Genomic DNA, 115,343 nt, shown 5'->3' on the forward strand with positions numbered 1-115,343 from the left:
AATTTCTTTCGGATCGTTGAGCAGCTCTGCTTTCAGCTTGTCGCTCTCCGCTTCGCTGCCCCCTTTGGAACGCGTGCCCGCCAGCGGATAAGTGCTGACCCAGCCTTCGCTGTCCACCTCGACAACCGTTTCCGGACTGAAGCCCGCCGCATTCATCCCTTCCAGACGAACCAGGAACGAACGTGCCGGAGTGTTGACTCTGCGCCCGGCGACGTAGCTCGCAACCATGTCCAGCTCTTCGGACACCGGAATTTTTCTGGACAAAATGACCTTGTGGTATTTGCGCTCGGAAATTTCCCGAACCGCTTCCGCAACTCCCTGCATGTACGTCTCTGCCCCGTGCGTATCTGCCTGCGGAACAGCCAGCTTTTCTTTTCCTGCGCGCTCTGCCAGACTGCTCTGCGGTGCTTTGCCAGCCAACTCCGCGAACACTTCACGCAAAAGCTGCCCCAGTTGCTCGCTGTGCTCTTTTGCAAGCGTCCGCAAAAGCACCTCGCCCTTGTGGAATCGCACCTCTGCTTGCGGAATGAACAGCTTGAGCAGATTCGGGTCTTCGGTAGCAAGCGGCAGTCCGTTGTAGTAACGGGCCATGCCGAAGTTCACGGTGCCGTATGCGCGCCAGTCGGCCAGCGGCACAGCGGCGAAGGCTCGTTCGATCGTCTCGCCGAGCTCTGCGTTTTCGTAGGTTGCCGTCTCGCCGCCGCAAACCATTTTCGTCTGCTGCGCATCTACGGTAGCCAGAGCGTGGATGCCCATTCCGATCGACAGCTCATCCCCGTTTTCGTAGAGTACATAATCTTCAAAAAGTCCACGCTCGACGATTTCTGCCGCCGCCAAATGAACATCTCCTGCAAAAGCAAACGTTTCTTCCCGATAAGTGTTGATCGGCGCAGTTGCCTCCACTTGTTTCGCCATAGCCATCTCCTTGAGCTTGTTTTTATTGACCTTCCCCACACTGGTCAGCGGCCAGCTGTGAGCAAATTCCAACTGGTCAGGCATTTTGTAGCGCGCAACGCCCTTCTCCTGGAAAAAGGCGTGAATATCCGCCAGCGTCAACTCCGGATTGTCCGTGATGACAAATGCGCAGCTTCTCTCCCCCAGCGTGGAATCAGGCAGTGTAATCAGAGCGGCATCCCTGATGTCCGGGTGCAGACGCAAGTACGACTCGACTTCGGCTGGCATGATTTTTTCGCCCGCGCGGTTGATCATTTCCTTGATCCGTCCGCCTACCTGGATATTGCCTTCCGGCGTGAACCGCGCTTTGTCTCCCGAGCGGTAAAATCCGTCTTCCGTGAAGCTTTCGCGGTTTTGTTCCGGTGCCAGGTAGTACCCGCGAATCGTGTACGGCCCGCGGACGATCAGCTCTCCGTATTCGCCTGGTGCCACATCGTCTCCGTTCTCATCGACGATCCGTACCTCGTCTGCTTCGGAAATCGGACGCCCCTGGGTCGTCATGATGACTTCGTCGGAATCGCCCAGCGACGTGCCGCAAATCAAGCCTTCCGCCATTCCGAACACTTGCTGGAGCTTGCACGTCCACTCCCGCATGATGCGGCCAGCCACCTTGTCATCGAGCATCGAACCGCCCACCTGCAACACTTTCAGGCTGGACAAATCGCTCTCCGTATCCCATTCCAGAACTTCCAGCCAGACGTTGACAAGCGCAGGCACCAATGCCGTAATCGTCACTTTTTCTTTTTCAATCAGCGGAAAAGCTTCATCGCAGCTGGTCGTTTGACACAACACAACCTTGCCGCCGACCGAAAACGCGCCGAGAATGCCAGGGCAACACAGCGGAAAATTGTGCGCGATCGGCAGAACAGCAAGATAGACGCTCTCGTCCGTCAGCTCGCAGCGAGCAGCCATTGCTCGCGCATTGTAGGCGTAGTCGGTGTGTGTGCGCGGAATCAGTTTTGGCGTGCCCGTCGTACCGCCCGACAACAGCAGCAATGCCGTATCTGTATAAGCCGGGCCGTCGAACAACATCGGCGGTCCGCTGATCGTCGCCAGATTCGTGCCGATGCCGCTTTCTCCATCGGTCAAAACGAACTGCACGCACGCGTGTTTTTTGACCAAATGTTCCGCCAGCTTTGTATAGTCAAAGCCCAGAAACGTGGTGGGAATAATATAGGCAACGGGCTTAGCGAGCGAAAAAATCCCGTCCAGTTCCGCCTCCCTGTGGGCAGGCAATACGAGAATCGGCACTGCCCCGATGCGAAACAGGGCAAAGCATGTCAGGACAAAAGCAGTCCGGTTCGGAAGCTGGACCGCGACTTTGTCGCCTTTGCGGATGCCCATGCGGTACAGGCCAGAGGCAAGCGCATCTGCCTTCGCATCCAGCTCCTGGTAAGTCAGTCTCGCTTCATCCTCGACCAACGCCACCTTGTCCTGATACTTTTCCGCCCAGCGGCGCAGTTGCTCCCCCAGAGTCAACGGCTCCCAAAACCCGCGTTGTACATACGTTTCTGCTGCTTGCTCAAACCAATCGGTGCTTGCTCTCATTCGTTCCTCCTCCAAGATAGCCGCGGGTGTATGTCCGTACCCCAAGCCGAATGATGCAGGTCATTGCCAAATTCGCTGTCGGTCATGCTGGTTTGTCTACCAACCAAAATATTGATACTGATTCTCATTGTCAATTCCTTATGTAGTCTATTTTTTCTACATTTTGGAAGGAAACGGCGCATTTTCTTCCACTTTCTCCCGTTTCCTTCATTTCTCGGGGATGATTTTACATTTACTTACATAAAAATAAGGACTTTCAAAAACCAAGCAAGTTGATATGTATAATAGAAGTTTCTCGTTTCCACACGTTTTTTCTCAGCGGCTAGACACGCAAAAACACCGGATGTATCTGCTGTTCTCCCTGATCAAAAGCAATCGCCGCGGAATATCCTGCTGCCGCGCTGAAATCCAAAATCGTCCATGTATTCCGAGCTGCTCCCTCTCCATTTACGCGAAAAATCCCCTGCTCGCCATCCTCTGCAATCCAAAAAGAATCGAGAGGGCGTGACAAGCCCTCCCCCGTCGCCTTGACAAACGCTTCCTTGCGCGCCCAGCAGTCGAAAAACATTTGCTGCTGCTTCCCGGCGGCAGCCGCATGCAGCAGCTTCTGCTCGACGGGATGGAATTGCTGCGCCAACTGCGGCCATTCGGGTATGTCCCGAATCCATTCCACGTCAATTCCCACGCTGCGCCCTCTCGCAAAGACAGCCGCAACCAGCTCCCCGGAATGGGACAGGTTAAACGCGAGCTTCCCTGCTCTGCGCTCTGTGCGCAGTTCGGGCTTCCCGCGATGATCCGCCGCAATCTGGACGCGCTCGACAGGCATGTCTTCATAGCGCCCGCACAAGGAACGCACGAGGGCATGGGCGACGGCGAATCGCTCCCGATCCGCCGCAAAATAAAACCGCTCCATCCGCTCGACTTCTTCTTGGGTCAGCGCCTCGCGCAGCGCATGTTCCTTCCCGCGAAAGGCAGGGACGTGCGCCAGCCAAATGTGCAGCTCCGCTTCTGCAAGTTGCAGAGCTGTCCGATCGGCATGACGATCCATTTGCCACTCCGCCACGATCACTTTCGGGCGAGCGTTATCGGCGGTTGACCTCATCTCCGCTCACTTGCTGCTTCGTTCCCTGCCATTTTCAGATGCCCCGCCAAAATCGGGGAGAGCTGCCGCAACAGTTCCTCTCTGTTCGTCGTCAGGAAAAAATGCTCGCCTTCGATGATGCTCATCGTAAAGTCGCCAGCTGTATGTTGCGCCCAGGCCGCCATTTCCTCCTCGCTCGCCTCTCGGTCATGTGTGCCGCAAAAAGCAGAGATCGGACATTCGAGCGGCGGCTCCTCTTTGAACAAATACGTGTCGTCCAGCGTGAAATCTGCGCGCAACAGCGGCATGAACAGCTCCATCAGCTCTTTGCTGCGCAAAATCGCCTCCGGTGTCCCGGCAAACCGCCGCAGCTCCTCGACGAACAGTTCCTGCGGCAAATGGTACAGCGGATTCGGCTCCGGAATATGCGGAGCACGAGCCCCTGACACAATCAAACGGCTTGGCGCAAGCTGCCAGTTTCTGCGGACGGAGCGCGCCAGCTCGAACGCAATTTTTGTGCCCAAGCTATGCCCGAAAAAAAGAAACGGCCGATCCAGGTACGGCTGAATCGCTTGGCTAATCGCCGCAACCAGCGTATCCATCTCGCGGATGGCGGATTCCATCAGCCTGTTTTCTCGGCCAGGAAGCTGAATCGGGTACACCCCTACTCCTGCGGGCAGCTCTTGCGCCCATCCCCTGTAAATCGATGCTCCTCCCCCGGCAAAAGGGAAGCAAAAAAGGCGGATTTGGTCGTGTTGATCAGGCTCGGCAAGCAGCCATCTCTCAGCCGGTTTCACCATGTCCATAGTCATTCCTCCATTCGGTTTTACAGACGGTCAGCTATGTCGTGCGCCATTCGTCCATTGCTTACGTAACAAGCATGATAACGATTATCACCTTTTACAAATTTATACAATGTCCATTTGGCTGCTTTTTCGCCAGATCAGGGCTTGCTTCCTCTCTCGTTCTCGCCTTAGGTCGTTCACAGTCATTTTTTTACAATCGGGAAGGTACACCCATCCCTTTCCATGCCAAACAAACTAGAAATTTTAACTGCGGGCGAGAAAAAAGGCAAAAATAGGAGATTATTGGCGATATTTGAGAAAAAACGTCCCAAAAAATAGAAATTTTAGCTTTCTTTTTACTATGATAACAATTATCATTATCAGTGTCTTGTACTTTTTCATACTTCCGTGACATCGACATACCTTGTGACCATGCTTTGTTGGATGGGGATTTTGGGAAAAGGAGGAGAATAAACTCGCTTGTCTCATCCGTCTGGTCAACTCGCCGACGGACACCATTTTGAAGAAGAGGAAGGATGCTACATGCAAGCTCAAACGCTGGCTGTCCCGAATAGATGGACCATGCGCGACTTTATTACCTTGGCTATTTTCAACGTCATCATGCTCATCATCATGACTTTTTGTCCCGCCGTCTCGGTTATTTCGCCCCTTTTGGTCGGCGGTCTTACCGGCTTGCTCAACGGCCCGTTTTACATGGTCATGTCCAATAAAATCAGAAAACCGGGAGCGCTGTTTCTCACCGCGATCATTACGGGTCTGTACTTCGTCGGTTTCGGCTATGCCAACTACATGCTGACACTCGCTGTCATCGGGCTGATCGGGGAACTGATCCTCTGGAAAAAAGATGTTTCCGTCCATTCCGCTCGCAATGCCATCGCTTACGGAATTTTTTATGTCGGCTATTCCTTGTGCGGAGTCGTTCCGCTTATTTTCTTCCGCGACTCGTACATGGCGATTTTGAAAAAAACGTACTCGGCGGCGGCTATTGAAAACATGCTTTACTATTTCGATACGCCTAAAATGATCTTGCTCATGTGCTCGATCTCTTTGGTCGGCGGACTGCTCGGCGCTTACTTTGGCCATCTGATGCTGAGAAAGCACGTAAAAAAAGCGAAGCTCGTATAACAACGGAGCGAGAAAGCAGCGACAAAAAGAACCTTGGCGGACAACGCCGCTCAAGGTTCTTTTGACATATTATGTGGGCATGCTCGGGCTTGGCAAATTTGCAAAAGCAGCTTTGTTGATGCCCGCCAGATTCATCGTTTTGCGCAGCTCTTGGGCAAACTCCATGTAGAACAGCTTCTGGTTGTTGCCTCCTGCATACTTTCTCAGCTCGTAATCATTGATCAGCAAAGGATACAGATCTGCTAGATCATGCACCAATACTTTTTGCATATCGTGCTTCGTAATCGATGGCTCAAGCCTGCATTCGTCCACTAAAGCCTGCAACGTCTCCGCCAACGCCTGTTCATCGTACGCTGGATGAGCCAGCAAGTAGTTCAAATCGTAGAGGTCTTTAAATCGCGGGCGCACGATCGTCTGATGCAGCTTCCACGCCACCTGGATCGACAGCGGCACCGTGTACGGTACGCAGAAGCTGTCGCCCAGCACAGGCCGGTACTCCAGTGAGACAGGCGCAAGCTGCATGTCGAGGTGAAAGGAAATGTCCAGATACAGCTCGTGATACCGATTGGCTTCGCGCTTTTCTCCCGCAAAATAGTAGGCGATATCGGTATTCACAGTCGGAAAATCGTCCGCCATCGCATAGTCGATCCTTCGCCAAAAGGCGTTCTCGCGGAAACTCCTGAACACGATGCCATCTTGCAAATCCATCTCTGTCGCCCGGATTAATGCGCTTGTAAACGTCTCGTGCGCATGCTCTGCATCGCGAATTTTCCCCGCGTACAAAAAATCGATGTCATCCACGTCCCGCATGTCCGGATTCGCCAAATACTGCCGTGTCAGCAAGCTGCCCTTCAAGACAAACGGCATGTTCACCAAAGCCATTCTTTTTAGCAACGCTTCCAACACGACAAGTTCCCTGGTATCCTCATCCAGGCTGCTCAGGTTTAGATGCAGCTTTTCATTCCCGTTCATAGTGCTATCCCCTTCCTTTCCTGCGCCCTACGAAATCCAGCCGCTGTCCAGTTCCTCTCTGCTGTCGTAAATGCACAACTCGAATTGTTCTTTTACAAGCGCGATTTGCTTTTCCTGCAAAGCAATATGAATCTGCTTGACCCGCTCGTAAAACTGCGCTTCGCTCTCGTACTCCCGAACCGTCACAAACCTGACTTTTCCGTTCGGATTGAGCGAGTTTCGAGAGATATGTCCAGCGGATGGCTTGCACAGTTGTTTCAGTCCGTCGACATCCTCGATCTCCACTTTTCCATGCCATTCAAAATACGGCTTGAATCGCTCTGTAATCGGCGCGTGAAAATAGGCCGTTTCCTTTGGCGAAATCTCTACTTTTTTACGGACAACCGTAAATCCGCCCTCCTGAAACACAGCGGCAATCCTGTCCATCTCGCGCTTGGCTGCCTGAAAGTCCGGGCGCTGGATCACCCCCGTCATCATCGGCTGGTGGATGTAATTCCCTTTGTCGAGGACAATCATCAGCGGTTTTACTTGCTGCTCTTGGCAGATGCCGATAAACGCTGCTTTGTCTTCTATAGCGACGTCGTCAAGTGTGACGTGAAATTCGAACTCCATGGAGTCACTTCCTCTGTTTGCTGATTTTTGCCTTTGTTTTTTCCACTTGGAAAAAGTTGCTTCTCTCTCCTTGTTAACGGCAAATTTGTCTCCAGATTTTAGGAGTTTACGAGAGTCGGGCGCAAAAAACCGCCAGTTCCTTGGTGGGTTGGCGGTTTTTATTGGTTGTTTTTTCGCTTTTGTCATTAACGCTCACGATTTTTGTCAAGTTGGAGCTCTAGCGAATACGGGGCTGCCATGATGAACTCGTCGTTTTTCTCGCCGGATGGGCCATACGTGTAAATTTGGCCTTTTTGGATGGCCGGGAGACGCTTTCACATCTCACTTTCCAAAATGGCCTCGGTTCCTTTGTCTGTTGCTCCATGCTCAATGCTCCATAGATAAAAATATGATCGCCCGCATATTCCGGCAATAACTCCAGCGAGATCGTCAGGAAACCTTCTTTGATCTCCTTCACCTGCTTTGTTGGCGGCAGAGCGAGCATCTCATAAATCGCCGAGCTTCCGCAGTTGCCACCTTCAGCCGCCATGACGTACAGCCCATTGTATCCGCTCTGCACGATTGGCACCGTCTCGCTTTCCTTGACGATTCCCGCTATTTTCGCTTTCGCTTGCTCGACCTTTGCTTCATACTCCTTGATCCACTGCTTGGCCTCCTGCTCCTTGCCGAAAATCGCGCTGACCTTGCGGAATTTCTCCAAAGGCCCTGCCTGTCTTCAGCCCTCCCAGTACGTGGAAAGCACCCTCGTTCCAACCTTTTGGTACTGCTCAATATTTTCATCAATCGAGCCAATGATGAGATCCGGCTCCAAATTAGTCAACTTCTCTAGGTTCATCGGAAATTCGCCCAAATCTTCAATGTTTTGCAAAACGTCTTGAGAGATATTGGATTTGCTGATCCACGCCTCGTTCAGCATATAGCTTCTGACCCCTACCGGCACAATCCCGAGCTTCAACAAGTGACCCATATACTACACCTAGACCAATGCCCTTCGCTGCACGCCAGGGCATTGGGCAATCATGGCTGCCGCATAATGCTCATGAATGTAACACACTTTAACAGCTTGGCGATGCGGTAAGGGTTCGTTCCCTCCACATATTCTCGAAAGATGTACTTTACGGTGCTGGCTTGTTGCTCATCCTGAACCACTTTTCCATTCAGTAATCTGTAGCCGTAAGGGACACCGCCGCCAGCGTATTGATTCTTTCTGGTGGTAGCAATCCGTCCGCTTTTCGTGCGCTCGTTAATAATCTTCCGTTCAAACTCGGCAAAGCCGCCAATCATCTGCAAAAAGATCATACCTTGTGGAGTAGAAGTGTCCATACGTTCAGTGACGCTAATGAAAGCCATTCCGTTTGGCTCCAGTTCTTCCTCGATCAAATCCAGCAGATGGTTCAGACGTCTGCGGATACGGTCTGCCTTGGTGACGGCAATGCCGCTAAATTCATTCTCCGACCCTTGAATGTATCGTAGCATTCTCTGATAGCCTGACCGTTCCTTCGTATTCCCGCTAATACCTTCATCCTTGAAACTTGCTTCTAGCTTGTTGCAATATTTCGACCAACTGCTCTAACGAGCCGTCGCTTTTCTGCTTCTGCATATCCCTGAGCTTGTCGTTCTCCCGAATCAGCGCCGCAACATTCATCTGAACTTTAATGATCGCATCTTCCATCTCTCTAATTTCAGCAGGGTCAGGCTTGTCCTTCTGTTCCTCCTGCTGAATACGCATTAGCATACGCCGTATCCGTAACGCTGAAAGCCGATACTCGCTATCCACCTGTACATTCGGGTCGGTTGGAACCTGATAGTACAACTCTTGCTCTTCCTCCGTTAGCGTATCTAGCCAGATCGTTTCATACAGTCCATGCTTCAAGGCATTTTTGTTGCCTTTTAAACGCTCACTATGCTTCGCCCTGTCCTTCGGACCTGTGGATTTTCCACCATGCAACCTGCAACGTCCATTCTTTAGAGCCGTTTTTTTACAAGCTTCACTGCTTTTCGTCTTTGCTCCGCATTGTTTCTGTTCCATTTTTATATCCCCTAACCTCATTTCATGGGGTATCGTTTCCCCGACCGGGGGGAGGACTTCTTGCCTTCAAGCTGTTTATCCATCTGTTTTCTGCTACGTAAGGATATTCTCTAACCGTGTTTCATTACATGTTCAATATTCTTGTTCATCCGTAAAGCAGGATTCTACTAATACTTTCCTCCTACTATCTTCCCTCTGTTTCTTATGCAACTGAAACTCCTCAAGCTGTTCCGTTTTAGCAATAAACGTAAAGCAGTCAAAGTACATACGTGTTAGTTCTGCCTTCGTTTCGATCTCGTGAAGTAACAGTTCCCATAAGAATTCTTCATGTTTCGTCATTGTGCTATTTCCTCCTGTGACTTTCGTATTTGGTTGCTCTCGTGGTTTCGTGCCTGCTGCGGTAAAATGTCCTTGGTTGTACGTTTGAATAGGTGTGCTGCCTAAGAGAGTCCGGCTGCATGTGTTATTTCTTAGATCGCTTTGCCTTGCGCTCCCAGTATCTGCGCTCGTACTCTTTCACTTTCAGACGATTCTCCGGCTTCTGTCTCCATTTGCGCCAATACTCACGTTCGTATTGTCTTCTGTATTCCCGACGTACTTCCAATGCTTCGGGGCTTAGTTGCGCCATTCGTCTAGTCCTCCATCACCAATTCAATAATATCCTCATCATCTACAATCTCCATAAATCCTTCTTCTTTTGCCGAATCAATAATCTCTTCTAGTGGTTCAAATTCTTTTATCAACTTCCTACTCAACTCTGTTCCCCTCCAATTCTGTCAGCTTTGCTCGTTGTGACTCCAATAGCTGTTCCGTTTCCTGTATTTGTTCCTTTGCTCGTTTTACCATTAGCACAGCTTCTCGTTCTGTCTCTTCCAGTTCCATTTGTTGACGAGCTAATACATTTTCATTGTGCTGGACAGTCTCCCGCAATCCAGATGCTTCTCGTACCAAGCTATCTATACGACGCAGGATTTCCAGTCTTGGGTGTCCGTCCTTCTGATCTGCTAGATGGTTATAGTAATCAGCCTGTTCGAGTAGCTTCCTTACTTCTGTTGCTACATTTGGGTCGGTACTGCCAGAACGTTTTAACTCGTCCACCTGTTGCCGTAACTCCCGTGCTTTCTGGCAGTAACCTCTCACTTCCTCTACGATTGCCTGATACTCTGCTTGGACCTGAGCAATCAAACCCAATGTTTCCACTACTTTTTGTGCTTGTTTCGCCATTTTCCTTTTCCTCCTTTGATTTTGAACATGCAAAAAAAGCTCATTCCTACTCATAAAACAAGTTGGAAAGAGCTTTGAAAGTTTATCAAGTGTTTGAATTATTTAGTGTTTGGTTTGTTGGTTGTATTGTACGATCTTGTTGTTGGAGTTGTAAACGGATTTACACAAAACTTTTGACAGACCCGAATGTTGGTTTAAATCGCCACTAAGCAGCCCACTCAATATTGAAAAAAAGTAACAATAACTTACTCGGCACAACCATTATCTAGCGCATCCAAGGTTTCATCACTAATATCTAGTGGTTCCCTTTCAACTCGATTTGCAAGCGAAAGAAAATCAGTAGCACCAGCTACATTCAAATAACCTGCCCTTATAAAGAAATGGCCACCTCTTTCATATAGCTTTATTGCTGGCTCAAACAAATCTTTATTATCAATAGCAATTTGATTTCCTTCATCAATGAGTGCGTTTAACTCTAAATAACTGGTAGCAATTTCTCTAACATAACTATTGTCAATCTCCTTTAGTATTTGTAATTCATCAACACTCAATTGTGACTTAGTTATCGAATTTGAAATGATAATAAAAGGATACCTACAAGGCCCAGGATAATATTGAAAAAATATTGATGCTCTTCTTAAGTATTCTTTACTCAAATGAACATGTGATCTTGCTTGCTTGTTTCCAATACAACTCCAATCTATTGCGGAAATACGCTTAATTGCCTGATTAAAATTTTCCATCAATTATTTCGCTCCATCTTCTCTATTTTTATTGCCCAAAAACTTTTTTCGAATAATAGTCATATGCACCAGGAAGTTCAAATGAAGGTTGATCAGAAGCTACATCATGTGCACCAGGAGGATCTGAACCAAAATCATCAGTATCTTTTTGATACGAACCAGGATTTTTATATGGGTAGCCTTGTTTCATTTTTTCACTTTCAGTTAATTCATGTTTAGCTAACTCTTGAAACCACTTTTTTTGTTTTGGATCCAGCTCACCTTTTTGTGCTTCTTTCCATATAAACCCAACTTCTAAATCAGGAGTAAAGTGGCCAACTCTATAACTTTGATTATCTAAAGGGATGTTATGTGTATCAAAAAACATGTGTTGTTTCATAGCCCTAATTTCTTCTATTGTCATACCAGTATTTTTTGCAACCTGCTCAATATCAGTCATACCAACACTTCTAATATCATCATAATCCTTTGATGCAGCTTTATATTCTTTTTCTTGAAATTCATCCATAAATGTGGGTGTATAATCATCTACACGCTTGTATTCATTCCAATCAACCTTTTTAAGGGTAGGTATTGATTCAGGAACATTACCCGTCCCCTATGTTGTAAAGCTAAACTATTAAAAAGGAACGGTGGTTGCTAGATGTACTAGCAATACCACCTGTCAGCTTGCTTGTTTTTCTGCTTGTTCAGGGAGACGGAACGCTGTTTTGTGCTTCATCATGCCGTAGATGATGTTGACTAACCGCCGCATGACACATACCAAGGCTTGCGTTGGTGTTTTGCCTTCTTCTTTCTTGCGGTTGAAGTATTCGTAAAAGAGCGGATTGCGTGGCTTTTTGCTCCCTTTTGAAACTTGCACTTGCTGGACAGCTAGGTTGTAAAACAAACCATGCAGTATCCGATTACCTTGTCTGCTTTTTTGATTCGTACCTTTGCCGCCGGAACTGAAATTGACAGGTGCTACCCCTGCAAAACGTGCCAGTTTGTCTGCGCTAGGGAAACGAATTATGTCGCCAATTTCAGCTACTAAAGCAGATGCCGTTACCAAATCAATTCCTGCCATCGTTTCCAGTTGGTAGTCCAGCCGTTTCATCATACCTTGTAGTTCGCCTTCTACAAATTCTATTTCCTTTTTATTGAACTGTATATCCCGCACATGACTCTGAATTAAAAAGTCTCGTTGTTCCTGATAGCTTCTCGTTGTATCACCATCTGCTTGCACGAGTGCCAGTATTTCTTCTGCCTTCCTTGTCAAACACGCATTGTTACTTGATTTCCGTAAAAACTCCGCAAATTCTTCTACCGAAGCACCGTTTAGTAAGTGCGGGGCAGGGTACTTCTCCCAAAATGCCAACGCACATTTGCCGTCGATGTCGCTAAAGAACTTTTTGTAACTGGGGTAATGGTAACTGAGTTGCGTGTGCAATTGGTTTTTAAGGGAGATCAATCCCTTTACCAAGCCATTCCTTCTCGTCACCAGTTGACCAATCGTCCAGTATACGTCTTGCGGGTTTGCCTCGGGCAAGATGTCCAACTTGTTTAACAGGATTCTTGCTACACACTCCGCATCCCAGCTATCGCTTTTTTGTGTGGTCGGGTAACTTTGACGCTCGGCATACGACAGAGCAGAATTGACCTCCTTCACCTGCTGTTTATTCTCTAACAGGTACACCGCTAACGAACGACCATACCCGCCTACATCTTCCAGTCCATACACAGGGGTCATGCCTCGATTCTTGAATTGCTTGACATACGTGATCAGTTCATCAAAAGCGGCGGGCTTGTTCTCAACCGTAATTTCCCCCAGTTTCTCGTCCCAACAGTTGATCACCACCGCCGTATGTGTTTTCTTGTGCAGGTCAACTCCAATGTAAATATGCTTCTGTTTGTAGTGCATGCAAGGCATCACCTCTGTCTATGAAGTACGTTAAAAGGTAAAAAATGTCGGCAACCTCAGCTCAAGCGTTAGTCAACAAGTGACCCGCAACGGGACGCCAGCCAGTCCATTTTCTAATTGTTCAACGTCTCTATACCTACATATATTGAAACTTCAATGGTTTTTAAGTACCTTGCAAAAATATTTTTCGACAATCCTTTACACAACGGGTAAACAGTGATGCGTAGTATATGATAATTTCCAAAATCTGCACAACCCGTATGTTTCCTGTCGTTTCCCTCTGTGGGAAGGTCGTATACTGTATATACGAAATCGTTACACCAATCGCTGTTGAATCTGCGGTTTATGCTGCCCCCAGCAATGCCGTACAAGGTACTTCAACTAGCGATACCCATTGTTCCCTTGCGAGCCTGTTGAAATCAACGTGATACGGGCTTGCAAGGGTTTCTTTTACCCCTTTTCGTATCCGTTGCGTATACATCTCTGCTCCGTCCCTCATGTTACGAATCTGATCCGCCCTTTTTCTAGGGAGTATATCCCAATCCGTTACCACCGCCGCAAAATACTTCTCGTTCTGCTCTGGAGGATACCTGCCCACATCCGACAGCAATAATTTTTGGTCTGGTTTATATACAATCTCAATGCGGCTCAACTCGTGGTCAAGCCTGATCTTCTGATTCTCCCATAGCTCCAGCCTCTTATCGTAAATGCGGCAGTATCCGTTTGTCTTGCGCTGATGGGGCAGTCCGAAATACCTCGTTGTTCCCTCATGAGTCATCTCTCGCCGCATATCGGTAGGGATGACGATGACATTTTCCAATGAAGTCCTCACATCATACGCCACATCACAGCCAACGAAAGTTATCCTGCTTGCCACCTTGCGTATCGGTTCTAGCAACTCATGAAAATGTAAGTAATGTTCGGGGCGAGTCTCTAGCCGCAAGGTATGCAAGTGCCCATCTGTTTCCCTAAAGTTCTTGTAAAATACATGTAAGTAGGCTTCCTTCCCTTTCCGTATATGCAACTCGTAGCAGTAGTCGCCCCAATAGATCGTTGGCTTCGTTTGAAACCCGTTCATAGCCGCGTCTCTCATCAATCTGTAATAAGCCCCAAGCGGCACATCCTTATATTCCATGACAAATTTGTCTATGGATACACTTGCATTCATCACACGCTACACTCCCGTTCTCATACACTTTTTTGCTCCATGCGATTGTAAAATGTAACACTTACTCGACTAATTAAGTAATTATCGGGCGCTGTCCGTTTTAGCCCATTAAACACAAAAAAGCACTTGTCGCCCATTACAGACAATCAAGTGCTCTAAGAGTTGAAGTTTACCAAGTTAGCAGTATCCCCTGAACCACAATCGAATACTGTATGAGGGATTATGACACATGCTTTGTTTGGAGTCAACAAACGTTTAATCCTATGAGATGGTTCGCTCTCGTTTGTATCTCCCCTCATCGGTGTCATTTGTGGTAATCCTACATGAGAACGTCGTCTCGCCCTGTTCTCGTGGGTCTGCTGTGGAGTATGCTCGTATCCTAGTCGAGTACGCCTAACTCACGACGCATTTCAATCTCCAGTTCACGTAACTGCTTTTGCTTGTTAACCAGTTCCTTAAACCATTCCTTGTCCTTCATAGCTAAAGCCATGTCAATCATTTCGTCGTAGTCTTCTGAACACATCATCATTCGCTCTTTGAATTCGCTCATTTGTCCAGCCTCCCAATGTCTACGTAATAATTAGCTGACCTGCCTTGCCTTGTTCCACAACTGGCGGCTAATGATACGAGGGAACACATCTTTCTGCCTAATGCCGTTCTGTTCCTTTTGCCCGTTGTAGGTATTGAAACCTGTGTATGTCTCATTTCTAAGGATGTTCGTCACTTGCACAACCGTCCATGCCTTCCCTGTCTTCGTCAAAATGCCAGCTTTGTTCAGCAGCTTGGCAATGCGGTAGGGGTTCGTTCCCTCTACATATTCTTGAAAGATGTGCTTTACGATACTTGCTTGCTGCTCATCCAGCACCATGTTTCCGTTCAGCAGTCTATACCCATACGGAACACCTCCACCAGCGTATTGATTCTTTCTAGCCGTGGCAATTCGTCCGTTTTTCGTGCGTTCATTGATCGTGGCACGTTCAAACTCAGCAAAACCGCCGAGCATTTGTAAAAATATTTTCCCTTGCGGAGTTGAGGTATCCATTCGCTCCGTCACACTAATGAACGCCATGCCGTTTGGCTCCAGTTCTTCTTCGATCAAGTCCAGCAGATGATTCAATTGACGGTGGATACGGTCTGATTTCGTCACGACAATCCCGCCAACCTCATGTTCGGGCTGCTGAATGTAATACAGCATATCTTGATAACCATCTCGTTCTATTGTGCTGCCGCTAACTCCTTCGTCCTTGAAGATCGCTGCCAGTTGCCAGCCCTGACTCACGCAAAACGCTTCAATCTGCCTTACCTGTTCACTAATGGATGTGTTCTCCATCTGACTGTCCGAGGAGATACGCACATAGCCTACCCATTTCTTGACCTTCGTTTCCTTCATGTAAATGCCTCCTGTTTTTTGTAACACCATACGACCTTACGGAAGGCATTTACAATTCCTTTTATCCTTCCTGCCGTTCTTTTACCGTGATCGTGGTAAAACAAATTTATTTTGAATTTTGCCATCCTACCGCTTCAATCACAAAAAAGGGAACGAACAAGCTTCATCACCTGTTTGTCCCCCCTCTGTTAGCGTTCGTATTCCTTCCTTGCATGATCTTTCCTTGCACGCTCAAGTATTTCATTCAGCCGATCTAATGACCCATCATTTTTACTTTTGTTTATTTCTAACAGCCTGCTACTTTCCCTTACAAGGCTTACCTTGTTCATTCCAATTCTCGTTATTCCTTCTTCAATGGCTCGTATTAGGGCATGATTCGGCTTTTTCTTCTGCTCTTCTTGTTTAATGCGCCGCATCATACGAAGAATGCGTACTTCCGATAACTTTAACTCACTTTCAACTTGTGCCTTCGGGTCAGTTGATACATGGGCTAACAGTTCCCGTTCCTCGTCCGTCAATGTATCCTCCCAGATCGTTTCATACAGTCCATGCTTTAATGCGTTTTTATTACCCTTTAGCTTACTGGGGTCTTTCGGTCCAGTGGATTTTCCCCCATGAAACCTACAACGTCCGTTTACTAAAGCGGCTTTTTTACATAGTCCGCCGGTTCTCGTATTTGCTCCGCACAGCTTTTTTTCCATCCTTTCACCGCCTAACCTCAATTCATGGGGTTCGTTTCCCCGACCGTGGGGAGGTCTACACCCCCCAGCCGCTCAATCCATCAAAGTTTATCAGTTACTTTTCAACTAATCGCATTTCAGTTACTCGCATTTGCTTCTTGCTGTGCCTTTACTTCCCTGAATGCTTCAAACTCTTCACGTAGTCCTGCTGCATTGATGTAGTCTATATAGTCGTCTAGTAGGTAAGCGTTTCGTAACAACATATCGTTTGCCGCACTTAGTTCTTCCCATAGGAACTTTTCATACTCTGTCATTTCGTTCATCTTTGTTATGCCCCTCCTGTAACCGTCAAAATTGGTTTGTCTCGTATTTTCTGTTTCAGGAGCAAGTAAATTACGGTATGAGCCTCCCGCAACGTATACTTGCCCCCGTCTCGTTGGTTTGCACGTATTCTTGCGTTAGCTCCTTTGCCTTACGTTCCCAATATCGTCGCTCGTACTCTTTTTGCTTCTCTTTGTTTTCAGGTTTTTGCCGCCATCTGCGCCGATACTCACGTTCATACTGTCTTCTATATTCCCGATGTGCTTCCAATGCTTCCGAGCTTAATTTCACCATAACGTTCATCCCTCCTTGGGTTACACTTTTCCTGTAGCTCTGTTGAGCGTTTCCTGTACTGCGTCTTGAATGGTAGCTACCAACTCTTCTGTAGAGCCGATTCCTTCGATTTCAATTTCGTCATCCACGATTTCGTCGTCACCAAAGAACTTCTCTGTTGCACTCGTAACAAGTCCTTTAATCTTGGCGAGTTGTAGAGCTTCTGGATTTGCCGGTACCGGAACAGCAGATAGTTCTAGCAGCTCTTGCTTCTTGTACAGGGTGCCGCCGCTTTGTCGTGGTTCAAACTCCTTGCCTAGGAATCCAACCGAAGTCGCTTTCATGAAACCGCCTTTATATAGTTCATAGACGGTATCCGCTAAGGGGTACAGCCCTTTCACCGGAAATTCAATGTCGAATACCAGTTGTTTATTCTCTACTCGCACATCTAGCGCTCGTCCAATCGGGGGAACCGTATAGTCATGCGCCCAGAGGAACACAGGGTTTTTCTTGTAATTTTCAAGTTGCCAGCCAGTAGCACGAATAACGTCCCGATCTCTGTCCTCTGTTTCGGTTGAGCCTATAAACCTAAGAACTCTATTTTCTGTTGGACTCTTTAACTGTTTGACCTGTACACGAATTGAATGTTTCATCTGATTAGCCCTCCAATTCCGCAAGCTTTGCCATCTCGTAAGCTAGAAGCCGTTCTGTTTCCTGTACTCGTTTTTCTGCTCGCTGAACCATTGCCACCGCTTCTTCCTTTGCTTCCTCCAGTACCTTACGCTGACGAGCTAACACGCTTTGGTTGTGCTGTACAGTTCCCCTCAATGCAGATGCTTCACGCTGTAAATCTTCAATGTAACGAATTGCTTCTTGCTTTTCATGACGGTCTTTCTGATCCCCTAACAATTCAAACCGTTTAGCTTGATCTAATAACTGCCGGATCTCGGCTCCTACCTGTGCATCTGTGCGCCCCGACAGTTCCAACTCTGCCGCCTTCTCCCGCAAGTCCCTTGCCCGTTGCCAAGAACCTCGAATCTCATCCATAAGCTGTTCATAGTCCGCTTGTGCCTGAGTGATTGAGCGTACCGTCTCCTCTACGACTTCCTCTACTACCTGTTCACGTTTTGCCATTCGTTTCGTCCTCCTTTGATTTTGGGCATGCAAAAAAAGCTCATTCCTACTCATAAAACAAGTTGGAAAGAGCTTTTGAAAGTTTGTCAAGTGTTTGAGTTGTTTAGTGTTTGGTTTGTTGATTGTATTGTACGATCTTGGTGTTGGGATTGTAAACCCAAGTTTACACAAAACTTTTGCCAGACCCTTTATACTGTCTTTTTTTACTCTTTTTCATCCAGTTTTTGCTTTAAATATTCAGCAATCACCGTTTCTCCTCTCTCAATAGCAAAAGCATAAGCATCCATATCTTTCATGTTGTCACCAGAGTATTTTATAGATATATCTATATTACTCTCAACTAACAATTTAACAATCTCAAATTGACCACCATATATTGCTGCAAACAGAGGATTTCTTTCTGGTTCACTGGTATCAATCTCAATATTGTGGTTGATAAGATATTCTGCAATATCTAAATGTCCTTTTGCACTTGCTCTTTCAAGGGCATTTGTAGAAAACGTTCCACCCTGTGCATTAATATCTATCCCAGCATTAATAAGGTATTCTATTATTTCTAAGTGCCCATGGGCTGATGCTACATGTAACCATGTACCAAAGGGCGTCATCCATTCAAGCATTTCTGGATTTTTTTCAAGCAAAACTCTTAAAATATCCAGTTGATTACTTTTTATAGCACCCCTAATTTCTTTTGCAATTTGATTGTTATCCATTCTAGTTCCCCCATAAAATTCATCTTCTTGAAGCAGCTAATTTTCCAAGATCTTCCAATATTTCAACAAAATCATCATATTCCCCACCTGCAGCATCAACTGCTTTCAATTGTTTTACAACGTTTTCTAAAGCTTCAATGCCATGTTGCCCACTTACTCTATTGGGTGCCCATACTAAATTTTCTCCACCAATTATTGGGTCAATACCATGCTTTCTTAATATATCTTGACCTTCTTGAACAAGTTTTCGTTGAGCTTCACCTAAGCCCTTTTTGAATAAAGTATGGTGCGCATGTGGATCTACCATGTCAACAGGAGGATCACCTTTTAGTCCTCTGAGATACTTACCAAAATCAATTTTTAGTAATACTTCATAATACTCCGAAGCAATACCTAAATCACTCATCTTCTTGCTAATTTGAGAAAGCTCTTCTGGGGTGAATTTATTATTTTGAATAGCATTCTTAAGGTTATTCATCTTAGTATGACTGATATTGCCTGACGCATCAACAATATCATCTAGATACTCGTTTACAAGATTACCCGTCTCCTCAGCCCCTGCCTTCTCCTTCTCATGAGGCTGATTTTTATTAGCATCATTCCCCTTCTTATCAGTAACTGGCTCATCATGATGAGAATGCCCGGAATCTCCGCTTGCCTTTCCTCCTTTTGGCGGCGTTATTTCATGTGGAATGTCCTTATTACGAGGAGCCTCACTGACATGGCCCTTTGACGTCTCAATATGCTGCAGCCCATGTCCATCTTTTTTGTCTTTAAAGAAAGAAATGTTCCAAACCGAAAAGCTTTGCCCAAAAACCGGATCGACCATTACCTCCTCTTTAATTCGGATCTTCTCGAAGATTTGTTTCAGCATGTTATGCTGATACTTTTCCGTTAGCAAATCAAAATCCTTCAACACATCATCAAATAGCTTGGCCTTCGTCTTGAGTTTCCCGTCCTTAAGTGGCGTGCCTTCCAGCAGGTCATCTACACCGGACCTGTGCAAGAGACCGCCTCTCCCTTTTCCGCCGTCCGCATCCATATCTGCATGGGGTTGCTTGCAATGCGGCGCGTCCACATCCAACTTCGCCACCGATTTGCCGCCTTTTAATGCTGCTGTGCCCATTCCACCGCTATACACCGCCAGTACGGCTTCCGCTACGACCATGTCTTTCTTAAATTCGTTTTGCCCTTTTGCGTAGCTTTCTTCGACCGAGCGGGTCCACAGACCGCCGTGCAAATTATCCTGTTTGTACTTCTCGTCTTTTACAAAAGGGTCGATGTAATCGTTGTATAATCCTGTCCCGATCGAGACGGCTGCTTCGCCTGCATCTTGGGCTACGTCCTGCCATGATTTTTTGCCCGAAGCCACGTTCTCTACATATTCGGCTGTGTTCGTGGCGACTTCCACTGCTCCTTTGGCCAGATTGTTCCTCTCGGTCAGCGAACCGACTTCGGAGCCGCTCACAAACTCATACAAGCTTTGGGCGTCATCGCCTCCCAAAACACCTGTCACAACCAGGTCGCCCGCGTCTACCGCCGCCCCCCACAAACCAGCCAACGTATCCCCAAAGGCCGCAAACTTCCCTTCCACCTCTGCGATCTGGTTATCCAAGATGCGTTTCGCCATGACCGCAAGAATCCCGTTGGCCGCTACATCTTGCTCAAACGCACTTAACAGTTGCGGAAAAGAATGCCGGGCACTCGCTTCCAGCTGAATGTTTTCACTGCTCGCATTTGCTTCTTCGATTAACTCTAGGGCATCTCCTGCCGTTTTGACCGTCAATCCTTCTGTGCCGGACAAATGAACAGCCGCACCGCTCAGGCTCACGGCGCCCTTTCCTTGAATCCGCACCTGCGAAGCACTATTGAAACTGACGCCCGCATCCTTATTCATGGAGATATACAACATGCCCTCCTGCGCCGTCATCGTCAGCTCTTTGTCGCCCAGCGTAAACTCTTTGCCTTGGGGATTGCCGAACGATTTGACTCCCGGGTCCTGCATTTTTTTCGCTTGCTTCTGGACGGCTTCGCCTTGCGGGGCGTGGCGCACGGAGTTCATGACCATGCCGTCGTCCTCTTCGGCACCAGGGAAGTACAGCTTGACCTTGGAACCAAGCTCTGGCATGAGGTATAAAATCTGGTTGCCTTCTGCGGCGTACGGGAACCATTGGGCTTTGCTTGCGTCTTGTTTTTGGTCCATATTCAAGTGAATTTTGACCTGGTTGCGGCCAACCTGAATGATTTTGCCGTCGATGGCTGCGCCGATAATCGCGGAGTTGTACAGCTTCGTCTGTTTGACCGATTCAGGCACAGCGCACACGTAAGTCCACTTCAACAGTCCCTGCTCCAGCGTTCCCACAACCTTCGTGATGACAAACGTTCGGCCGTCACGCTGCACTTCATCGCCGATGTGCAGCCACTCGTCGTGAGCGAAGGTGTACGTCGTGTACTGGTATTCGGACAGCGAGGATGCGCCGTTCGCCGCTTTTTTCATATATGGCGCAATCGCCCGGTTGACCTCGTACGGAGCCGCTTCCAGCTTGATCTGTTTGCGTCCCTCGGGCATCCCGATCCAGAAACGCACCTTGTGGTCACTGACATCCGGGACGAGGACGGCTCCCACATGCGAAGCGATGCGCCTGACAAACGTCCAGTCCGTCTCCTCGTACTGCATGATGAACTTGCCCTGCTTTTTTTCGTCAAAAGCTTGGTCGATGAAATCTCCGCCCGGATAGACGGACAAAGCTTCCTCGACGACATCCCGGTACAGGCGGTCTACCTGTTGAAAAGAGCGTGTTTTCGGACTCAAGTCCATCGCGTATGTATGGGAAATCGCTTGAATCGTCACGTAATGAATATCCCGGACGACTTTGATCTCCACATGCTGCAAGCGGCCCATGAAAATCGGCTTTTTCGCCGCGCCCTGTTTCCCGTACAGCCCGATGCCGTCGTGATTGCTGGCCAGATGGATGATTTCCTCTTCTTTGTCTTCCGGGACGATTCCGGTCAGACGCAAAGTCGCATGCGTGCCCGTCTGATGCAAAAATGTCAGGCTGTCCAGCCGGATCGGTCCATACGGCCAGACGACTTGCAAATCGTGATAGGCCATGACGCCATCTGTTGCCTGCATGTCATTTCCCTCCCTTTTTCAGGTCGCAGGTTGACGTCAATCTTGTCCGTCCTTGTCAATGGTGATGATGCCTGAGGCAGTGCAAACCAGCCGCGATTTGCTCAGCAAAGCGGGTTCGTTATCCACCAGCACATCCTCTTTTCCGTCCGTCCACTTTTCCGGCGTCTGCGGCACGCACTGGCTTCCCGTCAGCTTGCAAAATCCGAAGCAGCCAATATTCGCACCCGAAGCGTGATCTGCGACGTTCATGACAGGCTTTCCGCGACTGTACACTCCGTGGCACGTAGGCAAGTTTAGCACCCCGGGGTCTGTTCCTTGCGAGCATTTTGCTGTCGCGCCGCGTACGACATACGAATACTCTTCGCCAAATATTCCTGCACTCAGCGCCCTGAGCAAGTTTTCCAGCATATCCCTCTCTCCTTTCCCACTCATTCACCAAAAGCTTATACGCCCTCGCTTATCTTGAGAGTCCGGATCAATGCGGTCGCAAGCGGCTGCCACACCCACGCTTCACTCGCCGAAAACACCAGGCTGCCAAAAAAAGCTCTCCCGTTTAGCGACGTCGCGAACATGATCTGATAAAAGTTACCGTCTGGCTTCGGAACGACATATTCGTAACTCGCCATTAACCGCCCAGCTTGCTCCCACACATCGTTTTTTACGATCTGCAAACCTGGCGTCTTGCTTTTGATCTGTGCCGTCATCTCACGCAAAAAAATTTCGCTCTCATTCACCGAAAGCGCATGGGTCATATGGTTGAGACCAAGCAAAATCGTGCCTGCTTCGTCCTGAAAAGCCAGCTGCTCATGCTGCTGTGCCGTGCTGCTTTTGCCTACCAGTCCTCTCGGCATAAGCTGGAGCGTGCGCGGCAAAATCATGCTTACCTGTCCGTCGAAGATCACTTTCTCCTCAAACGCGAACGTGCGCCCGTCATGCTCCATGCTTCCAAGCTCCGCAGCCGCCAGACATTCTTCCCAGGTCAACTGTGGTCGCTGCCGACTCATCTCCTCCAGCTGCCGCTTCATTTGCAGCTCATTCCACACATCCAAAATTTTTTCATCCCAATGTTCTGTCATGTCTGTCTCCCCGACTCGATCTCCACTTTTTGCAATACGAAACCAGTCAAGCCTCTACGCAGAAAACTTTCCGCCGCATCCAGACTCACCACGATGTACGGCTCCAAAATGCCTTGCACCGAGAAGAAATGGTGTCGCTTTACCTTTTCGTAGTCCAGCACCATTCTTTTCAACGCTCCATTCTGGTGAAACTCGCTGCCCACGGATAGCGCATCCACCGGGGGAACCTGCATGATCCAATACACATTCCGATCGTTTTGTTGTCGGTCGATCAAATCGACGCGTTTCCAACGAATGCCCAGATTGTACTTGGCGGTAATGGATTTCATCCGGTCGGACAGCATGTACAACGGCCTGTCCAACCAATCCGGATACGTGAGGCTCCCCTCCGACCGGACTTCCAAAACAGTCACGGGCAAAAGCGCCTCGATCCCCTCTTCCAGTGGCAAGCCAGTGGGCTGCACCTTCCGCGAGATACGCCTGTCCTCCGTGAGCAAATAGTAATCCCGCACCGTGATCACCTCCTTCATTCCGTTGCCCAGCAAATCTCTTCCCGTTGTTCGTCCGTCAACGCAAACCGATCCTGATCCCGTTCCAAAAAGATCGCCTGTCGTAAATTTGCTCCGCAGAAGCTTGCCCTGTATAGACGAGAATGGCGAAAATCCGCCCCCTCCAGATTCGCCTGATCAAACCGGATGCCAAGCAAGCCTGGTTGCCTATACCGTTTGTCATTGCTTGTCTGTCCGTCTGTGTAAGTGAAATTGGCCCCACGAAGGTCGCTTTGGCGAAAATCGGCATCGCAAAGCAACGAATGGCGAAAGTCAGCGTTTGTCAGCTTGCTGCCGATCCAGCGCGTACCCATCAGCACGCATTGACGAAACTCGCTGTTAGCCAGATCACTGCTGCTAAAGTCGTTGAATCGCAAATCCAGCCCGTCCGCCTTGATCTCGCGCAACTGCATGTTGGCAAATGTTTCGTGCGTACACTGCGCCCCTTTTGTTTGCTCCAGCAGCTTTCTCGCTTCCTCTTCTTCTCTCGCCTGGATATCTTCCACATAGACCGGCTCGCTCAAATCTTTAAACTCGCCCACCCGGATTTGAAATCGCTGCGCTTTTTCCAATTGCTTGTACTCTGGCAGCTTGACCACTTCTGATAGGGAGAGACGGGCAAGAGCTGTCACGAATTGGGCAAAAAAGTCCAACTCCTTGAGCACCATCCGTTCTACATCCGGTGCATCCAGCACGCCCATGTACCTTTTGCGCCGCTCTTCCAAAAGTCGCAGAAGTCCGGAGATTTCTTGAAAAGCCCAGCCTGCGTCATAGCGGGAAAAGCAAGCCGCCTCATCCCAATACCATTTGTCTGTATAAGCTTCGAGCAAATATTGGTTTGATCCGTCCAACACGGACGTGCGCAACAGCGAAAGGTGAATAAATCCGACAGCTGGCATAACACCTCGTGCCTGCCTTTCTTTAATCTGGATGGCAAACTGCCGCATCGCTTCCACAAAATCCGCTACGAGCCGCTCCCTGTTTTCCAGAAAAAAAGATTCCAAAGCCGCAACACATTCTTCCAGCGCAGGCAAAGCGACCTGCTCGTACAGATGCTGGAGCGCTTCCGCTTTTTTCATGGCTGAACGAGCCTCCTAGTTCATCTTGATTTCCGAGCCCTTCATTTCAATTTTGTCTTCCAACGTAATCGTGTTCCCTTTGCCTGTCAGCTCGATCTTTTGCGCATTAATGTGTATCGTGTTTCCAGACATGTTGATGTCTTGTCCGGCTGTAATGTTCACGTTTTGGTTGCTCACAATCGATATTCCGTGCTTGTCGCTGATCGTAATCGACATCTCCCCCGCGGAAATGACGATTTTATCGGGAGCCAGCACAATTTCTTTTCCGTATTTCGTACGAAACGTCTTGACCGCCGGATCTTTCATCCGATCGTTTCCGCCGCCGCTTCCTCCTGCGGCAGCAGCTCCGCCTCCCGAGCCGCCTGACTTTTTCTTGGCATCCGGTTTGGCGTCTGGAATATCCTTCAGAACCGAGCTGATAGCTATCCCGTCCTCTTCCTTCTTGCTGGGAAAATAAATCCGGATTTGATCGTTGACCTCCGGCATGACGTACCAGCCCGTCTGGTTTTCGGATGTGTAAATCGTCGAGTACGGAAACCAGTAAGCTGTGCTCTGGTCTTGCTGGTCATCCATGTCCAGCTTGGCCCGCACATTGTCATTTTGGATCTGGAGCACGCGTCCCTGGATGGAAGCCCCGATGATCGCATGATTGTACAGCTTCTTGCGGTACATGCCTTTGCGCGGAAACAGCTTGTACGTATGCGTCAAAATGCCGTCCTTGATTTCTGAGACAGCTTCCCCGACCACAAGCGGCCTGTTTTTGAACTGGACTTCGTTGCCTACCTCAAGAACTTGCTCACTCTCTACCTCGTACACCGTATAGTCTTGCTCGTTGATTCCGGGAATCTTATTTTCCGAATCGCTTTGGAACTCGCCCACCCGCTTGTGGACGGTGTAGTGGCCAGCCGTCAATTTGCCCTTGTCCTGGCCGCTTGGCAGTCCAAAGAAAAATTTAGGCAGCGGAAAAGTCGTGGCGGGAACAAGACCGGTATAGAAGCGCGAAGCCATTCTTTTCAGAAACTGCCAGTCTGTCTCCTCGTATTGCATGATAAAGGTGCCAAGCGTTTTGCCTTTGGTAACCGAGTCGATAAAATCGGCTTTACCATACGCTGACAGTACCGTCTTCACCAGATTGGCATACGTCATCGCCGGGTTTTGGAAGGAGCGCTTCTTCGTTTTGACATCGAGCAAATACGTGTACGAAACCGCCTCTACCGACAAGTAATACACGCCCCGACTCGCTTTGACATTGACCCGCAGCACAATCCCCTCAAACCAGGCTGTCGGCTTTCCTTTTCCGTCCGTCAAAACGATTTTGACAGGTGTTTGCGAATTGGTTTGATTCACATAGCTATCCTTCTGCTCCTCGGAAATGATTCCGGTAAACCAAAGCCGCGCGTGCTCGTTCATTTTTTTCACGACTTTCAACGTTTGCAAATGAGTCAGTTCATACGGCATCACTTGGATGTTCTTGTAGGTGAAAAACTGGCTGCTCATCGAATCCCTCCCGTCTGGCTACTGCCTGATTGTTGCCATCCCGCTTCCGCTAATCCACAATCACCCGCTGCCGCCCGGACGCCCGCCACTCTTGTTTGGGCTTGTCGCCGCTCTTCGCCTCTTCCAAAATACGCCCCAAATAGCTGACGATCTGCGGGTTGGAGCTGGCGCGATAGCCGAAGCCCAACCGGGTGCTTATATAATGAAGAATCAGGTCGCGCTCCACTCGCTCGGCGTTGATTCCTTGCGTGGCAAAAGCGAGGTCGAAGGCGTTTGTCGTTTTGGTCTTCAACAGCTCGTGCGAAAAATAACGCAAGATCGCCGGAGCGAGTGTCGGGTATTGCTGGCCTGCATATTCCACATTCGTGAAATTCCACGTGTTGTACTCTGTTGTCAAATCGAGAAAATACGGGTAATCCGAGCGCAGCTTCGCGCCTTCCTTGAGCTTGAAACGGCCCAGCTCGCGCTCATCCGTCCCGATGTCCATGTTCGTATCGAGCACATAGTGCGTCTCGTACGCCAAAAAGTCGGTCAACGTCGTCTGCTCGTCGAAACGTATTTTCAGCATCGTCTCCTTGCCTGTCGCTTCGTACGGGAGCCGTTCCTCGCGATCCAGCAAATAAATCCGGCCTTGATGCTTGATGATGCCGCGGCCGACGACGAGCTGTCCGTCCTCGACCGCAACGTCCATGCCGGAAATAATTCCGTCCGTGTAGGCGAGAAAATGCAGCTCGGCGAGATGTCTCGGATAGTCCCGCAAGTTTTCGAGCATTTCCCGCTTGAGAATCCGCCCCTTGTGAAATTGGGGAGAGAGATGGGAAAACAAGGCTGTTCCCCCCTTCTTGTTCATATGGATTAGGTTGACTCGCTATTTCATCCCGTCGAAAAAGTCCAGCTCGGACAAATCGCTTTCAAAGGCGAAGAACACTTTTTTCCCCAGAAGCAGCTGCTCGTTTTGCCGAGCGACTGGCACCACGTGGAATCCCCATTCGCTGCCGCCTGAAAACACGAAAAACTTGACCTCTCCGTTTTGAATCGAGTCGGTTTCTTCCTGGGGAATGTGGCTTGCGTACTTGGCCTGGATTTCTTCGTAGAGCACAGGCTTGTACGCGCTTCTGTCGTCCGTGTACAAATAGCGCTTGCGCAAAAGTCCGTCGCTTTCCTTGAGGAAAAACTCCACCTCGCTCACTCCGTACGGACGGGAGATGGCCCCATGCACCTGGCTCAGCTTTTCCTGACTGCGAATCAGTATCCGTTCCTGTCTGTTGTGCGTGAACGCCGTCACCGAGTAAGGAACGACAGGCGCGTGATTGGTGATTTGCGCTTCGATGAATCCCGCTTTTTTCGCGCTCTGATAACGAAGTGCGCCGCGCAGGCAGGACAGCTTCAGGTCGGGTACTTTTCCTGCGTCCTCGGACCTCTGGCGAAATTCGATGCTGCGTCCCGGCACGAACTCCTTCAACGCTTCGCGAAACACGTCAATCCGGCACGACTGCCCGGTCAGCTTGATAATGGAAAAGTCCGCGAGCTTTCCTTCCTGATAAAAATCGTCGAGGAACACCCGCAAAATCTCGTAAATGTCCGCCTTGATCAAATGGTTGATTTCTTTGCTGTTGAAGACGACGTCAGGCAAGTCGTACACATCCCGGAAGCGACCATCCTCGCGTATCGACAGCACCCAGCGCTCGACTGCTGTCAGCTTCAAATCCTGCTCCTGACGCTGCTCTCCTTCGGCTGTAAACCGGTTGCGCAAAATGCCCGTCTGACGGAAAAACTCCTTTTTCATATGGTCTGCCAGGTCCCATAAAAAGTGAAAGTTGTTGCGGACGCGCTGATAGTCGTCGCGGCTTTTGTTCTCGTAAGCTTTGTAGCAGGTGGGCAAAAGCGCCTCTGCCTCCCGGTAGCGCCGTTCGAATTGCTCGTAGACAGCATCGACGCCAAACTCATCTACATGCCGGAATATTTCCGAGCCGGGGATGTCGATCAGTTGGTCGATGTCGGTTACGTGGCGGCCTTTGCTGTAGTAGTCGGCAAACACGATTTTCATGAACTGCATGATCCGGTATGTGATGTTGTTGCCGCCAAAGTTCGTATCGCCGTTTTCGTAGGTCGTGCTAATGTCGATGCGATAGGAGATGTGGCCATCCTCGATGCGAAAGCGGCACGATGACAAGTCGGTCGTTCCTCCGCCGCAGTCAATGACCAGCGCTTGGTACGTCTCGCCGTCGAGGAAGCTGTCTTTGTCAATCTGGTCCGCGATCGTGTTGAACAGCACCGCCATCCCTTCATCCAGCGCATCCTGCGATTCGATGCGGTATTCCGGCAAAATGTCCGTAAACATCTCGATGAACTGCGTTTTCAGCTTCACAGGACTGGTGATATGCAAGTGCCGAAACCGACACTTGAACTGATGCTCCGCCGTCTGGATGACATGCAGCAGGTACTGCCGCAAAATGTCACTACGTTTGACCATGGCCGTATTCCCTTGGCTGTCCATCACTTCTTCCAGCTTGTGATAGCTGTTCACCCAGCGCTTCAATCCGAAAAATACGGTCGCATGCGAGCTGTATCCGTTCTTTTTCATCTGGCGCAGCGCTTCGTAGCCGATGTGGTAGCGCACGTCTTGCGCGACGGAGCAGTCTGCTACCTGGACAACGGTCGGCAATACCTCGATCCACTCTTCTGTTTTCTGGGTCGTGTCTGGAAACGCGACGTAATTGATCGCATTCAGCTTGATTCGGCCATTCAGCAAATCGTTGCTGGAAGGGGCGCTGACATACTGGTGGTCCAAAAAAGCGCCAGCGGTCGTGGAAGAAGTGCCGAAATCAATCGCCAGCACAGCATCCGTCTCTTCCAGCTCCCTGATTTCCAGATCCGTTACAGGCACTTTGTAATAGTGCAAGTTGACAGGGGGGAGCGGCTTATCCTCGGTGTATGCTTTGTACAAATAATCCGAGTCTTGCTTGCGAAAAAAGAGCAGGCTGTAGCTCTGATTCACGGTTTTTCGCCACGGGACGTCCTTGTGGGAAAACAGCATGTACCGTCCCTGCTTGTCTGCCTCTTTGCGCAGCTGAAAAATGCCGCACAGCTCCATGTAGTCATTGACGAGCAGGACATTCGACTCGGACAAGCCTTGGGCCGACTCCACCCGATAGCCATCCAGCCTGTCTACAGCCAGCCCGGCATACAAACTCATCTTCGCCGGGATTTTGATGGAGTCCGCCCCAGGCAGCGGCGTATTCAAGTAGGCATGCAAAGCCGCTTCGATCCGTTCAAAGCCGCCTGTTGTATCTGCTTCGATAAACAAGCTCTCCTCCGCGCTGCGAAACCGCAAGATCGTGTTCAGCAATCCTTCCCGATCGAGATTGTTCACAACCGAGCCAACCAGCTTTTCCTTGTAACAAATATTGCGCAGCTGAAAGGTCGTCATCTCCATCAGCTCATCTCGCGTATACGTGGTTTCGTTTCGCGGGACGTCCATGCTGCCTTTTTGAATATGAAGCTTGTACGACATTTTACTCATGAGAACGCTCCTCCCACACCCACATGACTTTCTAGCAAAATCACGTGCCTTCTAGTACATTGCCATGCTGTCGATTTGCATGGTTTCCTCCACATCGAGAATGCCAAAGTGGTTGCGCCAATACACTTCTGTCTGGAAGCGAACAGGCAGGAAAATGTCCTTGATCAGCTCCAGCCTTGCCCGCGCTGCTGCCGTCTCCTCCTGCCCGACATACAGAAGCAGTTCATCCTTCTCCTCGCAGTTTGCGTAGATGGTCGAGCGGGGAAAAATTTTTCGCATCGTGTCCCGCAGCAAATAAACTGCTTCTCCCGTCTCATACAGTCGCAACAAATTGCCCGCAATGATTTCACGTTCTTCCTGGGTGAACAACCGAATGTGATCCGCCGTCCTTTTGCCGAACAGTCCCGCTTCGAGATCGCGCAACACAAAGCGGATGTAGTATTCTCGCTTGTTCATTCCTTGCACCAGATCGATATCGGCCAACAGGTGAATGACGATGTCAAACAAGACGTGACGCAGTTCAGGCTCATCCGTGTAATTGACATCAAACAGCTCGCGGAAAATATCGTCAAAGCGATAGAACGGGTTCACTTCTACCGTCTTCTCCACGGTTTTGGCGTTGATCGCTTCCTGGCTCAGCTCCATGTAAGGCGAGTACACCTTCGCCGCTTGGAACGTAATGTCTCTTTTGGCAACTCCGGCGCGCCTGGCCTTGATGACCAGATCCCAGATGTAGTTCACGCCCATTCTCCTTCGCACTTGTATTCCGGGAAATACATCTGAATCTCGGACACGAGAAAGCTCATCATATCCTCTAAAATAAAGCTGTCGGTTCCGCGCTTGCGAAAGCCGAGATGCATGATTTTTTTATCGTGCTCCACGCGGACATTGTCGCTGATAAACGGATTCATCTCATACGTAGCGGCCGTCCCTTTGCTTTTTTCGCGAATTTCCACATGCACAAGCTCCAGCTGCTCCGCTGCTTCGAAGGAGTGGACGATGCGAATGATCTCTCCCTTGGCCCGGACCGGCATTCCTTGCTTGCGCGCGAAGCTGGTGACAAAGCTGCTCTTGCGGCGGTTGGACACCAGTTCATAGTGCAGGCGGGACGTAGGCGTCTCGACAGGCTGGGTAATTTTGCAGACGTGCCAAATTCCCGACTTTTCCTGGGGAGACACGATGGTCAATTCTTCGGGCGTGCGCTTGATATAGCGGATCAACGCTTCGTCGCCGTCTACCAAATACCCGTGCTGGCTCCCTGTCTTGCGCAGCGACAGCACGTGCTCGAAGTTCACCCGATCGGTAGCAGGCACGGGGAAGCCGATATTTTTCAAGGCCAGCCGTTCGATGTTCCAGAGCGGGATGACATCCAGCTTTTTGTAAGGCTCCCACTCTTCCAGGTGGACGGACACCTCCACGATCTCCTCGTCCTCGCCAAGCTCGCCCTCGCAGGAGACGAGGATGACGTCGAAAAACTTGTTCGCGTACGGATGGTTCACGGTTTTCCACGGCATGCCGTTTTTTTGAAACATGTTGTACAGCTTTTCCAGCTCGTTTACGTACAGCGGGTTTGGCTGCAAGCGCACTTCGATCGGGTACGAATGCTCCGCTGTCGTCAAACGCCCCTGAAAATGCCGCTTGCCATGCGCAAGCGATTGGAGACGGCTGTACTCGCACTCCAGAAAAATCGTCATGAGCACCGCTTCTTCCTGTCGGGCGAGTTGCTCAAACAACTCCTTGCGATCGAACCATGTTTTTTGTTCGTCGCCCGGAATCATCGGGTACAAATAGTCGTGAATCGGATCGAAGTCATCCCGCTGACATAGCGTGACGTAAATGTCGTGCTTCTCTTCCTTGTCCTCAAATTCGGAGAAGACCCGCTGCTCCAGCTTCTTTTGCATGTCCTCCTGATATTCGACCAGATGCAAAAACACGCTGTTCATCATCTGCTTCAGCATCCGGCGCTGTTCCAAATCTTCCATTTTGTTCAAACGGTCCAGTACGATCTCTTTCATCATGGTGCTTTGACAGCCTCCTTTTGCGCCGGATTGGCTGGTGATTCGGCAGCGGACTTGCCCTCGACTGGCCGAGCGGAAGGAGCCGGACTGGCGGATTGACCCGGTTTGGGTGCTTGTTGCTGCACTGCCGGGGGTGGAGTTGCTGCCGGACTCGGGGTGGTGACATGCCCTGCATTGCCCCCTTGCTGCTGTACCGCCGGGGCGGGAGTTGCGACCGGACTCGGGGTGGACGCATGCCCCGCATTACCCCCTTGCTGCTGTACCGCCGGGGGTGGAGTTGCTGCCGAAGTCGAGATGGCCGCTTGACCCGGTTTGGGCGCTTGCTGCTGTACCGCCGGGGGTGGAGTTGTTGCCGAAGTCGGTGGGCTGGCTTGACCCGCATTGCCCGCTTGCTGCTGCGCCGCCGAAGCTGGGGTTGTTGCCGGAGTCGTGTTGCTGACTTGACCCGCATTGCCCCCTTGCTGCTGCGCAGCCGATGGCACAACCTGCGGCGTGCTTTGCTCAGCAGCAACAACAGGCACTGCGGCTGGCGGATTCAGCTTTTCCTCCACCTTGGTCACTTTGCGCTCCATCGCCAAAACCTTTTCCAGCACGCCGATTTCCTGATACATCTCCTGCGCCATCGTGTACGATTCGATGGCCGCCGCAAAATCGCCAGCGGCGTAGCTGTCGTCGCCTTTTTTCTCCAGCTTGTCTGCGGACAGCATTTTCTGCTCTTTGCTGATGCCCGTTTTCTTCGCTTCCACCTCGTCCAGCTTCGCCCGAATCTCTTTTTCCCCCGTGAGGTAGGACGATTCCAGCGCCAGCTTTCTCGCCTTTTGATAAAAGGCGGCAGCCCCTTCGTAGTCTTGCGCCTCGAACAGCATGTCGCCTTCCTTCTTCCACTGCATCACGAGCAAATACGATTCGGTCTTTTCCTTTTTGGCAGCAATCTCCGGCTCGTTGAAATCGTCCCGGTCTTTCATTTCCTTGAGCGCCTTGTCGTATTTTTCCAGCGCTTTCTGATACTGCTCGTCCTTCATCGCCGTATCCCCGTCCACGATGAGCTGGGTGATTCGCTGCTTTTTGTTCAGAAGCGCCGCGTGGATTTTGTCCTTGACGATGTTGGCGGCATTGCGCGCTTCGCTGTATTCCTTGAGCGCTTTCGGATAGTCGCTTTCTTCGATAAACGCATCCCCGTTCTGCTCGTGCTCGAACATGCCTGTCGCAGCATCGGCGATTCTCTCGGCTTCCTTCATCTTGAACAAAAGGGCGCCGCCTCCTGTCAAGGCAAGCAACAGGACGATAATCGCGACCCGCTTGATAATCCGCCACTTTTTCTGCGGATCGGTCTTGAAAATCTTGTTGGCAAAAATCGCCGCAGCCGTATAGTTGTTCACCACACGCTGCTGTTTGCTCAACAAGACATCCTCCACCGTATCGATCAGCGCTTCGGGATCTTTTGCTTCCTCAAGCGCGTCCTGCATCTCGGCTGGACCGACTCCCTCCCACACCCCCGGAGTGGTCAAAAGCAAGACGTCTCCGTCGTACAGCGGCAGCTTTTTGGAAATGTACGGGCGAAATTCATCCGGCGTTCCCAAGTAATTCAACAGATTGTGGCGCTCCTCGTGGCAGTCAAGCACGTCCTCTGCGATTTCTTCTCCATCCGCCATCTGTTGCGACAGACTCTGGTCCTTGCTCCGCAAATGCAGCCGTCCGTTGCGAAACATATACAGTCTCGTGTTCCCGGCCACACCGTAAACGACGCGGGCATAGTCGGTGACGATCAGCGTCAGACTGGCCTTCAGCCGCACCCGATGGCTCTCCTGCCGGAGCACGCGATGCGCTTCCTGCAAGTAGCGGCTGATGCGATAGCGGGAGAGAGACGGCTTTTGCATAAAGTGTCCCAGGACGCTTTTGACCGCAAGCTCGGCGCTCTGCACTTCCTGATCCGTATCCAAGCCGCGGGCGATCACCCAGCAAGCAATATCATCCAGTTCGGTGTAGGCAAAGTAATCCTTGTTGCGCACATGCGTGCCTGACTCGGACAAAAATCCGGTTACAAATTCACTGTTGTCCCTTCTCATCCTTAACTACCCGCTCCTCCTTCTCTTCCGGATGCTGCTGCCCTCGCCCTCACCAACCTTTTTCCAAAATCAGAATGGTCGCGTTGTCCTGGTTGGCTTTTTGCTTGCTCTCGACGGCATCGATGATTTGCTCGGCAGCATCGTGGGAGGAAATGTTCTGAAACAAGATTTTCTCCAGCTCCACTTCTGTCAACGTATCGTAGACGCCGTCGCTGATCAGAATCACCTTGTCGCCCTTCTCCAGCGGAAAAGGTTCGCGGCCAATCTCGATATTATGAAAGCCTTCGTAGCCGAGGTAATTGATCAGCTGCTTTTTCTTTGGATGGCTGATCGCTTCGTCTTTGCTGATTTCCCCCGCGAGAAAACGCTCTTCCAACACCGATTCGTAAATGTCCTTTTGATTGATCGGGATAAATTCTCCCCCGCGAAAAACAGTCAGGACACTATCCCCGACCGCGCCCCAATGCAGCATGCCGTCGTGAATGACTGCCGCAACCAGCGTAGTGCCTCCCCGGCTGCCTTTTAGCGCCTGCAAAATCTCCCCGTTGGCAAGCGTAGCGGCTCGGGAAAAGAAAAGAGAGAGGTGGCGCGGATGGTCCAGCTTGGCGAACTCGCGAATAAACGTCTGGACGGCCAAAGTCGATGCCAGTCTGCCGTTGGCAAGGCCGCTGATGCCGTCTGCCAGCACAGCAATCGTTCCGTGCGAGGTCGTTGTCGTGGCAAAATAGTCATCCTGCTCTGCTCTTCTGCCAATCGTCTGTCCATTGCCAATCTGAATGACCGGATGCTTTTCCTCTCTGATCCAAGCGGCACGAACGCGAAACAACCAAATGATGACAGCTATGACGGCAAACACAACCAGATAAGGAATGATCTCCTGTGCAAACATGCTCATCATTCCTTGCCTTTGCTTGCGTTGTCCCATTCAAAGTGAACCCCGCACAGCGGGATGAAAATAAACGTACTGCCGCCAAGCTGGATGACGTCATAGGCAGTCAGCTCGACTGGCGTGTACACCGCTTCGTTATTGTGGTAAGCCAGACCGGAGGCATCGCCGGGGAGCAGGTAGAAATTGCGCTTTTTCGGATCGTAGACGATGACGGCATGGTTTCTGCGAGAAATTTTGTTATCCCCGATGATGCGGATATGCATATCCTCGGAGCGTCCGATGAAGTTTTTTTCTGCCATGATGCGGTAGTCTTGTCCTTGCTGTGGCCCATCGATGCAGACCAGCCAGCCTGTGACAGGCTCGATGCCTTCTGTCTCCCCCAAGTAAGGCATGGTCTTGTCATCTTCGTCGCCGCCCCTGGCAGGCATTCGGTTCTCCGCCTTTGCCGCAGGCTCTACCACCAGGCTGCAATACGGGCAAGTGCTGCCGTGTTTTCTCGTGCTAAACATGTGTCCATTTGCGCATCTCGTCAAACTCATTCAAGTCTTCCCCCGTTTCGTGTCTCTCCACCTGCTCGTCTACTTCAGCAGCAAGCGTGTATTGGCTATGTAAATGATGTCGCCCGCCTTCACTTTGTGCGGCTGCTCGATTTCCAGCTTGTTCTTGTCGCGGCTGTTCGGCTGTTTGATTCCAGTGCCGTTGCGGGAGTGAACATCCTCGATAAACCAGTTGCCCGAAGCATGGTTGAGCACTGCATGCTGTTTGCTGATCAGAGCAGCGTACTCGGCGTCAGACAAGTCGATGTCGACTTCGTTCTGGTTCGTGTTTTTGCCGATCAAAAGCGAGGTCGCTCCCTGGATAAACCACTCCTTCACGCTCTCGCCGTCCTCGTCCAGCAGCACGAGCTTGGAAATGCCTGTTTCCTTCCTGTCCTCCTTCTCGTCCGGGCTTCCGACCGTGACAATAAACATGCCGAATAAAAAAAGCCCAAAGGCAATTCCCGTAAAAATCTTCAGAGCGTTGCTGTCCGTGTAGCCGAAAACATAAATGAGTTCGCCAAACAAAAGAATTGCAATCAACAGCTCGATCAGCTTTACCCTGACAGATTTTTGATAAGCCTTGCTTTTCTTTGCCATCTTGAGTACCTCCCTTACGAAAAAGTGCCCCAAGCTTTGGGAGAATGGTTTTTGGCTGACATCCATCCAAAGAAAGGAGCAGGTTCGGTGCTTCTATGTCCATAAAAGAGCGGCCATCCGCCTTGTCATCGTTTCGGTCTCTTCGCCTGCTGTCAGGATGTCGCCCGATTTTTCCTTTTTAGGTATGCCGTCTGTTTGGTTAGCTGCTCTGTCTTGGGTGACAGCGTCTTATTTTTTCTTCATGCGAAAAAACTGCTCGAACATATCTGTCGTATCCAGCGGATTTTTTTTGCCGCGGTTCATGCTCTTCTCGTTGACCTCTCCTGTTTTCGGATGAAAGCCGAAAAACTGCTCAAACGTCTTGTGCAAATCTTCCATCGAAGCGCCCGGATTCGCTCGCTGCTGGTTCGCTTTCGCCTGGCCCTGCGCCCTTGCTTGCTCAGCGCCGTTTCTTTCACGGGCTTGTCCTCTTCCCTGGACAAACGCTTCGTAACGCGCGTCGTAGGCTTCCCGCGCAGACTCGTCCTGCAAAGTCTGGTACGCCTCTGTTATATCTTTGAAAAGCTGTTCGGACTCCTTGCTCCCCGCATTCACATCGGGATGGTGCTGCTTCGCCAACTGTCGGTACGCTTTTTTGATGTCGTTTTGGGAGGCCGTCTTCGCAAGCCCCAAAATCTCGTAATAATTTTTCACCACAGCACCCTCTGTCTGGCTTTTTGGAAAACCGTACCTTGAACACGGCTTTCAAGGTACGGCTCGTTTACTCTTTTGAAAGAAAAGAAGCTGTGACCGCTTGCGGTCGATCCGCTGGACGCGACCGTTTGGCCAGTCCTTCGCGGCAAAAGACTAGACAGCGTAGCCGCCTTCGATTTTCGCGAACTCGGTTTTGTCTTTCTTTTGTTTGATGAAGATGCTGAATGTACCAACACCTTCTGTATCGCCGAATGTCTCGTTGTAATCGACGACGAAAGCGTTCGGGAAGTAGATTTTGCGAATGACCTGGTCAGCAGCGATCACTTCCAGTGTCACTTTGCGGTAGCAGTCTGCTTTTTCCGCTGGAACCAAAGACCACAGAGCCAGCTTCATCGTGTCATCGGCGCTGTCGCCGTCCGTTGCTGTAATGATTTTGCCTGTCAGACGCAGTGTTGCCCCTACGTCAGTGGAACGAGCGTTGGAATCATCTGGAGTATCCGTGTCGTACTTGACTGTTTGGATGTTGTCCATTCCCAGCTCGATTGTTTCGGAACCTTCTACTTTGAGTCGAAAACCCATGAAAAAAACCTCCTTGGCGTATATGTGTGCTCTCGAATGACCGGATGGGCTTCGAGGCTTATGTGTAAGGGTGCGCTTTGGAAAGCACACCTCTAGCCACCTGCGTAATGTGTGAATCCATTTCATAAAAAGCTCTCCCGACTGAAATCAGGTACTAAGCTTTGACAGGAGTCGTACCCTTCGTGATCGTGACTTCCAGATTTTTCACATTGCCATTGAAGATCAGATCGATGTGGCACAGATTGCTCTTGTCGTCGATGATATAGCTCATGTCGTCGCCATCCTGAATGATGGAGTTGACAAAGCCGCGTGTGCCGAGCCATTTGCTCTTTTGGCTGCTCGGGTTGTTGCTGAAAAATTTGACGATGTTGTCGTGCTTGAAATCGCCCGTCTGGAAGCGGAGAATCCGCTCGATGTAGGTGCTGACCAGCGTTTTGTAGATGGAATCGAAGCCATCCTCGGCCATCGCCAGGCTGCGCGCCTTGTACACCGTGATTCGCTTGATATCCTTGCCCTGGATTTGCGCATTTTCCGAAGAGAAGACAAAGCCAAAGTTTTTGCGGTTGATCGAATCTTTGATGTTGTTCGTAAAGCCGGAGATTTCCTTGGCCATGGTCGTAATCGCACGCAGACCGTTTTCGCCCGCTTCGATGTCAAAGCGCACGCCTGGATACTCGCGGCTGACCACCTTGAATGCTTCGCGCAAATACTCCGGACACTGATACGCCGCCACAATCCCTGCCGCTACGTAGCTCGCTCCGACGTAAACGCCTTCGATCCACAGCTTCAGGATGTCTTCTTTTTCCTGCGACAGCTTCACGCCGTCTTCGGTTTGCAGCATGCGGCTGTCGATGACCACTCCCGATTTGTCCTTCGGAATAATCGTAAAGTTCGGAACGCACGGGATCGCAAACTCGCTGTACTCCTTGCGCACAAGCACGCCGCACTTGTCGATGTACTTGTCGATGCCGGCAGTCGCCATGCTGTTGAAGGTCGTCTCTTCGCCCGTGCTGAAGCTGAAGAAAATTTGGACCTTGAAGTCTTTGACTACTTGCAGCAGCATCGTCAGCGACTCCATCGTATTGCCGTCCTGTTTGACGACCTTTTCGTTGCCGCGGAAGCGCTCGCGTGTGACTTTCGCTTTGGCGCCAGCTTCCATGTCGATGGAAGGCACGATTCCGAACCAGATCGTATCGGTGAAGTCGTTTTTCGCGTTGACGGTGTTGAGATACGTCTCCAGGCGCGGGATGTTGCTGCTTTTCACCAGCATGTCCAGCTTGGTGTTGGTGATGAGCATCGCAGGCTGCATGCCTTTGTTCTTGGTCACGTACTGATCGAAGAACATTTTCACGCCGAGAATTTTCTCGACCAGCGGCTTGACTGTTTTCACGAAGTCATCCTTCGCGTTTTTATAAAATTCGAGGTACGTGTTGTAGTTTTGCACCTCTGTCTCAATGTCGATCTCGCTATGAACGGCAGGCAGCGGGCAGAACGTGCGCACTACCAAATCTTTGACATAGGAGGACGGCGTTTCGGTAATCGACTCGTAATCATCCTCGAACACGTTCATCAATCCGTTGCCGTTGCCCTCGTCGAGAACCATCAGCTCGCGGCTGTCGCTTTTCGGCGCTTCGATGATTTTCAGCTCACCGTTTTCCCCGATCGTCAGCATCCCGATCTGAATCGCTTCCGACTGGTTCTCCTCTTGCGCCCCGCCGAGAAGCAGACGGGTCTTGATATCTTCAATCGCGAGCGGGAGCATGGCCATGACGTTGTTGTAGTTTTTGCTCGCATCTTCAAACATGATGTTCAGCTTGTCGCCGAGATCGAGCTTCTTCGGATCGCCATCGTCCAGCTTTTCGTAGTGGCTGTACAAGTAGTGAATCTCTTTACGCACCTGACGGATATCGTCCATCACTTTTTTCGGGGAGATCATGTCCAGCAGATTCTCGAATTTAAAGTCGACGTTCGTGATTCCCTGGCTGCGCTTAGTATCGATCAGTGTGAACAGCATTTTCAAAAAGTCATTGCTCTGGTCGATCTTGATCTCGGAAATCGCATCTTCCGCAATGCCATCAGGCTTTTTCAAGGTGTACATAACCTTTTGGTTTACGGCGTTGTAGAACGAATAGACAGTCGGGGAGAACTTGTCCAAAAACTCATCGAAGCTTTTCACAAGCAAATGCTCGTTGATTTCCTTGATCTTGTCGTCGCTCAAACTGTCGATGCCCTTGACGTCGCCTACAATCGTGATGAGGTCGAGTTTCTCCGGGTTGATCTCTTCGAACAGCATGGTTCTGTTGGTCTGGTTAATAATGTCCATAAATGACCCCTTCCTTTTGTCTCTCGTAAATGCGTGGTCCTAACTCAGGAGTGTATGAGTCCTACTTCCACAATCAATTACAGTTGATTACATAAATCCCAATAAAACCAAAAATCTTGCCTCTAAATTAAACTCGCTCGCCATATTTTGTCAACAAACCCTCTATTATGACAATTTTCCTATGTGCACCATTACCGTTTCTGGTATTTAGACCCATTTTATTCCACTCATCTTCCTTTTTCTGGTTGAGCACTTTATGCTGAATCCAGGGAGTCTTCCCGCCTACTTTTCCCGACAAAACCAGCATCACACCTTACTTTGTCCCTACTTCTGCCGCCCTGCCCGCACAGCGCCGGATGCGCCCATAACTCGAAATACTGACAAGAAAGGACAGAATAAACCTTATTTTTACAAAAAAGGCTATTATTTCACTTTATATACCTCGGCAAAATGGTGTCCGCCGTTTAGCCGGAAGTTGATTTATGGGCAAATAGTCCTGTTGCAGCAAAATGTGAACAATTTGCAAACTTTTAAGGAAAAGAGTGAAAACATGTACAAAAAAACTGGACATCCTCCTCCGTTCTCCCTGGCGTTCAAATGGGTGGTTAGCGGTATCCTCCTGCCTTTCCTCCTCCTTTTCTCTCCCCTTCCAAGCGGGGCAACCGGGACGGGTGAAGCAGGAATCGATGCGGTTTTTGTCATTGATACGAGCAATTCGATGAACCAGACAGACCCTGGGAAAACAGCTGCCGAGGTCATGGGCATGTTTATCGACATGAGCGAAGCTAGTCGTACCCGGATCGGCTTTGTCGCCTATAATGATCGAATCGTCCAGACGCAGCCGCTCACCAGCATGGCGGAGAGCAGACAGCGCGAGCAGTTGAAAAGCAAGATTCAAGGGTTGCGTTATTCGGGATATTCCGATATGGGGCTTGGCTTGCGAAAAGGGGAAGAACTGATTGCCAGAGCGAAGGATCAATCGCGAAAGCCGTTTTTGATCCTGCTCTCGGATGGGGGAACCGATCTGCGCCAAAACGCCAATGGCAGAAGCGTCGCGGCATCGAACAAAGATGTGGAGTCGGTTATGGCAAAAGCGAAAGCGGAGGGCTACCCGATCTACACAATCGGGCTGAACAGCGATGGCTCTGTGCAAAAAGAGCAGCTGAAAAAAATCGCGGAGACGACAGGCGGGACTTCTTTTGTCACGCAAAGCACAGATGATTTGCCGGAGATTTTCAATCAAATTTTTGCGAAGCACATCCAGTCGCAGCTTGTGTCGGTAGCAGCCATGACGGCGACGGGAAGCTTGCAAGAGGTCACGGTAAACATCCCGAACGCCAGCATGCAGGAAGCGAACATCGTGCTGTTGTCGAACCATCCGCTGCTGGAGTCACAAGTCTACTACCAGTCGAAAAATGTGCATTTTATCCAATCGAAAAAATACTCTCTGATGAAAATCGAGCAGCCGACAAAGGGGAGCTATCTGGTCAAATTCCGCGGACGGCCGGGCGACCTGGTCAAAGTCAATTTGCTGGGCAACTACAGTCTGAAAGCCGATGTACAGGTTGCACCTGATCCTGTCTCCAAAGGCAATCCGGCGACCTTCACGACTTATTTGACCCAGCTGGAGGGCAATCAGCGCCTGGAAGATCGGGACGTCTACGGTTTGATGCAGGCCGAATTGATCGTCACCGACATCGCGAAAAAGCAAACCGAAAAAATTCCGCTGAAAAACGGGGGAACGGTCTTCACAACCGACTATGTGTTCCCGCACTCCGGGCAGTACCAGTGGAAAATTTTCATGAGCGGCCCGGACTTTTACCGCGAGACGGCAAGCAAAACATTCGAAATCGCCAACATCGCGCCCGTGGCAGTAGCCAAAAACAAGCTGACCATCGAAAAGGAAAACGGCGAGCAGACAATTGACCTCGCTGCTTATTTCACCGATGCCAATCAGGACAAGCTCACCTATGCGATCGTCTCTCCTACTCCCGCCGATCATTTTGGGGCAAGCATCCACGAATCCGGGTTGAAGCTCGTGCCGAGCAAAAGCGGCACTTCCGCGATCACTATCACGGCTACCGATTCCGAAGGGGCAAGCGTGACTGGCTCGCTTGTCATCACGGTTCATTCTGTCTGGGATCGCTACATCACAATCGGACTGATTGTTCTCGCTCTTGCCGCAATTGGCGCAGGCGCCTACTGGTTCATGCGCCCGAAACCGAATTTTAGCGGCCGTTTGGAAGGGTATTTTCTTCACACCGCCAGCGGCAACGACATTCCCGTGAAGTTTTGGCCGCTCGCCGCGTTTGGCAAAAAGCAACGCATCACGCTCCACGAGCTGTTTTCAAGCCTCGACGTCAACGAGCACCTGCCGGAAGCACACAAAATTTACTTCCAGCCAGGGAAAAACCAGACTTTGGTCATGATCAGCCACAGCCAGTGCACACTGCAAAAAGGCAAGGACATTTTGCCTCGCCATAAAAAAGTGGTGCTCCACTACAACGACAAAATTTACGTGACGTTTGAGGATCATGTCACCGAGATTGAACTGCGCTACAAAGAAAGCAAACCCAGCCCCCACCAAGCTGGGAACTGGGAAACGGCATAACGGACTATTTGCTTTTGCTTGCGAGAAAGGGGGTCTGCAAGCGAGACTTGCCCGCTCTCAACAGATGCTCCGCACGGACGGCTGCTGCCAGCACCCGAAGTGAGGGGCATCTTTTTTTCGCCTCGACTGCCATGCCCCACGCAATGACATTCGCGATCAGCCGCGGCACAGTCGGATTCAGCTCGCGAACGGACGGCAGCCGATCCTCGATCACTCGCGTCGCCACATCGGCCGGACGGTGCCTGGTCAGGCAAAAATAGAGAGTAGCCGACAAGCTGTACACATCGGAAAAAACACCTTGTCGGGACTGGCTGGAATAAAATTCGAGCGGAGAGTATCCTTCCGTCGTCACGATCTGGCGGGGGGCGTCGGTTGCAAAGCGAATAGCCGAGCCGAAATCAATCAGCATCGGCTTTCCCTCATCGGTCATCACGATGTTTTGCGGCTTGATATCCCGATGGATGATCCCTTGCTTGTGGATGTAGTCCAAGCTTGCCAGGAGCGGGAGCACGGTTGTCTGCACGAAAGCAGCGACATCCAGCTCCCCTTGCTCTTGCACAAACTGGTCAAGCGTCTTGCCTTTGCAATACTCCACGACCAGATAGCCTGTCCCATTTTCTGCAAAGTGATCGACATAAGGAGCGATATGCTCATGGCGCAGCTCCTGCAAAATCGCCGCTTCCTGCCAAAAGCTCTCCAGCAGCGTCTGAAATCGCGCTTTTGACGATGGCTTCCGGCAGATGACGCTGCGGTTATCCAAGTCGCGCATCGCCAGTGCTCTCGGGAAAAACTCCTTCACAATTCTCGTCTTTTTGGCCTCCATGTGGTAAACGAGATACACATGGGACAGCTCGCTCGTGGAGACGGTCTTTTTGATCCGGTAGGCTCCCCGCAAAATCGTGCCTTTTTTCAGCTCCATCCGTCTTTCGGTTCACTCCTCCCTGGCATCTTTCTCGTTCTCAGGAAACGATACCAAATACCAGGGGCAGGTGGCAATATGTGGAGATTTATCCTTGGCGATTCGCTGCATACAGCAGGGCCGTGTCACGGTCAGCCGCCAGCTTGGAGGCACTCGCTTTTGCAAAATCAGCAACATGGTCGTAAAAGTCATTCCCGATGCTCAGCCGCTTGACTCCCCACTCTGCCAAGCGCTCGGCATTCGTCAGGGTGGGGCGCGACAGGACATTCAGCGGCGCACGCACCTCTTGGGCAATCGCTCTGATTTGCTCCTCCTCGACGATCCCCGGAACGAAAATGCCGCTCGCCCCGCTCTCGACGTAAGCCAGTCCGCGCTCAATCGTTTCCGCGAACGGGTCCTCTCGCCGGAAATACGTGTCGATCCGCGTATTGATGTAAAAATCAGCGAAGCCACGGTTGTCGAGAGCAGCCCTCATCGTCTGCAAAAGTTTCGCCTGATCGGCGATCTCTTTTAACCCCGGCCCTCGTTTGAAAGAGTCCTCGATGTTGATCCCGGCAACCCCCAGGTCAGCCGTTCGCAGCACGTTCTCGACAATTTGCCCGTGAGTCTCTGCATAGCCCGCCTCAATGTCGGCGGAAACCGGAATGTTCACGTGATCCACGATCAGCTTGATGATGGACAAATGCAAGGCAAAGTCAATGTTTTCCCCATCTTTGTATCCGAGAGAAGCCGCAACGCCCCAACTCGTCGTCCCGATGGCCCGAAAGCCGCTCTGCTCCAACGTGCGTGCCGAAAGGACATCCCAGGCATTTCCCAAAAACAACATCTCGTCTGCATGATGAAGCGCTTGAAATTGCTGAATCTGATTCATTCTAATCCCTCTTTTCAAATCGTGATTTGTATAGGTTGTTCACAATCTTGCGTCTTCTGCTGACGCTGTTCCCACAGTCTTTGACCGCGCTGGAAAAACGGCAAGGCCAAAAAGGTCAGCAGCATCAAGATCGCGAAAATAACTGGCCCTTGGTCAAAGCCCAATTGCTGAAGCAGCAAACCGCCGATCCACGCAGTGGCGCTCTGCCCCAGAAAAGCGAAGCCGCTCGCGCCGTAATAGGCGCCTCGCATATGCTCGGGAGCGATTTCTCCGATCAGTACATCACCGATGACAAAGCATAAAATTTCCCCGATGGTAAAGACCACCATCGACACTGACAGCCAGAACAAATTGGTGAAGAGTCCGAACCCGAACAAGCCGAGTCCGAAAAGGAGGCAGCCGACTTTCAGGGCCGTCATGGCAGAATAGCGTTTCATCAGCCTGGCAAGCGGATATTGAAAGACGAGGACAGACAACGTGTTCATCACGAACAGGAAGGAGTAAGCCTCGACCCGGTCGTGACCGATGTACTGGGCAAGCGTCGTATCCAGGTGCGTATAGGCTCCAGCCACAAACAAATTGCCGAGCAACAGATACAAAAACACTTTGTCTGTGAACACGATCCGCGCCATCTGCCCCATCGGAATCGAATCGGAATGCTCCCGCAGTTGTTGCTTGAACAAGATCATGAACACGACCAGGATGACCGCATACAGCGCCATAATCACCGCACTGATCAGAAACGGCAGCATGGAGGACGAACTGCCTGCGCCGAGCTTCAACCCAATCAGCGGCCCGATCGCTCCCCCCAGGTTGATGGCAAAATACCTGGCGTTGAAAGCACCCCTGCGCTGGCTGTCCGGGGTAAAATCAGCGAGCAGGGCACGCGCCGTCGGTTCAAATACATTGCGGCACAAACCGTTCAGCGCACTCAAAAGGAAGAACATCCACGTCTCGCTCGCCAGCGTGAAGCCGACCAGGACAAAGCTCCAAAGCCCCATAGAGGCGATCATGACCGGATAGCGTCCCAACCGATCTGACAACGCTCCCCCAGCGAAGCTGCTGACCGTGCCCACCAAAAGGCTCATCGCCAAAATCGCGCCAACTACGGCCGGGTCGATTCCCTTTCCTTTGCCCAAGTAAATCCCGAGAAAAGGCAGCGTCATGAAAAATCCTGTCCGCGATAAAAAGGTGCCGATGATGACGCCCCATGCCACGGGATGAAAGCGAGGTAACGGAAACCTTTTGCTCATCTTGTTTGCTCTCCCCATTCCTGTTTTTCGTCTGTCGTGTTATCTTCAGTATATTGATCTGAGAAAAGCGAAAAAGGGTAAGGTGTAAGCAAACTCTGTCACCTTTTCCCAAAAACAAAGGGGGGCCTTCATGGTTACCGTTCTCTACTTTTTGGAGCTGCGCCTGTTCTTTCAGCAGGAAGAAACGGCCAAACCGTTCCCCGTCACGATTGAAAAATTGAGCGGACTTTGGCACTGTACCCCCCGAAACGCGAAGCTGATCGTCCGCAAGCTGGCGGAAATGGGCTGGATCGACTGGCAGCCTGGGCTTGGTCGGGGCAATGCCTCCGTCCTGACGTTTTTGGCGGATGCCGATGCCATCTTGCTTGCGGAAGGAAAGCAGCGCATGGAGCAAGGCGATGTCACAGAAGCTATGGAGCTTTTGAATCGCTTCGGCAAGCCCGCTGTCAAAGAGCAGTTCATGGAGTGGCTCTCGGCAGAACTTGGCTATTGCACGCCGAGCGAGTCGAACCATTATCAGGACACGCTGCGCTTCCCGGTCTACCGCAGCATTGTCACGCTGGACCCCGCGCAGGTGTACTATCACTTCGATGCGCATTTGGTCCGCCAGCTTTTCAATACACTCGTTCACTTCGACACGGACAGCCGGACGATCCATCCAAGCATTGCCCACTCGTGGGAAATGAGCGCGGATCACAAGGAGTGGACGTTTTATTTGAAGAAAAATGTCGTGTTTCACCACGGTCGGGAGCTGACCGCGCACGATGTTGTCTTTTCGCTGGATCGGCTGCGCTCGCATCCGGAAAAGTATGAAGCAAGCTGGATGCTTGGCGATATCGCGCAGTTGGAAGCAGTTGATGCCAGAACGGTGCGGATTTTGTTGCAGGAGCCGAACTACTTGTTTCTGCGGATGCTTTCCACTACGCCCACCAGCATCGTCCCGGCAGAGATCGTCCTGGAGACGGCTGGCGAGTTTGGGAAAAACCCGATCGGGACTGGCCCGTTCCAGCTCGTCCGTCTGGATGAAGGCATTTGCATTTTGGAAGCTTTTTCGGGACATTTTCAGGGGAGGCCGCAGCTTGACCGTGTGGAAATCCTCCTGTTCCCCGATCTGGAAACAGGCATTCTCCATGAACCGGACTGGACGTCTGTCATGATGTCCCACGGTGTGGCCACAAAAGCCGAAGCATTAAGGGAAGCAATCATCCGCGACAGCCGCGATTGGTGCGATCTGGAGACGCTGTTTTCCTGCTGCAACCTGCTCGTCTTTAACCAATGGAAAACCGGGCCGCAAAACCATCCGAAATTCCGCCAGGCGCTCGACTTGCTCATCGATCGCGAGCAGATGATTGCCGAGCTTGGAGGAGATCGCGTCTTTCCGGCAAAAGGCTTCCGCCCCTTCTCTCCGCAGCTTGCGACTTGGTCAGCGGAACGAACGCCCCGCCCAAGCGCTGCGCAAATTGCCGCCCTGCTTGCGGAAAGCGGCTATCGGGGAGAGACGCTGCGCATGGTCATGACGTCCTATCACGAGCCGGACGCCTTGTGGATTCAAGCCCGCTGCAAAGACTACGGCATTCACCTGGAAATCGACGTTCGCGAGCCGTTTGAGTTTGCGAATCACGACTTGCTGCCGGAGCACGACTGCCAGCTGTTCGGAAACGTTTTTAGCCATGATGAAATCAGTGAACTGGAAATGTACTTGCAAAAGAACTACTTCCTGCCCAGCTTTGACGCACCGTTAGCCGAAGCGGTTCATCGAGAGACCGCCGCCCTTTTTCGGGAGGCAGACGAATCCGTCCGGCAACAAAAGCTCGCGCACATAGAAGCGCTGATCCAAGAAAACCATGCCGTTTTGTACCTTGTGCAAAAGAAATCGCAAGCTTCTTTTCACAAGTCGGTTCGCGGCGTCACGATCAATCCGTCCGGCTGGCTGGACTTTCAAAAAGTCTGGTTTCACCCGCATGCTTCGCAGCCCGTGCAGCAGTAGGCGGTGCAAAAAACAGTCCAAGTGCATGGTTTCATCCACGCGCCGCCCTGCCCGTGCAGCAGTATACGACAAAAAAAAGCAGCCCCATCGCATCTGGGCTGCTTTTTTACGCTTATGGATTGGATTACTGAGCGCGTTCGTATACGCGTTTTCCGGCAACGAAGGTCATCGCCACTTCAAAATCGTCATCCAACACGATCATGTCGGCATCGTATCCGGCTGCCAGCCGACCTTTTCGCTCCCCGTATCCGAGGATAGCGGCTGGCGTATGCGATGCCATCTCTACCGCTTCTGCCAGTGGTACACCGCTCAGCGTCACCATGTTTGCTACGGCTTTGTTCAAGGTCAAAATGCTGCCAGCCAATGTCCCGTCCGCCAACTGCGCCTGATTGTCGCGGACGCGAACCTCTTGTCCGCCCAAGTCGTAAGTGCCTTCTCCGAGCGCAGCAGCGCGCATGGAGTCGCTGACTAGCGCGAGGCGCTCCGGCGTTTTCACCCGATACAAAATTCGCATGACCGCAGGATGGACGTGGATGCCATCGGCAATCAACTCGGTGCTCAAATGCTCGTGGTACATCGCAGCACCGACTACTCCCGGCTCTCTGTGATGCAATCCGGTCATGGCGTTAAAGCAATGCGTGAAGTGGCGCACGCCCGCATCCACAGCTTCAGCCGCCTGGACAAACGTCGCCCCTGTATGGCCTGCCGAGACGATCACGCCGCGCTCCTTGAGCCAGGCAATCGCTTCGAGCGCTTCCGGCTGCTCGGGAGCAATCGTCACGACCTTGATCAGCCCTTGGGCCAGCTCGTACATTCGCTTCACCGCATCCAGCTTAGGCAGGGAGATGTTTTCTTCCTTTTGCGCCCCTTTGTAACGCGGGTTGATCCACGGTCCTTCCAGGTGAATCCCGATTGCCTCTGCCCCCGGCAAGCCAGCCTGGCTTGCGCGCGCAATGTTTTCCAGCACAGGCTCAAGCTCGGCGTAAGGAGCCGTCATCGTCGTCGCCAAAAAAGAAGTGACGCCATATCGGGCAAGCGCGCCGGAAATGGCCTGCAAAGATTCCGGCGTCCCGTCCATCGTGTCGTGGCCGTCGATCCCGTGCATGTGCATGTCTACCAGTCCTGGGCAAATCCGCCCGGTTTCCACCGTCAGCAGCTGTGCAGGGCATTCGCCCGCATAAGCTTCGGCTTCCCCTGCGTACACGATCTTCCCTGCCGCCACTACGACAAGCCCGTCCCTGATTTCCTGTCCGTCTGCAATGATTGTTCCTCGAAGAGCGTATTCCTGTTCCATCTCCATTCCTCCGTCAACGCACTGCCGTAGTCTGTCCGTAATGATGCCGCACCTGTTTCCTTGCTATTCCTGCACAAGTCCTGCGCATGCACGCTTCGTTTCCTCTACGAGCCGCAAGACCAGTTCGCCTGCGCCAAGCTCCCTGCCAAGCGGTGCCGCCTGTCCCGCCCACATCGACATATACGCGGATTTCTGCTGCTTGCCCGCAGCGGCGCGAATGTCTTTGGTGAGGGCATTTTGCACCGGGTAGGCGGGCAATTCCTGATCCAGTGGCGCCAGCTTTCGCATGAACTCGTTCTCGATGCCTCTCGCCCATTTGCCGGAAAAAGCCCGTGTCATGACGATGCCCTCTTCGCTCGACTCCCGGATGGCTTGCTTGTGCAAAGCATGCGCGCCGCTTTCCGCACACGTTAAAAATGCCGTTCCGAGCTGGGCCGCCTGCGCTCCCAGTGCGAGTGCGGCTGCAATGCCTCGCCCGTCCATCATCCCGCCCGCTGCGATCACCGGAATTTTGACGCGATCCACGATCTGTGGCACCAATGCCATCGTTCCGATCAGATTGCTCGGGGAATCCGGCAAAAACGAACCGCGATGCCCGCCTGCTTCACTGCCCTGCGCTGCGATCATGTCCACGCCGCCCGCTTCCAGCACGACTGCCTCGCGAACCGTCGTCGCAGTCCCGATCACCGTCACGCCTTTTTGCTTGAGCGCTTGCAGTGAACGCGCGTCGAGCATGCCAAACGTAAAGCTGAAAACCGCAGGCACTTCCTCCAGTACGACTTGCAGCTGTTCCGCAAACGACTCCTGAAAGCGCGTGACTTGCGGGCTTTCGGGAATGTCCAGCTCACGGCGCACCTCATTGAGCGCGGAAGCAACCGTGTCTGCGATCGGCTGGGTCGCGTCAAAGTCTTCCGGGATGAACAAATTGACGCCAAAAGGTTTGTCGGTCAAATCGCGGATCGCATGTATCGCTTCACGGATTTGCTGTGGAGTCATATAGGCAGCTCCCAGCGTTCCCAATCCCCCTGCTTCCGAGACGGCCGCGACCAGCGCAGGAGTTGTCGCACCGCCCGCCATCGGTGCCTGGATAATCGGCCATTTGATTTTCAGGCGTGACGTAATCGGATTCGCTTTCCACATGCTTCTTCCACTCCCTTTTGTCTATTTCGTTCCATTCACGCACGAGGGCAGGGTCATGGCTCGTGGCGAATCAATTCAAGAAAATGGGCCAAAACTCGCGCAGTAAGCCCCCAGATGACTCGTCCGTCCAGCTCGTAAAACAGATGCTCGACTGTGCCTGTGCGCCACGGATACTTTTTGCCGCCCGGAATCAGGTGATAAGGGAAATCATCCTCCGGCTCGTTCACAAGCGCTGAAGTGTATGTCGCAGGCTCAGCGGCAGCCAGTCGTTCCAGCGAGATGATAAACACTTCTCCCACTTCATCGGGATTCGGCTTCATCTTCGCTATGTCCTCCACGTAGCCGACAAACGGGTAAATCGCAGAATGGCCCGGACCGATCAACCGATCCAGCTCGCCGACGTAATGAATGCTTGTGAGCGGCACTCCCAGCTCCTCGCTCGTTTCCCTGCGGGCTGTCGCCCAGCGCGATTCGTCGCCCTCTTCCGCCCGTCCACCGGGGAAACAAATTTCATTGGCCTGCCTGCGCATCGTGCTTGCCCGCTTTTCGAACAAAACCCCCAGCTTGCCGTCCTCCATCTTCACCAAAGGAAGCAAAATGCCAAACACACCCGTTTGCTTCGCTCCCATAAACCCCGGCTCGCGCTCGTTCAGCACTTGCAAAATCCGCTGGACGCCCGGCTCTTGCTTAATTGGGTCGGCTGCTTCGCGCGTGTCCACATCGGTCCCTCGCTCGATCGGTTCAGCTTCGCGTGTGCCCACATCCGCCCCTCGCTCAATTGACTCAGCTACGCGTGTGTCCACATCCGTCCCTCGCTCAATTGGCTCAGCTTCGCGTGTGTCCACATATTCCGCCACTTCGATTAAATTCCGGTCGGGGTCGCGCACGTAAACCGAACGGATCAGTCCCGCTGCACCTGTCCTGTGCACTGGCCCTTCCTCGATGTCCACCCCGCAGCTTGCAAACCTGGCGATGACTGCCGCAAGCGGCACAGAAGCGATCAAGCACAAATCAGCAGAGCCTGGCAACGGCTGTCCCGCTTTCGGCTCAAACTCGTGTCCCGCCACATGCAGGTTGATTTTTTGTGCGCCAAAATGCAAAGCTTTTCTGCCATTGCCGAAGGTGACAACCTGCATGCCAAGCGCGCGCTCGTAAAACTGGCAAGTCGCTTCCAGGTCGCGGACGGTCAACACCAGATGGTCCAATCGGTCGATCATGCTTACCATTCCTTCCTGTCCCGCTACATGCTCTTGCTATGTATTATAGCAAACAGGGAGCTTCTATCGTTTGATTCGACTGCAAAACACCCTCCAGCCTGTTCCTCACCAACTGGAGGATACGCTTTTCTTTTCACGAACATGTCTACCCGTACATTATACAATGATTTCCTTGTTTACAGCTGCTTTTTGCCCCGCTTGTACAAGGCGCATAACTTAGCATATAGCACAGCAAAACGAGCGTCCCCCGCCCTCATGCGGAAGAACGCTCGCTTTTTTGTGGAAGAAACGCCACGGACAATCACAGCCGTTTCATCGTCTATGAACTGAACTGCGCTTGATGCAGTCTGCTGTATACGCCTTGCGTTTGTAAAAGCTCGTCGTGGTGTCCTTGCTCGGCGATGCCTTGTTCGGCGACGACAATGATCCGGTCTGCGTTCTTGATCGTCGCCAGGCGGTGGGCGATCACGAGCGTCGTGCGTCCGTGGGACAGCTCTGCAAGCGCCTGCTGAATCGCCGCTTCCGTCTCGGTGTCGAGAGCAGAAGTCGCTTCATCCAAAATGAGGATCGGCGGGTTTTTCAGGAACATCCGGGCGATCGACAACCGCTGCTTTTGACCGCCGGAAAGCTTGACGCCCCGCTCCCCGATCAGCGTATCCAGTCCTTCTGGCAAGGCGCGGATCACGTCTTCCAGTTGTGCCCGTCTGGCTGCGTCCCACAACTCTTCATCGGTCGCGCCAAGCTTCCCGTAGGCAATGTTTTCCCGGATCGATCCGTCAAACAGGAAGACGTCCTGCTGCACGATTCCGATATGCGAACGAAGCGACTCCAGCGTCATGGAACGAATGTCGATGCCGTCAATCATGATCGAGCCGCTGTCCACATCGTAAAAACGGGGAAGCAAGCTGCACAGTGTCGTTTTTCCTGCCCCGGAAGGTCCCACGAGCGCGACCGTCTCGCCAGCGCGAATGGACAGCGACAATCCCTGGAGCACTTTTTCCTTGTTTTCATAGCCAAACGTTACGTTCTCGAAGCGGATGTCGCCGCGAAGATTGCTGACAGGCTTCGCGTCTGGCGCATCGTCGACGTCAGGCTCTGTCTCCAGCAACTCCAGGTAACGCTTGAATCCGGCAACACCTTTTGGAAACGTCTCGATGACGTTGTTGATCTGCTGAATCGGGTTCAAAAAGACGTTCGACAGCATCACGAAAGCGATAAACTCCCCGTACGTCATCTTTCCTTGGATGACGTAATACGTTCCGCACACGAGGACAAACAGCGATACCAGCTTCATCAAAATAAAGCTCAACGACGAGTTCCACGCCATGATGCGGTACGTGAGCAGCTTGGTCAGGCGGAAGCGCCCGTTGTTCTCTGCAAAGCGTGCGATTTCATGCTTTTCGTTAGCAAACGCCTGTACGACGCGAATGCCGCTGATGTTGTTTTCCACGCGCGCATTGTAGTCTGCGACATCGGCAAACATCCGGTCAAAAGCGCGGGACATTTTGCGGCTGAAATACATCGACAAATAAATCATTAAAGGCACGATGATAAAAGTCAGCACCGCCAATTGCCAGTTGATGCTGAGCATGATACCGAAGGCGCCCAGCAATGTCATGACCGCGATGAACAAATCTTCCGGGCCATGGTGAGCGATCTCCCCGATATCCATCAGGTCGTTCGTCATGCGAGATACGAGATGTCCGGTCTTGTTGTTGTCGAAAAAGCGGAACGAGAGCTTTTGCACCCGATCAAACAGCTTTTTGCGCATGTCCGATTCAATATTGATGCCGAGCTTGTGTCCGTAATAGGTAACGACGTAGTGCAAGGCCGCACTGACCACGTAAATGCCCAAAAGCCCAAGGCACGCGTACAGGATCAGCAGCCAGTTTCCGCTCGGAAGCAAATCGTCCACAACCCGGTTGACAGCAAGCGGAAACGCCAGTTCAAGCAGCGCGGCCAAAATCGCGCAAGAAAAATCTGCTATAAACAGCCCCATATACGGCTTGTAGTACGCAAAAAAGCGACGCAGCATACCGAATCCTCCTCCTCTTCACCGCACGATGAAAGCCTTTCTTTTTCTCTACGACTTCGAATGGGCAAGCAAGTACAAGAAGTACGGGGCTCCGATGACAGCAACCACAATGCCTGTTGGAATTTCAGACGGCTGCAAAATCCAGCGTCCGATCGTATCAGCAACAATAACCAGGAGCGCGCCTGCCAAGGCCGATGTCGGCAGCAGCATTTCGTGTTTCGGTCCGACAAGTCTGCGCGCCAAATGCGGGCCAATCAGACCGACGAAGCCGATCCCGCCGCTGACAGCCACGCAAGATGCCGCCAGTCCGACCGATGCGGCCAACAGCTTCAACTGTTCTCTTGCGACCGGAGCACCAAGACCGATGGACAGCTCTTCTCCCAAATTCAGGACGTTCATCACACGCGCTTTGTAAAAGACAAACGGCAGCAGGACGACAATCCACGGGAGCAGCGACAGAACGAATTTCCAGTTGGTTCCCCAAATGCTTCCGGCAAGCCAGGTTGCGACAAACTGGTACTTGTCAGGACTCAGCTTGAGCGTCAGCACGATCATCGCAGCGCTCATCCCCGCTGCGACCGCGATCCCGGTCAGCAGAATGCGAATTGGCGACAAGCCTTTATGTCTCTTGTAAGACAGCACAAAAATCAGGGCTGCGGTCAAGCTTGCTCCGACCAGCGCCAGGACAGGCAGCAGGAAAACAGGAGCGGCAGCTGTCGACGGATAAAAGGAAATGAACAGCATAACCATCAGACCCGCACCTGCGTTGATCCCCAAAATACCGGGGTCAGCCAGCGCATTGCGGGAAATCCCTTGAATGATGCAGCCGGAAACCGCCAAACCTGCGCCGATCAAAAGCGAAATGACGATGCGCGGCAAGCGGAAGTCGAACAAAATCAAGCTTTGCTTCTCGGTGCCAGACCCGAACAAGGTCATGAGCAAATCCATTGGCGACAAGCGAATATATCCTGTGTTCATGCTGATGATGAACGCAATCAAAATGAGCACAGACAAAATCATCATGACGAGGATGCCCCTGCTGCGTTTGCGGGCATCGATTTGCGCAGTAGCTGGTTGCATGATTTACATCTCCCTTCTTTCTTTACGAGCCAAGTAAAGGAAGAACGGAACGCCAATCAGCGCAATCAGGGCGCCCAAAGGTGTTTCGTAAGGCGGATTCACCATTCTGGCTGCCAAATCGGCAAAAACGACGAGCAAGCTGCCCATAATGGCAGAGCAAGGAATAATCCACCGATAGTCGACCCCGACCAAATAACGCGTCAAGTGCGGGATAATCAGTCCGACGAAGCCAACCGCACCGACGACAGCGACAGCCGAACCTGCCAAAATCAGGACGATGACCGTACCCGCCAGTTTGACGAGCGCTGTTCGCTGGCCCAAGCCTTTGGCAATGTCCTCGCCGAGACTGAGCATCGTGATGGAACGCGACAACACAATCGCCCCGAGGATCGCAGCGGCAATCCACGGGAACATCACTTTGAGCTGGAACCATTTTGTCCCGGCTACCCCGCCTGCGTACCAGAAAGCCAAATCCTGTCCAATTTTGAAGTAAAGCGCAATCCCTTCGCTAAGAGCAGACAACAGGGCGCTAAGCGCTGCCCCTGCAAGCACGAGCCGCACCGGAGTAAGCCCGCCTTTTGCCATCGAGCCAATTCCGTAAACAAGTCCTGCGCCTACACCTGCGCCCAAAAACCCGTACAAGATCAAGTACATGAAAGGCAGCCCCGGGAAAAAGGCAAAGCAGAGAGCAATGACAAAGCCTGCTCCCGCATTCAGCCCGAGCAAACCGGAATCGGCAAGCGGGTTGCGAGTCATCCCTTGCATGATCGCCCCTGCCACAGCAAAGCTGGCCCCGACCATCGCTCCACCGAGCAAGCGGGGAAGGCGTATTTCCTGGATGATCTGATGCTGCGTAATATCTGGATTAAAATGAAAAATAGCGTCCCAAACGACAGAAAACTGAATATCTGCTGCCCCGAATGAGACAGACAGAAACATTCCGAGAATCAAGGCAAAAACTCCGCCCGTGAGGATCAGCGTTGCTGCCCATGGCCGCGAGCGAAACTGTTCCTGTTTTGATGTACTCCCCTGCTTCAGGGTGTGTGTCTGTTGACCCATGCTAGCCACCTTTTCCATTCATTATGTACATGCACGAAATGTTGCTTTCCCCTTCCCTTTCGCTAAATTCATGAAATTGATTCTTATTATCATAGTAGGATTTTAGGCGATTGACAAAAAGAGTGTCAATGGACAAAAGAGTGGTCTTTTTTGTATGTTTGCAACAATCGTGGTCCATGCTAGGCCAGCACGTGCAAAATGTGCTCGATTTTTTTCTGGTTGGCGATGATTCCGTGATTCATCCACGTCATGAAATCGACTTCGTACGCCCGCTTGTCACGCACAGCCCGCAGCGATTGCCAGACGGGATGGTGCACCTGGAGCTTTTCCGCATCGGTTCCTTCTCCATGCCATTTGTCAAAAGCGTAAAAAATATGGTCGGCGTCAAGCGCAGAGAGCCATTCCCACGACACCCCGGCTCTTGCCTCCTGCACAGAGAGCGACCTGACCAGCGGATGTGGCTGCATGCCCAAATCGTCGAACATGACAGGGGCCGAGTACGACTTTTCCACGCTGATCATGTCTGCCGATACGCGCAAAAAGGCGACGGTCTGCCCTTTCATGCTGCTTGACAGCTTACTGCGGGCAGCGGCGGCTTTTTTTTCATAATGCTCGATCGCCTTGTCGGCTGTGTCTCGCCGATTCAGCCAATCGCCCAAAATCCGCATCGTCGATCGCCAGTCTGACCCGAGCTCGCGCACCATGCATGTCCGCGCGATCTTGGCACATTGCTCGTAGTGAGCCGATTCCCAGCCTGTGCAGGAACGCAACATGATCACATCCGGGTTGCTGTTGGACAAAGCGTGCACTTCATCCTTCAGCACGTCAAACGTCGGGACGTCTTGCAAGCCGAGATAGTCCTGCTTGCCCCAGTACGAATGCGCCCATTGCACAATCGGCGTAATGCCAAGCGAACACAAGTAGTCTTCCATAAACAAAGAGACGACGCGCAGATCGTCGCGGTGGACATTCCGGTACTTGCCGGGAGCCAGCCCGACCATTTGCTTGAAGCGGCGATTGAAGTAATATTCGCTGTTGAACCCGACATTTTGCGCGATCTCATGCACCCGATCCGCTGTCAGAAGCAACAGCTGTTTGGCCCGGTTGATCCGCAAGCCGTTGATATAATCGAGCGGAATTTGTCCGGTCAGCTCTTTGAACAGCTGCGTATAGCGCCAGCGCGGAACCGCTGCCTCATAAGCAAGCTGCTCGACCGTCAGCGCCTCCTGGTAATGCTGCTTCACATATTCAATCGAGCGCTCCACGGCGCGAAGCGGGTCCTGCATCGGCCCTCCGGTTGCATTTTGCTGGAAAAGGTCAGACAGAACCGTCTCGAAGCGTACGTGACTGCTGTAACGCACCAGCCGATCCGTCTCATCCCGCACGGCGTATATTTCCTCAATGCCCTCGACTAATTTGGAAAAAGGAGTGCAGACCATCTCTCCTGTGCGAAACCAAAGCTCCTCTTCTCCCTGCGGTTGCAATGGCACCATCCGAAAGGTCAAGCGATAGTATTCCAAATCCCGCTCGGCTGTGCAGATGCGCACATGCTGACCAGGCTCCGTGATCCAGCAGCTCTCTCCCCCCAGCCGATAGCTGGTTTGATCGATTTGCAGGACACCTGAACCGTCTGTCGTGACGAACATAGCATAATCATTCTGTTCATGGCTGTCTTGGCAAGCATGCGATGCAAGAACCCCTCGCTCTATCCCCGTCAGCACGTATATGGACGACGGATACAACTGATTCTCTGTCCCGTTTGTATACATATCCTCACCTATTATATGAGAATGATTATCATTGTATATTATACGGGGATAAGCCGGGTTTGCCAAGCAAAAGAGCGGGTCCGAACCTTTTCAAATGTGCGCTTCCCGTGAAAAAAGAAGGTGCCCCGCGCAGCTTCACCTGCCTTTCGGGACACCCTGTCTTTGTTCTGCTCGCCTGTACAGCTCGGTTTATTTGACGAATGTCTTCACCAGATCGTCGGCTTTCATCATATTGGCCAGCATGGCGCCAGACTGCCAATGCGTCCGGTTCATCTGATAGACGTGGCCTTTTTTCACGGCAGGGACGGATTGCCACAGCGGGTCTTGAAGAATTTTCAGCGCCTCTTTGTTTTCCGCAGAATCCCAGCCGCCGTTCGACGGGAAGATGATGATGTGATCGGCATTGATTGTCGGAATCGCCTCTTCGCTCAAGACGACGTGCGTGTCCTGATTTTTCGCCGCTTCATACGGGGCAAGTCCAAGCTCCTTGTAAATGATGCCAGTGTACGCATTGCCTTCTCCGAACAGGGCAAGTGTCGGCTTGTCTCCTACGTTAAGACGGATGACGGCTACGCTTTCCTTGCCGATTGCTTTTTCCAGCTTCGCGCGGGCATCGGACATTTTTGCCTCGTACTTTTTCACAGCCTCATCGGCTTTTTCCGGGATGCCCAATACGTCCGCGATGTTTTTCAGCCGACCAATGGTGTCATTGCGCAGTTCGTCCGGGATTTTATACGTAGGCGCGACTTTGCTGTATTGCTCGTATTTTTGCGCATCCGCGCCCCCGTCTACAATAATCAGATCAGGGTTTGCCGCGATCAAAGCTTCCATGCTGCCTGTAATGTCAAACTGCGGGACGTTCAGGTTGAGGTAATCTTGCTTGCCCCACGCCGGATGGTACCATTGCACGATCGGCGTCACACCGAGCGCGAGCAAGTAGTCTTCCTGGTAGATGGCTGCGACTCTTTGCGGATGGGCCGGGATGGTTACCTCCCCGTACGCATCGCGGACAACTCTTGTTTCTGCCGCTACTGCCTTGTCGTCAGCGGCTGGTTTTTGCTCAGCTGGCTGCTGCTGTGTCGAGCCTGTCGCCTGCGGCTCCGCTGCTTTCTCGCCGCACGCTGCCAGTCCTGCCATCGCGATCAGCAAGATAGCCAACCATGTCATGACGATCTTCCGACTATTTCTCCCCATTTTTTCGACCCTCTCTCTTCTGCTGATGAGCTTATGATGATTATCATTCTCACAACTTTTTTCATCATGATCATATGTGGTTCCATGCCGACAAACAATGCACGTTCTCCAGTTTTTTTTGTCCAAACTCACGATCCGCACGATCAAAATGTTTTTGCCGCTTCTGTTTGGACAAGTCAGGCGCTGCACGCCAAAAAGCCGGATTTCTCGCGCAAAGAAATCCGGCCTGTCTCGCTTGTAATTATTTACAGTTCTTTGGCTACCAGCCAGGTAACGCCTTTGGCTTGCAAATCGTCGCTCCATTCCTCGGGAGCCGCCGTATCGCTGATGACCATGTCGATTTCCTTGAGGTCGGCAACCTTGCACAACGTGCTGATCCCGATTTTGGAATGATCGGCGAGGACGATGTTCTCGTTCGCATTTTCAATGTAATGCTTCGCCAGCTCTGCACGCTCCGGGTCATAACAGGTCAAGCCCTTGTGCAGCAAAAGACCGTCCATGGACAGAAACGCTTTATCCACGTAGAAGGACTTCATCATTTTTTCAGCAAACGGACCGCCCACACGGTAATGCTTCGCGTTCACTCGGCCGCCCAGAAAGTAGACCTCTGCGTTGAGCAAGCCGTTGTTTTGGTACTCGATGAGCAGATTGAGCGCCGTGATCGAGCTGGTCAAGACGGTCAAATCCTTTTTGTTGAGCAAAAAGCTGATCATCTGGAGAGGCGTCGTGCCTTCATCGATCACGATCGTATCGCTGTCCTGCACCAGTTCGGCCGCTACCCGCCCGATTCTCCGCTTTTCTTCTGCCTTCATGACTTCGCGGCTGAGGTGGGATGGTTCTGTGCGATCTACGTTCAGCTTGATTGCTCCTCCATAGACGCGCTTCAGCTTTTTCTCCGCTTCCAGCTCTTCCAGATAGCGGCGAATCGATTCTGAAGATACTTGCAGCTTTTCTACCAGCTCGTTTGTCCTTACCTTGCCATTCGAATTGACCAACTGCAATATGATCTGCTTACGCTCTTCCCCGAACAACGACACCGGTCTTGTCCCCCTATTTACGTACTTGAAGCCAAGATGAGCGGCTGGTCATCGCTGCCGTCCCATTCCTGACGTGAATCTTGCCGTTTGCACCTGCTGTCAATTTGAGAAGGAAACAACAACCATTTTATTCCGTTTTTTCCCCTCTCTTGAATTGTAGTGGTATTTGCCGCGACAATCAAGGATTGTCCTGTTGGATTATTGTTGATTTCGTTGGTTTTCGGGTCAAAAAAAATTGTCTACAGCCAAAATCGGTTTGCTTCCACTGCTGTCAGCAACCGCTCCATATCCGCCGGGTACACTTCGCCGATATTGCCGATGCGAAACGTATTTGCTTGCGATATCTTTCCCGGATAGATGACGAAGCCCGCCTGCTTCAATCGCTCGTACAGCTCTGCAAAAGAGAACGACTCCACCTCCGGATAGTAAAAGGAAGTGATGAACGGAGACTGGGATTCTTTTGGCAACAGAACGCGCAGCCCGAGACGCTCCATGCCCTCTGACAGAATCGCCTGATTTTGCTTGTAGCGCTCGTATCTTTTCGCTACTCCGCCTTCTTGCTCCAGCTCAAGCAACGCCTGGTAAAAGGCCCGGACTACGTGCGTAGGGGAAGTATAGCGCCACTTGCCGTTTTGCTCCTCCATCGTTTTCCACTGGTCGTACAGATCGAGGGACAGCGTGCGGGCCACGCCAGCGCATTTGTGCAGCTCGGACGTCTTCGCGATGACGAAGCCGAAGCCCGGTACGCCTTGAATGCACTTGTTGGCGCTGGAAATCAAAAAGTCGATCGACAGCTCTGCCACGTCGAGCGGAATGCCGCCAAAGCTGCTCATGGCGTCGACGATGTACACCTTGCCGTATTTTTTAACCGCCGCTCCAATCTCGGCAATCGGATTGAGCATGCCTGTCGTCGTCTCCGAGTGAACGACAGCCACATGCGTAATCGCGCCATCTGCTGCCAGCGTCTGTTCGACTGCGCGAGCCTCCACCTGGGCCAGCTCGCCAAAATCGATCACCGTTGTATGAATGCCATGCACTTGCGCCATCTGGACGATCCGGTCGCCGTACGCTCCGTTTGTCAGCACCAGCAGCTTGCCCGCTTTTGGAATCACGCTGCTGATGACCGCCTCGACACAAAAGCTGCCGCTGCCTTGCATAAGTACACTTGTATAATCATCCGTCTGCGTGGTTGCCAATCCGACCAGCTTTTGACGCGTAGACTGCACAAGCTCGTTGTAGTCGCGATCCCATGTGCACCAGTCGCGCATCATCGCTTCCCGCACGGTTCGCGAGGTAGACAATGGCCCTGGCGTCAAAAGCAAATACGGGTTGTCGGTTGTCGTTGTTTGCGTCATGCTTCTCATCCTTTCTGTCTTTCGTGCCTGCTGGAACCTTTTGCCGTTACGGACGCTCTCCCGCCTTCAGGCGCAGCTCGATTTTCGCTAACACGTCATCCAGCCGTCCGATTTCTTCGATTACATAGTGCGCTCCTGCTGCCTGCAATCTGGCGGCAGCGCTTGCAAGCCGCACTTCCAGCTCGTCCGCTGGCATGTTCGCTACTTCCTGCTGCGACAAGCCAAGCTCGCTTCCGCCTTTGAGGACGCCTACTGTCCACATGCCCGCATTTCTGCCTTCCCGCATATCGCTCGTCGTGTCGCCTACTTTGACCATTTCGCCAAACGGATACACATCGAGCTGGATCGCATTTTGATAGCACATCCACGGATACGGCCTGCCTGCGGGCACTTCGCTTGGCGTCACGAGGCAATCCGGCTCGTAGCCTTGCTCTTTCGCCGCTGCGGCGACGACGTTCATCATTTCCCGCGTATAGCCTGTAGTCGAGCCGATCTTGATTCCCCGCTCGCGCAGCCGCGCCACCAGCGCAAGCGCTCCCGGCACAGGAGTCGCGTAATCGTGCAGCGTCGCCATCAGCATCGGCTCGAAATCAGCGTACAAGTCGTCTACATCTGCCTCGTTCGGATAGCGGCCGAACTTTTCTTTCCACAATTCAGCGACCCTCTCCATCCGGCACAGCGCCGCAATATGATCGCGCTTCAGCATCCCCATCGGCTCGCGTGCCTCTGCTGCCGTCAGTTCAATCCCTCTTTTCTCAAACACTTGCAAAAACACTGCCAACGGCGCAAAGCACCCGTAATCCACCATCGTGCCTGCCCAATCGAAAATGACTGCTTTCATTTATGCCACCTGTCCTTTCTCCTGCTCTGTTCTTGCCGTGCGCTTGCGCAGTCTCGCGCTGATCCACTCCGCGCCTGCACGGGCGATGATGTTGAGGACGACAATCAATACCGACATGGCTGCCGCCGGGGCAATATCGCCCGCGTCATCCATATTGACGATGGAGACGGACGCCAGCTTGAAATCCGCTGCGTACAAAAACACGACCGCCGAGATCGTCACCATCGCGTTGATGAAAAAGTACACGAGCATTTCGATGATCGCAGGCAGGCAGACCGGAACGGTCACCCGCCAAAACAGCTTCATTTGCCCGATGCCCATCGACTCGGCTGCCTGCTCGAACTCGGGATCGAGCTTTTTCAGCGCGGTTGTTGCCGTGATGAAGCCTACCGCGAAAAAGTGAATGACGTTGGCCAAAATCAAAATCCAGAGCGAGCCGTACAGACCGTGCAGCGGGTTGGCCGGATTGTTGAAAAAGAAAATGTAGGCCAGGCCGATCACAAGTCCGGGAAGCGCCAAAGGAAGAATCGACAGAAAGTACCCTGCCTGGCGCAGCCCCTTCCACACCTGCGACTTTTCAATCGCATACGCGGCGACAAACGTCACGCATGTGCCGATCACCGCTGTCAATACAGCGACGACAATGCTGTTCCACAACGGCTCGATGCCTTCTCCTGCGACATTGGAAAAATCGTAGTGAACCAAGCTAAAGTCGAGATTGTACGGCCACACCTGAATGAAGGAAGCCAGCACCACTGTCGCCATCAGCAAGAGCAAAAATCCGCTGACGCCCAGGCAAACAACCGTATAAAACAGGTCGCGCCAGCCGTTTGCCTTGATCCGGTACTCTTTGGACTTGGCTGTGACGGCTGCATGCTGCTTGCGCTCCACGATTCTGTCCACGATAAACGCCACGAGCGCCGGGATGATCAGCAGCAGTCCCACGGTAGCTCCCATCGTCATGTTTTGCTGCCCGATGACTTGCTTGTAAATATCGGTGGCAAGCACGGAAAACTGTCCACCCACTACTTTTGGCGCCCCGAAATCGGTAAACGAAAGCGTGAAGCAGACGAAGCAGGCGCTGACGATTCCGTATTTGACGCCGGGAAGCGTGACCGTCATCAATTTGCGCACATGTCCGGCGCCGAGCGTATCCGCCGCTTCGTATAGCTGGTAGTCGGCAAAGGCGAGCGAGACAGCCAAAATCAGGTACGCCTGCGGAAACACGTAGACGATTTCCGCCAAAACGATCCCGACTGGCCCGTACAGATCCACGTCCCACTGAAACGGCAGCAAGCCGAAAATCCCCGTCGTCACCAGTCCCTGATTGCCGAACAAATACGTCAAGGCAATCCCGTGCATCATCGTCGGTGCGAACAGCGGAAGCAGCGCGACCGCCCGGTAGAAGCCTTTTCCCCGGATGCCGCTGCGCGTCAGGGCATAGGCGAACAAAAAGGCGAGTGAAACGGCGATTGCCGTAGTCATGGAGGAAATATACAGCGTGTTGTGAAGCGACTGCGACAGCGCTGGAGTGGAAAAGTAGGTGATGAAGTTATCCCAGCCGACGAACAGGCCATTTTTGTCGTAAAACGCTTTGGAAAACAATTGGATGAGCGGCAGCAGCACGCTGGCAGACAGCCCGGCCACGACGAGCACCATCAGCCACTTTTGCCCCGCCTTGCCTTTTGGCGCGGTAACAACTCCGTTCATTGCGCTCACCCCCGTCCTGCGCTGACGTCTGCCTGCTCAAAAGAAAGCAGATTTTCCAGCGGGAACTCCAGCCACACTTTTTGCCCGCGCACAAGCCCCAGCTTGCGGGCCTGGGTCGCCAACAGATCGAGCGTCAGCACGTCAGTCGCGCTCTGACCGCTCTCTTCCCAGGCGAGAAACATCCGGTAAAAGGAACCGCGAAACTCCATCTCGGAAATGATTGCCGGGATGCCGCACTCCGATTCGTCCGGCAAAAGCCGCACATGCTCGGGACGGATGGCGAACAATCGCTGGTTGTCTGCTTGCTTGTGCTCAAAGCGATCGGGAGCAAAAAAGTTGATCGCTCCGATAAAATCGGCGACGAACGGGTTGGCAGGCTTGTTGTACACTTCTTCCGGCGTACCCACCTGCACGACCTCGCCGTGATTCATCACGACGATCTTGTCTGCCATGGTCAGCGCTTCCTCCTGATCGTGCGTGACCATGACCGTAGTCATTCCGTATTGTTCATGCAAACGGCGAATCTCCCGACGCAGCTTTTGCCTTACTTTTGCGTCCAGCGCGGACAACGGCTCGTCCAACAGCAGCACATCAGGCGACAGCGCAATAGCCCGCGCCAAGGCAATCCGCTGTTGTTGGCCGCCCGAGAGCTGTCCGGGATATTTGGCGGCGGCATGAGACAAATCCACCATGTCCAGCGCCTCTTCTACTTTGGCGGCAATCGCTTTTTTGCCCAGCTTTTTTTCCTCTAGCCCAAAGGCGATATTTTGCGCCGCAGTCAAATTGGGAAACAACGCATAAGACTGGAACATCATCGCGATGTTGCGTTTGGCCGGAGGCAGAGAGGTAATCTCCCTGCCGTCCACGATCATCCGGCCTGTTGTCGGTTGCTCCAATCCTGCCAGCATTCTCAGTAATGTCGTTTTGCCGCAGCCGCTGGGGCCGAGCAGACAGACAAATTCATTTTTGTCGATATCGATGGAGATGTGCTCCAGAGCGGCAAACAAACCGAAACGTTTACTGACCCCTTGAATGGATAGATAGGATGGTGTCATGCTGTTCTCCTCGCTGCTTACTTGGGTTCGCTCTTGGTCGCGTAGCGTTTTTCCCACTCAGCCAAAACTTTGTCGCGGTTTTCCGCCGCTTTTTTCAGGTCGAGCTTGACCAGCTGCGAGATCGGGTCTACGGAATATCCTTCCGGCAGTGGCGCGCCGTCCTGCTTCACGCTGACGATGGCATAGTTCTGGTTGTAGGCTTTCATCGCTTCATCCGTGATTGCCCAGTCGAGGAACAGTTTGGCCTCTGGTTTGATTTGCGCTTTTTTGATCAAGCCGTTCGCTTCCACGTCCCAGCCGGAGCCTTCTGTCGGGAAAACGACTTCCACGGGAGCGCCTTTTTTCTTCTCGGTAATGGAACGGTAGCCGAAGGAAATGCCGATCGGATACTCACCCGACGCCGCCATTTTCGCTGGCTTCGAGCCGGAATGCGTGTAAATCGCCATGTTCTCGTGCAGCTTGTCGAGGTAAGCCCAGCCTTCCTGCTCGCCCTTGAGCTGCATGATCCCGTTGACGGTCAAAAGTCCTGTGCCGGACGAAGCCGGGTTCGGCATGACGATCAAGCCTTTGTACTCCGGTTTGATCAAATCTTCATAAGTGCGGGGGATCGGCAAGTTGCGCTTTTCCAGCTCCTTGGTGTTGACGGCAATCGCCGTTTCCCAGGCGTCAATCCCTACCCATCTGGCAGGCTCTTTCGTATCTTTGAACTCAGGGGAGACACGCTCGATTCCTTTTGGCGAATAGCCTTCCAGCATTCCTTGCTGTTCCAGTACCAAAAGGCTTGTCGCCGCTGTACCCCAGACGACGTCTGCTTGCGGATTGTCTTTTTCCGCCAACAGCTTTGCCGTGATGATTCCGGTCGAATCACGCACGATGTTGACCTTCACATCCGGGTACTTCGCTTTGAACGATTCCAGGTACGTCTTGATCTGGTCGTCCTCCAGCGCGGTGTACACTGTAATCGCTCCCGAAGCAGCTTGCTGTTGGCCCGCCTGACTTGCCCCCGCTCCTTGTGTGTTTGCTTGGGACTGTGGAGCTTGTCCGCATCCAGCCAAAAAGGCGATCGACAAAAAGGACGCAAGTAAAGGATAATGCCACTTTCTCATTGAGAATCTCTCCCCTGTGTGGAATATTCATTTCCTGACCTCACGTCCCATCTTACGGGCCTAATATTAAGTGGATGTGAATCCAGCGTAAAGGAATTGTTTTTAAGTGGTTTTTGTTTGTTTTAGTTGTGTAATTCTTTTCCTGCTCTCGCCTGGTTGACGAATGTCTCGCGCAAGTGGCAGGCGAGCTGGATTTTCAACACGTCTTCCGGTCGCTCAAAAGAGAGGTCCCCCTAAAAACGCTGGCTGCAAAATAAATAGCCCCGCTCCTCCATGCCACCAGGCAAAGAGAAACGGAGCCTTCTTTTTTCTGTGAAAAATGTCTCGATGTTTTTCATGACATGGGCTGTGGCCGCTTGCGCTTGCGGTCAATCAAACGGTCATGACCGTTTTGTTTGCACTTACAAGGTGTAGTCGCGCTCTACCTTGCAAATGCGCGTGATGTAATGGCCGTACCACATCTGTCTTCCTTTTTCCTGCGCCACCCGGTGCTCCTCGTTCCGCTTCCATTCGCGAATCGCTTCCAGCGAGGCCCAGTAGGAAACAGTAATCCCGAAGCCGGATTCGTCGCGGACGCTCTCTACCCCCAGGTACCCGGGTTGCTCCGCAGCCAGCTCCACCATCCGGTCCGCCATCTCCCCGTACCCTTGATCTCCCGCTGTTCGCTGGGAGGAAAAGATGACGGCGTAGTAAGGCGGTTTCGGGGTCTGTGCAAAAGGATTCATGCTTACTCTCCCGCTTTCAGCAAAGCCGCTTCTACCGCTGCCTGCGCATGAATGAGCGATGTATCAAAAACGGGAACCTCGCAATCGTTGGCCGTAATCAGCAAGCCGACCTCTGTACAGCCGAGAATGACACCTTCTGCTCCTTCGCTGATGAGACGGTTGATGATTTTCATATACTCGCTCTTTGATTCCTCACGAATGATTCCCCGGCACAGCTCTTGGTAAATGACGTCATGCACGATTTTGCGTTCCTGCTCATCAGGTATGAGCACTTCAATTCCGTGAAGCTCGCGCAGACGATCCGTGTAAAAAGATTCTTCCATCGTAAAACGGGTAGCAAGCAGGGCGACCCGCTTGATTCCTTGCGCGGTTATCGCTTTTCCCGCCGCATCGGCAATGTGCAAAAAGGGCAGCTTCGTCGCGTCCTCGATATAAGACGCCAGCTTGTGCATCGTATTGGTGCACAGAACGATCAGATCGGCACCTGCCGCCTCCAAACTCCGCGCTGCTTCTGCCATCTGCTCTCCCGCCTCGTCCCAGCGACCATCGCTCTGCATGTCTGCGATTTCGGCAAAATCAACGGAATACATGATGCTTTTGGCGGAATGCAGCCCACCCAGTCGTTCTTTTACAGCTTCGTTGATCAGTCGATAGTACACGTGAGAAGACTCCCAGCTCATGCCGCCGATTAATCCGATCTTTTTCATGTTTTTCGCTCCTTTGTCTGCCATCCGTTTTGATCGCTTTTCCGGAAAATTCATTCCAAGTGTGGCAAAAGGTCAGAATCGTTTCGCCAGTGCAAGCGCAGGCGCACATCCTGCCTCTTTTCTAATGCCGTTCTGTTTCCTTTGCCGCGCTGCACGCTGCTTCCCCCACTTGGCGAAAACGCGTGCGCAACAACGCATTTGCCCTGCCTGTGTTCAGCGAGGTATCCAGCGGAATCCCTTTTTCCCTGGCTTCTTCTGCATCCAGGCGATCCTCTGTCACTAGGCGAGAGTCAAGTCCGAGCGCTTTTGCCAGCGTGACAGCAAAAGAATAATAGCTTTCTTTTTGCGCGGGACCGAGGTGCAGCGTCCCGACGAAAGAGCTGTCGGCCAATTCCTTGATCGCTTGAGCGGCATCCTGTACATGCAAAAACGTTTTGAACAAATTGCTCGTACGGGTGATCGGTCGGCCAGCGGCAAGCTCCTGGCGAATCGTCGCCGCTCTTTTGTCCCATTTGCCCAGGGAATTGCAGCCGTAGAGCGGGCCGATGCGAACGATGACATGCTGTTCGCGGCGTTGCCGGACAAGCTCTTCCCCCAGCCATTTTGCCCGCGAGTAACGAGCCAGCGGATTGCGTTCAGAGAGCATCAGCGGCTGGTCTTCCTCCGCAAAAGCACCCGTCCCTTGTCCGAAAATGCCGTCAGAGGAAATGAAAATGACTCGGCTCTTTGGCGGCAGATGCGCCTGCAAAATGTCCAAACCTTCTGTAATCAGAGCATGCTCATCGGTCGCGCTCATCAACGCCCAGATGACGATCTCCGGCGCAAAGTCCGCAAGCAATGCGGCAAACGCTGCGGGATGAGTGACGTCGACCTGCACGAGCTGCTCTCCTGTTGGCGGAGCAGAATAACACGTGCCGACAACCTCGTTATCTGCATCCTGCTGTAGCTCATGGAAAATTTGCGCTCCCAAATATCCACTGGCTCCCAGCAGCAACATACGCCGTTTTTTCATGCCAGCCTCCCCTCTACTCGCGGTTTCCAATATGCTCCAAGTCTACTATAGAAACGCAGTTTGCGGAAATGGGAAAGTCGGCTTTTTCCGAACAAACTGCAAAAGCACCAGTTGCTTGCCCGAAAATGCCGTCAGAGGATATGCAGATGACCCGGCTCTTTTGCGACAGGAGCTTTAGCAAGGTATCCAGGGATTCGCGGTCGAATCGGGGAACCCCCTCCCTGATTTTATAATCCTAAATCTCCCGCATTAAGGGACTCCCAGTGCCGACTGATTTTCAAGGAATCATTTTCCTTTGTTATAGTCACTTGAGCCTCCTACTTCCTTTTTTATCCAAGGCACAAGTATTTTACGTTTTCCCATATAGAAAGGTTGCAAATAAAGAGTGTCCAGACAAACACCAAAAAGCTGTGACCCCGTTTCGGATCACAGCTTTTCTTTTTCGCAACGCAGCCAGCTTATGCCTTCGCGTCTTTTTCTTGCAGTTTGGCCAGCGGTGCGTTTTTGTCCAGCATGTATTTGCCGACAAAAATCGCTGCGACCATCAAGTACGAGTAGACGAACTGCATGGACGAATCTAGGGCAAAGCCGACCGTTGGCGAGTGGATGATGCCAAACAAGGACAGAGCGGCCCCCGCCGCACCAGCGATTGCGCCCCGCAACGGCTTGTCTGTAATCGCAAAGATCGCGATGCACCCCCAGACCATGCTGCTGATCGGCGCCCCGTTGCCAAGATGCATCAAACCGTTGTAGTAAACGCCTTTGTTCGCCATCACGTCCACCCCTACCTTGGCCCCGGTCGTTCCGGCAGCGGACAGCACGTTATTGGTCAAGGTCAACGCCCAGTTGGCAATCCACGGGAACATGCAGATGAAGATGACCGGGACTTCCAGCTTCGGCGTCTCCCGCACGACCTGGTTGGCTGTGACGATCCCGATATAGACGAGAATCGGCACAATCGCCGCAACCGGAATGACCGCAAGCAAGAACGCCCCGATCCCGAACAGCGAGATGATGAACATCGACAGGCCAGTCGCGACGGTATAGCCAATTCCGGCGCCGAGAGATTTCCAGCCGGCATGTCCAACGTACACAGTGACCGGGTACGGATTGCCGCAGAAGCAGCCGATGATCGAAGACAGGCCGTTGGCAAGCATCACTTGTCTTGTTTTGTACTCGTCGCCGGCAGCGTGCGCGCTTTCGATGTTTTCCAGGTCAAAGATGTAGTTGGCCAAGCCCAGAGGCACCGCAGACGCCAAGTAAGGCAGAGCGTGCGGGATGCCTTGGATCAGCGAGTCGACATGCACGGTCGGCGGATTGAAGCCAAACGATTGCATCGATGCAGCAATCGCTGCCGGATCTTGCAAGCCAAATGCCCAGGCGAGAATCGTTCCAGTCGCCAGCAGCAAAAAGCCTGTAGGAATTTTCGCCAAAATCGGCTTTTTCCCGAACCAGTTCAAGAAAATGATGATGAGGACAGCAAACGCGACAACGGGCGTCTCGAACGATTGCAGCATCGGATTCATCGCGAGCAAAAGCAGGCCAAGCCCGGACAAGCAAGAGAGCAGCACCGTTCTCGGAATCATGCGGCGAATCGTATCGCCCAAAAAGGAACCGACGACGAGAATCATCGCTTCAAAAAAGCACCAGACCAGGGCAATCTGAAAGGCAAACTCCGCATTTTTGGTAGATAGATAGACGGGCAAAATTACGAGAAACGTCACGGTAAAAATCGAAGGAGCGCTCGGGCCGGACGGCAGTGCCGTCACATCTTTTCTCCCGGTCGTTTTGGCGAGAAAATAACCGAACACAAAGTAGCAGATGCTGGCGAGAAAGATTCCGAGGCCGAACGCAGGAACGACGCGGCCGTACACGATCTCTTCCGGAAAGCCGACAACAAACAGCAACAAAGCGATCATGGTCAGAAGGTTTGTCAAGTTGTTGGCAAGCAGGCCGAAGTACGCGGCCCAGTCACCCTTTTTCCACAGCAATCCTTGCAATGATTTATCCATGCTGCCTCACCCCAACTGTTTTCTTTGAAATGGCGATTACTTGTGCGTTTTGTTCAACTCGTGGAAGTACGTAAACAGGTGATCGCAATCCTCGCGCTTCTCCACCTTGATCATGTTCAGGACGCTCTTGTCCTTGCCAGTCAAGTAGTCGCGCAAGTGCATATCGGAAAAGCCGTGCTCATGCGCATCGTGAGAAGTCGAGCAATAGTGGACGACCTTGATGCCGGACCAGATGATCGCGCCTACGCACATCGGGCAAGGTTCGCACGTGGCGTAAATCTCGCAACCTTCCAAATTCATCGTGCCAAGCGTTTTGCACGCTTCGCGGATCGCGACCATCTCGGCATGCTGGGACGGGTCCATATCCGCCATCATCCGGTTGCTGCACACCGCGATAATTTCATCGCCGCGCACGACAGCCGCTCCGAACGGCCCGCCGATTTTGTTTTCCATCCCTTCGATAGTTTTCTCTACAGCCAGTTTCATGTAATCCACGATCATGCGTCCTCCTTGCATCGGGTTATTGTTTGACGATGTGCGTGCCTGCTTTGCCGACGATCGCGTCTTTCAAGCTCTCCGGGTTGGTGATGATGACCCGCGACCCGCGATGCTCCAAAAAGCTCAGGCTCGCCTCGATTTTCGGCAGCATGCTGCCTTTGGCAAAATGCTCTTCCTGCACATACTGCTTCGTTTCTTCTATCGTGATTTGCTCAAGCGCCTTTTGCTCCGGCTTGCCAAAATGGATGCACACTTGCGGAACGCCCGTCGTAATAATCAGCGTCTGCGCGTCGATTTGTTCAGCCAGCAGGCTTGTGGCAAAATCTTTGTCGATCACGGCGTCGATGCCGTCGTACGTATTTTCCCCCGTCTTGACGACCGGAATGCCGCCACCGCCAGCCGCGATCACCACGTATCCGGCTTCGATCAGCGAGCGGATCGCTTCTTTTTCCACGATGTCGATGGGCTTCGGCGATGGAACCACTCTTCTGTAGCCGCGCCCGGAGTCCTCGATGAACACCCAGTCCGGATGCTCGGCTTTCATCGCTTCCGCCTGCTCCAGCGTAAAGAAGGAGCCGACTGGCTTCGTCGGATTTTGGAAGTTCGGGTCTTCTTTGCTGACTTCCACCTGCGTAATGATGCTCGCCACTTTTTTGGCAATCCCGCGTTTGGCGAACTCGTTGGTGAGCGCCTGCTGGATTTGGTAGCCGATGCCCCCTTGCGTGTCTGCCACGCAGTTGACGAGCGGAATCGTCGGCATTCCCGACACTTCATGGGCAATCTCGCAGCGTCGCATCGCGAAGCCGACCTGCGGGCCGTTGCCGTGTGTAACGACAACCTGGAAGCCTTGCTCGACCATGTCGGCAATGTTGATCGCGGTTTCGCACACCGCTTCGTATTGATCCGCGATCGAATCGCGACCGTTATCTCTCACCAATGAGTTGCCACCGATAGCAACAATAACGAGTTCTCCCATTGGTAAACCTCCTTTTCTTTTTGCAAAAAGTCATGCTGTTTGCTTGCCAAGGTCGTCCGCTTTCTTTACTGCTTTTTGTAAAAAAGCGTGTAGAGCACGAACGACAAAATCAGCCCGCTGAAGAAAGCAAATTGGTTCAACATGGACAAAATCGCCACCTGGGGCAAGAACGCCCCGGACATCGGGAGCAGGAAGCTGATAGCCATGACCAGGCAAGCCACTTTGTTGTAGCCGCTGGCATGCTCGCCGTTATCTCCCGGCTTCACGTAGATCGTATCCAGGTTGAGCTTGCGCCTGCGCTCGATGTAAAAGCTCGACAGCATGATTCCGGCGATCGGGCCGTACATGGAACCGATAAAGCTGTAAAACAAGTACAAGGTAGCCGTGCTCTCGACGAGCTTCCAGGGCAGGATGAGCGTGCCGATGACTGCCGTCCAGATTCCGGCCGACTTGACGGTAAACCATTTAGGTAAAAGCGCTGTCATTTGCAGACCTGCCGGCAACAAATTTCCAAAAACAACAAAGCCGGTCGCCCCGACGTTCAAAGCCAGGATCAGCACGATGACAGCAAACGGATTGTCAATTTTGCCAATTGCGTCGACGATATTGAAAATAGGTTCTCCAAAGGCAATCTGCGTTCCGACGATCAACCCGATGCACGTAACGGCAAACAGGAGGTAGGAAACGATCATTCCGATCGGCAAGCCATAAAGCGGAGCCTTCGGCGATTTTGCCCGCTGGGTCAGGTCAGAGATGTTGACAATCGGCCCAGCCCAGTTCGATACAAGCGCACTTACGCATGCGATGAAGACTAGCCCATTTTCCATCGGTTGGGCAGGAACGTACTCCATGATCGGACCGATTCCGCCTGCGATCGTAATCGCCCAGATCGCCGCCCCGATAATGAAGATGTAGACGACGGGTGACGAGTATTTGCTGAAAACGCTGAGAATGTTCATTCCGCCCAAAAACAGGGCCACAGTGATGATCCACAAGAAAAGATAGGAGAGCATCGTCGGGAAATTGAGTCCGAACAGATCGAATCCGGCTCCCCACGTCATGTAATCAGGAAAAATTCTCGCAAAAATGACGTTCAACGATTGGGCGCCAACGACCGTTGTCGCACCGAAAAACACAACTCCGGCAATCAGTCCGCGGCACAAGGCAGGAATAATCGAGCCTTTCACGCCAAAGGAGTCGCGGAGCAGCATGGCAAAAGGCACGCCGTACTTCGCTGCCGAATGACCGTTCAGCACATAGCCGGCCGAGACGATCACGGCAGACAGCATGACGGCCCAAAATACTTGCGGAACACTTAGTCCCAGCGCAAAAAATCCGGCGACTGTCATGTACGACATGATGTTGTGAACAGCGCCCATCCAAACGGTAATGTAGTGAAACACGCCCCAATCTCTTTGTTCAGACGTCTTGGGCAAAATATCGTCCGAATACCCGTACGATTTCAGCTGCTCCGGCGAAATCTGCTCTGCGGGTTGTCCCATGACTTTCACCTTCCTCGCACTATAGGAGACTCCCATCCATGGAAGAAAAGAGTCTCACGCGGGAAAGCCTGCTCGCGGCGCTAACTTCTTGCTGTCGCGCCGCGAGCGCAAACCGCCTTCCTGCGCCTTGTTGGTCCAAAACGTTTTTAGCTGATGCTCTCCGTCAAAGCCAGGAGAGCTTTTTCAAAAGCTTCCATCGGCGGATACGTGATACCCGCGCCGATCATGCCGATGCCGGCGTCTTTGTGGGCAATCGCCGTATTGATGACTGGCAGGATGCCTGTTTGGATGACTTGGCGAATGTCGATTCCGGTAGCTACCCCTTGGAAGTCCAGCAGCGGGATCGTCACATTCGGATTTTCCGCTGTCGTGATTTCTTTCATCGTGGTAGAAAAACCGATCGCTTCCTCAACCGTTCCCCCTACGAGCGCTACGATTGCGGGAGCAGCAGCCATGGCGAAGCCGCCGATTCCGTATGTCTCCGTAATCGCGCTGTCTCCGATATCGAGACCGGAGTCTTCCGGCTTGTAGCCTGCGAACATCGGACCGATCACTTTTTGGGCAGGACCAGTAAACCAGGTGTTGCCCGCCATGCCGCTCACGCGAATGCCAAACTCGACACCATTGCGCGCCATTGTCGTGACAATCGTGCTGTTTTCGATTCCGTGCGCCGCATCCAGCGCGCATTTGCACAAAGCCATCCAGGTCGGGCCGGAGAAATAGTCGCTGCTTGCCACAAATTCAAATACTTCGCGTTTTTGCTCGGTCGTGAAGTCAGTCTGCAAAATATGCGGGGTCAGCGCTTGAATCAGCAGGCTTGTCCCGGCGTTGTTGCGGTTGTGGCACTCGTCGCCCATATGGAGAGCCTGTGCCAGCATGAGGCGCAAATCGATTTCGCCTGCGATCTTCATCGCGTCGCGCAGCATCGGCCCGAGTACGTCGCGCATCCAGTTCAGGCGCGTGATGACGCTCTCGTCATTGGCACCCATGCGCAAAATTTTTGCCATTTGCTCGCTCATGTTTGTGTAAGCGACATTGCCGTACGTTTTGTTTTTCACTACGTGCATGAACATCGAAGCAGAAGTGACACCAGCCATGGAGCCTACGCAATTGTGCTCGTGGCAAGGAGAGAAAGTAATTGCGCCGGAAGCGGCTACTTGCTCTGCTTCCTCGATGTCTTTTGCCAAACCTTCGAAAACGATCGCCCCGGTTACGGCACCTTTCATCGCACCGCACATTTTGTCCCAAGTGATCGGAGGTCCTGCGTGCAAAATCGTCGTTTTGGTCATGCCCGGCACGACGTTGATGGCCTGGTCAAACCCGACGAGCATCGGCTGCGAGTTGATAATGCGCTCCACTGCCAGCTTGTTGGCCGCCGCGATTTTGTCTGCCAGCGCCGCGTTCTCCAGTCTGTCGAGCGCACGGATCAGTTCAGGCTTGCCGCCGCCTGGCGGTTTCCACTCCAGGTGCGTGGCATTCGCATTTTGCTTGATGATATCGTCTTTGAAAAATTCGATCCCTACGTTGATCGCATGGATGTTCCCGGCGAACAGCTCGTTGATTTTGCTCATGTTCATGCCCCTTTCACTACAAATTCTCTGGCCAGAAGTCCAGCGTTTGTGCTGCTGCTGGCAATCGTCACGCCTGCGTCCATCAGCTTTTTCACTTGCTCGTCGAAGTTCGGCGTATCCAGGTCGGTTCCCATTACGTAGCCGAGAATCTCCAGATGTCTGCCTGCTTTTGCCGCTTGCGCTTTTGCCTCCACAATCGCTGGCAGCATTACGCCGACAGGGTCTTCGTGCGAGCCGAAGCCGAGAATGAAGTCCATCAGGATGACGCCGACAGACGGATCTTTCGCTTCCTGCAAAAATCTGGCGATGCGCAAGGACGGGTCGATCATCGGGTGCGGCTTGCCGTTTGTGAAGTCGTCATCGCCCATGTCGAGGTACGTGTGCGCTTTGCTTTCATGAATGTTTTTCAGCTTGTAGTCGGGATTTTTCTGGATGTTGCTGTAGACGTCCGCGAACGTTTCCATGGCGAGATACATCGCTTCATCGCAAAGAGTGCCGCCGCAGAACAGGCCGCGAACGTATTTTTGCTCAGGCGCAAGCTTCGCGCGCACTTCTTCGATCAGCGGCCAGTTGAGGGCGCGTTTGTTGATCTCGTCTTCATTGGCCCCGGCAAGCACGACTGCTTTGAGCGCCGCTTCTTTGGTTGTTTTGGCAAAATGGCCGCCTGCCGCCACCACGGCTTCTTCGTCTCCGCCGATGAAGTAGACGACTACTGGCTTCGTGCAGTTTTTCACCTGCGCCAGCACTTTTTCCTGAACTGATGCGGCTGGCGGCTTGGAGATGAGCACAATCACTTTCGTCGCCGCGTCCGCTTCCAGCGCCTTGATGCCGTCGATCATCATGATGCCGCCCACTTGCTCGCTCAGATCGCGACCGCCCGTGCCGATCAGCTGTGTGATCCCGCCGCCGAAATCGTGGATGCGCACGCTCACTTCCTGGCTGCCTGTTCCCGACGCGCCCACGATGCCGATGCTGCCTTTGCGCACCGCGTTTCCAAAGCACAGGGCAACTCCGTTGATGATCGCCGTACCGCAGTCTGGCCCCATCATCAGCAAGCCTTTTTCATGCGCGTATTGCTTCAGGGCAATCTCGTCCTCGATGCTCACGTTGTCGCTGAACAGCATGACGTGCAGATCGTTTTCCAACGCTTTTCTCGCTTCTCTCGCCGCGAAAGCGCCATTGACGGAAATGATGGCGAGATTCGCTTCGGGGATGCTCGCCGCAGCAGAATCGATAGTCGGGTACTTGATCTCGCTCGCGCCTTTGCTGCCGCCTTTTTTCTTGGTAAACAGCTCTTCGATTTGCACATACGCGCTCTCGGCAAGCTCTTCTGTCGCCGCTTTGACGACGATCATCAGGTCGCTGCTTTTCGCCGCTTCCAGCTCCGGCGTGAGCAAGCCGACGTTTTTCAGCACTTCCTTGTTCATCTCCGTACCCATGGCAATCACTGCCTGTTCCACGCCCTCAATCTGATTCGCTTTGGTGGACAAAGACATCAGCGACACGGAATCAAAATACGTGCTTTGCTTGATTACAACTTTGGTAGACATACATTCCCTCCGGCTTCTAGATTTCGTTCCAAACCGCAAATCAGTCCCAGGGCCATATCGGTGCCTGAAGAAGAACCGATGCCCACGACTTTTTCCAAAGCTGGCAGCAGCTCTTCGCGCGAACCTTGCGTCAAGCAGCGAAGCAAGTCGACCAGCGACTCCCTCACTTTTCCGCTCGCTGCCTTTTTTAGCGTGATGGAACTGATTTCATTCGTCAGCTCTCTGGACGACTCGACCACTTTTTCAAAAAAACGGCATGACAAACAGCAGGGAATGTTCTGCATCTTGTATACAATGCACAATCCCACCAAAAAATCGTCTCCCGATGGCGTCAGCCCCGGCCCCAGTCCGACAAGCCGGACAGCCTGCTCGCTGGCTGACTCGCTGTTGCCCTTCGCCAGCTCGATTGACAGCGCCTCGGCACGCTCATTCAGCATGCGGGACGTCTCCCTTTCGAACAAACTGGCAGGGCGGGAAGACATTTTCATGCCTCCCGTTTTTCCCTTCGCGTCCACATACTGCTTCATGAACGCTACATTTTCGCGCAAAACGTCTATGTCACAAGGATAGGAAGGCAAGTGCGCTTCCCACTTTGTTGCTTGCCTTATGCAGATGAAGACGCCCGATCCGACAATCAGCTCGTCGCCTTTCCCGTAAACAGGATCGCCTTCCGCCACCTCCATGCCAGAGAGGGAAGGCAGATCGATCACCAGTGTGTTAGGACCGTTGTCCAGCTTGTTGCAGGCAATCGTGTACAGCTCATTGTCGTCGAGACATTTCAGATTGATCGTTCGCTCAAAAACACTGTGCACGAACCCGTGAAACGAGGAGCTTGCCAGCTTCTTGCAAAAATCCGCATCGCCAGACAATGCCTGAATGCGCATAGCTTGTGTTACTTCGCTCCTGCTGCGAGCAAAATTTGTTCGATTTCGGTGTAGCCTTTTCTTCTGGCAAGCTCAAGCGGTGTGACCCCGTATTTATCCACCATTTGCACGTTGACGCCATGCTCGATCAAGAGCTTGATGATCGTCTGCTGTTTTTCGCCGCCATCGCCCAAAATGATCGCTTCGATGAGCGGTGTCCAGCCGACGAAGTTCGTATGGTTTACATTGATATCTGTCGTGGTAAGCAGCTCGCGCACGATGTCTACATGGCCTTTTTCGCAAGCTGGCGTCAGGCCGACACCGCCAAAACGCGTCAAAAGTTCCAGGTTTGTGCCCGCTTTTACCATCATTTGCACAAGCTCCAGCTTGTTGTGAATGCAAGCGTACAAAAACGGGTTGAAGCATGTTTCATCCTGCAAATCGATATCCGCACCAGCTTCGATCAAAAATGAAACCGCATCCAAATGATCGTGCATCGCAGCCGTCAAAATAGCGGTACGCTTCTGTCTGTTTCGCGCATTGATGTCGACGCCTTGCTCCAGGTGCTGTTTCAGCGCCTCGATGTTTCCCTCTGCGGCAGCTTCGAGAAAAGCCTGCACTACGCTTTGGTCTGTCATGGTCGCCCTCCCATTTTCTCGTGGTGTTCACCGTTTTTTCTCGCAAAAAAATTGGACAAGCCTTCTGTCTTACAGCATTATTTTAGACAGGGGGCATGAAAACGTCATTGTGTATCGAAACTAAAAAAACGCGAAGGTCATTGTGCACATTGCATAAATAGCTTCTGTCCCGACACGAAGGAGTGATCCCGGATGTTGACCATAAAAGATTTGCTCCAGATCAAATCCATCGAAGGCATCAAGATCATTGCCGGAGAACAAAGCATCGACAATGTCATATCCATCGTCAACATCATAGAGAACCCGGATGCCTTCGACTGGCTGTCTTCCAACGAGCTTTTGCTGTCTACCGGGTACATTTTCAAGGACAATCCCGAACTGCAAAACAAAATCATCAAGGAACTGGCAGAAATCAACTGCTCGGGGCTGTGCATCAAAATGCAGCGTTACTTTGATCAAATCCCGCAAAACATGATCGACCTCGCCAACCAATACGGCCTGCCGCTTTTGGCGCTGCCTTTTGAATACACGCTGTCCAAAGTAATCGCCATCATCAACGAGAAAGCATCGGGACGTTACGATTTGCTGAACCGCAAGACGCTGGACATGCACAACGCGCTGTTTCGGATCGCGCTGGAAGGCGGCGGCCTGGACCGCATCTCCTCCGAGCTGTCCGAGACGATCAACAATCCGGTTCTGTTCCTGGATCGGGACTGGCATCTGCTGCAAGCGACAGAAGTCGCCGAGAATCCGATACCGCTCGCCTCCTGCCTTACGCTGAACAAGAACAGGCCCGTTTTTACCCGCGAGTTTACCGATTCTGTCCCGAAAAATATCAGCCAGATCAAAAAATCGATCAAGCGGATTTACCACGCGAAAAACCAGGACGTCAAATGCCGAATCTTGCCTGTCGCCGTCGCCAACTACATTTATGGCTACATCGTTGTCTGGCAAACGGTTCGCGAGCTGAATGAATTTGACTACATCGTGCTGGAGCAAGCTTCTACCATCGTAGCGCTGGAGCGGATCAAGGCGCGGGAAATCGAGGAAGTGAAGCTGAAGATCAGGCAGGACTTTTTCGACGATCTTTTGACGGGCAAAATCACCTCGGCTGAATCGATCCAGACATTGTGCGATCTGCACGGACTCAATTCGGCTTACACGTACTTCTGCATGGTCATCAACATCGAGCCTGTCGAGCTGGAAGAGATGGCCGATATGGTCGATCGCAAATACGAGCTGGACCGGATCGCCAAAAAATGCGTAGATCTGGTCTACGACTACTCAGGCAAAGCGCCTGGAGAGGTCACTTGCTTTTACCGCAACAACCGGATCATTATTTTGCTCGGGCAGCATGAGCATCGCCCGCTGATTTCCGTCAGCGAAGCCAAGCAGTTTGCTGGCGAGCTGTACAGCGCTCTTGCGGAGAAAATCAAGAAGACTTTGTTTTTCATCGGCATCGGCCGATCCTACAAGACGATTGCTTCCTTGCACAAAAGCTTTTCCGAAGCGCACGAAGCGATCCGGCTCATGCAGCGCTTCAACAGCAAAGGCGATGTCTCGCATTTTGAAGACTACTCGGTCTATCATTTTCTCGATTCCAACATCAAGGACAGCGAGCTGGAAGACTTTTTCCTCAAGCGGCTCGGCAAGTTGTACGAGCACGATCAACAGTTCGGCACGAGCTTCATGGTGACGCTGGACCAATACTTTTTGCATAACCAAAATGTCAGCGAAGCGGCAAAAGCGATGTTTATCCATCGCAACACGTTTATCTATCGGATTGAAAAGATTAAGGAACTGCTGAACATGGATTTGAAAAATTCGGAGGAGCTGTTGCAAATTCAGCTTGCTTTGAAAATCGGGAAGCTGCTGCATAAAGACTGAAAAAGGCGCTGTTCGGACGTAGTAGCCGGAAAAGCAACGGGAAAAGGCCATCTCCCCAAGTCAGATTACCTGGAGCAGATAGCCCTATCCTGTCGATTATCGCTTACGGATTAAGCGCCCTTGCCATCGCATTCACATAGTTTTCAACAGCGCGCTGGCTTACTTCTGCCTGCGGGACGAACCCTTCAAACCCTTGCCTTTGTCTTTGTCTTTGTCTTTGCCCTTGCCCTTGCCTTTGCCCTTGTCTTTGCCTTTGCCTTTGCCTTTGCCTTTGCCTTTGCCCTTGCCTTTGCCTTTCTTTGCCTTTGCCTTTGCCTTTGCCTTTGCCTTTGCCCTTGCCTTTGCCCTTGCCTTTGCCTTTGCCCTTGCCTTTGCCCTTGTCTTTGTCTTTGCCTTTGCCTTTGCCCTTGCCTTTGCCTTTGCCTTTGCCCTTGTTCTTACCCTTCCTTATGCCGAAACCCTTTTATCGTCCATTGCCACCCGTCTTGTCGCGGCCCAAAACAGGAGTGCTGCCGCGCTGACAGAAGCCCCCAGCAAGCAGACTCCGGCCCAACCATGATGCGCATACACGTATGTAGAGCTGATCGAGCCAGCGGCGCTTCCGATGGAATAAAAGATCATGTATCCGGCCGTCAGCCGACTGCGCGCCTCTGGGCGGATCGGCAAAATCATGCTTTGATTCGTGACGTGAACGGCCTGCACGGCCAAGTCCAGCAGAACGATGCCAATCACCAACACGATTAGCGACTGCTCGGTATAGCGGATGAAAAACCATGACAGCAACAAGAGACTGAGAGCAACGCCCGTCGTTTTTTGCCCGTAACCCAGATCAGCCAGCTTCCCTGCCCGCGCTGCCGCCAAGGCGCCAGCAACTCCGGCCAGGCCGAACGCCCCGATTGCCGTGTGCGAGAGAGACAACGGCGGCGCACTGAGCGGCAATGCCAGCGGTGTCCATAAAATGCTGAACGCGGCAAAAATCAGCAGGGCCAATATCGCCCGTATCCGCAGGAGCCGCTCTTCAGCAAACAAGACGAACACGGACTTCAACAACTGGGAGTAGGATAGCGGCTTTACCGTTCGCTCGATATTCGGCAGCACCTTCCACAACACGCCAACGACCAGCAGCATCAATGCCGCGAAGACGAGATAAACAGCGCGCCATCCAGCCAAATCTGTAAGTGATCCGGCAACGGTTCTGGCGAGCAAAATGCCAATGACGATTCCGCTTGTGACCACCCCAACGACCCGGCCGCGTTCGGCAGACGACGCCATGGTCGCTGCGAACGCCACGAGCGTTTGCGTCACGACCGCCAACAATCCCACGAGTGCGATACCCGCGTACAGGATCGCGCTGCTGGCAGCCGTTCCTACCAGCACAAGCGCCAAAACAGATAACAGCATCTGTGTAATGATCAATCGCCGCTGGTTCAACAAATCGCCTAACGGCACAAGCAGCAACAATCCCGCTCCGTAACACACTTGCGTGACCGTAATCACGCTCCCGATAACAGAGTAGTCGATGCCAAACTCCCTCGACAGATGATCGAGCAATGGCTGGGCGAAGTAGATCGTAGCTACCGACATCCCGCATGCCACGGCAAACAGCCACGTAACCAGCCTGGAAATGCCAGAGCCTTGAACAGCATCCGAATCGCACAGCGTCGGCTGTACTGGCTGCTCCAGTTGCGCCGGTTGTTCTAGATGCGCTGACTGTTCCAGCTGCGCCGACTGTTCCAGCTGCTCAGACCGACCTAGCTGTTCCGACTGACCTAGCTGTTCCGGCTGCTCTGACTGTTCCGGCTGGCCTAGCTGTTCCGACTGGCCTAGCTGTTCCGACTGTTCCAGCTGTCCCGGCTGCCCTAGCTGCACCGACTGTTCCAGCTGCTCCGACTGTCCCGGCTGCTCCGACTGTTCCAGCTGCTCCGACCGACCTAGCTGTTCCGGCTGTTCCGATTGTACCGACTGACCTAGCTGTTCCGACTGTTCCATCTGTCCCGGCTGCTCCGGCTGTTCCGATTGTTCCAGCTGCACCGACTGTTCCAGCTGCGCCGACTGCTCCAACTGCTCCGACTGTCCTAGCAGTTCCCGCTGCTCCGACTGTTCCACCTGCATCGACTGACTTAGCTGTCCCGACTGTCCAAGCTGCGTCGACTGTCTCAGCTGTTCCGAATGCACCGACCGATCTAGCTGTCCCGATTGTTCCAGCTGTCCCACCTGCACCAACCGACCTGGCTGTTCCACCTTTTCCAACCGCATCGGCTTTTCCAAATCCACCGACTGTCCCAGCTCCACCAAATCCACCGCCCCGTCTACCCGAACCGCCTCACTCTCCATAGCCTCTTTCATTTTGAACTCACCTCGATTCTATGCTTAATAAAAAAGCCAACCACCAACAACAATACAGTACCGATCAGTACGTTATTGTGCCCAGAAAATATATCCCATCTCTTCTTCCCCTGTCAATAAAAACATCCACAAACGCAAAACCCCGCAACAACACCGCTTCTCCCTCGAAGCCAGGATACTCTCATTTGACAACACTAGCCAAAAACCATAAAATATATCATACCGATAAGTAATAAATTCATTCACCCATATCGAGAGGGACAAAAACAAAAATGGCGAGAACACGCGAGTTTGACGAAGAAAAAGTATTGGATGCTGCCATGCAGCTTTTTTGGGAGAAAGGGTACGAAGCGACTTCTTTAAGCGATCTGACAGCCAGGATGGGAATCCAGCGCCCCAGCATCTATTCGGCTTTTGGCGACAAAAAGGAACTGTTTGAAACCGCCTTGCGCAAATACACGATGTCGCACGCAGCCGAAGTGCGGAATCGGCTGCAGAGCAAGCCATCTGTCAAAGAGGCGTTTCGCGCTTTTTTTGAACAAGTGGTGGAAGAGGAGTATGCAGGTGATCTCAGTCGGGGCTGTTTTTGCATCAATACGATGGTCGAGCTTGCTCCGCACGATGAGAAATTCGAGATTTTGACCAGAGAGCATCAGATGTATTTGGCGGTCATCTTTCAGGAAACGATCGAGCGCGGAATCAAATCAGGCGAAATCGACCCCGGAATAGATGCCAAGGCCGTCTCGCAGTCGCTGATCGTCTCGTTGATCGGGCTGACTGTCCTGTTGAAAGCCCGTCCCCAACGCTCCTTCGTGGAAAATACGATTCGCGTCATCCTTCAATCACTTGGTTAACGGAACTAAAAAAAAGAGTGCCATCCATGCCTGAGCAAGCATCCGTAAAACGGCGCTCTTGAAAGCTCTGCATGGGGCACTCCCTCGATCGTTTCTAGTTTTGAATGTACTTTTCAAACACTTTGCCGAAATCTTTGACGGCGAATTTCTCCCTGGCGTCCATGAGCCAGTCGAAAGAGTACTGATTGATCGACCTGAACTGGGACGATACATCTGCCTGATGGCCTGTGACTCTGCTCAGTGTGCTTTGCGCAATGCTCAGACTTTCTTGGGCAATCTGGAGCGCTATTTCGTTCTCGCGCGTGATCGAGGCGATCTTCAGCAGCGCCTTGTACAAATCTTTCAGCTCTTCCAAATGCTTTTTATTCACGTCAATCGAGTAATGCACGTCGCCGATGGAAAATTTGATTTCCACATCCAGGTCGACGGTGCCTGCTGTTTCCAAAGCGACGTTTGCGATTTTGTGCGTGCCGTAAGAAAAGCGGCGCAGCGTGCGCTTTTTGCTGGTTGCACTCGTTCCGTCCAGGTGAATCAGCGCCAGGTTCGTAAAGCAATATTCGTCTGCTTTGGATTTGATCAAAAAGTAGATTTTTTCGTTGTCTTCATGCATGACGTAATCGTCTGCATCGACTTTGTCAAAGTCGGCTGGCTTTACCACTATCCCTACATTGCTCAATCCGAGCGCGTCTGCGGCCAATTTTCCGAACATGCGCAAAACCTCCCTTGTATTTTGGGCTTATGCCTATCCCCCATTATTGTACGTGCCAAACAATCCCAGGTTGTTATTTATTTCAGCCAGTCAGCGTTACAGCCAGGTCGTCTTCTCTTCCGCAGCCACACGGTTTGTCACAGGCGCATCCGCTTCCGGGTAACCGATGAACAGCGTGCCTACAACCTTTTTGTTTTCCGGCGAGCCGAGAAATTCCAGCAAGCGCTCGTCGCGCACCAAGCCGATTCCTCTCGTGCGCCAAACCATGCCAAGTCCAAGCTCCTTCGCCGCGAGCCACATGGAGTGAATCGCGCAGCATACAGCGTATTCGTTGTCTTCCGATGAAGCCTCGTCGCCCGGAATTACATCCGATGTGACGACGATGACCAGCGGTGTTTTTTCCAAAACAGCCAAAGAGTCCTGAACGAGATTCGGCTTGGTCGGAAAACGCTCCAGCAAAAACGCCTTGGCGATTTCCTCAAACCGTTGCTTTGCCTCTCCTCTGATGACGTAAAAATGCCACGGCTGGCGCAAACGGTCATTCGGGGCCAAAACGGCGCAATCGAGCAGCGCCTGGATTTTCTCTGTTTCGACTTCTTTTGGAATATAGTTGCGGACGGCTCTTCTCTCTTTCAATGTTTCGACTACGGACACGACTGTTACCTCCTCGCTTTCTTTCCATTCATAAATTTCCCATTTCATTATATCGAATGGCAAATCGGTTCGTATAGAGCGGCCGGAAGATTACGCTCCGAACCCCGTTTTTTTTCATTTAGAATGAATCGCCATATGCGCCGTGTGCTCGTCTTCTTTTTTCACGTAAATATCGTACTGGGTACGATCCTCGCGCGGAAACATCCCTGCGCTGTCTGCTCCCAAGTGACTCCGACCATATGAGTACGAACGAGTCCGAAACTTCACCCCGTGGGCGGACAACTTGTGGACGATTTGCAAATATCGCTCGTGACCGAACGCCGTATAAACTAGGCACTTGTATTTGGAAAAGAGCGTGAGAAAAAAGTTCATGAACGCACCTCCCTCCCTTTCATCTGGCACATGCCAAACAATGGCTGAATCAAAATTAATAATTGACAGAAAATTATCCACTCGTTACTATGAATTATACAACTAACCATACAACTATACGTGTATTAGTCTTCTTGTTGTATGAACTTTGGAAAAGGAGGTTGCGATGCACAAGCCGTCAACACGTCAAAACGTCAAATCCAAGGAGGACTTATGAACAAGCCAAAATATGTCTCTGCCAACATCCTACTCGCTCTCATTCTGCTTTTTGCGGGCTTCCAGCAAAGTACATTCGCCCAGGACAAGATTTCTGCAAACCAAACAGCTGCGATTACAGCAACAGAAAGTCCCGTCTCCATCGCCAACAAGTCGTACGTCGTTCCCGGAATTTTGACAGTGCCTTCCACAGCAACAAAAGAACATCCAGCTCCTGCTGTGCTGCTCTTGCATGGCACGGGCGGAAACAAAAACGAGCTGGGGGATATTTACAAAAAACTGGCAGCCAAGCTGGCCGCAAACGGGTACGCATCTTTGCGCATCGATTTTGTCGGCGGTGGCGACAGCAAGGTCCCTTATGTCTACAACAACTTTGACGATTCCGTGCTCGATGCCAATCAAGCTATCGCTTTTCTCGCAAACAACCCGCTGGTCGACAAAACAAGAATCGGCGTTCTCGGCTGGAGTCAAGGTGGCCGGATTGCGCAAGTAGTGGCAGCGAGAAACGAATCGGTCAAAGCGCTCGTGACGTGGGCATCTGCTTCTTCCAACGGCGCGACAGACTTCGAAGATATGTTCAAGTATGAGGAGCAGGCAATAAAAAATGGCTACTACGATTTCGTATTGCCATGGGGCAGCAAGCTTCGCCTTGGCAAGCAGTGGTTTGTGGCGATGAAAAATTCAAAAGCAATGGAAGAAATCAAACAGTACACAGGCCCGCTGTTAGCCATTCACGGCTCTTTGGATGTCATTGTGGCTCCTGCCAAGTCACGCGAATTGCTGAAAAACGCAGGCAGCAACGATGCGACTTTGCGCATTTTGGACAAGGCAGATCACGGATTTCTCCTTGTCAAAGGCGACAGCCTCAATCCTGACCAGTCCACACCGGAAGAACTGCTCAAAATAACGGTCGATTGGCTTGCCGAAAAATTATAGCAACCTCTCTCTAACGATAGCGAAAATCCCATCAGCGCACCTTCTGATGGGATTTCTGTCATATGCCGCAAGTATAGGGCAGACAGGCAGGCGAAACACATTCGCTGGCTGCTGTTTACCGCTTTCCTAATACGTGCAGATCGTTAGCTGCGCGTCCTCTTCCGGAACAAAAAATTTATTGTGCATCAGGATGTTCCCCGTCTTATCGTAAATCACTTCCAGAATCAAGACGAACCAATTGTTTTGGGAAGGCATTTTATGCGTTTTAATGAGGTCGTTGCCTTTGACAAACTTGATTTCGAGCTTCGTGCTGTGCGCGTATTCATAGATTTGCTCGTCTACAAACGCCGCGAGCTGCGCTTCTTCGGCGTAGTTGATTGAGTATGCCTCAAAAGTGTCGTAGGGAATCATCGTGAATCCGTAAGCTCTCGCCCGTTTTTCATGTTCATAGAGCCGATCAACGCCCATAACCCAAGGGACGATTTTTCCAAGCGTATTGATCACATAATCATTCGGCACATCGATCCGATAGCTGATCGTTGCCAGCTCAATCTCGTACTGTGAGCACTTATAAACGGGATTCGTCTTTTTTTCCAACCCGGCATGGTTCACGTTAGGTGTCTTGCTGACATAGCTGCCTGAGCCGTGACGCATGACGATAAATCCGTCTTCCTGGAGCAGTAAAAGCGCCTGCCGCAAAGTCATCCGGCTGATCCCGAGCATCTGGGACAAGTCTGTCTCGGATGGAAGTTTGCTATTTTCGGGATACAGACCGCTCTGGATCATGTGCAAAATTTCGTTGTACGCCTTAATATATCTCAGAACTTTGCTATCGTTTTGCCCTTTTTTCGGATTTGTGATAAACACTCACCTCTTCTCTTCCCCTTCCTCTCATTATATGCCCGCCGGAAGCGGTCTATCAAACAGACGATGTATGCACCGTGGCAGACATGGTTGAAAAAAGCGGCTGCTCTCCGCGCAAAAACGCCGGATCGCAGCCGCCACGCCAAATAACAGGCATATTTTCATTGCTACTGAACGGGCCAAAGACACCCTACAACTCCATCACCGGAATCCCTTTCGGCGCTCGCAGCGGCTCAATCGGCTTGCCCGCCGATCGCACCAGCGTGTAGTATTCATAGCAGCCAATCACGGTAAAGTCGCCATCAATGACGCCCGGATAAGCGCGGTTGACGGAATACACCTGGCTCTGGTGGGCGCGCAGCGCTTCGCCTTTTTGTGTCCGGTAGTCTGTGATGTCTACCTTGCCTGTAATCGGAACCGCAGGCTGCGGGCCACTGTCCGGGCAATGGTCGTAGTAATGCGGGATCGACACGTAGTACAAATCCGGATATTCATCCGCCGCAAGCTGCGCTTCTGCTTGCTCGACCGCAAGCGTGGTCGCTTTGCAGGTGACGATATGATCGGGGTGTCCGGTCACGCCGTCTGGCGGAAACGTGATGACGACATCCGGCTTCCACTCCACGATCGCCTCGCGTATTTTGGCTGTCAACTCAGCCAGATCGGCATGCTGCAAAGATCCGTCCGCATAGCGGAACAAATCCAGCCGCTTGATGCCGAGCACTTCCGCGGCTTTTGTCAGCTCCTGCTCCCTGTGGCGAGCCAGCTTTTCCCGGCAATCGATCTCAAATGGTCCGGATCGCCCTTTGCAACCAGATGTGATGCACAAGTAGCAAGTCTCTTTGCCCTCTGCCTTGCATTTGGCCAGGGTGCCGCCGCAAGCGAAGGACTCGTCATCCGGGTGGGGGAATACTACCATCAGTTTTTTCATCTCGGGCACCTCACTTGCCGCCTGACTGCCGCTCCAAATACGCCAGTCCTTTTGCTATGACACCGTAGATCGGGTCGTTTTGCGCCTTCTCGATGACCACCTGGGCAGCATACTGCTGGACACGCTCGACGACGATTGTTCGCACCCGATCGTCGTTTTGCAAGACGCCGCCCTGCATGATCATTTGAAACGGTTTTTCCTTCATATCCAGAGCGTCGATCACGGCACGAACGGCCGCAAACAGCTCTTCTCCGGCAACTTGCAAAATCCGGGTCGCTACCTGATCGCCCGCCAGTGCGGCCTGGCTGACCAGCGGAGACAGCTCCCCAACTTTTTCCACGGAATAAAAGTCGCTGTACGTCCAGTTGAACAGTTCATCGACACGCTCCAGTCCGGCATGCGGAAGCAGCAAATTTTGCAAAAGCGTCGGCTCGCCGCGACCGTCTGCCGCCCGCAGGACAGCCATGATCGCCTGCTTGCCGATCCAGTATCCGCTCCCCTCGTCACCGACCCGATGGCCCCAGCCTCCAGAACGCGCTGTTTCTTGCGCGTCGTTTACTCCGAAGGCGATGGAGCCGGTCCCGGCGATGACGAGAATGCCCGGCTTGCCGCCCGTCGCTCCGAGCAAGGCGGCAAACCCGTCGTTTTCCACGATCAAATGCTGGACGCGGATGCCAAGCTGATACAGCACCTTGCTCACCATCCGCGAGATCACCCGCCGATCATGCTCTGTATCCAGACCTGCAATCCCGATCACGGCGCATTCGATTTCCCATTCCAGCTCGCCCGCTGCCTGTTCCAGGCCAAGCTCTTTCCCTGCTCCACGGCTGACCGCATCGGCCATCGCTTGCCGAATGGCTGCGATCAATTCGCGGGCGGCCGCTTCCTCGCCGATTCCTTGATAGTTGCAAGAGCCGGAACGGCCTTGGCCGACTTCTCTTGCGGCTCGGTCCACGAGCACCGCCAAGCATTTGGTGCCCCCTCCGTCCACTGCCAGAAGAGGTATCCGCACCACTGCCATTACCCCACGCTCCATTCAGCTATCATCTGATCCAGCCTGTTCATGCCAACTGCAATGGCTTGTTGTTTCTTTGCGACCCACGCACTTTCCTGCCCGAGAACAGCCCGGCGCTCGGTGATCATCCGGTTGATTTCTTGCGGATTCGGTCCGCCTGGCAGCTTGCGGATCATGACAAAATGCACAGGATCAAGCGCCAAGCGCAGCTCTTCTTCCGTGATCGACAATTCGCGGCCGATCACTTCGACTGCGGCGCGATTGACCAGCTCCAGACTGATCTGGTTAGCCGCCAGCTCGGCGCTCATCGCTTCTTTTACGACCCGGCTTACGATGTGGTGCGATTTGCGGAACGAGAGGCGATCCGTGCGCACCAGCGTATCGGCAAGCTCTGTTACCGTAGCGAAGCTCGCTTTTGCCCGCTCCAGCAAGACGTCCTTGTTGACATCCATCGTCCCGACGACGCAAGCCATCAGGCGGTACATCTGCTCCAGCACAGCCATGCTCTTCCAAGCGTAAGGCTGCATGTCATCTTCTGTATCGACAATATCACCAAACGGCGTATTGTGCATCATCGTCAAAACAGTCGTGGCATTTCCAGCGCTGCTGGACAAAAGCGAGCGCATGTGTTCGAACGATACCGGATTGCGCTTTTGCGGCATGATCGAGCTGATCTGAACGTAGGGACTGGCGACTTTCAGGGCGCCAAATTCCTGCGTGCACCACAACAGCATATCTTGTACCGTGCGCCCCAAATCGATCGCGGCCAGTTGTACGGCAGTCGCTACCTCGCCCAAATAGTCGGCACCGCAGACGGCGTCGTATGAATTTTCCACCAGTTCGTCAAATCCGAGCAATTCGCGCATCCGCTCCCGGCTGATGCCAAAACCGGATGTAGTCAGAGCTGCTGCTCCCATCGGGGAACGGTTGCACGTCTGATACGCCTGGATGAGTCGCTTGATGTCGCGGCTCAAAAGATCAGCTGCTGCCATCATGTAATGGGCCATCGTCGTTGGCTGCGCCTGCTGGGTATGCGTATAGCCGATCATGACTGTCTCGGCGTGCTCTTGCGCAAAGAGGAGCAATTGCTCTTTCAGATAGAGGGCAGATGCGATCGTCACCAGCAATTTTTCGCGCAGCACCATGCGATAGATGGTGATTCCCATGTCATTGCGGCTGCGTGCCAAGTGCAAATTGCCTGCAACATCTGGCGCCAATTCCAGCAAACGGCTCTCTACCTGAAAGAACAAATCTTCAAACTGCCCGGTGTAAGTAGCGCGGCGCAGCTCTTCCATCTCGATCCCGCAAAGGGCGCGGGCAATCTCTTTGGCTTCGCCGTCCGTAATCAATTCCTGTTCGCGCAGCATGATCAAATGCGCTTTGTTGATTGCCATCATCGGCTTTAGCAGGTGGTGCTTCGCCTCATTAAATGCCGGCTCCAGCACAGCCTCTACGTATGTCTTTCCCGGGAAACTGGCTCCCTCCTGCGAAAATATGCGTTCCCTGTAGTCCATCCTACTCGCATCTCCTTTTTACGCCGAATCGTCAGCTACACATGTTTCAGCGATGGTTTCGTGATTGTTTGCTTCGTTTGTTTTCGTCCAGGCGTTGGCAGAGTCAAAATAACTCCCGGGACAAAGGAGGCGACCCAAACGAACAAAGATCGCCTCGCTTCGCTCCCAGGCAAAACGTGAGCCGTCGCGTCGGGCAAGCCCTGCGCCCTGTCCGGCTTTTCTACTGCTTCAAGCTGACCATGTTGACGAACATTCTGATCGCGCCAGGCACGAGCGCCGGAATTTCCCGGTACCAGACCAGCGAGCTGTACGTGTACGTTCCTTTTCCATACTTGGCGGAGAGGAATGTACCTGTGAACTCTTTTTCACCCGGATCGCCATTGGAAATCAGTGTGGTATACTCTTTGCCCCACTCTGCCGGATTGTAGGCGGAGCGGTCCTGAATCCAGTTGTTCCAGTCTTCCTCGGTAATTTTGTTCGGTGCGTTGAACAGAGGGTGATCCGGTGCGAGCATGGTCACTTTCGAATCTTCATCGGTGACGCGCCATTGGATCAGCGGCGTGCCGATTTTGATCGGATAAGGAGCCAGCTCGCTCTTCCAGTTATCCTCCGGTTTGTGGTATTGCACGACGAGATTGCCGCCGTTCTCCACGTATTTCAGCAGACGGGCATTGCTTTGGGTAAGCTCTGGCCGGAAACCGTAGGCGCGAATGCCGAGAACAATCGTGTCGTACTGGCCGAGATCGCCCGACTCGATGTCTTTTGCCGTCAGGTTGGTCACATTGACGCCAAGCTGGGTCAAATATTGATCGATGTTGTCAAAGCCGCTGGACACGTAGCCCACCTTCAAACCTTCCGGCACCTTCAGGTCAAACGCCTGGACAGCAAGACTTGCAGGCTGCACGAAATACGTTGTGCCGATGTGCGGATAGCGAATGACTTGCGCGCCATGGCGGCTTTCTTTTCCGTCACCGGACGCCACTGCCGTAATCGTGTACGGTGCAGGCTTGACGGAAGCCGACGCTTTCACCGTAAAGGCTACCGACTTCGTTTCTCCCTTGGCGGCAAAAGCAAGCGGCGCTGCTTTCGGCTCCACCGACCAGCCTTCCGGCACTTGCAAGGACACGTTTGTCTTCGCTGCACCCGGATTGTAGTTTTTCACAGTGACTTTGACAGGAATCGGTTCTTGCGACTTCAGCGTGTTCAACACCGTTGCGCTCGGAGCAAGCGACATCGAGAATGCCGGAAGCACCGCAACAGCATCTGCCGGCGTGACATGGCTGGTTGCTTTTGATCCGGCAAAACTGTAGCTGACGTCAGCCGTGATCGCCGGAGCAGCATACGGTTGGAACAGACTTGCATCAGACGGAACCGTTACTTCAAAAGTAGTCTTGACTGTCTGATTGTAGGACAGGGAAGAGAAGCTCGTCGTGGACAGGGCTTTGGCCTGCCAGCCTTTCGGAACGTTCAGCGCCAGATTCACGCCGCTCACCTTGGCTTGACCGCCGTTGTACGCGCTCACCGTGACCTTCGTCGTTTGGCCTGCGACCAGCTCGTTTGTTTCCGGTTTGACTTTTGTCACCAGAGACAGTGCCTCCGCGCTGGCTTTGTTCAACTGCGCTTGCTTCACATCCAGGCGATGGAGCAAATCGGTTTTGCTTTCTTCGGGAAGCGAAGACGATTGGACGTCTTTTTGCGCTTTCTGCACGTCAGCGAGCATCTCGTGCGCTTCCTTGGCTACAGCGGCAAAGCTCGGATAGGCGGCAACCACTTCTTCCGCATCCTTTTGCAGCTTCTTCAATTCGCTTGCTACTTTTTCGCCGCCAGACTGGCTTGCCGTTTCTTTGGCCAGGTCGTCAAAAGTGAAGGCGATGCCTTCAAAAAAGTCAGCTTCCTTGGCTTTCGTCTGGACGATCGACTGATCGAGCTTGTAGTAGCCAAAGCTCGGCCCTTCGTCATAGTGGCGGCCCATCCCTTGGCTTTTGTGCATGAAGCGGGATTCTTCTCCCAGTTGCACATACGAAGCGCCGTAAATCTCGTCATACGCTCCGACAGGAACACTGACGGAGTAATCTTTTTCCTGGGCAGGCAAATACAGCTTTTTCACCTGCCACGGGGACAGCCCTTCTTTCAACTGCTCGGGGAAAACGTTTGGATCAGCGGCATCCTTGAATGCCCGGACAGTAATGACATTAATAGCGCGATGATGGCCGTGAGTCGAAGGTTCGTTCAAAAATGCGGGAATCACTACATCCGGTCTGATTGTGCGGATTTTGCGGATCAGCCTTTCGTAGGCTATATCCTCGCCCCACTTCTGCAAAGTTTCGTCCGGACTTTTGGAAAAGCCGAAGTCGAAAATGGGGTCATCAATCTTCTGGCTGAGATTCTCCAGATGGATGTTCGTGATCTTGGAAGCCTCCTGCAATTCGCGGGTACGGATAATGCCCAGCGCGTTGCCCAGCTCGCTGCCAATCTCGTTTTGTCCTCCCTCGCCGCGATTGGCAATGACGCTGGACGTGTCTACCCCTCTGCCGAGCGACAAATAGGCGAGCATGGAACTGTGCTCGTCATCCGGATGGGCTCCGGTATTCATCGCGCTGGCAATCGTCGTGAGCGGCTTGATCGCTTTCCACAAATCGACGACTCCCCGATCGGCGTGCGCCGTTTGTGGCGCCAACGGGATGACCAGAGTCGTGGCAAGCGCGGCCGCGGCCGCAATGGTGTAAAGCTTGGCAAGTTTCCCCTTCCTCAATGAACTCTCCTCCATTCGCTTTTACGATTGATGTCTATATCAATCATGGCGCTATGTATGCGAGTGTTTCGTTGCTGCTGCCATGGATCGACCCACGTTAGATCAGAGCTTTTTCAAGTGAATGGTCTTGATCGTTACTGTTTCTGGCTGATCATGTTGACAAACAGGCGGAAGGCCCCGGGCACAAGCTGCGGAATCTCGCGGAACCAGGCGAGCGAGCTGTACGTGTACGTCCCTTTGCCATAACGGGCCGTCAGAAAAATTCCGCGAAACTCCGGCTCCCCCGGATCACTGGTGGCAATCAGCTCGGTATATTCGCTGCCCCAGCGTGAAGGGTTGTAGATCGAGCGCTCCTGCACCCAACCGTCCCAGTCTGCCTGGGTGATCGGGTTAGGCTCGGAAAACATCGGATGCTCGGGTGCGAGCATGCGCACGTCTGACTGCTCATTCGTGACGCGCCAGTCAATCAGCGACTCACCGATGAAGATCGGGTACGGCGCGAGCTGCGGCTTCCACTTGTCCTCCGGTTTGTGGTACTGAACGACGAGATTGCCGCCGTTTTCCACGTATTGCAGCAGACGCTGGTTGCACTCGATCAGCTCTCTGCGGAATCCGTATGCGCGGATGCCGAGCACGATCGTATCGTAGCGGGACAAATCGCCTGACTGGATCTCGTCTGCGTCGAGGTTGAGGCAATGCACGCCTACCGCGCGCAAATATTTGTCCAGGCTGTCAAAGCCGCTGGCGACGTAGCCGATTCGCCGATTTTCGGGAATCGCCAAATCGAATGCCTGAACGGTGAGCTTGGCAGGGCGGATGAAATACGTCCGTCCGACGTGCGGATACTCGATCACCTGCACATCCTGGCCGCTCTCGGCCACTCCATCGGCGCGGGTTACTTGCGCCTTGACCTCGTACTTCCCGTTTTCCACCTGCGGCCCTGTATGCACCGTGAAGGCAATCGTTCTCGTCTCTCCGCGAAAAGCAAACGGCACATCGATAAACGCAGGTTCCGCCGTCCAGCCTTCGGGCACAGCGAGGGACACTCTTGCTGTCGTGCTGCCCGGCCGATATTGCTTCACTGTTACTTTTACCGGGATGGGCTGCTCTGTATGCAGCGTGTTCCGCACAACGGCAGACGGCGTCAAGGTCAATGAATAAGGCGGCAGCACGGCGACGCTGTCATCCGGCACTACCCGGATGGTGCTTGCTATATCAAAGGCGAAGTACAATGCCTCGACTTCCAAAATCGGCGGCCGGTACGGGTGAAAAAAGGCAGCCGCAGCCGGGACGGACACTTCGTATACGGTGCAAACGGTCTGGTTGTAAGGAAGCCGCGGAAAAGTGGTCGGCGTAAGCGGCTTGGCTGTCCAGCCGGGCGGAACTCGCAGGCGCAGCTGCACATGTTCGACCTCGATTGCTCCGCCATTGTAGGCCGTCACCGTGACTGTCGTCGTCTGCCCGGGAACCCACTCGCCCGTCTCCGGCTTGATTTTGACCACAAGCGACAGCGCTTCGGCACTGGCGCGGTTGAGCTGCGCTTCCTTGATCCCCAGACGGAACAGCAAATCGGTCTTCGTCTCCTCGTCGAGCGAAGAGCCGGGCACCGCCAGCTGAACGGCATGCAGCAACGCCTTCATCCGGTGGACGCGGCTTGCCACCTCCGCAAAGCGCGGATACGCCGACAGCACTTCATTCGCCGCATCGTGCATCGTATCGAGGATGCGAGCCAGCTCGGATTCCCCTTTTTGGGCGACGCTTCGGGCCAGATCGGCAAACGTGAACGGCAATCCGGCAAAAAAGTCTCTCTCTTTTTCCGCCGCCGGAACGACGGACGCATCGAGACGATAGTAATTGTAGGTCGGGCCTTCATCGTAGTGGACACCCATCCCTTGGGTCTTGTGCATGAATCTCGATCGCTCGCCAAGCTGGACATAGGAGGAGCCGTAGTTTTGATCGTACTCCCCGACAGGAACAGCCACATGATAGTCTTCGTTGTCCATGACGGGCACATACAGCTTTTTCATCTGCCAGGGCAACAAGCCCTCCTGAATGTGAGCAGGAAACGTCTCAGGGTCTGCCGCACCGTGAAAAGCTCGCTGTGTCAGCAACGTAATCGCCCGATGGTGTCCGTGCGTAGTCGGCTCATTTTCAAAGCAGGCGATGACGACATCCGGGCGAAGCTCCCTGATTTTGCGGACAAGTCGCTCGTAGACGACTTCCTCGCCCCATTTGCGAAATGTTTCCTCCGCGCATTTGGAGAAGCCGAAGTCGTTGATCGGATCGTCCAGCTCTTCACTCAGGATGCCAAGCGTCACATTGCCGAGCGCAGACGCCTCTTCCAGCTCCCGCGTGCGAATGATGCCGAGCGCAATCCCTTGCTCGCAGCCGATTTCATTTTGGCCGCCCTCTCCCCTTGTCGCGATTACGCTGGACGTGTAAACGCCCCGTCCCATCGCCAGGTAGGCGAGCATCGCGCTATGTTCATCGTCGGGATGCGCTCCCGTATTCATCGCGCTGGCGATCGTCGCCAGTGGCTTGATCGCTTTCCACAAATCCAACAGCCCGTGTTCCCCCTGCATCGTCCGCGCAGAGGCGGGGATAGGTGGGCAGGGCAGCCTGGTCGGCTGCACCACCGAAGCACTTTTGTCTATCGATTCACTGCTTTCCACGTGAAGCTCCTCCTTTTGCCAATTCCCGTATGCTGCCGCAGGGCTTGCGCAAAAGCCGTTTTCCGAAGCGATCTAACCGATTGGTCGTCTGCTAGATGGCCGTTCCGGCTTTGTCCTTGGTCAGTTTGCTAGAGATGAACAACACGAGGATGATGACCACGATTTGCAAGACGCCATAGGCGCAAGCAGTTCCAAATTCAAAGCTGTACATGCGCTGGAATACCGCGACAGACAGCGGAGTCGTTCGCGGGGTAAAAATCAGGATGGAAGCGACGAACTCCCCGATACACTGTACAAACGCCAGCAACGTTCCGGCGAGAATCCCGCCAAGCGCCATCGGGAACACCACTCTCCTGAAGCTGTACCACCACGATGCGCCCAGATTGCGCGCGGCTTCCTCCACAGACGGGTCCATTTGCAGCAAGGTTGCCGATGTGGAACGGAAGACGAGCGGAAGGTGGCGCACAAAATACGCGAGCGGGATAATCCAGAATGTTCCGATCAGCACTTGCCCGAAGCTGAACGCCGTCGGCTCGCTGAACGCGGCAATCAGGTTAACCGCCACAACCGTACCAGGCAATGCCCAAGGCAGCATGATCAGCACGTCCAGAAGCGTTTTCCCGCGGAATTTGAGACGCACCATCGCATAGGCCGCCGCTACCCCGAACAGGACAATTCCGACAGAAGCAATCGCCGACAACTGCAAACTGTTCAAAATCGGACGCCATGTTTTGCTGTCCGTAAATAAGTCCATGTAATGATCCAAAGTGTATTGCGGAGGCAATATTTGCACCGTCCAGGTCCCATCCACCGAAAACGAGATGAGCACCAGCACGAGAATAGGCAGCATTAGAATGACCGTGCCGATAAACGACAGCACAATCGTTGTGTAACGGCCTGCTTTGCTCTTGATTTCCGTCCGGTGTACGCTCACGCCTTTGCTCAAGTTCTGATAATTGCGGGCGCCTTGATACCAGCGCATGATCAACAGAAACGCGATCGATACAATGGACAAAATCGTCGACTGCGCCGCCGCCATGTCGAGATCGCCATTCGTGCGGGACAAGTAAATTTGCATCGTCATCGTCCGGTCGATACCGAAGATGAGCGGTGCTGTGTACGACGCCATGGAAATCATGAAAACGAGCAGTGAGGAAGCGACCATCGCTGGCGTAAGCATCGGCAAAATGATGCGCCGCCAGACGGTAAAGCGGTTTGCCCCGAGGCTTGCTGCCGCTTCTTCCAAAGAAGGATCAAGCCCTTTGATCGCGGCTGTCGCCGTCATGAAAAAGTAGGTGTACATCGTAAACGTATGGACGACCACGACGCCCCAGATGCCTTTCAATGAAAACGGCACTTGGGCCAAGCCGAGCAACTCCTTGATCGCCCGCGGAAAAATTCCGCTCTCGCCGTACAGGAACGTAAACGACAGAACGCCGATCAACGGAGGCAAAGCCATCGGCACCAGAGCCAGTACAGAAAGAATTTTGCGGCCCGGAAACTCGTACCGTTCCAACAAAAAGGCCATCGCCACCCCGACGATGCCGCAGGTGATGACACTCAGTACAGAAATATAGACGCTGGTCCACAGCGCTTCCAGATTGGCCGTATGCTCCAGGCTGAAAAAGCGCGTGTAGTTTTTCCACGTAATTTGCTCATCGACGCTGATACTGGCGACGAACGTCTGGAATAACGGATAAATGACATAAGCCAACAAAATCAAAAAGAGTGGCGATACCAGCACATAGACGAAGGCGGGTGAAGCCGTGATGGACTTTCGTCTGGCCGATGTCGGCGCTTGCTGCAATTCTGCTCTCAAAAGCTTTTTCCCCCTTATCCGGCGAAATAGATGCTCTCCTTCGGTATGTGCAGTCCGATGGCGTCGCCGCGTTGCTTGATTGGACGGCCGAGGTTGATGGACATGCTGCGCAAGTTTTCCTGACCTACTTCCGTCACGTAGTTCACGCATGCGCCAGTGAACTCGGACATGACGACCTTGCCTGTGACGATATTCGTTCCTGTTCCTTCGCTCTGCTCCTGGACGGATTCAGGACGGATGGACATGGTCACCTGCTCTCCGACTACCAGCTTGGCGCGAGGCGACGCATTTTTGGCAAAACCGCTGAGCACTTGTCCCGAGGAGATGCGCACTTGCACTTCATCCCGGTCGATGCCGACCACAGTCCCTTCCCACAAATTCGTCTCCCCGATAAACGAAGCGACGAAACGATTCACAGGACGATGGTAAATCTCGTGCGGAGTACCGATCTGCTGCACTTCTCCGCCCTGCATGACCATGATTCTGTCCGACATGGACATCGCTTCAGCCTGGTCATGCGTCACGTATATCGTCGTAATCCCCAACTCCAGCTGAAGCCGTTTGATTTCAAAACGCGTCTCTTCTCTCAACTTGGCGTCCAGATTGGACAGCGGCTCATCCAACAGCAGAATCTGCGGCTCGATGACCAGCGCCCGTGCCAGCGCCACCCGTTGCTGTTGCCCACCGGAAAGCTGGTCGATGCGCCGCTCGCCATAGCCTTCCAGTCGAACCAGCTTCATGATCCGCTCCACGCGCTCTTTCGTTTCTGCCTTGTTCACAGAACGCACCTGCAAGCCGAACGCGATATTTTCAAAAACGGTCATGTGCGGGAAAAGCGCATAGTTTTGGAACACCATGCCTGTATTGCGCTTGTGGGGCGGAACGGAGGTAACCTCCTGGGAACCGAAGCGGATTTGCCCTGCTGTCGGGTAATAAAAGCCGGCAATCATCCGCAAGGTAGTCGTTTTGCCGCAACCACTCGGACCGAGAAACGTAAAAAATTCACCTGATTCGATGTGAATGTGGACGTCTTCTACCCCTTTTGCATTGCCAAACTTTTTGTGGACGTGATCAAGTGTTACGCTGCTCATCAGGTTTTGTTTCCTCCTTCATGGCCATTCCTGGCTGCTTGGCCTAAGACGTTGGCATAAGCGACTAGACGGAAAGGAACACTCCTTCCCGTCTAGTCTGTTGCGAGTTACTTCTTGCCTTTGCCCTTGATGTTTTCATCCCAGTGCTGCATCCATTCTTTCTCTTTGGCAGCCATGACAGCCCAGTCGAGTTCGAGTGGTTTCAGCTCCAGGTTTTTCATGAAGTCTGGCAATTCATCCTTGCTGATATCCGTGCGGGCCGGGAACTGGAAACGCTCCTTCGCCAATTGGGAAGCAATCTCAGGACTCATCAAAAATTCCATAAAGTTTTTCGCTGCATCGAGGTTTTTCGCGCCTTTGACGAGAGCGATACCGTCTACGAGGATCGGCGCTCCGCTCTTTGGATAGATGAAGTCGTACGGATGGTTGTTCTTTTTGCTTTGGAGCAAAACATCTTGCAGGTTCCACAAGGAAATGACGCCCTCTTGACGGTCAAGCTTCAGGTAGAGGTTGGTCGGGTCTTGCGTGTATTCTTTCGTGTTGGCATCCAGCTTTGTCAGCCATTCGTAGCCTTTTTCCGGCGTATCCGCACCTTGGCGGAAAATCATCGCGGAGTAGATCGTCCGCATCGTGCCGGATGGCAAAACGTTGCGGATGACGATTTTGTCCTTGAATTTCGGATCGAGCAGCTCATCCCAGTCTTGCGGAGCTTCTTCCGGCTTGAGCGCCTGCGAGTTGTACATGATGACCTCTGGCAAAAGCATCTCGCCGTACCAGCGATCTTCCTTGTCTTTGTACAGATCAGGAATCTTGTCGGCAAAAGTCGGCTTGTACGGCTCCAGCAATCCTTCGTCGGCCGCTGTGCTCAGAGCAGACTGTGTGCCGCCCCACCAGAAGTCAGCTTGCGGATTCGCTTTTTCCGCGCGTACGCGCTCCAAAATTTGCTGAGCGCCCATTTCGAGCGTTTCCACTTCAATATTCGGATACTTTTCCTTGAACTTTGGCAGCACGATCTCAAAGATGTTTTTATCCCGTCCGGTGTAAATAACCAGCTTTTGCGGTTCACCGGATGGAGCCGGAGTTTGCGCAGCTGGCTGCGAGCCCGTTTGGCCGCCTGCGCCGTTGTCGGCAGGCTTTGCTTCCTGTCCTCCACCTGAGCACGCGGCCACAGTCAGAGCCAAGGAGCTGGCGAATACGCCTTTCATCCATGATTTCAGCTTGTGATTGACCTTTTTCAAAACTGACTCCCCCTCTTTTTTCTCACTCTTTGTCAAGCAGTCGTGTGAACGGAAACGCTTCCAATACACTGTGGACGGCACCAATCAAACCTGCTCGCTCCCCCAGAGCAGCCTTTTCGAGACAAGGCACCTCTGGCACCCACTCGGTCAGCCAATCGTGAATTTGCTTCACCCCTTCATCATCGACGTGGACCATCTCTCCGCTCAAAATCAGGATTTCCGGGTTCAAAATGCTGATGATATTCGCCATGCCGTAAGCCCAATGCCGATACACTTCCTGCAAAAGCGCTTTCGCTTCGCTGTTTTGTTTGGCACAAAGCATGAGCTGTTCTATGACACTCGACCCTTCCTGAAGGTCAGAGAGAAATCCCTTTGCCTGCTGCGCGATTCCCGGTATGGAAAAATTCGTCTCAAACACTCCGGACGCGCCATTCGGGCGGTTATGTACCGGACCGATCATCATGAAGCCGATCTCGCCTGCTGCTTCCCGACTCCCCCGGTAAAACTGTCCATCCAGGATGATCCCCGCACCAATGCCCGTTCCCACGTACATGTAGACGACGTTGGAATGGCCAGTGCCTGCTCCGCGAACGTATTCGCCCAAAGTCATCATGTTCACATCGTTGTCGATGATGACGGGCAGCCCCAGTCGCGACTCGATGGTTTGCAATATCGGCGACCCCATCCAGCCCGTACTCGGCGAAAAGCTGACCGTACCGCTTCCCCGCTGCGTGACCCCTTGCAATCCCACTCCCATGCCAAGCAGTCGCTCGCGCGGAATCCCGCTCTCGGCAAGCAAGCGATCCAAACCTGCTGCCAAATCCTCGATGACGGTCTCCCCGTTCGCCGGCTGCGCCAGTCGCTTGCGATGACGGGCGAGAAACTCCCCCTTCATATCCGCAATCGCCATGTCCAGTATCGACCCTTCGAAGATCGCTCCAGCAATCGCATAAGCCTGGTAATTGTATTCCAAAAGAATCGGCTTGCGGCCGCCTTTGGAATCCCCCATGCCGACCTCTTGCAGCAATCCTTCCTGAATCATTTCATCGACCAAAGCGGAGACGCACGGACGGCTGAGCAGTGTCTGCTTGGAAATATCGGCGCGGGAAATCTGACCGTGTTGGATGACCTGTTGCAAAACTTCTTCCTTGTTCAGTTTCTTTACGAGTTTACTGTTGCCTGTTTTTCTGGGAGCTCGCACGCCTTTACAATCACCACCACAGCAGTTAGTTAACTTTACTAACAAAGATAACCAAATTATACCTACGCCCATTCAAATAGTCAAACAATTTACATTTGTTCCTCAGATATTTTCTGGATTTTTTACTTTATATCTCCTTTTGTATATGTAACTTCAATTTCAGTGAACAAAAAGCACAAAAAAGACACCTCTGCTCTGGAGGTGCCTGCCCTTGCCCCGTTTTCTCGGCTGCCGTCCGCAAGCAAAATCGGCTTGTCTCCCGCGCCTCAACGGGTTTGAAACGTCACGGGAAAACTCTCCACGCCAAAAACAATCGGACTCGGAATCGGAGTCAGCGCTGTTTTTGGCGATGCGATCTCGTGCAGCGAAGACAAAATCCTGTCCAAGGCAATCTGCCCTTCCAGCCGGGCGAGAGGCGCTCCCAGGCAAAAGTGAATGCCGAAGCCAAAGCTGAGATGGGCATTCGGCTTGCGGTCAGGCAAAAACAAATCCGGCTGCTCGAATTTGCTCTCGTCGCGATTGCCGGATACGACCCAGGAGACGACCTGCTGGCCCGCTGCGATCTTTTGTCCGCCGATTTCCACATCTTCCACTGCGCGGCGGCCGACCACAACGAACGGAGGATAGTAGCGCAGCGTCTCCTCGATCGTCGATTTGACCAGCTCCCTGTCTTGGCGCACTCGCTCCTGGATGTCCGGCTGCTCGGTCATGACGCGAATCGTGTTCGTGATCAGATTGGTCGTGGATTCGTTGCCTGCGACCAGCAGCAAAATACAGAAGCGCAATACTTCCTCTTCGTTCAGCCGCTCTCCGTCGATTTCGGCAGCGAGCAAGGCGGAGATGAGATCATCTTTTGGATCAGCCCGCCGCTCGGCCAATATCGCCCGAAAGTAGTGGAACAGCTCTGCTTCCGCTTTTTCCTTGTCCTTGTGCATCTGGATAAGAGCCTCGTCTGTATCGGCTTCCGCTCCTTTGACCATCGTATCGGACCAATCCTTGAACAATCTGCGGTCTTTTGGCGGAACGCCGAGCAGCTCGGCAATGACAATTACAGGCAGCGGATAAGCAAAATCGCGCACCAAATCCATTTCCCGCTTGTCCTTGACCATGTCGAGAAGCTCCGTGACGATCGAGTCAATGCGCGGGGTCAAATCGGAAATCGCTTTGGGCGTAAACGCCTTGTTCACGAGATTGCGCATCTGGGTATGCTTCGGCTGATCCATCGTTAGCACCGTTTCTTTTTTCGCATCCGCGATCCTTTTGGAGGAAAACGTCGTGTGATCCTTCAAAATTCGCTGAATGTCGTCGTAGCGAAACACATCCCACGTCTGGCGGTTTTCATCGTAGCGGACAGGAGTTTCTGCGCGCAGGCGGCGAAAAATCGGGAACGGATGAAGCCGATCCTCTTCGCGCACCAGCTCCTTCATGTAAATGCTGTTGGCATAGCGCACAGGCGCTTGATCCTTGTTCGTAACAATCAGCTCCTTGCTGTTTCTGGTTCTGCTGCAACACAAGCTCCCAGAAATTATGCCCGTTGCCAATTCAAAACATGTAAAGGCGTCCGCCACTCATCCGGCCTACTCTTCCCGCACCGAAAGCCACACGTCTTTTACCAGCTCCATGAACGTTTGAATCGCTGGTTCGTCGCGCCGCCGCTCCAGACAGACGAGCGAAGTTTCCGCCTTTTTGGAAAAACGGTACAACTCGACAAGCTCGCCCGTTCGCAGCTCCCCCTCCACCAGCGCCGTACTGAGCAAGGCGACGCCCGTCTGATTGAGCACAGAGCGCTTGATCGTCTCCTCGCTGCTGCACTTGATGACAGAGGGCGGGACGTAGCTGATCTCCAGCAGACACTCCGTAATGAAGCCATCGAGATTACACCCTTCCTGATAGGACAAAAACGGGAATTGCGTCAGCGTTTCCGTCATCGAACGGCCCTGCACCATATCCGGCGCAGCAACGAGAGCAAATTCCTCTAAATCGACGACCATGGAATAAATCCCCTGCTGCGTACTGGTTCCGGCAATAATCCCGATGTCCGCTGCGTGGGCGCGAATTTTTTTCAACGCTTCCTGACTCGTGCACGAGATGACCTGCAAGTTCACTTGGGGATGTGTCTCCACATAAGCCTTGAGCATTTGCGGCATGTACTGGGTACAGTAAAATTCGGGCGCGGCCACCACGAGCGGGCCGACAGGCAGATGCAGGTGGTTCAGCCCCTCCTCCATGCGCAACAGGACAGAAAAAAGCTGATCGGTATGCTGCTTCACCAGCTTCCCTGCCGGGGTCAAAAAGGTGCGCTTGCCGACGCGGTTCAAAAGCGGATGCCCCAGCTCCCGCTCCAGTGCCTGAATCTGCAAAGTAATCGTCGGCTGGCTGTACCCGAGCAGCTCGGCAGCCTTCGTCAAGTTCAAATGCTCCGCTACGACCTGAAACGTTTTCAAATTCCGCAGCTCCATGCCTTGCACCACTCTCCCCCGCTTCTTCGTCTATACGGAAAAGTGTAGCCGAGAGTGGACGTGAAGTTCAACCTGCACAGTGCACCACTATGAATAACGGGATACGCTCCCCGCCAGCTTGGCGGCGTCCCCATTGCTGCCGCTTGCAATCGTCAGCACCTTTTTTCCAGGCAAGCAATCCGCTTATCGCCTAGCTTCTCTCCCGCAAAAACTTCGAGACTTGCGCCAAACCCGCCTGGAGCACCTCTGTGTCGCAAGCGTACCCGATCCGCACCCAGCCTTCCATGTCAAAGCAGCTTCCCGGCGTCAAAAACGCGCCTGTCGCACGGAACAGCTCGATGCAAAACGCTTCCGACGGCATATCCAGCTCGTATTTGAGCATGGCGGTCGTTCCCGCTTTTGGCTTGACGTAAGAGATGAGCGGTTCCGCCGCCACCCACTCGTCCAAAATTTGCAGGTTGTCCCGCACGATTTTCAGATTGCGCTCCATGATCTTGTCCCTGTTTTTCAGCGCATGAACCGCCAGCATGTCGTCGAGCATCCCGCAGCTGATCGTCGTGTAATCGCGGTGCGAGAAGCAGTTTTTGATGACGTCGAGGGGCGCGGCGATCCAGCCCAGGCGCAAGCCGGCCAGCGAAAATACTTTTGACATGCTGCTCGTCGCAATCCCTTTTTCATACAAATCTACGATAGACGGAACCTCGATCTCCGGGTCCTGATGCAAATGGCGATACACCTCGTCACACAACACGTAAGCGTCGACCGAACGGGCAATCTCCACAATTTCGCGCAACGTCACCTCATCCATCAGCGCACCGGACGGGTTGTTCGGATTGTTGATGCAAATCAGCTTGGTCTTGTCTGTGACAAGCGTGCGCAGTTCATCCAGGTCAGGCAAAAACTGCTTCTCCGGCACCAGTCGCAGCAGCTTCACCTCAGCGCCGAACGACGCAGGCACTTCGTAAATCTGCTGATAAGTCGGGTGGACAGAGACGACTTCATCGCCAGGGCCGACCAGCGAAAACAGCGCAAGAAAATTGGCTCCGATCGCTCCGTTCATCACCAAAATATTGTCCGGCGTCAGCGTCTTGTACATGCCCGCGACGAGACTGCGGAACTCAGGCGAGCCTTCGATGTGGCCGTACGTCAGCTTCTTTTGCGCCATCTCGGCAAAAAAATCGGCCGGCTCTGCCGACAGGCGAATCAGCTCTTCCACGGTCAGGGAGTCCACACACGTTTCCGCGATGTTGTAGACCGCTTCCAGCTCGTAGGCATTCATCCATTCTTCTACTTTAAACGGGGCAATTCTCATCTTTGACCTCTCCTTCGGTTGTTCCGTGCATTTCCGTGTGTATGGATCGCAAGCTGCTACTACAGATCGACGACAGCTCCTGCGCCGCTCGCTTGCGCCTTTTGCAAAATGTGGTGCGCTGTCAGCAAATCTTGCAGCGCAATGCCTGTGCTGTCAAAAATCGTAATTTCCTCCGCCGAGCGGCGTCCCGCTGCCTGTCCGAGAATGACGCTGCCGATTTCCGCGACAATGTCCGCCTGCGAAATCAGCCCTTTTTTCAGCGGAATCTCGGTTTCTCCCACGCTCACAGCCTGCCCGATGTCATCCACGAAGACCCGTCCCATGGCGAAAAGTCGCTCATCGATTTCCTGCTTGCCCGCCATGTCGGCTCCGATGCACGTAATGTGCGTCCCTGGCTTGACCCATTTGCTCTGAATCAGCGGCGTCCGGGAAGGGGTTGCCGTGATGATCACGTCCGCTTCTCCGACCGTCTTTTCCAGGCTTTCGACCGCGATAAACTCAACCTCGCATTTACGTGCGTAGCGCTCGTAGTCTTCTCCTTCGTATTTCGCTACGAACGCCGTGAGCAGTCTGTCTTTGATCGCTGCCGCGAACTTTTGCGCCTTTTCGTAGGAGCGCGGATGGCTGATGTACACTCGCTTGATGTTGTCCATCGCCATCAGTGTCGCGATGATTTGAAAAGGCGCCTGGTGACCCGTCCCGATCATCAGCAGATTTTCCGCTTCCGGTCGAGCCAAATACTTGGCCCCGATCCCGCCAGCAGCCCCCGTTCGCATGCATGTAATATGCTCGCCGCTCAACAGCCCCAGCGGAACGCCTGTCCGGCTGTCCAGCACCATCACGGTTCCGATCAGCTGCGGCAATCCTTTTTGCTCGTTCTCGCCAAACCAGGAGACGAGCTTGAGTCCGAATATATCCGCTCCGGGCAAATGGCCCGACTTGATATCCATATCCGCTTTGCCTGCCGCAAATTCATGAAAAATCAGCGGAAACAGCGTCGCTTGCTGACTCGATTTCATCTGGTAGGCTTGCTCCACCACTTCGATGACACTCGCCATGTCCAGCAGCTGTTCCGTTGTTGGTTGATTGATGACCCGAAATGGAAACATGTCTTGTGCTCCTCCTCTCGATTTCCTCCACACTAACACAGTTTTTTCGGGCAAAAAAATTGAAAGTTCCAATAGTAAGCATTAAAAAACAAAAACCTCCATCCGATGACGTTCGGAAATGGAGGTTGCGATTAAGCGCCGCCGATTCTTGCAGATATAGCGGTTGCTTGCTGCTTTACTTTTTCGATGAGCTGCGGCAGCCGTTCATCCGGGACGCGGAAGATCGGCGCATTGATGGAAATCGCAGCCACGAGCTGATTGCCGTAGCCAAAGATCGGGGCTGCGACTGCCATCGTCCCTTCCGTTTTTTCGCCGTAGCTGATGGCATATCCGCCTTTTTTGGCGGCCGCAAGCTGTTCCAGAAACGCTTCGTGCGAAGGCGCTGGCAGCTGCTCGGAAATAATTTTTTCGATCTCGGCTGCCTTGGAATGGGCCAAAATCATTTTGCTGGGGGCACCGATCGTCAGTGGAATCCGTTCCCCCAAGTTCTCGTCAATGCGAATTTTCAGCGGACTCTCGACCTTTTCAATCGGCATCGAGTCCTTGCCTGCCAGTACGTTCAGGAAAATGCTCTCTTCGACCTCGTTGGCCAGCTCCTCCATGAATGGTCGAGCCACGGAACGCAAATTCAGCTTCTCGTGCAAAATAAAGCCGATTTCCATCCACGTATAACCGGGTTTGTAATGCTTGGTGACAGGCTCCTGCTCAACCAATCCGAACTGGATCATCGATTCGAGGAAACGGTGGAGCGTGCTGATCGGCAGGCCGGTCGCTTCTGCTAACTCCGATATGGGCCAGGCGTGTTTTTCGTCTGATATCAGCACTCTGATGATTTTCATCGTCCGTTCGATTGATTGAACCATAGTTCCTTCGTCCTCCATAAACGTGCCTTATGCTGCGACACTCGTATCCTTGGCCTGCTTTCGCGGTGTTTTTCCCTTGGCAAGCCTCGTCTCCAGTCTGTTGACAAAATAGGTGAACAGCATAATCAGCACGAGATAGTACAAGCCGACGACCATGTATGTCTCCAGCTGTTTGTAGTTGGAAGCCGCCTCACCGAGACCAGTTCCCCACAAATCTTGCATCCCTACGTACGCTACCAGCGACGAGTCCTTCAACCCGATGATGAACTGGTTGCCGAGAGACGGGATCGCCCGGCGAAACGCCTGCGGCAAAATGATGCGGCGCATGGCCAGCGGGTACGACATCCCGAGCGAGCGGGACGCTTCCATCTGCCCGCGATCAATCGATTGGATCGAGCCGCGGAAAATCTCGGCAATATAAGCTCCGTTATGAACGGCGAGCGCGATTGCCCCTGCCCAAAACTGGGAAAGCGTCACCATGTTCGCCAACCCGAAGTACAAAATACAAATTTGCACGATCAAAGGCGTACCGCGAATGACGGTAATGTACAAGTGCGCGAAATAGTTAAGCGGCTTGGAATTGGAAATGCGGAAAAACGCAATGATCAGTCCGACGATGCAACCGAGCAAGAGAGCGACTGCCGTGAGCTGAACGGTCAACCAGGTCGCTTTCAGGAAAAGGGGATAGCTGTTCAGAAAAATATCGATGATCATAGGAAATCCTCCTCACATGAAGCGGAAAAAGGGGGGCGTCCAAACCGGACACCCCGTTGCCCACTTTATTGTTTTTGCAGGATATTGCGGCCAAACCATTTTTGGCTGATTTTTTCGTAGGTGCCGTCTTTGATGATTTCATCCAGCGCTTTGTTGATTCGGTCTACCGATTCCTGATCGCCCAGTCGCACAGCAATTGCCTGTTCGTCGAAGCTGAGTGGCTCACCCACGTCGATGACTTTTCCGCCACCCTCTTTAATAAAGCGCAAGCCTACTACCTGGTCGGTAATGACCGCGTCCAGACGTCCTGTCGGCAAGTCGAGCAGCGCCGTGATATCGCTGTCGTATTGGGTGATTTTATCTTCATCTGTCAGTTTTTTCGCCCAGTCCAAGTAGTTGGAAGCTTTGACGACCCCGATCTTTTTGCCTTTCAGATCGTCCTTGCCCTTGATTGTCGTGTTGCCTTCCTGCACGAAAATCTGCGAGCCGGAGCGATAGTACGGATTCGTGAAGGAAACCGCTTTTTGACGCTCGGGAGTCACCGTCAAGCTGCCGATGATCGAGTCGTATTTTTTCGCATCCAGACCAGGAATGATCGTCTCAAACGGGTTCGTGATCGGAACGGCGTTCATCCCCATTTTTTCCGCCAGCGCTTGTCCGATTTCTACGTCAAAGCCTGTCAGCTGCCCGTTTTCTTTAAAGCTGAACGGCTTGTACACTCCGCTCATCGCGTAAGTAAAATCTTTTTTGCCTTCGCCGCCCGCTGCTTGTCCGCCTCCTGCCGGCGCGCTGCTCTCTTGAGAGCCACATGCCGAGAGCAGAAGCGAGCCCAACAGAACGGTAGACAACAAAACTCCGGACCATTTTGCACGTTTTTTCATCTGAAATTCCCCCTGTTTTCTCTGTTTTTAACGAATGCTGCGCAAAAACTGCTTGGTTCTTTCGTGTTGCGGATTTTCAAAGAACGCACTAGGCGGCCCTTGCTCCAGGATTTGACCATCGTGCATGAACACGGCGCGATCTGCGACTTCGCGGGCAAAGCCCATTTCATGGGTGACGACGATCATGGTCATGCCTTCTTTTGCCAGTTGCTTCATTACCTGCAACACTTCGCCGACCAGCTCAGGGTCAAGTGCGGAGGTAGGTTCATCGAAAAGCATGATTTTCGGCTTCATCGCAAGCGCTCGCGCAATCGCCACGCGCTGCTTCTGTCCACCCGAGAGCATGTCCGGGTACACATCCGCCTTATCCTGCATGTTTACTTTTTTCAACAGTTCGTTGGCCAGCTCTTTCGCCTCGGCGACTTTCATTCCCTTGACGTGCACCGGAGCCTCGATCACATTTTCCAGTACCGTCTTGTGCGGGAACAGATTGAAGTGCTGGAATACCATCCCAACCTCTGCCCGAAAATGGTTCAGATTGGTCTTGTGCGGGTCAACCTTCTCCCCGCTGATCCAAATCTCGCCAGCTTCATGAAATTCCAAAAAATTCAAACATCGAAGCAAAGTGCTTTTGCCTGAACCGCTGGCACCGAGCAAGACGACGACTTCTTTCTCCTCTACCGAGAGAGTGACACCTTTCAGCACGGTGAGTGATCCGAAAGACTTGACTAGCTGCTTAACCTCAATCATCCTGCTATCCCCCTATCTATCTGTTGCCGGATGGATGGCCCTTTTCACTTTTTCCGAATATCGGAAATGATTTCTGATTTAAATTATAATTGTATATTTTCAGACATTCAAGAAAAATAAAATTTACTGAATAAATATGCATGCCTGAAAGGGCAGAAGCTGGCAGTGCCAAGCTTTCACGCCTTTTTCAGCAAAAAGTCGGGATGTTGTTTGGGACACAAAAAGCGCCTTCTTCCGGTTTTGCTCAGAAGAAAGCGCCTTTGTTCTTTGGCGTTTTTGCCGTTTTGCCGTTTTGCCACACGAAGCGTTACTTGCCCGGTGTTGGCTCCGCTACGGCTGCTGTTTTTTTGTCCTCACTGCTTTTGCCCAGCTCATGCTTGATGAATAAATAATTCTCGATCTCGCGCAACAAGTAAAACAGCGACGCTCTCGTCTCAAATTCCTCGCGCGTGCGCGGCAGCTCCGACTCCTTGATCTCCTCGCGCATTTGGCGAAGCTGATCGATAAAGCGGTACGCCGTATTGCCCGGGTGCACCGAGTCGCTGATCCGTTCGAGAAAATCAGCGATCCAATGGCTCTGCGGCACCTGCGTGTCGAGTGACGAAACGATCGGCATCATCCGCTCCAACAGTTCATACTGCTTTTCTCGCATGACAAAGTATTGGTAGTACGAGTCATCGCGCCGCCCCAGACGGTTATCGATGTCGCGCGACGCAAGCCTGAGCGCTTTTTCCAAAAGACCCGGCGCCTCGATCATCTCTTTCCCGTCCCAATCGCTCTCGCCATGCCGCAAGTAGTAGCAAAACTCCCGCAAAATTTGCCTGAACAGCTGCTCGATCTGCTTTTGCATCGCCCGCAGTTCCTTGTCTAGGCTCGGCATGTACAAGTTCACGAGCAGCGCGACCCCGACGCCGATCACCAGCAGTCCCGCTTCGTTCAGCAATAACGGGAAATCCATTCTTTGCGCCGAGTACAGGTGCATGAGCACGACCATGCTGCTGACGAAGCCCTCCTGGATGCCAAACCGCACAGCGAGCGGCAAAAACAGCAGGATGGCGAGCAAAATGGCAACAGGCGAATACCCGAGCAAATAAAACAGCGCCATCCCGATGCCAAGCCCGAGAAAGCTGGACATGATCCGGTTCCACGCTGTGCGGAACGACTGCTTGACCGTTACTTGTATGCAAAGAATCGTAATGATGCCCGCAGATGCGGGGTACAGCAGATCAAGCTGTTGAGCCAAAAAGATCGAGATCGCTGTCCCGATCGCCGTTTTTAAAGTGCGATAGCCGATTTTCAGCTTTAGAAAGCCCAGTCTTGTTCCCCTCCGCTCTGATGTCGCTTTCCTCTTTACTGTATCAAAAAGTTTCCGGGAACCAAAGCCACGACTTTGTTAAGAAACCGTGTCCTTACACCTTTTTCCCGCAGCCCGGACAGTATTGGTAGCCAGCCTTTACGCGCTGCCCGCAGTACGGACAAAAAGCTTTTTCGCCTGTCGTCTCTGTGTCCGCTTCCGCTTCTCTCTCCTTGCCGAATCGGCGGTTCAACGGGTCGCCTTCCTCGTGGGCGTCCGTAATATCGTACAGCGACATCCGCTCTCTGCCTGTAGCGTTTTTATAGTGATAAACAGCCTGAACGATCCCGATAATGATAAACAAGACCCCAAACAAAGGAAAAATCGTGCCGACCACGGGAAACGGCGAATCTTGCGTGATGAAAAATGCCATAATCGTCCAAAATACTCCGAAAACAATAGCAACGACACTTCCCGCCGCGCCCATTGCCGACGGCCCTCTTCCTGGCTTGATGCTTTTCATTGCAATCCCCTCTCCTTCCGGCTTAATCGCTTCCCAGCGCAGCCTCTCTCTGTTCTTCACATTTCTCCCATCCTATTACATCTACGTTCCGAGCACAAATCGGTTTCCTGCGGCTGGCAGGCTCGACGCCTAAAAAAGACCGAGCCAGAGCCGATCTCCCCGGGCAAAAAAAATCTGCCGATGCGACAACTAGCAGCCGCACAGCAGATTTTTGACAGATGATTACACTTCCAGTTTTTTCGCGAGCGTTTCCTGATTCAGCACGTTACCGACCAGGAAGTTGCCGAACTCGCCAAAACGGGCACTCACTTCATCAAAGCGCATTTCGTAGACGATGTGCTTGAACTCCAGCGGATCGTTGGCGAACAGCGTCACGCCCCACTCCCAATCGTCGAAACCGACGGAGCCGCCGATGATTTGTTTGACGCGTCCAGCGTAGGAGCGGCCGATCATGCCGTGGGAGCGCATCATTTCTTGACGCTCCTGCATGCTCAGCATGTACCAGTTGTCTTGCAAATCGCGTTTTTTGTTCATTGGGTAGAAGCAAATGTGCTCCCATTTTGGCAGGATCGGATACAGGCGATCGCGCACGTGCGGATTTGCCTTCGGATCTTCGCCCGGGTTATGTACATAGTTGCTCAACTCGACAACGGAGACGTAGGAGTACGGAGCATCTGTAAAGGCAGCAAAGCGGGTTTTATTGAAAGCCGTCTTGATTTCTTCGAGTTCTTGCATGGTCGGGCGCAGGAACATGAACACGAGGTCTGCTTTGTGTCCAAGAATCGAATAGAAAGCCGTGCTTCCTTGGTTTTCCGCTTCGTTCGCTTCCCAAGTGCGGATCAGCCCGTTCAGCTCGTCCAACGCTGCTTGGCGCTCCTCGGCGGAAGCCGCTTTCCACTTTTCCCAATTGATCGTGCGGAAATTATGATACGTATACCAACCTTCTAATGTAAGCAACGCTTCGTTTGCGCTCATCGAAAATCAGCTCCTTAGAAAAATCTGGTGAACCTTCGTGACAACACTCCCAGTATAGCATAAGGGACAGACAGATATTCGGAACAGATTGGTGAACAACAAAAGAAACAAGCGGCGCCAGACGGCTACCGCTTGTTTTCCACACTTGTCGCAGCGACAGTCAGCTGGCTCGCCGCCGCCTCGTCCACGATGACCGTTACATCCGGGTGAAGTTGCAGCAAGGACGCTGGCACATCCGCTGTCGGCTCGCCCTCCACCATCAGGCGCACAGCCTGTGCTTTTGCCTCTCCGCTTGCCAACAGCACGACCTTTTTCGCTCCGAGAATCGTCTTGATCCCCATGGAAACCGCTTGCGTAGGCACTTCCTCCACGCTGGCAAAATAACGGGCGTTCGCCTCAATCGTGCTCTCGGTCAGTTGCACCACCCGCGTCGTCGACTCCGCGGAAGATCCCGGTTCGTTGAATCCGATGTGACCGTTGTTGCCGATGCCAAGCACTTGAATATCGATACCGCCCGCTTCGCGAATCGCTTCCTCATAGCGCGCGCACTCCTTGTCCAGATCGACCGCATCTCCTGTTGGGACGTGTGTTTTGTCTGCTGGCAAGTTGATGTGCTGGAACAAATTTTCCTGCATATAGGCGCGATAGCTTTGCGGATGCGCCGAAGACAGCCCGACATATTCATCCAGATTAAAGCTCTGCGCCTGCGAAAAATCGATCCCTTCGTCTTCGTGCAGCTTGATCAGCTCCCGGTACATGCCTACCGGAGTGCCGCCCGTTGCCAGACCCAGGACGGTCTGCGGGTGCTGCTTCACCTCAGAGGCAAGCAATTCGGCCGCTTTGCGGCTCATTTCCTGATAATCTTTGACTATGACAAGTTTCAATTCCTCTCACCTCAATCAATATTTTCGTTCCAATACGGCTTTCGCTGTCCGTTCCTTGTATGTGAGCGCCTTTTCCTTGTTGCGCAGCGTAATGGTCGTGCAGATGACGTCCAGCACGTGCAACTGGGCGATTTTCGCAGCCAGAGAACCTCCCTGCAACGGGCCTTCCTGTGCGGCGGTCAACAGCGTCATATCCGCGACACCCGTAATCGGCGAGCGGCGGTAATGCGTAATGCAAATCGTCGTGGCTCCCGCCTCTTTCGCGACCTTGAGCGAATCGATCGTATCCTTCGTGCTCCCGGAAACAGACAGCCCGATCGCTACATCCCCCGGCCCGAGCGTAGCTGCCGCCATCGCCTGAAGGTGCGATTCACTCATGGCATCCACGCGCAGTCCGATCCGCAAAAACGCGTACTTCGCATCCTGCGCCGTCACAGCCGATGTTCCTACTCCGTAAAAGTGAATCGTCCCTGCCTGCTGCAAAAGCTGGACACAACGCTCGATCTGCTCCAGATCGAACAGGGCAGATGTATCGGCAATCGCCTGTTGATTCGTCGCGGTTATTTTTTGCGCCATCGTCTCCAGCGAATCTTCCTCGCCTACTTCGCCGTGCAAATTTTTCGCAGGTGCAACCAGCTCCTGCGCGAGCGCCAGCTTGAACTCCTGATAGCCGCGAAAACCGATTTTCCGGCAAAAGCGCAGCACCGTCGTTTCGCCGACGCCAGCCTTTTCAGCCAGGTCGATCACAGAAGAATAAATGACGCTGTCTGTCTGCTGCAAAACGATGCTCGCTACCTTTTGCTCCGATTTCGTGAAGGAGGGCAAAAGACTCTGGATGTGCAAAAGGGTGTTTGTCTTGACTCCGGCAACGGTCAACTCCTCTGTATGTCCTGCCATGCTGCGCCTCCTTTTGAAAAGTGACTCCGTTTGGTCGTGCTTACCGTCATTATATCAAAAAAGGAGTTATCCGCCATTACTTTTATATAAAGTGGAGTGTTTCTCCAAAATTTCCGCTCCCGTCCCGCGATCAACGCCCGACCGCCTCAACGTCAGCCCCGGCCAGGCAACAAAACAGTCATGACCTTTTGGTTGACCGCAAGCAGCCATATCCCGTTTCATGAAAAAAAGCCTTCCCCTGCAAGCGTGCAACTTGCAAAAGAAAGCCCTATGCATACATTTCCGTTTCCAGACGACTAGGCGAATACACGGTAGCCGAGCATGATGACTACGACCAGCACGAGCAAACAGCCGATGAAAAAGCCGATGCTGCCTTCCTGTCTTTTCGCCCGTCCCAGCGACATCTCGATCAAGCCGAAAGCGACAATCGCGAGCAGACCTTTCACGTAGAAATACACTTCGCTGGCGTGCACGGTAAACAGCATCCACGCTCCGGATACGAGAATAATGACCATCATGAGTCTGAGCAGCATATGTACGATCTTGCCCGCTTTTTCCTTGCCCGCACGATAGAGGAAGTACGCTACGATCAACAGGACAATCGCGACTTCCCAACCACCCACGTGGGACTCCAGCAACGCTTTATACGGCACAAAATTCAACCCCTTTTTCCCTTGTTTATACTTGTCCCAGCCATTATAACAGAAGTGTCGGAAAAAAGCAGATGCCTGGATGCGTGGCAGTATTGTGACACCGTTATATGCATGAAAAAGAGGCCGCCCAGATCATGCAGCCCCTTTTTCCCCACTCCTGCCATGCCTAGCGCAGCAAAAAGCCGTCCTTTAACGGATCAGTCGGATCGACGACAAACTGGTGCAAGCCTGTGATAAAGGCCCGGCCTTCAATGGACGGAATGACCGCCGGGTAGTCGCCTACCTGCGTCGTTTCCAGTACGGTACCGACGAATTGGCTGCCCACGATCCCTTCGTGCACAAACCGCTCCCCGACAGCCAACTGCCCTCTGGCAAAAAGCGTCGCCACCCGCGCAGCCGTACCTGTGCCGCACGGCGAGCGGTCAATCTGCTTGTCGGCGAAAACGGTCACGTTGCGCAAGTGTGAACCTTGCACACGCGGCTCATCCGAGATAATCACCCCGTAAATGCCAGCCAGCTCAGGCTCGAACGGATGAACGACCGCAAGCTTCGCTTCAATCTGCTGCTTGATCCGGCTGCCCCACTCCTGCAAACTCGCCAGCTGCTCGATCTCGACCTGGACACCGATGTCCTTGGCTTGCACGACCGCGTAAAAAGCTCCGCCAAAGGCGATATCGACGGAAAACAGCTTTCCTTCCCACTCGATCGGCACGTCCTTGGCGAACACAAAAGACGGGACATTCTCAAAAGCGACCGACTGGACGTGCGCTCCATCCGTGTGGGCACGCGCGATGATCCGGCCCGCCGGACTGTCGATCACAATTTTTTCATCCGGGTCAGCCACGCGAAGCATCCCTGTCTCGATCGCCGCTGTCACGACCGCGATGATCCCGTGGCCGCACATCGTACTGTAGCCTTCGTTGTGCATGAACAGGACGCCAAAGGCCGCATCCGGGCTGACGGGAGCCGTCATGACGCAACCGTACATCCCGTGGTGTCCGCGCGGTTCGTACATCAGCACCCGCCGGATATGATCCAGCTCCTGGCGAAAATAACGGCGCTTCTCCAAAATCGTTTCGCCTTTGAGAGGCGGGATGCCGCCCGTGATGATCCGCAGCGGCTCCCCTCCTGTATGGGCGTCAATGGTCGTAAACAACTGCTGGATGTTCATAGTCCTCCCACACCTTTACCTGCCAGGTTTCGCTGTTTACCAGGCGTATTTGATCGCGCACGTCTTCGTGGCGCTGTAAAAGTCCAGCGCCGCTTGCCCTTGCTCCCGCGTATGCGAGCTGGACTGCTTCATGCCGCCAAACGGAGCCTGGTACTCCACCCCGGCCGTCTCCTGATTGACGCGCACCATCCCGGCCTGCGCCAAGTCCAAAAAGCGGTGGGCACTCGCCAGATCACGGGTAAACAGCGAAGCGCTCAGCCCGTACACAGACTGGTTGCACAGCTCGATTGCCTCGTCGAACCCATCTGCCGTCAAAAGCACAGCCAGCGGCCCGAACACTTCCTCCTGAACCAAAGCGTGGTCGGCCGCTACTCCTTCCACGATTTGCGGACGGATAAAGTAGCCGTGCTCCGCTCCCGCATAAGCCGGACTTTGGGCAATCAACCGGGCCTCAGACTGGGCGATAGACACGTATTGCCCGACTGTCTCGTACTGCGCCGCAGAAGCGACCGGACCCAAGTAAGCATCCAGATCGGAAGCATCCCCGACCTTGCACAGCGAGATAGCTGTCTGCAACCGCTCGACCAATGGCTCGTAAGCCGCCTTTTCCACAATAATCCGGCTCGTCGCCGTACATTTTTGCCCAGCAGAGCGGAATGCCCCGCTGAGCAAGATCGGCACCGTTTTGTCCAGATCCGCGTCAGCGAGGACAACCGCCGCATTTTTTCCGCCCATCTCGGTCTGGCATTTGATGTTGCGTCCCGCGCAAGCAATCGCGATCTGTCTGCCTGTCGCGGACGAGCCGGTGAAGCTGACCGCGTCCACCGCAGCTTCCTCAATCAAAGTCGTTCCGATTTCCCGTCCTTTTCCGATCACCAGATTGAGCACTCCTGGCGGCAGCTTCGTCTCGGCAAAAATTTCTGCCAGACGCGTCGCGGTCAAAGAACCGTTTTCCGCCGGCTTCCAGATG

106 protein-coding genes (2 of these 106 cut by a window edge) are annotated in these 115,343 nt (G+C 52.7%); 7 read left to right on the forward strand and 99 right to left on the reverse strand.

What is annotated here, in order from left to right:
- From NST23_RS21055 to NST23_RS21065, 3 genes are all read right to left on the reverse strand, one after another.
- A protein-coding gene (locus tag NST23_RS21055; protein ID WP_173596782.1) for a salicylate synthase crosses the window boundary here: on the reverse strand, window positions 1-2,502 show its 5' portion. It extends 495 nt beyond the left edge of the window; only the first 2,502 of its 2,997 coding nucleotides appear in the window; its start codon is at window positions 2,500-2,502; the stop codon falls past the left edge of the window.
- Window positions 2,503-2,824: 322 nt separating this feature from the next.
- A complete protein-coding gene (locus tag NST23_RS21060; RefSeq protein WP_122963805.1) occupies window positions 2,825-3,604 on the reverse strand; it encodes a 4'-phosphopantetheinyl transferase family protein in 780 nt (259 codons plus the stop codon).
- Complete coding sequence (locus NST23_RS21065; RefSeq protein ID WP_173596781.1) at window positions 3,601-4,389, reverse strand: thioesterase II family protein; 789 nt, start codon at window positions 4,387-4,389, stop codon at window positions 3,601-3,603. Before NST23_RS21065 ends, NST23_RS21060 begins: the two co-directional genes overlap by 4 nt.
- Before the next feature lie 522 nt (window positions 4,390-4,911).
- Between NST23_RS21065 and NST23_RS21070 the strand changes: the two genes are divergently transcribed.
- A complete protein-coding gene (locus tag NST23_RS21070) occupies window positions 4,912-5,514 on the forward strand; it encodes an MptD family putative ECF transporter S component (protein ID WP_063227909.1) in 603 nt (200 codons plus the stop codon).
- Window positions 5,515-5,583: 69 nt separating this feature from the next.
- Here NST23_RS21070 and NST23_RS21075 read toward each other — a convergent pair whose 3' ends face one another.
- From NST23_RS21075 to NST23_RS21180, 22 genes are all read right to left on the reverse strand, one after another.
- Window positions 5,584-6,486, reverse strand: a complete 903-nt coding sequence (locus tag NST23_RS21075; RefSeq protein WP_173596780.1) for a nucleotidyl transferase AbiEii/AbiGii toxin family protein — start codon at window positions 6,484-6,486, stop codon at window positions 5,584-5,586.
- Between the two features lie 27 nt (window positions 6,487-6,513).
- The gene (locus tag NST23_RS21080; protein ID WP_173596779.1) at window positions 6,514-7,098 is read right to left on the reverse strand and encodes a hypothetical protein; all 585 of its coding nucleotides are present in this window, start codon (window positions 7,096-7,098) and stop codon (window positions 6,514-6,516) included.
- A 217-nt stretch (window positions 7,099-7,315) separates the two neighbouring features.
- Window positions 7,316-7,798 carry an ABC transporter substrate-binding protein gene (locus NST23_RS21085; RefSeq protein ID WP_254223355.1) on the reverse strand — a complete coding sequence of 161 codons (483 nt, stop codon included), beginning with the start codon at window positions 7,796-7,798 and terminating at the stop codon, window positions 7,316-7,318.
- Between the two features lie 15 nt (window positions 7,799-7,813).
- Window positions 7,814-8,065 carry a hypothetical protein gene (locus tag NST23_RS21090; RefSeq protein ID WP_254223356.1) on the reverse strand — a complete coding sequence of 84 codons (252 nt, stop codon included), beginning with the start codon at window positions 8,063-8,065 and terminating at the stop codon, window positions 7,814-7,816.
- Between the two features lie 50 nt (window positions 8,066-8,115).
- On the reverse strand, window positions 8,116-8,613 hold the full coding sequence (locus tag NST23_RS21095; RefSeq protein WP_274875374.1) for a recombinase family protein: 498 nt from the start codon (window positions 8,611-8,613) through the stop codon (window positions 8,116-8,118).
- Between the two features lie 4 nt (window positions 8,614-8,617).
- Window positions 8,618-9,127, reverse strand: coding sequence for an HGGxSTG domain-containing protein (locus tag NST23_RS21100; RefSeq protein WP_217022361.1), 510 nt, complete (start codon window positions 9,125-9,127; stop codon window positions 8,618-8,620).
- 132 nt (window positions 9,128-9,259) lie between these two features.
- Window positions 9,260-9,466 (reverse strand): hypothetical protein, encoded by a 207-nt coding sequence (locus tag NST23_RS21105; RefSeq protein ID WP_122966719.1) that lies wholly within the window; start codon window positions 9,464-9,466, stop codon window positions 9,260-9,262.
- Between the two features lie 124 nt (window positions 9,467-9,590).
- The gene (locus NST23_RS21110; RefSeq protein ID WP_167470393.1) at window positions 9,591-9,755 is read right to left on the reverse strand and encodes a hypothetical protein; all 165 of its coding nucleotides are present in this window, start codon (window positions 9,753-9,755) and stop codon (window positions 9,591-9,593) included.
- Between the two features lie 4 nt (window positions 9,756-9,759).
- Window positions 9,760-9,882, reverse strand: a complete 123-nt coding sequence (locus tag NST23_RS21115; RefSeq protein ID WP_274874194.1) for a hypothetical protein — start codon at window positions 9,880-9,882, stop codon at window positions 9,760-9,762.
- The gene (locus NST23_RS21120) at window positions 9,875-10,351 is read right to left on the reverse strand and encodes a hypothetical protein (protein ID WP_217022362.1); all 477 of its coding nucleotides are present in this window, start codon (window positions 10,349-10,351) and stop codon (window positions 9,875-9,877) included. The genes NST23_RS21115 and NST23_RS21120 overlap by 8 nt, the downstream gene beginning before the upstream one ends.
- A 245-nt stretch (window positions 10,352-10,596) precedes the next feature.
- Window positions 10,597-11,094 carry a hypothetical protein gene (locus NST23_RS21125; RefSeq protein ID WP_217022363.1) on the reverse strand — a complete coding sequence of 166 codons (498 nt, stop codon included), beginning with the start codon at window positions 11,092-11,094 and terminating at the stop codon, window positions 10,597-10,599.
- Window positions 11,095-11,122: 28 nt separating this feature from the next.
- Window positions 11,123-11,602 (reverse strand): hypothetical protein, encoded by a 480-nt coding sequence (locus tag NST23_RS21130; protein WP_217022364.1) that lies wholly within the window; start codon window positions 11,600-11,602, stop codon window positions 11,123-11,125.
- A 156-nt stretch (window positions 11,603-11,758) separates the two neighbouring features.
- On the reverse strand, window positions 11,759-12,994 hold the full coding sequence (locus tag NST23_RS21135; RefSeq protein ID WP_340964519.1) for an IS110 family transposase: 1,236 nt from the start codon (window positions 12,992-12,994) through the stop codon (window positions 11,759-11,761).
- 343 nt (window positions 12,995-13,337) lie between these two features.
- The gene (locus NST23_RS21140) at window positions 13,338-14,162 is read right to left on the reverse strand and encodes a replication initiation protein (RefSeq protein WP_217022366.1); all 825 of its coding nucleotides are present in this window, start codon (window positions 14,160-14,162) and stop codon (window positions 13,338-13,340) included.
- Window positions 14,163-14,541: 379 nt separating this feature from the next.
- Window positions 14,542-14,712, reverse strand: a complete 171-nt coding sequence (locus NST23_RS21145) for an IDEAL domain-containing protein (protein WP_217022367.1) — start codon at window positions 14,710-14,712, stop codon at window positions 14,542-14,544.
- Between the two features lie 30 nt (window positions 14,713-14,742).
- Window positions 14,743-15,552, reverse strand: coding sequence for a recombinase family protein (locus NST23_RS21150; RefSeq protein WP_254223357.1), 810 nt, complete (start codon window positions 15,550-15,552; stop codon window positions 14,743-14,745).
- 188 nt (window positions 15,553-15,740) lie between these two features.
- Window positions 15,741-16,253 (reverse strand): HGGxSTG domain-containing protein, encoded by a 513-nt coding sequence (locus tag NST23_RS21155; RefSeq protein WP_217022369.1) that lies wholly within the window; start codon window positions 16,251-16,253, stop codon window positions 15,741-15,743.
- A gap of 116 nt (window positions 16,254-16,369) precedes the next feature.
- Window positions 16,370-16,555, reverse strand: a complete 186-nt coding sequence (locus tag NST23_RS21160) for a hypothetical protein (RefSeq protein ID WP_019534772.1) — start codon at window positions 16,553-16,555, stop codon at window positions 16,370-16,372.
- A 312-nt stretch (window positions 16,556-16,867) separates the two neighbouring features.
- Window positions 16,868-17,479, reverse strand: a complete 612-nt coding sequence (locus NST23_RS21165) for an HK97 family phage prohead protease (RefSeq protein WP_174769232.1) — start codon at window positions 17,477-17,479, stop codon at window positions 16,868-16,870.
- A gap of 4 nt (window positions 17,480-17,483) precedes the next feature.
- Complete coding sequence (locus tag NST23_RS21170; protein WP_122966715.1) at window positions 17,484-17,960, reverse strand: hypothetical protein; 477 nt, start codon at window positions 17,958-17,960, stop codon at window positions 17,484-17,486.
- A gap of 203 nt (window positions 17,961-18,163) precedes the next feature.
- On the reverse strand, window positions 18,164-18,673 hold the full coding sequence (locus tag NST23_RS21175; protein ID WP_122966714.1) for an ankyrin repeat domain-containing protein: 510 nt from the start codon (window positions 18,671-18,673) through the stop codon (window positions 18,164-18,166).
- 19 nt (window positions 18,674-18,692) lie between these two features.
- The gene (locus NST23_RS21180) at window positions 18,693-21,524 is read right to left on the reverse strand and encodes a late control protein (RefSeq protein ID WP_340964522.1); all 2,832 of its coding nucleotides are present in this window, start codon (window positions 21,522-21,524) and stop codon (window positions 18,693-18,695) included.
- Between NST23_RS21180 and NST23_RS21185 the strand changes: the two genes are divergently transcribed.
- Window positions 21,513-21,881 carry a hypothetical protein gene (locus NST23_RS21185; protein ID WP_340964524.1) on the forward strand — a complete coding sequence of 123 codons (369 nt, stop codon included), beginning with the start codon at window positions 21,513-21,515 and terminating at the stop codon, window positions 21,879-21,881. The genes NST23_RS21180 and NST23_RS21185 overlap by 12 nt on opposite strands.
- Here NST23_RS21185 and NST23_RS21190 read toward each other — a convergent pair.
- The 16 genes from NST23_RS21190 to NST23_RS21265 all read right to left on the reverse strand — a co-directional run bounded on the left by NST23_RS21190 (window position 21,843) and on the right by NST23_RS21265 (window position 39,233).
- Complete coding sequence (locus NST23_RS21190; protein ID WP_122965909.1) at window positions 21,843-22,214, reverse strand: DUF4280 domain-containing protein; 372 nt, start codon at window positions 22,212-22,214, stop codon at window positions 21,843-21,845. The two genes, NST23_RS21185 and NST23_RS21190, sit on opposite strands and share 39 nt — an antisense overlap.
- Window positions 22,215-22,249: 35 nt before the next feature.
- Window positions 22,250-22,882 carry a hypothetical protein gene (locus NST23_RS21195; protein WP_309539163.1) on the reverse strand — a complete coding sequence of 211 codons (633 nt, stop codon included), beginning with the start codon at window positions 22,880-22,882 and terminating at the stop codon, window positions 22,250-22,252.
- Window positions 22,879-23,394: a hypothetical protein gene (locus tag NST23_RS21200; protein ID WP_281869444.1), complete on the reverse strand. Its 516-nt coding sequence runs from the start codon at window positions 23,392-23,394 to the stop codon at window positions 22,879-22,881. Before NST23_RS21200 ends, NST23_RS21195 begins: the two co-directional genes overlap by 4 nt.
- A 14-nt stretch (window positions 23,395-23,408) precedes the next feature.
- Window positions 23,409-24,509 carry a pentapeptide repeat-containing protein gene (locus tag NST23_RS21205; RefSeq protein ID WP_242774753.1) on the reverse strand — a complete coding sequence of 367 codons (1,101 nt, stop codon included), beginning with the start codon at window positions 24,507-24,509 and terminating at the stop codon, window positions 23,409-23,411.
- Between the two features lie 15 nt (window positions 24,510-24,524).
- A complete protein-coding gene (locus NST23_RS21210) occupies window positions 24,525-26,006 on the reverse strand; it encodes a contractile injection system protein, VgrG/Pvc8 family (protein ID WP_173598228.1) in 1,482 nt (493 codons plus the stop codon).
- Between the two features lie 49 nt (window positions 26,007-26,055).
- Entirely contained in the window at window positions 26,056-26,832 is a 777-nt protein-coding gene (locus NST23_RS21215) for a DNA and RNA helicase (RefSeq protein WP_217022373.1), read from the reverse strand.
- 42 nt (window positions 26,833-26,874) lie between these two features.
- Window positions 26,875-29,529: a molecular chaperone gene (locus NST23_RS21220; RefSeq protein ID WP_173598226.1), complete on the reverse strand. Its 2,655-nt coding sequence runs from the start codon at window positions 29,527-29,529 to the stop codon at window positions 26,875-26,877.
- Window positions 29,530-29,580: 51 nt separating this feature from the next.
- Complete coding sequence (locus NST23_RS21225; protein WP_122965916.1) at window positions 29,581-30,276, reverse strand: iron-dependent peroxidase; 696 nt, start codon at window positions 30,274-30,276, stop codon at window positions 29,581-29,583.
- Complete coding sequence (locus NST23_RS21230) at window positions 30,267-31,544, reverse strand: normocyte-binding protein (RefSeq protein WP_122965996.1); 1,278 nt, start codon at window positions 31,542-31,544, stop codon at window positions 30,267-30,269. Before NST23_RS21230 ends, NST23_RS21225 begins: the two co-directional genes overlap by 10 nt.
- Window positions 31,544-33,613, reverse strand: coding sequence for a serine/threonine protein phosphatase (locus tag NST23_RS21235; RefSeq protein ID WP_217022374.1), 2,070 nt, complete (start codon window positions 33,611-33,613; stop codon window positions 31,544-31,546). Before NST23_RS21235 ends, NST23_RS21230 begins: the two co-directional genes overlap by 1 nt.
- A 49-nt stretch (window positions 33,614-33,662) precedes the next feature.
- On the reverse strand, window positions 33,663-34,502 hold the full coding sequence (locus NST23_RS21240) for a PP2C family protein-serine/threonine phosphatase (RefSeq protein WP_217022400.1): 840 nt from the start codon (window positions 34,500-34,502) through the stop codon (window positions 33,663-33,665).
- 5 nt (window positions 34,503-34,507) lie between these two features.
- The gene (locus NST23_RS21245; protein WP_122965919.1) at window positions 34,508-35,041 is read right to left on the reverse strand and encodes an FHA domain-containing protein; all 534 of its coding nucleotides are present in this window, start codon (window positions 35,039-35,041) and stop codon (window positions 34,508-34,510) included.
- Between the two features lie 39 nt (window positions 35,042-35,080).
- On the reverse strand, window positions 35,081-35,638 hold the full coding sequence (locus tag NST23_RS21250; RefSeq protein ID WP_122965920.1) for an FHA domain-containing protein: 558 nt from the start codon (window positions 35,636-35,638) through the stop codon (window positions 35,081-35,083).
- Between the two features lie 228 nt (window positions 35,639-35,866).
- Complete coding sequence (locus tag NST23_RS21255; RefSeq protein WP_173598225.1) at window positions 35,867-36,331, reverse strand: DnaJ domain-containing protein; 465 nt, start codon at window positions 36,329-36,331, stop codon at window positions 35,867-35,869.
- A gap of 153 nt (window positions 36,332-36,484) precedes the next feature.
- The gene (locus tag NST23_RS21260) at window positions 36,485-36,910 is read right to left on the reverse strand and encodes a membrane-associated protease 1 (protein ID WP_122965922.1); all 426 of its coding nucleotides are present in this window, start codon (window positions 36,908-36,910) and stop codon (window positions 36,485-36,487) included.
- 154 nt (window positions 36,911-37,064) lie between these two features.
- Window positions 37,065-39,233 (reverse strand): transcriptional regulator, encoded by a 2,169-nt coding sequence (locus NST23_RS21265; protein WP_122965923.1) that lies wholly within the window; start codon window positions 39,231-39,233, stop codon window positions 37,065-37,067.
- 550 nt (window positions 39,234-39,783) lie between these two features.
- Between NST23_RS21265 and NST23_RS21270 the strand changes: the two genes are divergently transcribed.
- Complete coding sequence (locus NST23_RS21270; protein WP_122965924.1) at window positions 39,784-41,844, forward strand: VWA domain-containing protein; 2,061 nt, start codon at window positions 39,784-39,786, stop codon at window positions 41,842-41,844.
- A gap of 4 nt (window positions 41,845-41,848) precedes the next feature.
- On the opposite strand, the gene NST23_RS21275 is transcribed toward NST23_RS21270, so the two are convergent.
- The 3 genes from NST23_RS21275 to NST23_RS21285 form a co-directional block, all read right to left on the reverse strand.
- Complete coding sequence (locus NST23_RS21275) at window positions 41,849-42,763, reverse strand: serine/threonine protein kinase (RefSeq protein ID WP_173599565.1); 915 nt, start codon at window positions 42,761-42,763, stop codon at window positions 41,849-41,851.
- An 88-nt stretch (window positions 42,764-42,851) separates the two neighbouring features.
- Complete coding sequence (locus NST23_RS21280) at window positions 42,852-43,634, reverse strand: isocitrate lyase/PEP mutase family protein (protein WP_217022375.1); 783 nt, start codon at window positions 43,632-43,634, stop codon at window positions 42,852-42,854.
- Window positions 43,635-43,648: 14 nt separating this feature from the next.
- Window positions 43,649-44,887, reverse strand: a complete 1,239-nt coding sequence (locus NST23_RS21285) for an MDR family MFS transporter (protein WP_122965927.1) — start codon at window positions 44,885-44,887, stop codon at window positions 43,649-43,651.
- Between the two features lie 130 nt (window positions 44,888-45,017).
- Here NST23_RS21285 and NST23_RS21290 point away from each other — a divergent pair, with 130 nt between their 5' ends.
- A complete protein-coding gene (locus tag NST23_RS21290; RefSeq protein ID WP_340964527.1) occupies window positions 45,018-46,874 on the forward strand; it encodes an SgrR family transcriptional regulator in 1,857 nt (618 codons plus the stop codon).
- Between the two features lie 124 nt (window positions 46,875-46,998).
- On the opposite strand, the gene nagA is transcribed toward NST23_RS21290, so the two are convergent.
- The 25 genes from nagA to NST23_RS21415 form a co-directional block, all read right to left on the reverse strand.
- Complete coding sequence (gene nagA, locus NST23_RS21295; protein WP_242774734.1) at window positions 46,999-48,168, reverse strand: N-acetylglucosamine-6-phosphate deacetylase; 1,170 nt, start codon at window positions 48,166-48,168, stop codon at window positions 46,999-47,001.
- 63 nt (window positions 48,169-48,231) lie between these two features.
- Window positions 48,232-49,308: an NAD(P)H-dependent flavin oxidoreductase gene (locus tag NST23_RS21300; RefSeq protein WP_122965931.1), complete on the reverse strand. Its 1,077-nt coding sequence runs from the start codon at window positions 49,306-49,308 to the stop codon at window positions 48,232-48,234.
- Between the two features lie 53 nt (window positions 49,309-49,361).
- Window positions 49,362-50,525, reverse strand: a complete 1,164-nt coding sequence (locus tag NST23_RS21305) for an NUDIX domain-containing protein (protein ID WP_233454161.1) — start codon at window positions 50,523-50,525, stop codon at window positions 49,362-49,364.
- A 319-nt stretch (window positions 50,526-50,844) separates the two neighbouring features.
- Complete coding sequence (locus tag NST23_RS21310) at window positions 50,845-52,560, reverse strand: ABC transporter ATP-binding protein (protein ID WP_122965932.1); 1,716 nt, start codon at window positions 52,558-52,560, stop codon at window positions 50,845-50,847.
- Window positions 52,561-52,608: 48 nt separating this feature from the next.
- Window positions 52,609-53,640 carry a FecCD family ABC transporter permease gene (locus NST23_RS21315; protein WP_340964532.1) on the reverse strand — a complete coding sequence of 344 codons (1,032 nt, stop codon included), beginning with the start codon at window positions 53,638-53,640 and terminating at the stop codon, window positions 52,609-52,611.
- 3 nt (window positions 53,641-53,643) lie between these two features.
- Window positions 53,644-54,699, reverse strand: coding sequence for a FecCD family ABC transporter permease (locus NST23_RS21320; RefSeq protein WP_122965934.1), 1,056 nt, complete (start codon window positions 54,697-54,699; stop codon window positions 53,644-53,646).
- Window positions 54,700-54,878: 179 nt separating this feature from the next.
- On the reverse strand, window positions 54,879-56,345 hold the full coding sequence (locus NST23_RS21325; RefSeq protein ID WP_340964535.1) for an AraC family transcriptional regulator: 1,467 nt from the start codon (window positions 56,343-56,345) through the stop codon (window positions 54,879-54,881).
- A gap of 312 nt (window positions 56,346-56,657) precedes the next feature.
- Entirely contained in the window at window positions 56,658-57,662 is a 1,005-nt protein-coding gene (locus NST23_RS21330) for an ABC transporter substrate-binding protein (protein WP_445662495.1), read from the reverse strand.
- A 245-nt stretch (window positions 57,663-57,907) separates the two neighbouring features.
- Window positions 57,908-58,699, reverse strand: coding sequence for a DeoR/GlpR family DNA-binding transcription regulator (locus NST23_RS21335; protein ID WP_122965937.1), 792 nt, complete (start codon window positions 58,697-58,699; stop codon window positions 57,908-57,910).
- Between the two features lie 239 nt (window positions 58,700-58,938).
- Window positions 58,939-60,054, reverse strand: a complete 1,116-nt coding sequence (gene phnW, locus NST23_RS21340) for a 2-aminoethylphosphonate--pyruvate transaminase (protein WP_173599570.1) — start codon at window positions 60,052-60,054, stop codon at window positions 58,939-58,941.
- Between the two features lie 46 nt (window positions 60,055-60,100).
- Window positions 60,101-60,895 (reverse strand): phosphonoacetaldehyde hydrolase, encoded by a 795-nt coding sequence (gene phnX, locus NST23_RS21345; protein ID WP_340964541.1) that lies wholly within the window; start codon window positions 60,893-60,895, stop codon window positions 60,101-60,103.
- Window positions 60,896-62,605, reverse strand: coding sequence for a putative 2-aminoethylphosphonate ABC transporter permease subunit (locus NST23_RS21350; RefSeq protein WP_340964543.1), 1,710 nt, complete (start codon window positions 62,603-62,605; stop codon window positions 60,896-60,898).
- 5 nt (window positions 62,606-62,610) lie between these two features.
- Complete coding sequence (locus tag NST23_RS21355; RefSeq protein ID WP_281869433.1) at window positions 62,611-63,660, reverse strand: ABC transporter ATP-binding protein; 1,050 nt, start codon at window positions 63,658-63,660, stop codon at window positions 62,611-62,613.
- Window positions 63,661-63,677: 17 nt separating this feature from the next.
- Window positions 63,678-64,766, reverse strand: a complete 1,089-nt coding sequence (locus NST23_RS21360) for a putative 2-aminoethylphosphonate ABC transporter substrate-binding protein (protein ID WP_340964544.1) — start codon at window positions 64,764-64,766, stop codon at window positions 63,678-63,680.
- Between the two features lie 401 nt (window positions 64,767-65,167).
- The gene (locus NST23_RS21365) at window positions 65,168-65,491 is read right to left on the reverse strand and encodes an antibiotic biosynthesis monooxygenase family protein (RefSeq protein WP_122965943.1); all 324 of its coding nucleotides are present in this window, start codon (window positions 65,489-65,491) and stop codon (window positions 65,168-65,170) included.
- Between the two features lie 2 nt (window positions 65,492-65,493).
- A complete protein-coding gene (locus NST23_RS21370) occupies window positions 65,494-66,198 on the reverse strand; it encodes an aspartate/glutamate racemase family protein (protein WP_217022385.1) in 705 nt (234 codons plus the stop codon).
- Window positions 66,199-66,319: 121 nt separating this feature from the next.
- Window positions 66,320-67,210, reverse strand: coding sequence for a sugar nucleotide-binding protein (locus NST23_RS21375; RefSeq protein ID WP_122965945.1), 891 nt, complete (start codon window positions 67,208-67,210; stop codon window positions 66,320-66,322).
- Between the two features lie 458 nt (window positions 67,211-67,668).
- Window positions 67,669-69,222 (reverse strand): xanthine permease, encoded by a 1,554-nt coding sequence (locus NST23_RS21380; protein ID WP_274874205.1) that lies wholly within the window; start codon window positions 69,220-69,222, stop codon window positions 67,669-67,671.
- 36 nt (window positions 69,223-69,258) lie between these two features.
- Window positions 69,259-69,717: a nucleoside deaminase gene (locus tag NST23_RS21385; protein ID WP_217022386.1), complete on the reverse strand. Its 459-nt coding sequence runs from the start codon at window positions 69,715-69,717 to the stop codon at window positions 69,259-69,261.
- Window positions 69,718-69,742: 25 nt separating this feature from the next.
- A complete protein-coding gene (arcC, locus tag NST23_RS21390; protein WP_122965947.1) occupies window positions 69,743-70,696 on the reverse strand; it encodes a carbamate kinase in 954 nt (317 codons plus the stop codon).
- Window positions 70,697-70,761: 65 nt separating this feature from the next.
- Window positions 70,762-72,198: a cytosine permease gene (locus NST23_RS21395; RefSeq protein WP_122965948.1), complete on the reverse strand. Its 1,437-nt coding sequence runs from the start codon at window positions 72,196-72,198 to the stop codon at window positions 70,762-70,764.
- Between the two features lie 146 nt (window positions 72,199-72,344).
- Complete coding sequence (locus NST23_RS21400; RefSeq protein ID WP_122965949.1) at window positions 72,345-73,769, reverse strand: YlbE family protein; 1,425 nt, start codon at window positions 73,767-73,769, stop codon at window positions 72,345-72,347.
- 2 nt (window positions 73,770-73,771) lie between these two features.
- A complete protein-coding gene (gene fdrA, locus NST23_RS21405; protein WP_122965950.1) occupies window positions 73,772-75,319 on the reverse strand; it encodes an acyl-CoA synthetase FdrA in 1,548 nt (515 codons plus the stop codon).
- Entirely contained in the window at window positions 75,301-76,203 is a 903-nt protein-coding gene (locus tag NST23_RS21410) for a DUF2877 domain-containing protein (RefSeq protein ID WP_173598212.1), read from the reverse strand. The genes fdrA and NST23_RS21410 overlap by 19 nt, the downstream gene beginning before the upstream one ends.
- 8 nt (window positions 76,204-76,211) lie before the next feature.
- Window positions 76,212-76,820: an ankyrin repeat domain-containing protein gene (locus NST23_RS21415; RefSeq protein ID WP_122965952.1), complete on the reverse strand. Its 609-nt coding sequence runs from the start codon at window positions 76,818-76,820 to the stop codon at window positions 76,212-76,214.
- A gap of 192 nt (window positions 76,821-77,012) precedes the next feature.
- Here NST23_RS21415 and NST23_RS21420 point away from each other — a divergent pair, with 192 nt between their 5' ends.
- Window positions 77,013-78,707 (forward strand): PucR family transcriptional regulator, encoded by a 1,695-nt coding sequence (locus tag NST23_RS21420; protein ID WP_340964546.1) that lies wholly within the window; start codon window positions 77,013-77,015, stop codon window positions 78,705-78,707.
- 447 nt (window positions 78,708-79,154) lie between these two features.
- On the opposite strand, the gene NST23_RS21425 is transcribed toward NST23_RS21420, so the two are convergent.
- Window positions 79,155-80,366, reverse strand: coding sequence for an MFS transporter (locus NST23_RS21425; protein WP_340965207.1), 1,212 nt, complete (start codon window positions 80,364-80,366; stop codon window positions 79,155-79,157).
- Between the two features lie 959 nt (window positions 80,367-81,325).
- Between NST23_RS21425 and NST23_RS21430 the strand changes: the two genes are divergently transcribed.
- Window positions 81,326-81,907, forward strand: a complete 582-nt coding sequence (locus NST23_RS21430) for a TetR/AcrR family transcriptional regulator (protein WP_340964548.1) — start codon at window positions 81,326-81,328, stop codon at window positions 81,905-81,907.
- Window positions 81,908-82,001: 94 nt separating this feature from the next.
- Here the strand turns inward: NST23_RS21430 and NST23_RS21435 are convergent, their stop codons facing one another.
- From NST23_RS21435 to NST23_RS21445, 3 genes are all read right to left on the reverse strand, one after another.
- Window positions 82,002-82,616, reverse strand: coding sequence for a PH domain-containing protein (locus NST23_RS21435; protein WP_173598153.1), 615 nt, complete (start codon window positions 82,614-82,616; stop codon window positions 82,002-82,004).
- 96 nt (window positions 82,617-82,712) lie between these two features.
- A complete protein-coding gene (locus tag NST23_RS21440) occupies window positions 82,713-83,270 on the reverse strand; it encodes a nitroreductase family protein (RefSeq protein ID WP_122965957.1) in 558 nt (185 codons plus the stop codon).
- Window positions 83,271-83,384: 114 nt separating this feature from the next.
- Window positions 83,385-83,642, reverse strand: coding sequence for a hypothetical protein (locus tag NST23_RS21445; protein ID WP_122965958.1), 258 nt, complete (start codon window positions 83,640-83,642; stop codon window positions 83,385-83,387).
- A 213-nt stretch (window positions 83,643-83,855) separates the two neighbouring features.
- On the opposite strand from NST23_RS21445, the gene NST23_RS21450 reads away from it, so the two are divergent.
- Window positions 83,856-84,794: an alpha/beta hydrolase gene (locus NST23_RS21450; RefSeq protein WP_167470364.1), complete on the forward strand. Its 939-nt coding sequence runs from the start codon at window positions 83,856-83,858 to the stop codon at window positions 84,792-84,794.
- A gap of 126 nt (window positions 84,795-84,920) precedes the next feature.
- Here the strand turns inward: NST23_RS21450 and NST23_RS21455 are convergent, their stop codons facing one another.
- The 26 genes from NST23_RS21455 to NST23_RS21580 all read right to left on the reverse strand — a co-directional run.
- The gene (locus tag NST23_RS21455; RefSeq protein WP_122965960.1) at window positions 84,921-85,661 is read right to left on the reverse strand and encodes a GntR family transcriptional regulator; all 741 of its coding nucleotides are present in this window, start codon (window positions 85,659-85,661) and stop codon (window positions 84,921-84,923) included.
- A gap of 187 nt (window positions 85,662-85,848) precedes the next feature.
- Window positions 85,849-86,586, reverse strand: coding sequence for a PIG-L deacetylase family protein (locus NST23_RS21460; protein ID WP_122965998.1), 738 nt, complete (start codon window positions 86,584-86,586; stop codon window positions 85,849-85,851).
- A gap of 10 nt (window positions 86,587-86,596) precedes the next feature.
- Window positions 86,597-87,607, reverse strand: coding sequence for an N-acetylglucosamine kinase (locus NST23_RS21465; RefSeq protein WP_122965961.1), 1,011 nt, complete (start codon window positions 87,605-87,607; stop codon window positions 86,597-86,599).
- Window positions 87,607-89,115 carry an argininosuccinate lyase gene (gene argH / locus NST23_RS21470; protein ID WP_122965962.1) on the reverse strand — a complete coding sequence of 503 codons (1,509 nt, stop codon included), beginning with the start codon at window positions 89,113-89,115 and terminating at the stop codon, window positions 87,607-87,609. The genes NST23_RS21465 and argH overlap by 1 nt, the downstream gene beginning before the upstream one ends.
- Before the next feature lie 220 nt (window positions 89,116-89,335).
- Complete coding sequence (locus NST23_RS21475) at window positions 89,336-91,867, reverse strand: NEW3 domain-containing protein (RefSeq protein ID WP_340964550.1); 2,532 nt, start codon at window positions 91,865-91,867, stop codon at window positions 89,336-89,338.
- Between the two features lie 134 nt (window positions 91,868-92,001).
- On the reverse strand, window positions 92,002-94,539 hold the full coding sequence (locus NST23_RS21480; RefSeq protein ID WP_122965964.1) for an NEW3 domain-containing protein: 2,538 nt from the start codon (window positions 94,537-94,539) through the stop codon (window positions 92,002-92,004).
- Window positions 94,540-94,630: 91 nt separating this feature from the next.
- On the reverse strand, window positions 94,631-96,358 hold the full coding sequence (locus NST23_RS21485) for an ABC transporter permease (protein WP_063227864.1): 1,728 nt from the start codon (window positions 96,356-96,358) through the stop codon (window positions 94,631-94,633).
- A gap of 14 nt (window positions 96,359-96,372) precedes the next feature.
- A complete protein-coding gene (locus NST23_RS21490; RefSeq protein ID WP_274874213.1) occupies window positions 96,373-97,449 on the reverse strand; it encodes an ABC transporter ATP-binding protein in 1,077 nt (358 codons plus the stop codon).
- Between the two features lie 107 nt (window positions 97,450-97,556).
- Window positions 97,557-98,687: an extracellular solute-binding protein gene (locus NST23_RS21495; RefSeq protein ID WP_122965966.1), complete on the reverse strand. Its 1,131-nt coding sequence runs from the start codon at window positions 98,685-98,687 to the stop codon at window positions 97,557-97,559.
- 22 nt (window positions 98,688-98,709) lie between these two features.
- On the reverse strand, window positions 98,710-99,888 hold the full coding sequence (locus NST23_RS21500; RefSeq protein ID WP_122965967.1) for an ROK family protein: 1,179 nt from the start codon (window positions 99,886-99,888) through the stop codon (window positions 98,710-98,712).
- 266 nt (window positions 99,889-100,154) lie between these two features.
- Window positions 100,155-101,315: a cytochrome P450 gene (locus tag NST23_RS21505; protein WP_122965999.1), complete on the reverse strand. Its 1,161-nt coding sequence runs from the start codon at window positions 101,313-101,315 to the stop codon at window positions 100,155-100,157.
- A 150-nt stretch (window positions 101,316-101,465) separates the two neighbouring features.
- Entirely contained in the window at window positions 101,466-102,347 is an 882-nt protein-coding gene (locus NST23_RS21510; RefSeq protein ID WP_122965968.1) for a LysR family transcriptional regulator, read from the reverse strand.
- Window positions 102,348-102,537: 190 nt separating this feature from the next.
- Window positions 102,538-103,659, reverse strand: coding sequence for an aminotransferase (locus NST23_RS21515; RefSeq protein ID WP_122965969.1), 1,122 nt, complete (start codon window positions 103,657-103,659; stop codon window positions 102,538-102,540).
- Between the two features lie 59 nt (window positions 103,660-103,718).
- Entirely contained in the window at window positions 103,719-104,768 is a 1,050-nt protein-coding gene (locus tag NST23_RS21520; RefSeq protein ID WP_340964553.1) for an ornithine cyclodeaminase family protein, read from the reverse strand.
- A 131-nt stretch (window positions 104,769-104,899) separates the two neighbouring features.
- Window positions 104,900-105,631, reverse strand: coding sequence for an IclR family transcriptional regulator (locus tag NST23_RS21525; protein WP_063227860.1), 732 nt, complete (start codon window positions 105,629-105,631; stop codon window positions 104,900-104,902).
- 27 nt (window positions 105,632-105,658) lie between these two features.
- Entirely contained in the window at window positions 105,659-106,345 is a 687-nt protein-coding gene (locus NST23_RS21530) for an amino acid ABC transporter permease (protein ID WP_173599583.1), read from the reverse strand.
- Between the two features lie 65 nt (window positions 106,346-106,410).
- The gene (locus NST23_RS21535) at window positions 106,411-107,226 is read right to left on the reverse strand and encodes a transporter substrate-binding domain-containing protein (RefSeq protein WP_122965972.1); all 816 of its coding nucleotides are present in this window, start codon (window positions 107,224-107,226) and stop codon (window positions 106,411-106,413) included.
- Window positions 107,227-107,253: 27 nt separating this feature from the next.
- Complete coding sequence (locus tag NST23_RS21540; RefSeq protein WP_063227857.1) at window positions 107,254-107,976, reverse strand: amino acid ABC transporter ATP-binding protein; 723 nt, start codon at window positions 107,974-107,976, stop codon at window positions 107,254-107,256.
- 307 nt (window positions 107,977-108,283) lie between these two features.
- A complete protein-coding gene (locus tag NST23_RS21545) occupies window positions 108,284-109,291 on the reverse strand; it encodes an aromatic acid exporter family protein (protein WP_340965209.1) in 1,008 nt (335 codons plus the stop codon).
- A 94-nt stretch (window positions 109,292-109,385) separates the two neighbouring features.
- Entirely contained in the window at window positions 109,386-109,793 is a 408-nt protein-coding gene (locus tag NST23_RS21550) for a zinc ribbon domain-containing protein (RefSeq protein WP_217022403.1), read from the reverse strand.
- Between the two features lie 222 nt (window positions 109,794-110,015).
- Window positions 110,016-110,768 (reverse strand): hydrogen peroxide-dependent heme synthase, encoded by a 753-nt coding sequence (gene hemQ / locus NST23_RS21555; RefSeq protein WP_122965975.1) that lies wholly within the window; start codon window positions 110,766-110,768, stop codon window positions 110,016-110,018.
- A 125-nt stretch (window positions 110,769-110,893) separates the two neighbouring features.
- Window positions 110,894-111,652, reverse strand: a complete 759-nt coding sequence (gene nagB, locus NST23_RS21560; protein ID WP_122965976.1) for a glucosamine-6-phosphate deaminase — start codon at window positions 111,650-111,652, stop codon at window positions 110,894-110,896.
- Window positions 111,653-111,667: 15 nt separating this feature from the next.
- Window positions 111,668-112,549: a MurR/RpiR family transcriptional regulator gene (locus NST23_RS21565; RefSeq protein WP_122965977.1), complete on the reverse strand. Its 882-nt coding sequence runs from the start codon at window positions 112,547-112,549 to the stop codon at window positions 111,668-111,670.
- Window positions 112,550-112,845: 296 nt separating this feature from the next.
- Complete coding sequence (locus tag NST23_RS21570) at window positions 112,846-113,211, reverse strand: YisL family protein (RefSeq protein WP_173598146.1); 366 nt, start codon at window positions 113,209-113,211, stop codon at window positions 112,846-112,848.
- Between the two features lie 157 nt (window positions 113,212-113,368).
- Window positions 113,369-114,373: a proline racemase family protein gene (locus NST23_RS21575; RefSeq protein WP_274874218.1), complete on the reverse strand. Its 1,005-nt coding sequence runs from the start codon at window positions 114,371-114,373 to the stop codon at window positions 113,369-113,371.
- A 36-nt stretch (window positions 114,374-114,409) separates the two neighbouring features.
- Window positions 114,410-115,343, reverse strand: the 3' portion of a protein-coding gene (locus NST23_RS21580; protein ID WP_122965981.1) for an aldehyde dehydrogenase family protein. The gene runs 506 nt beyond the window's last position; 934 of the gene's 1,440 nt are visible here — the last part of the coding sequence; the start codon falls outside the window, past its right edge; its stop codon occupies window positions 114,410-114,412.

The sequence above is a fragment of the Brevibacillus sp. FSL K6-0770 genome, assembly GCF_038000275.1.
Lineage (GTDB): Bacteria > Bacillota > Bacilli > Brevibacillales > Brevibacillaceae > Brevibacillus > Brevibacillus parabrevis.

Excerpts from the sequence above, each read along its gene's own strand:
- NST23_RS21275 (WP_173599565.1), bottom strand. The coding sequence starts at position 42,763 with ATGGAGCTGAAAAAAGGCACGATTTTGCGGGGAGCCTACCGGATCAAA.
- NST23_RS21420 (WP_340964546.1), top strand. The coding sequence starts at position 77,013 with ATGTTGACCATAAAAGATTTGCTCCAGATCAAATCCATCGAAGGCATC.
- NST23_RS21240 (WP_217022400.1), bottom strand. The coding sequence starts at position 34,502 with ATGTTTGCACAGGAGATCATTCCTTATCTGGTTGTGTTTGCCGTCATA.
- NST23_RS21080 (WP_173596779.1), bottom strand. The coding sequence starts at position 7,098 with ATGGAGTTCGAATTTCACGTCACACTTGACGACGTCGCTATAGAAGAC.
- NST23_RS21285 (WP_122965927.1), bottom strand. The coding sequence starts at position 44,887 with ATGAGCAAAAGGTTTCCGTTACCTCGCTTTCATCCCGTGGCATGGGGC.
- NST23_RS21540 (WP_063227857.1), bottom strand. The coding sequence starts at position 107,976 with ATGATTGAGGTTAAGCAGCTAGTCAAGTCTTTCGGATCACTCACCGTG.
- NST23_RS21140 (WP_217022366.1), bottom strand. The coding sequence starts at position 14,162 with ATGAATGCAAGTGTATCCATAGACAAATTTGTCATGGAATATAAGGAT.
- NST23_RS21100 (WP_217022361.1), bottom strand. The coding sequence starts at position 9,127 with ATGGAACAGAAACAATGCGGAGCAAAGACGAAAAGCAGTGAAGCTTGT.
- NST23_RS21460 (WP_122965998.1), bottom strand. The coding sequence starts at position 86,586 with ATGAAAAAACTGATGGTAGTATTCCCCCACCCGGATGACGAGTCCTTC.
- NST23_RS21410 (WP_173598212.1), bottom strand. The coding sequence starts at position 76,203 with ATGCGCATTCAGGCATTGTCTGGCGATGCGGATTTTTGCAAGAAGCTG.
- NST23_RS21105 (WP_122966719.1), bottom strand. The coding sequence starts at position 9,466 with ATGACGAAACATGAAGAATTCTTATGGGAACTGTTACTTCACGAGATC.
- NST23_RS21365 (WP_122965943.1), bottom strand. The coding sequence starts at position 65,491 with ATGAATCCTTTTGCACAGACCCCGAAACCGCCTTACTACGCCGTCATC.
- NST23_RS21430 (WP_340964548.1), top strand. The coding sequence starts at position 81,326 with ATGGCGAGAACACGCGAGTTTGACGAAGAAAAAGTATTGGATGCTGCC.
- NST23_RS21195 (WP_309539163.1), bottom strand. The coding sequence starts at position 22,882 with ATGACAGAACATTGGGATGAAAAAATTTTGGATGTGTGGAATGAGCTG.
- NST23_RS21150 (WP_254223357.1), bottom strand. The coding sequence starts at position 15,552 with ATGAAGGAAACGAAGGTCAAGAAATGGGTAGGCTATGTGCGTATCTCC.
- phnX (WP_340964541.1), bottom strand. The coding sequence starts at position 60,895 with ATGAAAGCAGTCATTTTCGATTGGGCAGGCACGATGGTGGATTACGGG.
- NST23_RS21060 (WP_122963805.1), bottom strand. The coding sequence starts at position 3,604 with ATGAGGTCAACCGCCGATAACGCTCGCCCGAAAGTGATCGTGGCGGAG.
- NST23_RS21375 (WP_122965945.1), bottom strand. The coding sequence starts at position 67,210 with ATGAAAAAACGGCGTATGTTGCTGCTGGGAGCCAGTGGATATTTGGGA.
- NST23_RS21225 (WP_122965916.1), bottom strand. The coding sequence starts at position 30,276 with ATGGGCGTGAACTACATCTGGGATCTGGTCATCAAGGCCAGGCGCGCC.
- NST23_RS21220 (WP_173598226.1), bottom strand. The coding sequence starts at position 29,529 with ATGAGTAAAATGTCGTACAAGCTTCATATTCAAAAAGGCAGCATGGAC.
- NST23_RS21350 (WP_340964543.1), bottom strand. The coding sequence starts at position 62,605 with ATGAACGGAGTTGTTACCGCGCCAAAAGGCAAGGCGGGGCAAAAGTGG.
- NST23_RS21145 (WP_217022367.1), bottom strand. The coding sequence starts at position 14,712 with ATGAGCGAATTCAAAGAGCGAATGATGATGTGTTCAGAAGACTACGAC.
- NST23_RS21490 (WP_274874213.1), bottom strand. The coding sequence starts at position 97,449 with ATGAGCAGCGTAACACTTGATCACGTCCACAAAAAGTTTGGCAATGCA.
- NST23_RS21505 (WP_122965999.1), bottom strand. The coding sequence starts at position 101,315 with ATGAAGGAGCTGGTGCGCGAAGAGGATCGGCTTCATCCGTTCCCGATT.
- NST23_RS21130 (WP_217022364.1), bottom strand. The coding sequence starts at position 11,602 with ATGGATGAATTTCAAGAAAAAGAATATAAAGCTGCATCAAAGGATTAT.
- NST23_RS21510 (WP_122965968.1), bottom strand. The coding sequence starts at position 102,347 with ATGGAGCTGCGGAATTTGAAAACGTTTCAGGTCGTAGCGGAGCATTTG.
- NST23_RS21520 (WP_340964553.1), bottom strand. The coding sequence starts at position 104,768 with ATGTTTCCATTTCGGGTCATCAATCAACCAACAACGGAACAGCTGCTG.
- NST23_RS21370 (WP_217022385.1), bottom strand. The coding sequence starts at position 66,198 with ATGAAAAAGATCGGATTAATCGGCGGCATGAGCTGGGAGTCTTCTCAC.
- NST23_RS21360 (WP_340964544.1), bottom strand. The coding sequence starts at position 64,766 with ATGAGAAAGTGGCATTATCCTTTACTTGCGTCCTTTTTGTCGATCGCC.
- NST23_RS21175 (WP_122966714.1), bottom strand. The coding sequence starts at position 18,673 with ATGGATAACAATCAAATTGCAAAAGAAATTAGGGGTGCTATAAAAAGT.
- NST23_RS21155 (WP_217022369.1), bottom strand. The coding sequence starts at position 16,253 with ATGGAAAAAAAGCTGTGCGGAGCAAATACGAGAACCGGCGGACTATGT.
- NST23_RS21575 (WP_274874218.1), bottom strand. The coding sequence starts at position 114,373 with ATGAACATCCAGCAGTTGTTTACGACCATTGACGCCCATACAGGAGGG.
- NST23_RS21250 (WP_122965920.1), bottom strand. The coding sequence starts at position 35,638 with ATGGCAAAGAAAAGCAAGGCTTATCAAAAATCTGTCAGGGTAAAGCTG.
- NST23_RS21160 (WP_019534772.1), bottom strand. The coding sequence starts at position 16,555 with ATGAACGAAATGACAGAGTATGAAAAGTTCCTATGGGAAGAACTAAGT.
- arcC (WP_122965947.1), bottom strand. The coding sequence starts at position 70,696 with ATGGGAGAACTCGTTATTGTTGCTATCGGTGGCAACTCATTGGTGAGA.
- argH (WP_122965962.1), bottom strand. The coding sequence starts at position 89,115 with ATGGACTACAGGGAACGCATATTTTCGCAGGAGGGAGCCAGTTTCCCG.
- fdrA (WP_122965950.1), bottom strand. The coding sequence starts at position 75,319 with ATGTCTACCAAAGTTGTAATCAAGCAAAGCACGTATTTTGATTCCGTG.
- NST23_RS21400 (WP_122965949.1), bottom strand. The coding sequence starts at position 73,769 with ATGAGCAAAATCAACGAGCTGTTCGCCGGGAACATCCATGCGATCAAC.
- NST23_RS21465 (WP_122965961.1), bottom strand. The coding sequence starts at position 87,607 with ATGGCAGTGGTGCGGATACCTCTTCTGGCAGTGGACGGAGGGGGCACC.
- NST23_RS21315 (WP_340964532.1), bottom strand. The coding sequence starts at position 53,640 with ATGCAACCAGCTACTGCGCAAATCGATGCCCGCAAACGCAGCAGGGGC.
- phnW (WP_173599570.1), bottom strand. The coding sequence starts at position 60,054 with ATGACGCAAACAACGACAACCGACAACCCGTATTTGCTTTTGACGCCA.
- NST23_RS21280 (WP_217022375.1), bottom strand. The coding sequence starts at position 43,634 with ATGAATCAGATTCAGCAATTTCAAGCGCTTCATCATGCAGACGAGATG.
- NST23_RS21310 (WP_122965932.1), bottom strand. The coding sequence starts at position 52,560 with ATGCTGCGTCGCTTTTTTGCGTACTACAAGCCGTATATGGGGCTGTTT.
- NST23_RS21110 (WP_167470393.1), bottom strand. The coding sequence starts at position 9,755 with ATGGCGCAACTAAGCCCCGAAGCATTGGAAGTACGTCGGGAATACAGA.
- NST23_RS21205 (WP_242774753.1), bottom strand. The coding sequence starts at position 24,509 with ATGAAAAAAGCGGAAGCGCTCCAGCATCTGTACGAGCAGGTCGCTTTG.
- NST23_RS21320 (WP_122965934.1), bottom strand. The coding sequence starts at position 54,699 with ATGGGTCAACAGACACACACCCTGAAGCAGGGGAGTACATCAAAACAG.
- NST23_RS21395 (WP_122965948.1), bottom strand. The coding sequence starts at position 72,198 with ATGGGACAACCCGCAGAGCAGATTTCGCCGGAGCAGCTGAAATCGTAC.
- NST23_RS21125 (WP_217022363.1), bottom strand. The coding sequence starts at position 11,094 with ATGGAAAATTTTAATCAGGCAATTAAGCGTATTTCCGCAATAGATTGG.
- NST23_RS21165 (WP_174769232.1), bottom strand. The coding sequence starts at position 17,479 with ATGAAACATTCAATTCGTGTACAGGTCAAACAGTTAAAGAGTCCAACA.
- NST23_RS21090 (WP_254223356.1), bottom strand. The coding sequence starts at position 8,065 with ATGGGTCACTTGTTGAAGCTCGGGATTGTGCCGGTAGGGGTCAGAAGC.
- NST23_RS21170 (WP_122966715.1), bottom strand. The coding sequence starts at position 17,960 with ATGGCAAAACGTGAACAGGTAGTAGAGGAAGTCGTAGAGGAGACGGTA.
- NST23_RS21450 (WP_167470364.1), top strand. The coding sequence starts at position 83,856 with ATGAACAAGCCAAAATATGTCTCTGCCAACATCCTACTCGCTCTCATT.
- NST23_RS21300 (WP_122965931.1), bottom strand. The coding sequence starts at position 49,308 with ATGTGGAAAGCGAATCCGATTACGTCACGCCTGAAAATCAAATGGCCG.
- hemQ (WP_122965975.1), bottom strand. The coding sequence starts at position 110,768 with ATGAGCGCAAACGAAGCGTTGCTTACATTAGAAGGTTGGTATACGTAT.
- NST23_RS21235 (WP_217022374.1), bottom strand. The coding sequence starts at position 33,613 with ATGAGAAGGGACAACAGTGAATTTGTAACCGGATTTTTGTCCGAGTCA.
- NST23_RS21530 (WP_173599583.1), bottom strand. The coding sequence starts at position 106,345 with ATGATCATCGATATTTTTCTGAACAGCTATCCCCTTTTCCTGAAAGCG.
- NST23_RS21075 (WP_173596780.1), bottom strand. The coding sequence starts at position 6,486 with ATGAACGGGAATGAAAAGCTGCATCTAAACCTGAGCAGCCTGGATGAG.
- NST23_RS21565 (WP_122965977.1), bottom strand. The coding sequence starts at position 112,549 with ATGGCAGGACATACAGAGGAGTTGACCGTTGCCGGAGTCAAGACAAAC.
- NST23_RS21445 (WP_122965958.1), bottom strand. The coding sequence starts at position 83,642 with ATGAACTTTTTTCTCACGCTCTTTTCCAAATACAAGTGCCTAGTTTAT.
- NST23_RS21120 (WP_217022362.1), bottom strand. The coding sequence starts at position 10,351 with ATGGCGAAACAAGCACAAAAAGTAGTGGAAACATTGGGTTTGATTGCT.
- NST23_RS21265 (WP_122965923.1), bottom strand. The coding sequence starts at position 39,233 with ATGGACATTATTAACCAGACCAACAGAACCATGCTGTTCGAAGAGATC.
- NST23_RS21355 (WP_281869433.1), bottom strand. The coding sequence starts at position 63,660 with ATGACACCATCCTATCTATCCATTCAAGGGGTCAGTAAACGTTTCGGT.
- NST23_RS21330 (WP_445662495.1), bottom strand. The coding sequence starts at position 57,662 with ATGGGGAGAAATAGTCGGAAGATCGTCATGACATGGTTGGCTATCTTG.
- NST23_RS21415 (WP_122965952.1), bottom strand. The coding sequence starts at position 76,820 with ATGACAGACCAAAGCGTAGTGCAGGCTTTTCTCGAAGCTGCCGCAGAG.
- NST23_RS21270 (WP_122965924.1), top strand. The coding sequence starts at position 39,784 with ATGTACAAAAAAACTGGACATCCTCCTCCGTTCTCCCTGGCGTTCAAA.
- NST23_RS21515 (WP_122965969.1), bottom strand. The coding sequence starts at position 103,659 with ATGAGAATTGCCCCGTTTAAAGTAGAAGAATGGATGAATGCCTACGAG.
- NST23_RS21325 (WP_340964535.1), bottom strand. The coding sequence starts at position 56,345 with ATGTTCGTCACGACAGACGGTTCAGGTGTCCTGCAAATCGATCAAACC.
- NST23_RS21245 (WP_122965919.1), bottom strand. The coding sequence starts at position 35,041 with ATGAGTTTGACGAGATGCGCAAATGGACACATGTTTAGCACGAGAAAA.
- NST23_RS21190 (WP_122965909.1), bottom strand. The coding sequence starts at position 22,214 with ATGCTGGAAAACTTGCTCAGGGCGCTGAGTGCAGGAATATTTGGCGAA.
- NST23_RS21290 (WP_340964527.1), top strand. The coding sequence starts at position 45,018 with ATGGTTACCGTTCTCTACTTTTTGGAGCTGCGCCTGTTCTTTCAGCAG.
- NST23_RS21260 (WP_122965922.1), bottom strand. The coding sequence starts at position 36,910 with ATGGGTTTTCGACTCAAAGTAGAAGGTTCCGAAACAATCGAGCTGGGA.
- NST23_RS21210 (WP_173598228.1), bottom strand. The coding sequence starts at position 26,006 with ATGAGCAGCCAGTTTTTCACCTACAAGAACATCCAAGTGATGCCGTAT.
- nagA (WP_242774734.1), bottom strand. The coding sequence starts at position 48,168 with ATGGAACAGGAATACGCTCTTCGAGGAACAATCATTGCAGACGGACAG.
- NST23_RS21525 (WP_063227860.1), bottom strand. The coding sequence starts at position 105,631 with ATGGTTCAATCAATCGAACGGACGATGAAAATCATCAGAGTGCTGATA.
- NST23_RS21065 (WP_173596781.1), bottom strand. The coding sequence starts at position 4,389 with ATGGACATGGTGAAACCGGCTGAGAGATGGCTGCTTGCCGAGCCTGAT.
- NST23_RS21070 (WP_063227909.1), top strand. The coding sequence starts at position 4,912 with ATGCAAGCTCAAACGCTGGCTGTCCCGAATAGATGGACCATGCGCGAC.
- NST23_RS21305 (WP_233454161.1), bottom strand. The coding sequence starts at position 50,525 with ATGATCGACCGATTGGACCATCTGGTGTTGACCGTCCGCGACCTGGAA.
- NST23_RS21435 (WP_173598153.1), bottom strand. The coding sequence starts at position 82,616 with ATGTTCGGAAAATTGGCCGCAGACGCGCTCGGATTGAGCAATGTAGGG.
- NST23_RS21550 (WP_217022403.1), bottom strand. The coding sequence starts at position 109,793 with ATGAAAAGCATCAAGCCAGGAAGAGGGCCGTCGGCAATGGGCGCGGCG.
- NST23_RS21380 (WP_274874205.1), bottom strand. The coding sequence starts at position 69,222 with ATGGATAAATCATTGCAAGGATTGCTGTGGAAAAAGGGTGACTGGGCC.
- NST23_RS21135 (WP_340964519.1), bottom strand. The coding sequence starts at position 12,994 with ATGCACTACAAACAGAAGCATATTTACATTGGAGTTGACCTGCACAAG.
- NST23_RS21535 (WP_122965972.1), bottom strand. The coding sequence starts at position 107,226 with ATGAAAAAACGTGCAAAATGGTCCGGAGTTTTGTTGTCTACCGTTCTG.
- NST23_RS21230 (WP_122965996.1), bottom strand. The coding sequence starts at position 31,544 with ATGAAAGAGATCGTACTGGACCGTTTGAACAAAATGGAAGATTTGGAA.